The following is a 114,677-nucleotide window of genomic DNA, read 5'->3' on the forward strand; positions in this document are numbered from 1 at the left end:
TCTCCCTCGGCAGTCGCGGCCGGGCTCAGAACGAGAACGGGATGTAGCAGACGGCGGCCAGGACCACGGCGCCCCAGCCCAGCAGCGCCGGACTGCGGTACCAGGCGTCGTCGCCCTTCGCCGGCGGCTCGGACATGCCGGGGGACTTGGTGCCGTAGACCAGGCCCTGGAGCTCCTCCGCCGGCTTCGGGGCGGTGAACAGGGACACCGCGACCATCACCACCGCGCCCGCCACGAACCCGGCGATCGCCGACACGAAGTTGGCGCCCTGGTCGGTGGGGATGCCGATGACGTCCTGCTTGTAGAGGACGAAGTAGTTGACCATCGCGGCGGTGGTGCCGGCCAGCAGGCCCCAGAAGCCCGACTTCTTCGACGCCCGCTTCCAGAACATGCCGACGATGAAGACGACGAACATCGGCACGTTGAAGAAGCTGAACAGCGTCTGCAGGTAGCTCATGATGTTCGAGAACGAGGACGCGAGGAACGCCGTGCCGACCGAGGCCGCCACACCGATCGCCGTGATCAGCCGGCCGAAGCGGACGTAGTAGGCGTCCTCCCGGCCCCGCACCACGTACTTCGCCCAGATGTCGTTGGTGAACACCGTGTTGAACGACGACACGTTGGCCGCCATGCCGGCCATGAACGCCGCCAGCAGGCCCGTCACCGCGATGCCGAGGACACCGTTCGGCAGCAGGTCCTGCATGAGGTACGGGATGGCGTCGTTGTACTGGTAGCCGGACTCGTCGGTGCCGAAGCCGGGGATCAGGGCCGCCGCCACCAGACCCGGGATCATCACCAGGAACACGATGAAGACCTTCGGGTAGGCGGCGATCAGCGGGGTCCGCTGGGCCGCCGACAGGTTTCTCGCGGACAGGGCGCGCTGCACCTCGGCGAAGTTCGTCGTCCAGTAGCCGAAGGACAGCACGAAGCCGAGACCGAGCACGATCGTCAGCCAGTTCGCGCCCAGCGGGTTGTCGCTGCCGATGCCCGTGCCGCCCCAGGCCGTGGTGAAGTTCTCGCCGTGGGTCGCGGTCAGCTTGTCCGTGAGGCCGTCCCAGCCGCCGACCTTCTTCAGGCCGAGGACGGACAGCGGGATCAGGGCCGCCAGGATCACGAAGAACTGCAGCACCTCGTTGTAGATCGCCGAGGAGAGGCCGCCGAGCGTGATGTAGGCGAGGACGAAGAACCCGGCGACCACGATGGCCACCCACTGCGGCCAGCCCAGCAGCGCCTCCACGACGATCGCCAGCGCGTAAAGGTTCACGCCCGCGATCAGGATCGCCGCGAAGGCGAAGAGGGCCGAGCTCAGCAGGTGGGCGCCCTTGTCGAAGCGGAGGAGAAGGAACTCCGGCACGGACCTGACCTTGCTGCCGTAGTAGAACGGCATCATCACCAGACCCAGGAACACCATCGCCGGGATGGCGCCGATCCAGTACCAGTGGACGGTGTACGCGCCGTACTGTGCGCTGTTCGCGGCCATCCCCAGGATCTCGGTGGCGGCCAGGTTGGCCGAGATGAAGGCGAGACCGGTGATCCAGGCGGGCAGGGAGCGCCCGGAGAGGAAGAAGTCGAGACTGGTCTTCACCGATCTGCGGGCGGCGAAGCCGATGCCGAGGACGACGACGAAGTAGATGCCGAGGATCGTGTAGTCGAGCGCGTTCGTGGGGAGCCGCAGTTCGGCCGCCAGGTACAGAGGGTCTGTGGGGGTCTGCATCCGGAGCTCACCTTGTCTGAGAGGCGTGCGGTGGTTTATGTTTCTATGTGTTCGGTTCTGTTTGATGCAGGGTTGATATCGCTCGGTTTAGGGATAGGGACGGAGAGTCGCGGTGAAAAAAACCTCGACCCGGCTGGCCGACGGTCGTGAGCTCATCTACTACGACCTGACGGACGACTCGGTGCGCGACGCGGTGGACCGGCGTCCGCTGGAGCCCACGGTCACCACTTCGGAGGTACGCCGGGACCCGCTGCTCGGCGACTCCGTCGCCATCGCCTCCCACCGGCAGGGGCGCACCTACCACCCGCCGGCCGACGAATGCCCGCTCTGCCCCTCCCAGGGCGAGCGGCTGAGCGAGATCCCGGACTCGTCGTACGACGTCGTCGTCTTCGAGAACCGTTTCCCCTCCCTCGCCGGTGACTCGGGGCGCTGCGAGGTGGTGTGCTTCACCTCCGACCACAACGCGTCCTTCGCCTCCCTCACCGAGGAGCAGGCGCGGCTCGTCCTCGACGCGTGGACGGACCGGACGTCCGAACTGTCGCATCTGCCCTCCGTTGAACAGGTGTTCTGCTTCGAGAACAGGGGTGCCGAGATCGGTGTGACCCTGGGTCACCCGCACGGGCAGATCTACGCCTACCCCTTCACCACCCCGCGCACCGCGCTCATGCTGCGTTCTCTCGCAACTCACAAGGAGGCGACCGGCGGGGAGAACCTCTTCGACGCCGTCCTGGAGCGTGAACTCGCCGACGAGCGGGTCGTCCTGGAGGGTGAACACTGGGTCGCCTTCGTGCCCTACGCGGCGCACTGGCCGTACGAGGTGCACCTGTACCCGAAGCGGCGAGTCCCGGACCTGCTCGGGCTCGACGAGGAGGCGCGCACAGAGTTCCCCAAGGTCTACCTGGAACTCTTGAGGCGCTTCGACCGTATCTTCGGTGAAGGTGAACCGCCCACGCCCTACATCGCCGCCTGGCACCAGGCGCCGTTCGGCATGCTGGAGGAGTTCGACGGCGTCAACCGCGACGACTTCGCACTCCACCTCGAGCTTTTCACCATCCGCCGGACGTCCGGCAAGCTGAAGTTCCTCGCGGGCTCCGAATCCGGCATGAACGTCTTCATCAACGACGTGCCGCCGGAGCGCGCGGCCGAGCGACTGCGAGAGGTAGCGAGTTCATGAGCGGGAAGTACCTGGTCACCGGAGGCGCCGGCTACGTCGGCGGCGTGGTCGCCCAGCACCTGCTGGAGGCGGGCCACGAGGTCGTCGTCCTCGACAACCTGACCACCGGCTTCCGCGAGGGCGTCCCGGCCGGTGCCGCCTTCGTCGAGGGCGACATCCGCGACGCCGCCAAGTGGCTCGACGCGTCGTACGACGGAGTGCTCCACTTCGCCGCCTTCTCCCAGGTCGGCGAATCGGTCGTCAAGCCCGAGAAGTACTGGGACAACAACGTCGGCGGGACGATGGCCCTCCTCGGCGCCATGCGCGAGGCCGGCGTGCGCAAGCTCGTCTTCTCCTCCACCGCCGCCACCTACGGCGAGCCGGAGCAGGTCCCGATCGTCGAGACCGCTCCGACCAGGCCCACCAACCCCTACGGCGCCTCCAAGCTCGCCGTCGACCACATGATCACCGGCGAGGCGGCCGCCCACGGCCTCGGCGCGGTCTCCCTGCGCTACTTCAACGTCGCGGGCGCGTACGGCGCCCAGGGCGAGCGCCACGACCCCGAGTCCCACCTCATCCCGCTCGTCCTCCAGGTCGCCCAGGGCCGCCGCGAGGCCATCTCCGTCTACGGCGACGACTACCCGACACCCGACGGCACCTGCGTCCGCGACTACATCCACGTCGCCGACCTCGCCGAGGCCCACCTCCTCGCCGTCGCCGCCGCCCGGCCCGGCGAACACCTCGTCTGCAACCTCGGCAACGGCAACGGCTTCTCCGTCCGCGAGGTCATCGAGACCGTCCGCGAGGTCACCGGCCACCCCATCCCCGAGGTGGCGGCCCCGCGCCGCGCAGGCGACCCGGCCGTCCTGGTCGCCTCCGCCGAGGCCGCCCGCGAGCGGCTCGGCTGGAACCCGTCCCGCGCGGACCTCGCGGAAATCGTCGCGGACGCCTGGGAGTTCGCGCAGCACATCGCAGGCGGCGCAGCAAAGGAGCAGCGGTAGTGGCGGCACAGCAGCAGGTCCGCGACGCGTTCGTCGCGCTCTACGGGACCCAGCCGGAAGGGGTCTGGGCGGCGCCCGGCCGCGTCAACCTCATCGGTGAGCACACCGACTACAACGACGGCTTCGTGATGCCCTTCGCGCTGCCGCACACCGCGCTCGCCGCGGTCGCCCGCCGCGAGGACGGCCGCCTCAGGCTCCACTCCTCCGACATCGAGGGCGGCGTCGTGGAGCTGGACCTCGACACCCTCACCCCGGAGTCGGACGACAGCTGGACGTCGTACCCCGCCGGCGTCGTCTGGGCGCTGCGCGAGGCCGGCCACGCCGTCACCGGCGCGGACGTCCATCTGTCCTCGACGGTCCCGACCGGCGCGGGCCTGTCCTCGTCGGCGGCGCTGGAGGTCGTGGTCGCGCTCGCTCTCAACGACCTCTTCGGCCTCGGCCTGCAGCGCTGGCAACTGGCCCGTCTGTGCCAGCGCGCGGAGAACGTCTACGTGGGCGCCCCCACCGGCATCATGGACCAGACCGCCTCGGCCTGCTGCGAGGAGGGCCACGCCCTGTTCCTCGACACCCGCGACCTCTCCCAGAAGCAGATCCCCCTCGACCTCGCGGCCGAGGGAATGCGGCTGCTCGTGGTGGACACCCAGGTCAAGCACGCCCACAGCAACGGCGAGTACGGCAAGCGCCGGGCCGGCTGCGAGAAGGGCGCGGCCCTCCTCGGCGTCGACGCCCTGCGCGACATCCCGTACGCCGGGCTGGACGCGGCGCTGGCCCGCCTCGGCGACGAGGAGGAGGTCCGCCGCCTGGTCCGGCACGTGGTGACGGAGGACCAGCGCGTGGAGCGAATGGTGTCGCTCCTCGAATCGGGCGACACGCGGGCCATCGGCCCGGTCCTCACCGAGGGCCACGCCTCCCTCCGCGACGACTTCCGGGTCTCCTGCCCCGAACTGGACCTGGTCGTCGACACCGCCGTCGCCACCGGCGCGCTCGGCGCCCGGATGACCGGCGGAGGCTTCGGCGGCTCGGCGATCGTCCTCGCGAACGCCACCGACGTCGACACCCTCACCAAGGCCGTCGAGGAGGCCTTCGCCGCGGCGGGCCACACGGCTCCCCGGGTGTTCGAGGCGGTGCCTTCGGCGGGGGCCCGGCGGGTGAGCTGAGCGTTCTCCCCAGGGACGCGACGGGGGTGAGGCGGGTCCGCCCTCTCACCCCAGCTCCTTCGTCAGCGTGTACTCCGTGACGCCCGGCGGGTAGTCCTCGATCACGCAGACCACGTCGTATCCCAGCCGCCGGTAGAACCCCGGCGCCTGGAAGTCCCAGGTCTCCACGCGGACCCGGGTGCAGCCGCGGTCCCTCGCGGCGATCCCCTCCGCCTCGGCGAGCAGCCGGGTGCCCAGGCCGACGCCGCGATGGCGTGCGTCGACCCAGAGGTGGGTGACGTGCAGCCAGGTCGTCCAGGTGTGCCCGACCAGGCCGCCGGCCAGCTCGCCCGCCGCGTCCGAGGCCCAGACATGCAGTGGGGTTTCCCGCTCGGCCGGGGTACCGCGCAGCGCACGCAGGACCGGAGAGGCCGCCGTGTCGGCGTCGAGGAGCCGGGAACGGAGAAGATCGCGCCGAGTCCTGTCGACTTCTGTCTCAAGACGAAACATGCGGCACACCATAAACGCGCTGGCCAACCAGTTCTGCGTTTTGGCTTCCGCTGTCCGCCCACAGCCCTACCCTGATGGACAGTACCGGTGGGGGCCGGTGCCGATCAGGGGGCGAGACAGCCGGGTACGACGCCCGCGGTGGGGGTAGCAGTCTCTGCACGGCGGCGGCCGTGCGGCAGTTGGCATCCCCAGGGCGTCGTACCCGCGCCGGCAGCCGTTCTTTTGTCTTCGGACCTTGAGGTATCCCCTGCTCCGGCAAGGAGCTTGGGGAAGGGGGTTTCGTGGTTCGCATCCGAGTCCTGGTCGTCGACGACCACCGCATCTTCGCCGAGTCGCTCGCCGCGGCGCTCGCCGCCGAGCCCGACGTCGACGTCTCCGCGGCCGGCAGTGGCCCGGCCGCGCTGCGCAGCCTGGAGCGCGCGGCCGCCGAGGGGCGCCGCTACGACGTGCTGCTCGTCGACGCCGATCTCGGCGCCGGCCTGGGAGGCGGCCAGGCCGCCGTGCTGCCGGGCATACGGCCCGCCGTGCCCGTGCAGGAAGTGGGGGAGGACGGCCTCGTCGACGGGATCTCCCTGGTCGCCGGGGTGCGCTCCGCACAGCCGCACGTCCGGATCGTCGTCCTCGCCGAGAAGGACGACCCCCGCCGCGCGGCCCTCGCCCTGCAGGCGGGTGCCTCCGGCTGGGTGGCGAAGGACTGCTCGCTGTCCCGGCTGCTGACCGTCATCCGCGGGGTGCTGCGCGAGGAGACCCACCTCCCGCCCGCCCTGCTCACCGGCGTCCTGCGCGAGCTGACGGCCGCCCGCAAGCACCGAACCGAGAGCGAGCGCCTCGTCGAGTCCCTCACCCCGAGGGAGCGGGAAGTCCTGCGGTGCATGGTCGCGGGCCTGGGGCGCAAAGCCGTCGCCGAGCGCCTGTTCCTCTCCCCGCACACCGTCCGCACCCATATGCAGAACGTCCTCGGCAAGCTCGGCGTCCACTCCACCCTCGCCGCGGTCGCCCTCGCCCGCAGGGCGGGCGTGGGGCCGGTCGACCTGGGCCCCGCCGGGCAGATCAGGCCGGAGGAACCCAACAGCGCCTGACCGGCCCGCGCCCGGCAGTCCCCCCGGAGGCCTCTCGGTCAGCCGGGGATGTTGTCGAACGGGGCGGTCAGCTGGCGTAGGAGGGCGGCCAGTTCGTCGCGCTGGGCGTGCGAGAGCTCGGCCAGGATCGCCCGCTCCTGGTCGAGCAGCCCGGCGAGCGCCTGGTCGGCGCGGTCCTTGCCGTCGTCCGTGAGGCGGACCAGCACACCGCGCCGGTCGCTCGGGTCCGGCAGCCGCTCCACCAGGCCCTTCTTCGCGAGCCGGTCGATCCGGTTCGTCATCGTGCCCGACGTGACGAGCGTCTGCGTCAGCAGCTGCCCCGGCGAGAGCTGGTACGGCCCGCCCGCGCGCCTCAGCGCCGTCAGCACGTCGAACTCCCAGGGCTCGAGCTGGTGCTCGGAGAACGCCAGCCGGCGCGCCCGGTCCAGATGCCGGGCCAGCCTGCTCACCCGGCTCAGTACTTCCAACGGCTCCACGTCGAGGTCCGGGCGCTCCCGGCGCCACGCTGCGACCAGCCGATCGACCTCGTCCTCCATGGCGATCAGTGTAGTGGTTGTGTCGACGTGAAGTCTCTTGATGTAGAGCTTCTCTGTGGTGATCTTCTTTCGATCAAGTCTCTTGACGTCAAGATAAATTGTGCGGGAAGGTTGAGGACATGACGACGAACCCCTCCTGGGACCCCGCCCAGTACCTCCGCCACGCCGGCCACCGCGCCCGCCCCTTCGCCGACCTCCTCGCCCGCGTCCCCGGCCTCCCCGGTGACCCGCCCCGCATCGCCGACCTCGGCTGCGGCCCCGGAAACGTCACCACCGTCCTCGCCGACCGCTGGCCCACCGCCCGCATCACCGGCTACGACAACTCACCCCAGATGCTCCAGGACGCCGCGGCGTACGCCGGCCCCCGCCTCGACTTCGCCCACGCCGACCTCACCACCTGGACGCCGGAGGAGACCTTCGACCTGCTCGTGTCGAACGCCGCACTGCAGTGGGTCCCCGGCCACCTCGACGTCCTCCCCGCCTGGCTCGACGGCCTCGCCCCCGGCGGAACCCTCGCCTTCCAGGTCCCGCACAACATCGACGCGCCCCTGCATGCCCTCATGCGCGAACTCGGCAACACCCCCCGCTGGAAGGACCGCCTCGGCCCGGTCCTGCGCCACGAGGACTCCGTCCACGCCCCCGGCGTCTACCTCGACCGCCTCGCCCGCCTCGGCTGCGCCACCGACGTCTGGACGACGACGTACCACCACGTCCTCCAGGGCCCCGACCCCGTCCTCGACTGGGTCAAGGGCACCGGCCTGCGCCCCGCCCTCGACGCCCTCGCCGGCGACCCCGAGGCCCGGGACGCCTTCGTCACCGAGTACCGCGACCTGCTCCGCGAGGCCTACCCGACCCACGGCTACGGCACGGTCCTGCCCTTCCGCAGGCTGTTCGCGGTGGCCACCAAGGCGGCGTGAGATGCTCGCCGCCGTCGACCACGTCCAGCTCGCCGCCCCGCCCGGCTCCGAGGACCGACTCCGCGCGTTCTACGCCGACGCCCTCGGAATGACCGAGATCCCCAAGCCCGCCGCGCTCGCCGGGCGCGGCGGCTGCTGGTTCCGGACCGGAGCCGTACAGCTCCACCTGGGGATCGAGGACGACTTCCGGCCCGCACGCAAAGCCCACCCCGGGCTCCGGGTCACCGGCATCGACGCCTACGCCGCCCGGCTGGAGTCCCACGGGGCGTCCGTCGTCTGGGACCACGACCTGCCGGGCCACCGCCGCTTCTACTCCTACGACCCCGTCGGCAACCGGCTGGAATTCCTCGAGCCCACCGTTTGAACCGCCGGCCCCACGGTCACCCGGAGTCGAAAGGGGCAAGGTTGGGAGTGACCCGCGATGGCGAAGGAACAGAAGTCCAAGGCGAAGAAGGAACAGCTCAAGGGCAAGGCCAAGGAGGCCGCCGGCCGAGTGACGAGGAATGCCCCGCTGGAAGCGGAGGGCCGCGCCGAACAGGCCAAGGGCGACGCCCGCCAGGCCAAGGAGAAGGCGAAGGACACCTTCAAGCACTGACGGACGCTCGGGTCCCTAGGACGTCCTGCCGAGGTGGGTGACCAGGATGTGGATCACCTCGTTGTCGATGACGTATATGACCCGGTAGTCACCGACGCGCAGGCGGCGGATGTCGACGCCGTAGGCGACCGAATTGATGGGGCGCGGGTTGTGCGCCAGCTTGTCGATGTCGTTCAGAACCGCGGCCAGACCCGTGGGGTCCTCCTTCAGGAACCGGGCCGCGGCAATGAGTGCGTGAGGTTCGAAGACGATCTCGTAGGTCACGGGCGTTCGAGCCCCAGTCGCCTGCGCACCTCGGCCATCGGGATGCCCGGCTCCAAAGTTCCCTCCGCCTTGCGCCGCTGATAGTCCGCGACCGCCAGCGCGTCCTCGAGATCCTCTATCACCTGCGGCGACACCAGCAGCGCCGCCACGTGCCCGTGGTCGGTCAGGGCGATGGTCTCGCGGCTGTGGGCCGCCCGGCGCACCAGGTCACCGAGCTGGGCACGGGCTGCGCTGATCGAAATCTCAGTCATACCCGGAACGATGCCACAAGATTAACCTAGAGAAATGTTTCTTCAGCTCTTGCGTCGCCCTATCAGGTGAGGCCTGGCCTCCATCCCGTCCAGGCCGTGCCACGCCAGGTTCACCAGGTGGGCCGCCACCTCCGCCTTCTTCGGGCGGCGCACGTCCAGCCACCACTGGCCGGTCAGGGCGACCATGCCGACCAGCGCCTGCGCGTACAGCGGGGCAAGCTTCGGGTCGAAGCCGCGGCTCTTGAACTCGCGGCCCAGGATGTCCTCCACCTGGGTCGCGATGTCCGAGATGAGAGACGCGAAGGAACCCGTCGACTGCGGGATGGGGGAGTCACGGACCAGGATGCGGAACCCGTCCGTGTACTCCTCGATGTAGTCCAGAAGGGCGAAGGCCGCCTGCTCGCACAGCTCGCGCGGATGGCCGGCCGTGAGGGAACTGGTCACCATGTCCAGCAGCCGCCGCATCTCACGGTCGACGACGACCGCGTACAGGCCCTCCTTGCCACCGAAGTGCTCGTACACCACCGGCTTGGACACCCCGGCCTTCGCCGCGATCTCCTCCACCGACGTGCCCTCGAAACCCTTCGCCGCAAACAGGGTGCGACCGATCTCCAGCAGTTGCTGACGACGCTCCGCCCCCGTCATACGGGTACGCCGCGCACGCCTCGGCTTCGCCTCGCCACTGGAACTCGGGGTACTGCTGGAGTCGGTCGCCACGGCGTCAATCATGCCGCCTCAGCGGCCGCCTTCCGGCGCCGAGAGCCGTCCTCACCCGTGTTGCGACGCGAATCGATACGCGAGCGTGACGGCCAGCGCACGTCGTACGCCCATCCGAACGCCTCGAACAGACGGATGAACCGCGCGGAGGAATCGATCTGACCCCGCTCCACCCCGTGCCGCGCCGACGTCGGGTCCGCGTGATGCAGGTTGTGCCACGACTCCCCGCAGGACAGGACCGCCAGCCACCACACGTTGCCCGACCGGTCCCGAGACTTGAAGGGCCGCTTGCCGACCGCGTGACAGATCGAGTTGATCGACCAGGTGACGTGGTGCAACAGAGCCACCCGAACCAGCGAACCCCAGAAGAACGCCGTGAACGCACCCCACCAGGACATCGTCACCAGCCCGCCCACCAAAGGCGGGATCGCCAGCGACGCCACCGTCCAGAAGACGAACTGGCGCGAGATCGCCCGGATCGCCGGATCCTTGATCAGATCCGGTGCGTACTTGTCCTGCGGAGTCTGCTCCTCATCGAACATCCATCCGATGTGTGCCCACCACAGGCCCTTCATCAGCGCCGGAAGCGTCTCCCCGAACCGCCACGGAGAGTGCGGGTCACCCTCGGCGTCGGAGAACTTGTGATGCTTGCGGTGATCCGCCACCCAGCGCACCAGCGGCCCCTCCACCGCCAGCGACCCCATGACCGCCAACGCGATCCTGAGCGGCCGCTTCGCCTTGAACGAACCGTGCGTGAAATAGCGGTGGAAACCGATCGTGATGCCATGGCACCCGAGGAAGTACATGAAGACCAGCAGACCGAGGTCGAGCCAGCTCACACCCCACCCCCACGCCAGCGGCACCGCCGCGAGAAGCGCCAGGAACGGGACGGTGATGAAGAGGAGCAGCGTGATCTGCTCGATCGAACGCTTCTGCTCGCCACCCAGGGTGGCGGAAGGGATGGGGGAGTCGTCGGGCGCCTTCGAAGGTTCTTCGATCACGTTGGAGCGAGTGGACATGCGCGTCCCCTGTGGGGTCGTGGGTTGAGGCAGGTGCCGTGCAGGAGGGAACCAGACGTGTTCCCTACGGTTCCGTAACCTACGGCATCGTAAGTATGGCAGTGCCCTGCCCGGCGGCAAGAGCCCATCGGTCTGCGCGTCCCACCCGCCACTTATCCTTGGAGACGGTCGGACAGCGCGGTCCGCTCTGTTTTCTTCCCGGATGTCCGGCCCCTAAGCGGCCCCCGCCGCGAGGTCGGACACCCGGGTTCCCTCCCGGACGAGCTTCAACACTGCAAGGAGCCGCACCTGTGAGCAGTGCCGACGACCAGACCGTGTCCACGGCGACCACCAGCACCGAGCTGCGGGCCGACATCCGCCGACTGGGCGACCTCCTCGGAGAGACCCTCGTCCGGCAGGAGGGCCCCGAACTGCTCGACCTGGTCGAAAAGGTCCGCCGCCTCACCCGCGAGGACGGCGAGGCCGCCGCCGAACTGCTGCGCGGCACCGAACTCGAGACCGCGGCCAGGCTGGTCCGCGCCTTCTCCACCTACTTCCACCTCGCCAACGTGACCGAACAGGTCCACCGCGGCCGCGAACTCCGCGCCCGGCGCGCCGCCGAAGGCGGTCTCCTCGCCCGCACCGCCGACCGCCTCAAGGACGCCGACCCCGAACACGTCCGCGAGACCGTCCGCAACCTCAACGTCCGCCCCGTCTTCACAGCACACCCCACCGAAGCCGCACGCCGGTCGGTACTCAACAAGCTCCGGCGCATCGCCGCGCTTCTGGAGACCCCCGTCATCGAATCCGACCGCCGACGCCACGACACCCGCCTCGCCGAGAGCATCGACCTGGTGTGGCAGACCGACGAACTGCGCGTCGTCCGCCCCGAACCCACCGACGAAGCCCGCAACGCCATCTACTACCTCGACGAACTCCACGCGAACGCCGTCGGTGACGTCCTGGAGGACCTCACCGCCGAACTCGAACGAGTCGGTGTCACCCTCCCCGACACCACTCGCCCCCTCACCTTCGGCACCTGGATCGGCGGCGACCGCGACGGCAACCCCAACGTCACCCCCCAGGTCACCTGGGACGTCCTCATCCTCCAGCACGAACACGGCATCAACGACGCCCTCGAGACCGTCGACGAACTCCGCGGCTTCCTCTCCAACTCCATCCGCTACACCGGCGCCACCGACGAACTCCTCGAGTCACTCCAGGGCGACCTCGAACGCCTCCCCGAGATCAGCCCCCGCTACAAGCGCCTCAACGCCGAAGAGCCCTACCGCCTCAAGGCCACCTGCATCCGCCAGAAGCTCGAGAACACCAAGCAGCGCCTCGCCAAGGGCACCCCGCACGAACCGGGCCGCGACTACCTCGGCACCAGGGAACTGCTGACCGACCTCACCCTCATCCAGACCTCCCTGCGCGCACACCGCGGTGCCCTCTTCGCCGATGGCCGCATGAACCGCACCATCCGCACCCTCGCCGCCTTCGGCCTCCAGCTCGCCACCATGGACGTCCGCGAACACGCCGACGCCCACCACCACGCCCTCGGCCAGCTCTTCGACCGCCTCGGCGAGGAATCCTGGCGCTACACCGACATGCCCCGCGACTACCGCACCAAGCTCCTCGCCAAGGAACTGCGCTCCCGCAGGCCCCTCGCCCCCACCCCGGCACCCGTCGACGCCGCCGGCGCGAAGACCCTCGGCGTGTTCGAAACCGTCAAGCGAGCCCTCGCCGTATTTGGACCCGAGGTCATCGAGTCGTACATCATCTCCATGTGCCAGGGCGCCGACGACGTCTTCGCCGCCGCCGTCCTCGCCCGCGAAGCCGGACTCGTCGACCTCCACGCCGGCTGGGCCAAGATCGGCATCGTGCCCCTCCTGGAGACCACCGACGAGCTCAAGGCCGCCGACACCATCCTCGAGGACATGCTCTCCGACCCCTCCTACCGACGCCTCGTCGCCCTCCGCGGAGACGTCCAGGAGGTCATGCTCGGATACTCCGACTCCTCCAAGTTCGGCGGCATCACCACCAGCCAGTGGGAGATCCACCGAGCACAGAGGCGACTGCGCGACGTCGCCCACCGGTACGGCGTCCGCCTGCGCCTCTTCCACGGCCGCGGCGGCACCGTCGGCCGCGGCGGCGGCCCCTCCCACGACGCCATCCTCGCCCAGCCCTGGGGCACCCTCGAAGGCGAGATCAAGGTCACCGAACAGGGCGAGGTCATCTCCGACAAGTACCTCATCCCGTCCCTGGCCAGGGAAAACCTCGAACTCACCGTCGCCGCCACCCTCCAGGCCTCCGCCCTGCACACCGCCCCCCGCCAGTCCGACGAGGCCCTCGCCCGCTGGGACACCGCCATGGACGCCGTCAGCGACGCCGCCCACGCCGCCTACCGCGAACTCGTCGAGGACCCCGACCTCCCCGCCTACTTCTTCGCCGCCACCCCCGTCGACCAGCTCGCCGACCTCCACCTCGGGTCGAGGCCCTCCCGAAGGCCCGACTCCGGCGCCGGCCTCGACGGCCTGCGCGCCATCCCCTGGGTCTTCGGCTGGACCCAGTCCCGCCAGATCGTCCCCGGCTGGTACGGCGTCGGCTCCGGCCTCAAGGCCCTCCGCGAAGCAGACCCGCAGCAGGAAGGAGCCACCGTCCTCGACGAAATGCACGAACAGTGGCACTTCTTCCGCAACTTCGTCTCCAACGTCGAAATGACCCTCGCCAAGACCGACCTGCGGATCGCCCAGCACTACGTCGACACCCTCGTCCCCGACGACCTCAAGCACGTCTTCGACCGCATCAAGGCCGAACACGCCCTCACCGTCACCGAAATCCTCAAGATCACCGGCGAACGCGAACTGCTCGAAGCCAACCCCGTCCTCAAGCAGACCCTCACCATCCGCGACGCCTACCTGGACCCCATCTCCTACCTCCAGGTCACCCTCCTCAAGCGCCAGCGCGACGCGGCCGCCGCCGGCGCCGAACCCGACCCCCTCCTCTCCCGCGCCCTCCTCCTCACCGTCAACGGCGTGGCAGCAGGCCTCCGCAACACCGGCTGATCCCCTACGAAAAAGGGGGGTGCCCCCGGGCTTCGCATCCCTGCGAAACCCGGGGGCACCCCCGCTTCTGCCTGCCCGCGGCCGACCCGCGTGCCCTACGTCAGGATCGGCGCCGCCGGGCCACGAGGAAACCGCCCGCACCCACCAGCACCGCCGCGACGGCCGCGAGGGCGCCGACGGGCGCGCCGTTACCGGTCTCGGCCAGACCGTCGCTGCCGCCCTGCGGGGTGGACGCCGAGGACGGCGTCGAACCCGCCGAGGCCGACGGATCCGCGGACGCCGAGGAACTCGGCGAGGACGACGAGGAGGGGGACGCGGACGACGAGGCCGAGGCGGAGCCCGACGGCGATCCGGACGGTGAGGAACCGCCGCCGCCCTCGTCCTCGCAGTCCACCTTGAACACCTTGTGCTTGGCGGCCCCGTTCTCGCCCTCGAAGTTCCAGAACAGCTTGTACTGGCCGTCCGGCAGCGACAGGTCCTGGGTCCGGCCGTGACCGTTCGAGTCCAGCGTGATGGAGCCCGTCTTGACGGTCTCGCCCTTCTCGGCGTCGTTGTCCGCCCAGGCCTCGATGTGCCAGCCGACCGCCTGCACACCGTCGAAGGCGAACGCGTCGAGATAGAACGAGCAGACCTTCGGCTCGTCGCGCTGGTCGAACTCGTCGGTCGTCGACCTGTGGGTCTTCACATCGCCGTTGTCGCCGCCCGCCGCGTGGGCGGCCGGGGCAAGCAGCAGCGCGGCCGAGGAGGCGAGGGCCACGACACCGGCCCGGGTGAGGGTACGCATGGGGCAGTCCATCTTCGAGTGACGAAAGGGAAGATGTGGAGGGTGAGGCTCAGCTTCCAATCCGCACTGACTCCGGTCAATCACGAACAGGCAACTTATGGCGGGCACATAGAAAAGAAGCATGCCGAACACGATCAGACCGCGACAAAAGCCGCCGTCAGCAACGCCACCCCAGACCCAGCCAACACCCACCCCCACCGAGCACGCCCCAACCCACCCGCCACCACCACCGACGCCAACAACAACGCACCACCCAACGGCACCCACGCGAAAAGAATCCCCGCCGGCCCCGACCGCACCACCTCATCACCGTCCGGCTCCACCACCACCGCGTACGTCTGCCCCTTCTTCACCGCCACCGACTTCTCGATCTCCACCCGCGCACGCGCCGTCGACCCCGCCGACACCGGCGTGTAAGGCCCCCAGCACGTCTCACCCGCGCACTGCGCCACCGCGACCGTGCCCCGCTCCCGCCCCTTCGTCAGCATCACCTGCTGCGCCGTACCCCACGAACCCCACACCCCCGCGAACAGAATCAGCACGGCCACCACCCCCATCGCCGCCAGCCGCCCGAACCGCAACGCGGCAGAAGACGCGGCCCGAGTCCTACGAGACGAGCCGCGACGGCGATGAGAAGGGGACGCTGCGATGGCAGGCATGGCCGGGATCATTGGCCACACCCGCGCGACCCGTCAACCTCGACAGGGGACGAGCGGCGGACAAATCACGAGTTGTACGTACTCTGCGCCCGCTCCAGACCCTCGATCACCAGAGCCTCCACCGCATCCGCCGCCCGATCCACGAAGTAATCCAGCTCCTTGCGCTCCGCGGACACGAAATCCTTCAACACGAAATCCGCCACCTGCATACGCCCCGGCGGACGCCCGATCCCGAACCGCACCCGGTGATAGTCCGCACCCATCGCCTTCGTCATCGACTTCAGACCGTTGTGCCCGTTGTCCCCACCACCCGACTTCAACCGCAACACACCGTAATCGATGTCCAACTCGTCGTGCACAGCCACGACGTTCGCCACCGGCACCTTGTAGAAATCCCGCAGCGCGTTCACCGGACCACCCGACAGGTTCATGAACGACATCGGCTTCGCCAGAACCACCCGACGGTTCCCCGGACCCGGCGGACCGATCCGCCCCTCCACCACCTGAGCCTGCGCCCGGCCCGCCCGCTTGAACCTCCCCCCGATCCGCTCCGCCAGCAGATCGGCCACCATGAACCCCACGTTGTGCCGGTTCATGGCGTACTCAGGCCCGGGATTACCGAGGCCCACGACGAGCCACGGAGCACTCGCATCCGTCGTCACGTGCATGTCTCCTTGATACGCGCCAGCCGCCGCCCCCGACAGGGAGCAGCGGCTGACGAACGATGACAGTGAGGATCAGGCCTCGCCGGCCGCTTCACCCTCGGCGGCCTCACCCTCCGGGGCCTCCTCGGCCTGCGCGGCCAGAACCTGCAGCACGACCGTCTCGCCGTCGACACCCAGCTTGGTGCCCTTCGGGAGCGGGATGTCCTTGGCGAGAACCGAGTCGCCGGCCGCCAGACCCTCGACGGAGACGGTGACCGACTCGGGGATGTGAGTGGCCTCGGCCTCGACCGGCAGCGCGTTCAGCACGTGCTCCAGCAGGTTGCCGCCCGGCGCCAGCTCGCCCTCGGTGTGGACGTAGATCTCGACGTTGACCTTCTCGCCCCGCTTCACCAGCTGCAGGTCAACATGCTCCAGGAAGCCCTTGATCGGGTCCCGCTGCACGGACTTCGGGATCGCCAGCTCGTTCGTCTTGCCGTCGATGTCCAGCGCGATCAGGACGTTCGGCGTACGCAGCGCCAGCAGCAGCTCGTGGCCCGGAAGCGTCAGGTGCAGCGGGTCCGAACCGTGCCCGTACAGCACACCGGGAACCTTGCTGTCACGACGGATACGACGCGCGGCACCCTTGCCGAACTCCGAACGGGTCACAGCGGAAATCTTGACCTCGGACATGGACACTCCTCGTAGAACTGGAAGCGGATGGGGGTCCCCCGCTCGAGCGGAGTCGAGATGGGGGGTCACCCGGCCACGAACGGCCTGCTACGAAGAGCGCGTCGATAACGGACAACCGATTCCACAACGGAAACGGCCTCCCTCGCCGAGCAACCTCAGCAGTCTACTCGGCAAGGAAGGCCACACAAAAATCGATCAAACAGAAGCGACCGGACGACTCACTGCTCGTCGAACAGACTCGTCACCGAACCGTCCTCGAACACCTCACGCACCGCACTCGCGATCGTCGGCGCGATCGACAACACCGTGATCTTGTCCAACTCCAGCTCACCCGGAGTCGGCAGCGTGTTCGTGAACACGAACTCACTGACCTTCGAGTTCTTCAACCGGTCCGCCGCAGGACCCGACAACACACCATGCGTCGCCGTCACGATGACATCCTCCGCACCATGCGCGAACAACGCGTCCGCAGCCGCACAGATCGTCCCACCCGTGTCGATCATGTCGTCCACCAGAACACAGACCCGGCCCTCGACCTCACCCACCACCTCGTGGACCGTCACCTGATTCGCCACGTCCTTGTCACGCCGCTTGTGCACGATCGCCAACGGCGCACCAAGCCGGTCGCACCAACGATCGGCCACCCGCACCCGACCAGCGTCCGGCGACACCACCGTCAGCTTGTTCCGGTCCACCTTCCGGCCCACATAGTCCGCGAGCAGCGGCAGCGCGAACAGATGATCCACCGGACCATCGAAAAACCCCTGAATCTGATCCGTGTGCAGATCCACGGTCAGAAGCCGGTCCGCACCCGCCGTCTTCATCAGATCCGCGATCAACCGAGCCGAGATCGGCTCACGACCACGATGCTTCTTGTCCTGCCGCGCATAGCCGTAGAACGGCACGATCACCGTGATCGACCGCGCCGAAGCCCGCTTCAGCGCATCAATCATGATCAACTGCTCCATGATCCACTGATTGATCGGAGCCGTGTGGCTCTGGATCACAAAACAGTCAGCACCACGAGCCGACTCCTGGTAACGAACATAGATCTCACCATTGGCGAAATCGAAGGCCTTCGTCGGGACGACCCCGACACCCAACTGATGGGCGACCTCCTCGGCAAGCTCGGGGTGGGCGCGGCCGGAGAAGAACATCAACTTCTTCTCGCCGGTCGTCTTGATCCCGGTCACAGCACTGTCTCCTCAGAGGTCTCTCAGGGGTGCGGGTTCGCACTTATCACGGTACGCCGTGTTTGACGCACCCGTTTCAGGTCACTCTTCGCCGTCGCCCCGCCGGGAAGCCGCCTCGGCCGCCTTCGCCGCCGCACTCCCCGGACGCTTCCGAGCCACCCAACCCTCGATATTCCGCTGCTGACCGCGGGCCACGGCCAGCGAACCAGGCGGCACATCCTTCGTGATCACCGACCCGGCGGCGGTGTACGCGCCATCCCCCACCGTGACAGGTGCCACAAACATGTTGTCCGAGCCCGTACGACAGTGCGACCCGACGGTGGTGTGATGCTTGTCCTTTCCGTCGTAGTTCACGAACACACTCGCCGCACCGATGTTGCTGTACTCACCGATCGTCGCATCACCCACATAGGACAGATGAGGCACCTTCGTCCCCTCACCGATCGACGCGTTCTTCGTCTCCACGAACGTCCCGATCTTGCCCTTCACGCCCAGCCGCGTACCAGGACGCAGATACGCGAACGGACCCACAGACGCATTCGCACCGACATGGGCGCTGTAGGACACCGTGTTGTCCACCCGGGCACCCGCATCCACCAGCGTGTCCGTCAGCCGGCTGTTCGGACCCACCTCCGCACCCTCACCCAGGTGAGTGGCGCCATGCAACTGCGTCCCAGGATGGACGACCGCATCCTGCTCGAACGTGACAGTCACATCCACCCACGTCGTCGCCGGATCGACAACAGTCACACCGGCCAGCATCGCCGCCGTCAGAAGACGATCATTGAGAATCCGCCGAGCCTCACTCAACTGCACACGGTTGTTGATCCCGGCGACCTCCCGATGATCCACCGCCACCGACGCCCCCACCCGGTGACCGGCCTCCCTGAGAATCCCGAGAACATCCGTCAGGTACTCCTCACCCTGACTGTTGTCCGTCCGCACCTTCTTCAGGGCATCCGCCAGGAGAGCACCGTCGAACGCGAACACACCGGAATTGATCTCACGGATCGCCCGCTGCACGTCACTCGCATCCTTGTGCTCGACGATCGCCGTGACAGCACCCGAAGCCTCATCGCGGACGATCCGCCCATAACCCGTCGCATCCGGCACCTCGGCGGACAGAACCGTGACCGCATTGCCGTCCGCATGGTGCGTCGCGGCAAGCGCGGACAGCGTGGCACCCGAAAGCAGCGGAGTGTCACCGCAGACGACGATCACGGTCCCGTCCACACCCCCACCGAGCTGCTCCAGCCCCGTCCGGACGGCATGCCCGGTGCCGTTCTGCTCCTCCTGGACGGCGGTGCGCACCTGCGGGTCGATCTCACCCAGGTGCGCGGTGACCTTCTCGCGTGCGTGCCCGACCACCACGACGAGGTTCTCCGGGTCCAACTCCCGGGCCGCGGCCAGCACGTGGCCCAGCAGGGAACGGCCGCAGATCTCGTGGAGAACCTTGGGTGTGGCCGACTTCATACGGGTGCCCTCACCCGCTGCGAGAACGACGACGGCTGCCGGGCGAATGGCGCTCACTGAGTTGCCCTTCGGCTGTGGAGTGGGGTGGGACATCCGAAGGATACCGGGGCGTTTCTTGGCAGACATGAGAGTGGGCCCTGACCCAGCTAGGTCAGGACCCGAACCAAGCTCCCCCGCCAGGACTCGAACCTGAAATACATCATCCAAAGTGACGTGTGTTGCCGATTACACCACGGGGGATTACCAGGGTGCAGCCTACGCGGTTCGCCGCTTGGCCTCCACCACCATGCCAGACCACCAGCCTTCGATGCGACGGTGCAGGTCGGCGCTCTTGAGTACGGCGACCCTGAGGCAACCGTGGTAGTCAGCGCCCGTGTTCGTTCGATTGGTCTTGGGGTTGTGCTTCTTGAGGCTCGTCTTCAGGAGGTCGTCGACGGTGGTGCCGACCTGGTCTGCCCAGTAGGCCTCGGCTGCGGGTACGTCGGCCGATTCGTGGATGTTCACGGAGAAACGTCGGCGCTCGGGCTCCACGCCCAGCAGGATCATGTCGGCGTCGCTGTTCACGAAAATGACGCGTCGGGTCGAGCCCGGCTTGGCCTTTGCTCCCTCAGACCAGTAGAGCCCGATGCCGATCAGGAACAGTTCTCGTTTGCTGATCGCCCTTCTTGGAGCATCCCAGTTCCGCCTGGACCTGGTTGTACGTCCAGCCTTGCTGTCGCAGCTCCCGCGCCCGCTCGCGGAGGTCGTCCTTCGCTCGCGGCCGTTTGGTCCATTCCGGGGGCGGCTCGCCCTCGACCAGGCGCTGCAGTGTCTCCTTGTTGTGGACCTGAAGCTCCTCGCGGATCTGCCGGAGGCTGAGTCCCGCCCGCCGCAGACGCATGCCGTCCAGCCGGAATGGCCGCTTCCGGGGTCGAACGGTCGTGGTTCACCTGTTCGAGGGAAAACGCCGGGATTCGGTCGGTGAAACTCACCGGAAAGGGTGGGGTCCGCGCCCGTAGGCTGGAGGCATGACCACGACGGGGGAAGAGACCGCGACGACCCGGGAAGGGCCGTTGTGGTGGCCCAGATGGCGCAGTGCCGTGTTCGACTGGAGCCTGGCCGGCGTGTCCGCCGTGGAGTGCGGGATCGAGGGCGTCTCCTTCGCGCGGGACGCGGGGATCCCGGCGGCCGTGGGGGTCGTTTTCGGGGTGCTCGCCGGCTCGGTCCTGGTGGTGCGTCGGCAGTGGCCGATCGCGGTCGTGCTGGTGACGATCGCGATCACGCCGGCCCAGATGGGGTTCCTGATGGCGATCGTCGGGCTGTACACGCTCGCCGCCTCGGAGATGCCCCGGCGGATCCTCGTCTCGCTCGCGGGGATGCAGTTGGTGGGGACGTTGATCGTGACGTTCGTACGGGTGCGGCAGAGCATGGATCAGGGGCAGCTGACCGTCGGGGACTGGTTCATACCGTTCGCGGCCATAGCGACTTCCCTGGGGCTGACCGCGCCGCCCGTGCTGCTGGGGTTGTACGTGGGGGCCAGGCGGCGGCTCATGGAGAGTCTGCGGGAGCGGGCCGACAGTCTGGAGCGGGAGTTGCAGTTGCTCGCGGAGCGGGCGGAGGAGCGGGCGGAGTGGGCGCGGGGTGAGGAGCGGACGCGGATCGCGCGGGAGATGCATGACGTGGTGGCGCATCGTGTCAGCCTGATGGTCGTGCATGCTGCCGCGTTGCAGGCTGTGGCGCGGAAGGACCCTGAGAAGGCTGTGCGGAATGCCGCGCTTGTCGGGGACATGGGGCGGCAGGCGTTGACCGAGTTGCGGGAGATGCTCGGGGTGCTGAGGAGTGGTGGGTCCGCGCGGGATGGGGCGGGGGTGCCTGTGCCGTTGGCTGCGGTGGGGAAGGCGGCGGCTGCGGCGGCTTCGCGGGTGGTGGTGGAGGAGCACGGTGAGGGGCCGTGTCTGGGGGATGTGGAGGAGTTGGTGGGGCAGTCGGAGGCGGCGGGGATGGTGGTGGAGTTGTCGGTGGAGGGGAAGGTGCGGGCGTATGCGGCGGAGATCGAGCAGACGGCGTACCGGGTGGTGCAGGAGGCGTTGACGAACGTGCACAAGCATGCGGCGGGGGCGAAGACGCATGTGCGGTTGGCGCATCGGGTGGCGGAGATCGCGATGCAGGTGGAGAACGAGCCGCCGTCGGAGGTGGGGGCGTCGGCGGGGTTGCCGTCGGGGGGGAATGGGCTGGTGGGGATGAGGGAGCGGGTGGTGGCGTTGGGTGGGGTGTTTGTGTCGGGACCGACGGATGCGGGGGGTTTTCGGGTGTCGGCGGTGATTCCGGCGTCGTAGTGCCGAGGGTCAGCCTGCGGTGAGGCGTGCGGGTTCGATGCCGGAGATCAGGGCGCTGAGGGCTTGGTCGATGTCGGGGCCGAGGTACCAGTCGCCGGTGTGGTCGAGGGCGTAGACGCGGCCTTCGGCGTCTATGGCGAGGAGGGAGTGGGTGTCGCTCTCGGTGCCGAGGGGGCTGACGTCGGTGTCGAGGGCGCGGCCGAGGTCGGCGAGGGTGCGGGCCATGTGGAGGCCGTGGAGGGGGTCGAGGTGGAGGGTGGTGGGGGCGACTTGGCGGCCGGTGCCGGTGGGGGTGATGGTGAGGCCGCCGAATTCGGCCCAGGCTTCGACGGCGGCGGGGAAGACGGCGTGGCGGTGGCCGGCGGGTGAGGTGTGGTCGCGGAGGGCGTCGGCCCAGATTTCGGCTTGTCGGATGTCCCAGCGTCCGGGTTGCCAGCCGGCGGTGCGCAGGGCTTTGTCGACGGGTGTGGGGAAGCGGGTGGTGGAGGTGTGCGGGTCGGGGTGCATCTGCCTTCGTTCGTCGACGGTGCGGGGGTGCTGGTGGAGCGGCCGTGGGGGGTCAGTCGGTCGCTTCCGGGTCGACGATGCGGACGCCGAAGTGGGCGCTGAGGGCGGTGCAGGCGCGGCAGGGGGTGGCGAAGTTGCCGTGGAGGGGGTCGCCGTCCTCGCGGATGTGGCGGGTGGTGAGTTTGGCTTGTCTGAGTGCTTTGCGGGCTTCGCTGTTGGTCATGGGTTTTCGGGCTGCGCGTCTGCTGCGGGCGGTGTCGGCGGTGGTGATGAGGCGGGAGATGAGGAGTGCTTCGGCGCAGCGGCCGGTGAAGCGGTCGCGTTGGGTGCTGGTGAGGGTGTCGAGGAAGTCTTTGACGAGGTGGTGCAGGGGTGGGGGTTGGTCGCCGCGGGCGGCGGTGCCGGTGAGGGTGGCGCCGCGGACGGAGAGGGCGGCGGCGACGGTGGGGAGTATGCCGTCGCGGCGGTGGCGGAGGGTGGGGGCGTGGGGGGTTTCGGTGCTGGACCAGCCGATGCGGGGGTCGCCGGACGTGGCCGTTTGCGGCGTGTCGTGTGGTCCCGTTTGCGTTGTGTTCATGATCGTCATCCCCTCCCGAGCATGCCCTCGGACGTCACAGGGTGCCAAATGGTGTTGCGGGTGTGGAAGCTGGGGCGGTGCGACACGCCCGGGTTGGGGCGGTGCGTGAGTGCGGGGTGACGGCTGGTCACGGAAGTGGGGGGCCGGATTCGGTCGGCCGGTGACCGGTGTCGTCGTACCGCATAGGCTGTCGGCACCGTGATGCGCGCGGTGGGCGCGTGTTGGAACCGTTGGAGACAGTCGATACGGGGCGTGGTGGGTCGGGTCCGGAAGCGGAACCGGCTGCTGCGGGCCGTACCAGAGTGCCGCAGGGGGCAACCGCCATGACGACGAGTCGGCTCGGGCAGCAGGCCGCGCCGCCGAACGCGGCCTACGCCGGGCAGAACGTTCACTTTCCGGATCCGGTGCGGGCTGCGCGGCATCCGAGGGGGGTGCGGGTGGACGAGCGTGGCTACCCGGATTTCTCGCCGTATGCGCGGGCGGCGGCGGAGATCGCCGATCCGCCGGAGGGTTTCGGGGTCGACGAGTTGCGGTTGACGGACTACGTGTCGGCGAACGCCGCGCTGGCGGCTTCGGGGCACGAGTTGTGGGACACGGTTGCGAATGTGGCTACTCCGCATGGCTGGACGTGGCATCACGTGGTGGGTTCGCGGCGGCTGGAGCTTGTTCCGGTCGAGGTGAAGGCGTTGTTGCGTCATCACGGTGGGTTGGCTACGGCGGTGGTGGATCAGTCGAAGCGGGGGACACGGCCGTTGCAGGAGACGCGTCCTGCGCACTTCGGGTTGCCGAAGTCCGGTGTTGCTGTGTCGGAGGGGCAGGTGCAGGGGGTCGAGGAGGACCTGGGGTACCGGCTGCCGGGTGCGTACCGTTCGTTCCTGAAGGCGGCTGGTGGGTGTGCGCCGGTGGGTGCCGCGCTGGATGCGGAGCTGGGGTTGCTGGTGGACCAGCCGTTCTTCACGGTGCGCGATGAGGCGGCGGTCAATGATCTGGTGTACGTCAACAAGTGTCTGCGGGATCATCTGACGAAGGACTATCTGGGCGTCGGGTTCGTGCAGGGTGGGCTGCTGGCGGTGAAGGTGCGGGGCGCGCGGGCGGGTTCGGTGTGGTTCTGTGCGTACGACGATGTGCGGGACGTGGATCCTTCGTGGTCGCCGGCGGAGCGTACGGAGCGGTTGTTGTTGTCGTGCGGTGAGGATTTCGACGTGTTCCTGTCGCGTCTGGCGGGTGATCCGCCGGAGTTGGAGACGGTGGCGAATCTGATGGTGGACGGCGGGTTCGCGCGTGCGGTGCCTGTGGCGTCCGTGGGCGCGGGGGAGTGAGCTGAGCGATGGTGACGTTCGCGCAGGCGCAGGAGCGTGCGGAAGAGTGGATCAACGGGGATGTTCCGGCGTACCAGCATCGTGAGGTGCGGGTGCGGGAGTTCGAGTTGGGGTTCGTGGTGTGGGCGGAGGACCGTGCGGAGGGTCCTCGGTCGGACGGGGGTGCGCAGCGGCTGGTGATCGCGCGGGACAGTGGTGAGGCCACGTTGTGGCCCGCGTTGGCGGTGGGTGAGGTGATCCGCCGGTATGAGGAGGAGTACGGCCGTCCGGATGAGCCGCAGGATGCGGTGCCGGCGCCGGCGGCTCGGGTGGATCTGAATCAGACGTCGTTCTTGTTGTCGCCGCCGGAGTGGTTGCAGGAGGCGGCGGACAAGTTGGGGATGGCGGAGCGGAAGGGTGCTGCTGCTTCCGGTGCGGGTGTGTCGGGTGCGGCTGGGTCGGCGGGTGTGACTCCTGATCCGTCGCTTCCGCGGACGCAGGCCGGGGTGCCGGGGGGTGGGCCGGCGGAGACGCAGCCTGGGGTGCCTTCGGGGCCGGTGGCCGGTGCGCCGCCCGCGGGGGCCACTCCGTGGGCTGGGACGGACACCAATGGGGACGGGGGTGACGACCGTTCCGTGCCGCTGCCCGCGACGGTGTTCGCGCCGCCGCTGAGCGGTTCCGACGCGGTGCCGCCGCCCGCGGGTCTGCCGGACGCCGAGACGGCGCTGATCGCGGGCGGCAGTCAGTTGCCGCCGACGGCGGTGGCGCCGACGCTGGGCGAGCAGGGGGCCCAGGGCGCGGGTGGTGCGCGGGCGGGCGGGCCGGTTCCGCCGCCGGGCGGACCGGGCGGTTCGGGCGGTTCGGGGGTGCCGGGTGGGGCTCGGTACGGGTACCCGCAAGGTGGCGGTGTGCCGGCTGGTTCCGGTGTGCCTGCCGGTCCCGCCGGCGGGCAGGGTGCTCCGCCTCCGCCTCCTCCTCCGCCTGCTGTTGCTGCGCCTGCTCCGAGTGGGCCGCCTGCGGCCTCGTACGGGTATCCGCAGGGCGGGGGTGCGCCGGGGCGGCCGCTCGCGCCGAACGCCGGGGAGATCGCCGACGCCGCGACCAGCAAGGCCGCGCCGCCTCCGCGTCGGGGCCGGGGTGGGGCGATGCCACCGCCTCCGCCGAGTGCGCCGGGTGCGCCGGGTGCGCGGTCCGGTGACGCGCCTCCGCCGCCGCCCGGGGTTCCGGGTGCGCCCGGTGGTGCGGCGGGTGGATATGTGCCTACGCAGATGGTGTCCTCCCTGGGGCCAGAGGGACCTGCGGGCGGGCCTGGCGGCTCCGGTGCGCCGGGAGCCCCAGGTGCCCCCTTCGCCCCTGGCGGTCCTGGTGCCCCTGGTGCGCCGAACCCGCCCGGCGGCAATCCTCCCGGTGGGGTTCACCACGCCGCCACGATGCTCGCCGACCAGGGCCGGGTCGGACCTGGTGGGGCGGGTGGTGTGCCACGGCCTCCGGGCGCCCCTGGCGCTCCGATCGGCTCTGGTGCTCCGGGCGGGCCTGGTGTGCCCCATGCGCAGACCGTGCTGGCCGGGCCGCCGGTGGGTGGCCCCGGAGTGCCTCCGGGCGCTCCCGGGGCTCCGGGTGTGCCTCCGGGCGGCCCTCAGCCGCTGGCGCCGGGTCAGCCGATGCCGCCGGGGCAGCCGCAGGGGTACGGGTATCCCCAGCCGCCGGGGCTGCCGACGGTCGGTCCGGGCTATCAGGCCGTGTTGCGCTACCGCGCGCAGGACGGGTCGGAGCAGCAGGTGATCCGGCGTTCGGCGCCGGGTACGCCGCACCCGGAGTGGCAGATCTTCCATGAGCTGCGGGCGATGAACGTGCCCCCGGACCAGGTGCTGGAGCTGCACACCGAGCTGGAGTCGTGTGAGCTGCCGGGTGCGTACTGCGCGCGGATGATCCGGGAGCAGTGGCCGCAGGCGCGGATCGCGAGCATCGCGCCGTACGGCACGGATCATGCGAGCCGGCAGCAGGGCATGCAGCAGTTGTTGGCGCATCAGGGCGAGTTGCACCAGGTGGCGGACGGTCCTGCGCGGCCCGCGCCGGTGCGGGCGCCGTTGCCGCCGGTGCAGCCGGCGCCGCCGATCCCGCCGGAGGGGATCGCGCAGGAGCTGGGTGCGGCGTTCGGGCCGGGGATCTTCCGGTTCGAGCAGGGGGCGGTGTCGCGGCAGGGTGTGCCGCCGGTGGTGGCGCACACCCTGGTGGTGGCGGGTCTGCCGATGGACATGGGTCCGTTCTTCTGGGCGCAGGCTCAGCCGGGGCGGCCGGTGCCGACGCTGGCTGAGCTGGCGGCGGAGCGTGGGGTGCAGTCGGCGCCGGACGCGGGGTCGTACCTCGTGATGGGCAGTGACTTCGGCAAGGCGATCTGTGTGCAGTACGGGACGGCGAACATCGTCGCGGTTCCGGTGGAGGCGGGGCCGGGGGGTGGGTCGGTGCCGCCGCAGTTCGTGAACACGGGTCTGCCGGAGTTCGCGCGCTGCCTGGCGTTGCTGGGGCGGATGTGGCGGCTGCGGTACGGCCTGAACCAGGAGCAGGCGGGTCGTTGGACCGTCGACTTCCAGGCGCAGTTGGCCTCGTTGGACCCGGCGGCGCTGGGGTCGCCGGAGAGCTGGTGGTCGGTGCTGCTGGAGGAGATGTGGGACGGGTTGCTGTGACGCGTACGTTCCGCTGACGCGCGTACCGCGTGTGTCGAGGGCCGGGCCTGGTCGTGTGACCGGGCCCGGCCCTTTCGTGTGCGGAGATTGCCCGTATCTGTATGCGGAGTGTCGCGTTATGAACACTTAAGCCCGATACATCAAGATATGCGCGTAATCATTATTTCGCGTTTGTCTGGTGGAGAGGGGCTAAAGGATGAGCAGCGCACGAGTGTCATCGCGGCAGTTCGTGACCGTTCGCGGACGCGGTTACCGGCCCAAGGAGGTCGATGTGTTCGTCGCAGCGCTCTCCGCCGAACGCGACGCCGCGTGGGAGCGCGTCGCCCGGCTCGCGGTGCTCGCCAAGGAGATGGCGGTGGAGGCCAAGGAGTTGGGCGAGGCCGTGACGGTCATCGAGCCGCAGACGTACGACTCCCTCGGGGAGCGTGCCCGGGGCGTCTTCCAGCTGGTGCAGCAGGAGGCGGCCGACCTGGTCGACCGGGCCAGGCGGGAGGCGCAGGAGCAGGTCGAGCAGGCCGAGGAGCACGCCGCCGCCCTGCGCAGGGGGGCGGAGGAGCAGGCGGAGGAGATCCGCACACAGGCCAAGGAGCACACCCGTCGGCATCTGCTCGCCGCGCGCTCCGAGGCGCACGGGATCCGGGTGGGTGCCCGGCGCAAGGTGAAGGAGTTCCGCGGCGAGCACCTCGCGGAGCTGCGTGAGGTGCGGCAGCGTACCGCCGGCCTGCTGGTGGAGCCGAAGAGGGAGCACGCCGAGCAGTGGGCCGCCGTGGAGCGCGAGGCTGCCGAGCGGGCCGCCGCCCTGGACGTGCAGAACGAGCGGGCGGTGGCCCGTGCCGAGGAGGCGCTCGCGGAGGCGCAGCGGGAGGTCGCCGCGGCCGAGGAGATGTCCCGGCGGCGTCAGGAGGAGGCGGCCGTGCTCGCCACCCAGATCGTCGCCGAGGCGCGGCTGAAGGAGGAGCGCATCGCCCGGGAGACGGAGCGGGTGCTGCGGGAGCACGGCGAGCGCTGGGACGAGGTGCAGGCGCACATGGACCAGGTGCAGGAGAGCCTGAGAGCGCTCACGGGCGGCCCGACGGAGGACCCGGCGGAGTGACCGCCGGTTTCCTGCGCGTCGTCCGGATTCGTGCCGTGCGGCTGACGGCGGTGGTCTTCATGCCGCCGGTCGCCGCGCACCTGATCGTCAGTGCGGCCGTCACCACGACACAGCCGGTCTTCACGGCGTAGCCGGAGGGGCCCAGGATGAACGGATGAGCCGGCCGGTGCCCGTGGGCCGCACCAGCACCGTCCGCTCCTTCGGCGGCCGTCAGTCGCCCTGCTCGCCCAGCACCGGGAACCTGCGCGGCGCGACGCACAGCAGCACCAGGAAGGCGAGCGCGGCCGCGCACGCGGCGCCCAGATAGACGGCGTGCACGGCGCTCGCCACGGCATGCCGGACGCTCTCGGGCGCCGTACCGGCGTCCAACGCGCGCGTGACGGAGTCCAGGTCGCCCGCGCCGCCCAGGCGCGCGGCCAGCACCCCGTTGGCGACCGCGCCGAACACCGACGCGCCGATCGTCTGCCCGGTCTGCCGGCAGAACAGCACCGACGCGGTCGTCGTGCCGCGCTCCGACCAGCCCACCGTCGACTGCACTCCGACGAGCAGCGGCAGCTGGAACAGGCCCAGCGCGGCACCGAGCAGCAGCATCAGCAGCGTCGGCTGCCAAGCCGCGCCGGGATACGGCAGGAAGGGGAACGCCAGCAGGATCAGTGCCGCGGTGCCGATGCCGAGCAGCGCGGTGTCCCGGAAGCCGATGCGCCGGTAGACGTGCTGGCTGAGCGCGGCGGACAGCGGCCAGCTCAGCGTCCAGACGGAGAGGACGAAACCGGCGGCCACCGGTCCGAGGCCCAGCACCGACTGGGCGTACGTCGGCAGGAACACCGTCGGCGCCACCATCAGCAGGCCCAGCGCGCCCAGAGCCAGGTTGACCGCCGCGATCGTACGGCGCCGCCACACCCAGCCCGGGATGATCGGCTCCGCGGCCCGGTGCTCGATGACGACGACGGCGGCGGCCAGCGCGAGACCCGTGCCGAACAGGGCGAGCGAGGGGCCCGACAGCCAGGGCCAGGCCACCCCGCCCTGCACCAGCGCGGTCAGCAGGACCCCGCCGCACGCGAACACGGCCAGCGCACCCGCCCAGTCGACACGCGCGCGTGCGGCCGTCGTCGTCCCGGACTCCCGTTGCGGCTCGTGCAGATGACGGACGATCAGCCACAACGCCACCGCCCCGATGGGCAGGTTGACCAGGAAGATCCAGCGCCAGTCCGCGTACGCCGCGAGCAGGCCGCCGAGTCCCGGGCCCGCGACCGCTGACACCGCCCACACCGTGGACAGCTTCGACTGGATCTTCGGCCGTTCCTCGAGCGGATACAGGTCGGCGGCGAGCGTCTGCACGGTGCCCTGCAACGCCCCGCCGCCCAGGCCCTGCACGACACGGAACGCGATCAGCGCCCCCATGTTCCAGGCGAGCCCGCACAGCAGCGAGCCGAGCAGGAAGAGCGCGGCGCCGGCCACGAGGACCGGCTTGCGGCCGAAGGTGTCGGAGAGCTTGCCGTACACGGGCAGCGTGACCGTCACGGCGAGCAGATAGCCGGAGAACAGCCAGGAGAAGACGGAGAACCCGCCGAGGTCGCCGACGATCTGCGGTACGGCCGTGGAGACGACGGTGGAGTCGAGGGCGGGCAGCGCCATGGAGAGCATGAGCGCGGCGACGACGGCGCCCCGCCGGTGCGGTGCGGTGCGCTCGGGGGCTTGCGGTATCGCCGGTCTCGTCTCGCCCACGCGGATTCCTTCCCCTTGCATCTATCTGCCGTACGACAGCTTCCCATCAGCCCGCGCGCGGCGGGAGCCTTGACCTTCACGCGACGGGAGGGTGGAGCCTGGCTGGGCCGGAGGGTTGAGGCAACCCCGAGATCCTCTCCACCCGGCGGTGGAGAGCCCCTAGGGGTACCTCCGTACTACGGCTCGGGGAGGGGTCGTACCGGCGGAGGACGAGAAGGGGAGGGGACCGTCCTTAACCTGGCTTTACGCCGCTGGGGGCGGTCGACGACCGGTCGGCGGGCGGCGAACCCCACCGGGGGAGGGTGGGGTTAACCCCCCGGCAAGACGGGCCCGGGCACCAGCGCGCCGGACCCCCTCCCGCCGACAGACTCTTCGACGTGGCACTCCTCGCCACTCGGCACCACTCATCACCACGGTGGAGCACTGTCCACCTACTTCCGACATAGGAGACATACCGTGACTTCGGCTGTGACCATTCCCAGGCACGGGGGTACTGGAGGGCGTACGGCCGTCGCCGCGCGGGCGCGGCAGGTCGTCAAGGCGTACGGGTCCGGGGAGACCCGCGTCGTCGCCCTCGACCACGTCGACGTGGACATCGCCCGCGGCCAGTTCACCGCGATCATGGGCCCCTCGGGGTCCGGCAAGTCCACGCTGATGCACTGCCTCGCCGGTCTCGACACCGTGACCAGCGGTCAGATCTACCTGGACGAGACCGAGATCACCGGCCTGAAGGACAAGAAGCTCACCAAGCTGCGCCGGGACCGGATCGGGTTCATCTTCCAGGCGTTCAACCTGCTGCCGACGCTGAACGCGCTGGAGAACATCACGCTGCCCATGGACATCGCCGGCCGCAAGCCGGACAAGGCGTGGCTGAACCAGGTCGTGGAGACCGTCGGTCTCGCGGACCGGCTCAAGCACCGTCCCACGCAGCTCTCCGGTGGCCAGCAGCAGCGCGTCGCCGTGGCCCGCGCCCTCGCCGCCCGCCCCGAGATCATCTTCGGTGACGAGCCGACCGGAAACCTCGACTCGCGCGCGGGAGCCGAGGTACTGGGCTTCCTGCGCCGCTCCGTCGACGAGCTGGGCCAGACCATCGTGATGGTCACCCACGACCCGGTGGCCGCCTCGTATGCGGACCGCGTGCTGTACCTCGCCGACGGCCGGATCGTCGACGAGATGTTCAAGCCGACCGCCGAGACGGTCCTGGACCGCATGAAGGACTTCGACGCGCGGGGGCGTACGTCATGACCGTCATGAAGACCTCGATGCGCAACTTCTTCGCGCACAAGGGACGCATGGCCCTGTCGGCCGTGGCGGTCCTGCTCTCGGTGGGGTTCGTGTGCGGCACCCTGGTGTTCACCGACACCATGAACACCACGTTCGACAAGCTGTTCGCGGCCACCTCCTCCGATGTGACCGTGAGCGCGAAGGGCGCCTCGGACACCGGTGAGACGACCTCCGACAACGGCAGGCCGCCGGTCATGCCGGCCTCCGTGCTGGACAAGGTGCGCGAGGCGCGGGGCGTGAAGTCGGCGGAGGGGACCGTCTTCTCGACGTCGGTGACCGTCGTGGACGCCGACAAGGACAACCTCTCCCCGTCCAGCGGCGCGCCCACCATCGTCGGCAGCTGGAACGGCAACGACGCCCGCACCATGAAGATCACCTCCGGCGCGGCGCCGAAGGGCCCCGACCAGGTCATGATCGACGCGGACACCGCCGACAAGCACCATCTGAAGCTCGGCGACGAGCTCGGTGTGATCACCGCGGTGGGCACGCACAGCGCGCGGATCTCCGGCATCGCCACCTTCACCGTCACCAACCCCGGTGCCGCGATCTTCTACCTGGACACGAAGACCGCCCAGCAGGCCCTGGTCGGCGAGACGGGCGTGTACACGAACGTCAACGTCACGGCCGCGGCCGGGGTGAGCGACGCCCGGCTGAAGAAGGACGTCGCCGCCGAGATCGGCGGCGGATACAAGGTGCAGACCGCCAAGGAGACCGCCGACGCCAACCGCGCGGACGTGGGCGACTTCCTGAACGTGATGAAGTACGCGATGCTCGGCTTCGCCGGGATCGCCTTCCTCGTCGGCATCTTCCTGATCATCAACACCTTCTCGATGCTGGTCGCGCAGCGCACCCGCGAGATCGGTCTGATGCGGGCCATCGGCTCCAGCCGCAATCAGGTCAACCGCTCGGTCCTGGCCGAGGCGCTGCTCCTGGGCGTGACCGGCTCGGTCCTCGGCGTCGGCGCGGGCGTCGGCCTCGCGGTCGGCCTGATGAAGCTCATGGGCATGACCGGCATGAACCTGTCCACCGACGACCTGACCGTCGCCTGGACGACCCCGGTGATCGGCATGATCCTGGGCGTCGTCGTCACGGTCCTGGCCGCCTACCTGCCCGCCCGCCGCGCCGGCAAGGTCTCCCCGATGGCCGCCCTGCGCGACGCCGGGGCCCCGGCCGACGCCAGGGCCGGTGTCATCCGGGGCGTGATCGGCCTGCTCCTCACCGGCGCGGGCGGCTACTGCCTGTACCTCACCTCCGCCGCCGACAAGGCGAGCGAGGGATCGCTGTGGCTGGGCCTGGGCGTCGTACTGAGCCTGATCGGCTTCGTGGTGATCGGTCCGCTGCTGGCGGGCGGCGTGGTCCGTGTCCTGGGCGCGGTCCTGCTGCGGGCCTTCGGCCCCGTCGGCCGTATGGCGGAACGCAACGCGCTGCGCAACCCGCGCCGCACCGGCGCCACCGGCGCCGCCCTGATGATCGGCCTCGCGCTGGTCGCCTGCCTGTCGGTGGTCGGCTCGTCCATGGTCGCCTCCGCCACCGACCAGCTCGACAAGACCGTCGGCACCGACTTCATCATCCAGAGCGACAACGGCGCCCTGGTCACCCCGCAGGCCGTCAAGGCGGTGAAGTCCACACCGGGCCTGGAGCGGGTCACCGAGTACAAGTCGACCAAGGCCGACTTCACCACCCCCGACGGCAGGACGCTCGACGGTACGGCGATCACCGCGGCCGACCCGAGCTACGCGACGGACCTGCGCACCGAGACGGTCGCCGGCAAGCTCGCCGACGCCTACAAGCCGGGCTCGATGTCCGTCCACGAGACGTTCGCCAAGGACCACAGGATCCACCTGGGCTCCAAGATCACCGTGGCCTTCGACAACGGCTCCACGGCCCGCCTCACGGTCCGCGCGATCACCAGCAGCGACGTCGTCATCGACCAGGGCGCGATGTACACCTCCATCGACACGCTGAAGAAGTACGTCCCCGCCGACAAGCTGCCGCTCGACGAGCTGGTCTTCGCGTCGGCCAAGGACGGTCGGCAGGACGCCGCCTACAAGTCCCTCAAGTCGGCCCTGCACGACTATCCGCAGTACACCGTCCGCGACCAGACCGACTACAAGCAGGCCCTGAAGGACCAGATCGGCCAGCTCCTGAACCTGATCTACGGCCTGCTGGCGCTGGCGATCGTCGTCGCGGTCCTGGGCGTGGTCAACACCCTGGCCCTGTCGGTCGTCGAGCGCACCAGGGAGATCGGCCTCATGCGGGCCATCGGGCTCTCCCGCCGCCAGCTGCGCCGCATGATCCGCATGGAGTCGGTCGTCATCGCCCTCTTCGGCGCGCTGCTCGGCCTGGGCCTGGGCATGGGCTGGGGCGCGACCGCCCAGCAGCTCCTCGCCCTGCAGGGCCTGAACATCCTCGACATCCCCTGGCCGACGATCATCGGAGTCTTCGTCGGCTCGGCCTTCGTGGGCCTGTTCGCGGCCCTGGTACCGGCGTTCCGCGCGGGCCGCATGAACGTCCTGAACGCGATCGCGACGGACTAGCCGACGGGGGAACGGGGGGGGCACGGGGGAACAGGAAAACGGGGAACGGGGGCACGGGGGACGGACCCGGCGCCGAGGAGCCACGGGGGGCTTCTCGGCGCCGGGTCCGGGCGTTTCAGTCCCCACCGGCCCCCGGGTTGTCCACAGCCTCCGCCGAACCCCACCGCCCCGTCGTACCCTGGACACCCCCGGCCCGTGACACGCGTCGGGCCCTTCGCGTTGCCCACCCCGGCCCCGATACGCCGCCCCGCCCGGACGGACGTAGCCCGGGCCCTCGGACGGAAAGCCCTCCATGAGCCTGCACGGTCTGCTCGACGCCGTCGTCAAGGACACCGCCCTCGCGGAAGCCATCCCCGCGGCCGCGGACGGCAACCGCATGCACATCGACCTGGTCGGCCCCCCGGCGGCCCGCCCCTTCACGATCGCCGCCCTCGCCCGCGAGACCGGCCGTCCGGTGCTCGCGGTGACGGCGACCGGCCGCGAGGCCGAGGACCTGGCGGCCGCCCTGCGCTCCCTCCTCCCGCCGGACGGCGTCGTCGAGTACCCCTCCTGGGAGACCCTCCCGCACGAGCGCCTCAGCCCCCGCAGCGACACCGTCGGCCGCCGCCTCGCCGTCCTGCGCCGTCTGGCCCACCCCCGCCCCGACGACCCCGAGACGGGCCCGGTCTCGGTCGTCGTGGCACCCGTACGTTCCGTGCTCCAGCCGCAGGTCAAGGGCCTGGGCGAGCTGGAACCGGTGGCCCTGCGCACGGGCGAGCAGGCCGACCTGAACGAGATCGTCGAAGCCCTCGCCGCGGCGGCGTACGCGCGCGTGGAGCTCGTCGAGAAACGCGGCGAGTTCGCCGTACGGGGCGGCATCCTGGACGTGTTCCCGCCCACCGAGGAACACCCCCTGCGCGTCGAGTTCTGGGGCGACGATGTCGAGGAGATCCGCTACTTCAAGGTCGCCGACCAGCGCTCCCTGGAGGTCGCCGAACACGGCCTGTGGGCCCCGCCCTGCCGCGAACTCCTCCTCACGGACGACGTACGCGCACGCGCGCGTGCCCTCGCCGAACAGCACCCGGAACTCGGCGAACTCCTGAACAAGATCGCCGAGGGGATCGCGGTCGAGGGCATGGAGTCCCTCGCCCCCGTCCTGGTCGACGACATGGAGCTGCTGCTCGACGTCCTGCCGAAGGGCGCGATGGCCGTCGTCTGCGACCCGGAGCGGGTACGCACGCGTGCCGCGGACCTCGTCGCGACCTCGCAGGAGTTCCTCCAGGCGTCCTGGGCGGCCACGGCCGGCGGCGGCGAGGCGCCCATCGACGTCGACGCCGCCTCCCTGTGGTCGATCGCGGACGTCCGAGACCGCGCGCGCGAACTCGACATGATGTGGTGGTCGGTGTCGCCGTTCGCCGCGGACCTCGAACTGGAGGCGGACACCCTCCAGCTCGGCATGCACGCCCCGGAGACCTACCGCGGCGACACCGCGAAGGCCCTCGCCGACACCAAGGGCTGGCTCGCCGACGGCTGGCGCGTCGTCTTCGTCACCGAGGCGCACGGCCCGGCCGCCCGCACGGTCGAGGTGCTCGGCGGCGAGGGCGTCGCCGCCCGACTGGACGCCGACCTCACCGACCTGAGCCCCTCCGTCGTGCACGTCTCCTGCGGCTCGATCGACTACGGCTTCGTCGACCCGGCGCTCCGCCTCGCCGTCCTCACCGAGACCGACCTGTCCGGCCAGAAAGCGGCCGGCAAGGACGGCGCGCGCATGCCCGCCCGCCGCAGGAAGACGATCGACCCGCTCACCCTGGAGACGGGCGACTACATCGTCCACGAACAGCACGGCGTCGGCCGCTACATCGAGATGGTGCAGCGCACCGTGCAGGGCGCCACCCGCGAGTACCTGGTCGTCGAGTACGCCCCCGCCAAGCGCGGCCAGCCCGGCGACCGCCTCTACATCCCCACCGACCAGCTGGAGCAGATCACCAAGTACGTCGGCGGCGAGGCACCCACCCTGCACCGGCTGGGCGGCGCGGACTGGACGAAGACGAAGGCACGCGCGAAGAAGGCCGTCAAGGAGATCGCCGCCGACCTGATCAAGCTGTACAGCGCGCGCATGGCGGCCCCGGGCCACGCCTTCGGCACCGACACCCCCTGGCAGCGCGAGCTGGAGGACGCCTTCCCCTACGCGGAGACCCCGGACCAGCTCACCACCATCGCCGAAGTCAAGGACGACATGGAGAAGACGGTCCCGATGGACCGTCTGATCTGCGGCGACGTCGGCTACGGCAAGACGGAGATCGCGGTGCGCGCCGCCTTCAAGGCCGTCCAGGACGGCAAGCAGGTCGCCGTGCTCGTCCCCACCACCCTGCTCGTCCAGCAGCACTTCGGGACCTTCGGCGAGCGGTACGCGCAGTTCCCGGTGAACGTACGGGCCCTGTCCCGCTTCCAGACGGACACCGAGGCGAAAGCCGTCCTGGAGGGCCTGCGCGAGGGCTCGGTCGACGTCGTCATCGGAACCCACCGCCTGTTCTCGTCGGAGACGAAGTTCAAGGACCTCGGCCTGGTCATCGTCGACGAGGAACAGCGCTTCGGCGTCGAGCACAAGGAGCAGCTGAAGAAGCTCCGAGCGAACGTCGACGTCCTGACGATGTCCGCGACGCCCATCCCCCGCACCCTGGAGATGGCGGTGACCGGCATCCGCGAGATGTCGACGATCACCACCCCGCCGGAGGAGCGCCATCCGGTGCTGACCTTCGTCGGCCCGTACGAGGTGAAGCAGATCGGTGCCGCCATCCGCCGCGAACTGCTGCGCGAGGGCCAGGTCTTCTACATCCACAACCGGGTGGAGTCCATCGACCGCGCGGCCGCCCGCCTGCGCGAGATCGTCCCCGAGGCGCGGATCGCCACCGCCCACGGCCAGATGTCGGAGTCGGCCCTGGAGCAGGTCGTCGTCGACTTCTGGGAGAAGAGGTTCGACGTCCTCGTCTCCACGACGATCGTCGAGTCCGGCATCGACATCTCCAACGCCAACACCCTGATCGTGGAGCGCGGCGACACCTTCGGTCTGTCCCAGCTGCACCAGCTGCGCGGCCGGGTGGGACGAGGGCGGGAACGCGGATACGCGTACTTCCTCTACCCCCCGGAGAAGCCCCTGACCGAAACCGCCCACGAGCGCCTCGCGACCATCGCCCAGCACACGGAGATGGGCGCCGGCATGTACGTGGCGATGAAGGACCTGGAGATCCGGGGAGCCGGAAACCTCCTCGGCGGCGAACAGTCCGGCCACATCGCGGGCGTCGGCTTCGACCTGTACGTCCGTATGGTCGGCGAGGCGGTCGCGGACTACCGGCGTCAGCTGGAGACCGGCGCGATCGAGGAGGAGCCGCCGCTCGAGGTCAAGATCGAACTGCCGGTGGACGCGCATGTTCCGCACGACTACGCGCCCGGCGAGCGGCTCCGGCTCCAGGCGTACCGCTCCATCGCCTCCGCCAACTCGGAGGAGGACATCAAGGCCGTCCGCGAGGAACTCGTCGACCGCTACGGCAAGCTGCCCGAGCCGGTGGAGAACCTGCTGCTGGTGGCGGGGCTGCGGATGCTGGCGCGCGCGTGCGGTGTCGGCGAGATCGTCCTGCAGGGCACCAACATCCGTTTCGCACCGGTGGAGTTGCGTGAGTCGCAGGAACTCCGCCTCAAGCGTCTCTACCCCGGCACCGTCATCAAACCGGCGGCCCACCAGGTCCTGGTCCCCCGTCCGAAGACCGCGAAGGTCGGCGGAAAGCCCCTCGTCGGCCGCGAACTGCTGGGCTGGGTGGGAGAGTTCCTGGCATCGATCCTGGGGTCGTAGCCCCCGGGACGGGGATCCGTCAGGAGGTCACGGGAACCGGGACAGCATGCTCGCCAGCGTGCGGAACACGTCCTCGGGATCCCGCTCGCCCACCGCGTCGTCGAGGTTGCGGCTGAGGAGCAGCGTGGCGAAGCCGTGGGCCATGGACCAGGCGGCGATACCGGCGAGGCGGGCGTCGGTGTCGCCGGCGTCGCCGCTGTCGGAGCGGGACTGCGTGACGGCGCTGCGCAGGGCGTCGGTGGCCAGGGTGCGGGCCACGGTCAGTTCGAGGTCGTCCGTGCGCAGGAGGTCCGGGGTGAACATCACCTGGAAGTGGGCGGGGTGTTCGCGGGCGAAGCGGACGTAGCGCACCCCCGCGTCCTTCAGGTCGGCCGCCTCGGCGGTGGCCGCCGCGAGCAGCCCGAAGCCCTCCGCCGCGATCGCCGTGAGCAGGCCGGTGCGGTCGCGGAAATGGTGGGCGGGCGCGGCGTGCGAGACGCCTGCGCGACGGGCGAGGTCGCGCAGGCTCAGCGCGGCGGGGCCGTCGGCGGCGATGACGTCGAGCGCGGCGGTGAGGATGGCGCGGCGCAGATCGCCGTGGTGGTACGGGCTCATGAAGAGCAGACTACGTCGAATCTAGGCATTGACAAGTTGAGTCGGCCCGGGCAATCTTGTCAGTGTCAAGTTGAGGCGGAGGCCGGACGCGACGAGGGGGAGAGTCATGTCGGAGAACACGACGGAAGAACGGGTGGAACCGGCCCAGGCGCGCAGGCTCTGGCACCTGCTGGAACCGCTGCACGCGGTGCTGTACTACGCGCCCGAGGTCTTCGAGGAGGCCGGCGCGCTCGGCCTCTCCACCGAGGGCCGCTGGCCGAGCTACTTCCCGTTCCGCGCCGCGCCGCTGGGCCCGGTCGGCAGCAAGGCGGTGACCTCCGCCTTCTACAGTTTCGCGCCCGGCATGGTCACCCGGTATGTCGGCGAGGCCCGCCGGACCACCACCCCCGAGGCCGCGCTTGCGGCGAGACTGCGGGGCGTCGACCGGGCCTACCGCAAGCTGTTCGGCGACCGTGTCGACAGCCCCGAGCTGGCCGAGGCCGCCGCCCTCGCCCGCCGCGCGGCCGAAGCGGCCGACACCGCGGGCCGCCCGCTCGCCGCGGCCAACGCCGCGCTGGAGTGGCCGGCCGAGCCCCACCTCCAGCTCTGGCAGGCGGCGACGGTCCTGCGCGAGCACCGCGGCGACGGCCATCTCGCCGCCCTGCTGATCGCCGGCCTGGATCCGGCCGAGGCGCTGGTGTCCTTCGCCGCGACAGGCGCCGCGTCCGTCGAGCGCTTCGAAAGCCGCGGCTGGCCTGCCGAGGAGTGGGCGGCGGCCCGCGAGCGCCTGGTCTCCAGAGGCCTGGTCGAGCCGGACGGTGTGGCGACGGAGGCGGGCCGCGGCCTGCGCCGCCGCGTCGAGCAGGACACCGACCGCCTCGCCCTCGGCCCGTGGCAGACCCTGGGCCCGGCGGCCACGGAGCGACTCGCCGCCCTCCTGGGCGACTACTGGGTCGCGGTGATCGGTTCCGGCCTGCTGCCCTCCGAATCCACGCTGGGCATCGGGAAAGTCTGAGTGCGCGGCCCTACCGGGCGACCGGGACGGCACTGGCCGGACACGGCGAAGCCGCCCGCGGGGTTCGCTCTCCGCGGGCGGCAGGAGCCTGGTGGCTCGCCTCCGTCAGTCCGCGAATGGAGAGACTGCGAGTCCCGAGTCCATGAGTCGCCGTGTCCGCGATTCGCCGAGCCTCCGGGCTACGGCTTGTCGGGCCGGTCGTCGTCCATACCGAGCCGCTGGTGCATCTGCTGCTGCCCGGAGTCGACCTGGGACTCGTACTTGTCGCCCGTCTTCTCGTTGGTCTTCCGCTCCGCGGCGTCGGACATGTCCCTGGCCTTGTGCCGTGCCGCCTTGTTGCTCTTGAACCTGTCGAAGATGCCCATCCAGAGCTCCTTCCGGAGGTGACTCACCCTCGACGATATTCCCGAGTTGCACTGAATGCCCACTTGGGTCGCTTCTGGTCTGGACCTCCCGACTGACCCCGCACGCCCCCTCACCGCGGTGTGTGCGAGTCTCCGTCCGGGGCATCCGCCCTGTGCGGGGTGGCGACGGGCAGGCAAGGGGAGGGCGCGTGAGGCGTCTGAGGGGCGGGGCGGCGGTCGCCGTCGCGCTGATGTGCGCCGTGACGGCGACGGGCTGCAAGGAACAGACCACCGGTTCCGGTGCCGCCGGCACGGAGCCGACGACGGGTGGTGCGGCGAGCGGCGGTGCGGCTCTCACGGCCGCCGAGTCGCTCACGGTGAAGGGGCGTGCCCCCAAGAAGGGCTACGAGCGGGACAAGTTCGGCACCGCGTGGGCGGACACGGACTCCAACAACTGCGACACACGCGTTATCTCTATGCTTCGCCGGGTGATTGAGGTGTTTGCGCAGTTCACGCAGGGAGTGGTGGGCTGTGCTTGCTGAGAGGGGCGTGGGGCACAGCGGTGTTGGACACATGCGCTTCTGCGGTGCGGTGACAGCCGTGGCAGCTGCCGTGCTTCTCGTCTCGGGATGCAAGGGCCTCGGCGAGGACAACTCCTCGACGGGGTCAGGGCCAACTGCGTCGGACGGACGGGCGGTCAGTCCGCTCAAGAACCCGGACGGCACGAAACCAGGGCTCGCGCCCCTGACGGCGGACGCGGACAAGGCCGCGGCCCGCAAGCTCATCGAGGAGCTGACCACGAAGGGACGCGGGCCGAAGACGGGCTACGACCGCGACAAGTTCGGCTACGCATGGATGGACACGGCCGACGGGGTCCCGCTCGCAAGGAACGGGTGCGACACCCGAAATGATCTCATTCGGCGTGATGGTCAGAATCTTCGGTTCCGAGCTGGTTCCGACTGCGTGGTCATCGCCATGACACTGCACGATCCGTACACCGGAACGACCATCGAGTGGCGCAAACAGAGGGCTGCCGAGGTTCAGATAGATCACGTGGTGCCGTTGTCCTACAGCTGGCAGATGGGTTCCTCGCGCTGGCCCGAGACCAAGCGGAAACGGCTCGCGAACGACGTGCTCAATTTGATCCCGGTCCAGGGGCGAGCCAACTCGGCCAAGGGCGACTCCGGCCCGGCCTCCTGGCTCCCGCCGAACAAGCCGATCCGCTGCGCGTACGCAGTCCGCTTCGCCCAGGTCGCCATCAAGTACAAGATGCCGGTGACGGCCGCGGACAAACAGATGATGCTGAGACAGTGCGGCGGCTGAGAGGCTCGCCCCGGCGTCGATGACGGTGGCCGGCTCGCTGGCGGAGTGGCGCCGCTGGACCGGGCTGCCCTTCGACACCCGCGGCGACATCGAGGTGCCCGGGGCGCCGGTGCCGGTGCGGTGTGAGCCGGAGCGGGACTTCGCCGTGTACGGCGAGCCCAATGTGTGGATGAGGCATCCGCTGTGATCCCGTGACGCCACGGTGAACACCTGGTCTGGCTTGATCTATGCGCTCGTAAAGGAGTTCAGGGGAGGCAAAAGGGCAGGGGAGGGCAGACCGGTCAGGTTGAGCAAGAGCCGGTCAAGGAAGGTACAAGATCACGCCCCGAACCTGTCCATTGCATGTGCACAACAGGCACGATCGGCGAGCTTCTGTGTCTCTTTCTGATCGTCGTTGACGGGGGTCCACGTCGTGCTGCGGTTCCGGCTGCCTGGCTGCTCGAGAATGTCCCATCGCTCGCACCGTTCCGGACGGACGACCGGCGTGTTCCGCTCCCGCCGCGTTCTCAGATTCCTGGCCGGGCTCCTGCTCACCTCCCTCGCCCTGATGCTGACCACGGACCAGGCGGTGGCGGAGGGACTCGAACTCGGCGGCATCGAACTGCCGAGCATGAGCCTGGCCTCCTTCGCGCACTGGTTCACCGACCCGCACTGGGGCAAGCTGCCGCGGCAGCAGTCCGGTACCGCGGCCGGCCACCGTCACCAGGTGTCCGCCGCCGCGACCGCCGCCCACCGCGGCGCCGGCCACGCCCCCGGCAGGGCGAAGGGCGAACTCCCCGCCTACCAGGCGCACAAGCCGGCCACCCCGAAGGGCCGCAGCGCCGGCGCCGCCGGGTTCAACGCCAAGACCAGCAAGCGCAGCGCCACCAAGTCCACGCGCACGGAGACCGTCTACGACAACGCCGACGGCTCCGTCACCCGCCGTATCTCCCAGAATCCCGTGAACTACCAGGTCGGCAAGGGCAGATGGGCGCCCATCGACGTGGACGTTCGAGCCGGGCCGGACGGTCGCTGGTACGAGAAGGCCAACTCCCTCGACGTCGACTTCGCGCCGAAGGCCACCGACCCCGCGCTCGCCTCCCTCACGACCGACGCGTCGCACGGCGTCGCCTACGCCCTGCAGGGCGCCGCCCCCGTCAAGGGCAGCGCCGACGGCTCGACCGTCACCTACGACCGGGTACTCCCCGGCACCGACCTGAAGCTCCGGCCCACCGCCACCGGTATGAAGGAGTCCGTCGTCCTCGACGACGCGGACGCGGGCAACACCTGGACCTTCCCCCTCACCCTCAAGGGCCTCACGCCCCGCCAGGACGGCGGCGGCTGGATCGACCTCCGCGACTCCTCCGGCAGGACCGTCGAGCGCATCCCCCCGGCGTACGCCTACGACTCCAAGGTGAACCCGCGCTCCGGTGACCCGGCCACCACCCACGCCGTCACCACCCGCCTCGTCGAGAACGGCGACGGCTACGCGCTCGAGATCACCCTCGACGCCGGCTGGCTGCACGACAGCCACCGCGTCTTCCCCGTCACCGTCGACCCCACCGTCGACGACGGCTGGACCACCACCTACGCCGAGTCCGGCTCCGGCAACAGCATCGACCACTCCTACGAGCAGACCATCAAGGTCGGCTCCTACGACTCCGGCACCCACTCCGCGAACAGCTTCGTCAACCACTGGGACACCGCCTGGGACGGCAGCAACGCCACCGTCACCGCCGCGACCCTGCACCTGTTCGACACCTGGGCCTCCACCTGCACGGCACCGGAACGTTTCGACGTCGCGCTCGTGACCAGCGCCTGGACCCCCGAGGGCGTCACCAGCTACCCCGGTCCCTCCAAGGGGGCGTCGATCGGCAGCGCGACCCCCACCGTCCCGAACGCCTGCGCGAACACCGGCGGCGACCGCAGCGTCGGCGACTGGGTGAGCGTCTCCCTCTCCACCTCCGCGATCCAGGGCTGGTTCAGCGGTTCCACCGCCGACCACGGCCTCGCCGTCTACGCGTCCACCTCCGACGCCCTGCACTGGAAGCAGTTCGGCTCCTTCAACGACCCGGGCAAGGGCCCCTGGATCGAGGTCACCTACACCGGCAACACCGCCCCGCAGCTGTACGAGCAGTTCCCGGCGGACAACGCGGTCGTCGGCACCACCACCCCCGAGTTCACGGCCTGGGCCGGTGGCGCCAACTCCACCTCCGGCAGCAGCAACCAGTACCTCTTCCGCGTCTACGACGCCTCCGGCACCAAAGTCGCCGACTCGGGGCTCGTCTCCACCGGCGACTGGACCGTCCCCTCCGGCAAGCTCGCCTGGGGCAAGAACTACAGCTGGACCGTGCAGGCGTACGACTCGGCCACCAGCCTGTATTCACCGGCCGACCCCTACGAGATATCGGTCCAGGTCCCGCAGACCGTCATCACCTCCGGCCTGTCCCAGAACAGCAGCGACCACGGCTTCGACGCGTCCATCGGCAACTACACCACCTCCGACACCGACGCCTCGGTCTCCGTCGTCGGCCCCTCCCTGGACGTCGACCGCGACTACAACTCCCGCGACCCGCGCTGGACGGGCGCCTTCGGAGCCGGCTGGTCCAGCCTCTTCGACGCGCGCGCCACCGAGCAGTACACGGCGTCCGGCGCGGTCGCCAGCGTGCAGGTCACCTACCCCGACGGCTCCCAGGCGGGCTACGGCAAGAACGGCGACGGCACCTTCACCCCGGGCAACGGACGGTTCGCCACCTTCAAGTCGGTCACCGGCGGCTACACGCTCACCGACAAGGACGACACCCTCTACACCTTCACCCAGTCCCTGGGTTCCGGCGCCTACGGCCTGACCTCGGTGACGGACGCCAACGGCCGGGCGCTGAACCTCACCTGGACCAGCGGCCACATCACCAAGATGACCTCGGCGGTCTCCGGCCGCACGCTGAGCCTCACCTGGTCCACCCCGTCCGGCGCGCTCGCCGCGCACGTGGCGACCGTCGTCACCGACCCGGTCACGGCCGGCGACGCGACCACCGTGCAGACCTGGACCTACGGCTACACCGGTGACCAGCTCACCAAGGTGTGCTCGCCGCTGTCGACGACGAAGTGCACGACCTACGGCTACACCACCGGCTCCGGCTACCAGAACGCGGCGCTCGACCTCGACCCGCACGCCTTCTGGCCGCTGTCGGAGACCTCCGGCACCACCGCCAAGGACGCGGTCATCGCCAACGAGGGCACGACGAACGCGACGTACGAGAACGTCACCGTCGGCCAGAGCGGCGGCCCGCTGACCGGTTCCTCCGCGAAGGTGGCCACCTTCAACGGGACGACCTCCGACGTCTCCCTCCCGAAGAACCTCGGCAACGACACCGACTCCGGCGCGATCTCGCTGTGGTTCAAGACGTCCGCCGGACCGGGTGTCCTCTACTCCTACGCCTCCCAGCCCATCGGCTCGGGCCAGGCGGCCGGCTTCTACACGCCGTCCATCTACGTCGGCAGCGACGGCAAGCTGAACGCCGAGTTCTGGTACAGCGGCGGCATCAACCCGATCGTGTCGTCCGCCTCCGTCGCCGACGGCAAGTGGCACCACGTCGTACTGTCCGCGGCCGGCAACTCCCAGTCCCTCTACCTGGACAACGCCAAGGTCGGCTCCCGCACGGGCACCATCTCCATCAAGAGCGCGACCGCCTTCGGCAAGAACCAGTCCTTCAACTACCTCGGCACCGGCTTCCTCGGCGGCAGCTGGCCCGACCACCCGTCGTACTCCGACGACGACGGCCACGCCACGTACTTCAACGGTTCCATCGCCGACGTGGGCTGGTACACCCGGCCCCTCGTCGCCGCCGACGTGAGCGCCCTCTACACGTACGGCACCCACAGCGAGAGCCTGATGACCTCCGTCAAGCGGCCGTCCGGCAAGACGTACGCGGCTATGACGTACGACACCAACTCCACGGTGCTCACACAGATGACCGACGAGAACGGCGGTACCTGGGTGCTGGGCGCCCCGACCGTCGCCGGGTCCAGCGACACCTACCGGGGCGCGGTTCTCGGCGGGGCGCCCACCCAGTACTTCCGGCTCGGTGAGGCGGCGGGCGCGACCACGGCCGTGGACCAGGTGCGCGGCGGCAACGGCACGTACACCGCCGTCACCCTCGGCGCCGCCGGTCCGTTCAGCGACCAGAAGGCCGCCACCTTCGACGGCAGCACGTCGTACGTCGAGGTCCCGGCCACCGGGCTGCACTCCGGCAACGACCGCAGTGTCGAATTGTGGTTCAAGACCGCCAACCAGGGTGTCCTGATCGGCGACCAGTCGGTGGCCCTCGCCGGGGCGAGCACCCCCTCCGGCAGCTGGACGCCGGTGCTGTACGTCGGCAGCGACAACAAACTGCACGGCCACTTCTGGTCCGGCAGCGGCTCGGGCTCCACGGCGTTCGGCTCCACCGGGACCGTCACCGACAACGCCTGGCACCAGGCCGTGCTCAGCGTGACCGGCTCCAGCCAGACCCTCTACCTGGACGGCGTCAAGCAGGCCACCTACAGCGGCGCGCCGGGCGACCAGTCCAACAGCCACCTCTACATCGGCGCCGGCTTCGCCAAGTCCTGGGTGAACTCGCCCGCCGACATCAGCTACTTCAAGGGCTCCATCGCCGAGGCCGCCTTCTACAAGACGGGTCTGACGGCGTCGGACGTCGAGCAGCACATGGAGGCCGCCAAGAACTCCACCGGCCTCCTCCCGGTCGAGACGGTCAAGGTCACCTCCCCGACCGCCTCCACCCTCACGTACACGTACGACGTCACCAACGGCAACCGCGCCCTCACCGAGATCGACGGCCTCGGCAACAAGACCAGCTTCGGCTACGACTCGGCCGGTTTCGAGCACACCGTGACCGATCCGAACGGCGCGGTGACCATCACCGGTCACGATGTGCGCGGCAACGTGGTCTCCTCCACGTCCTGCCAGGACCAGGCCGCCAACAAGTGCAACACCGAGTACTACACGTACTACCCCGACGACACCACGGCCCAGCTGACCACCGCCGACCCGCGCAACGACCAGCTGCTGACGGAGCGGGACGGCAGGTCGTCGTCGGCGACCGACACCACCTACCTGACCTCGTACACGTACGACTCGGCGGGCAACCAGACGGCCATCACCGGCCCGGCGGTCCCCGGCTCCCCGAACGGCCGCAGCACCACGACCGTCTTCAGCGACGGGACCGGCACCTACCCCTCCGCGGACGGCGGGGTGGTGCCCAAGGGCCTGCCGGTGAAGACCGTCTCGCCGGGCGGGGCCGTCAACCAGGTGTCGTACTTCAAGAACGGTGACGTGGCGTCCACCACCGACGCCGTCGGACTGGTCACCTCGTACACCTACGACGGTCTGGGCCAGGTCCTGGCCGAGAAGGTCGTCTCCGACACCTACCCCGACGGGCTGACCACCACCTACAAGTACGACACCGCGGGCCAGGTCCTCGAGGAGCACGACCCGCAGCTCACCGACCGCGTCACCGGCGCCACCCACGCCGCCGTCACCACGTCGGTCTACGACGACGACGGCGACGTCACCTCGCAGACGGTGGCCGACGCGAGCGGCGGCGACCATGCGCGCACCCAGAACTGGACCTACGACGCCTACGACCGCGTCCTGACCGAGGCCGACGCCAACGCGGCCGAGGGCGCCGGCAACGGCAACACGACGACGTACACGTACGACACCTCCGGCAACAAGACCAAGGAGGTGACGAGCGCCGGCACCGAGACCCGGTACACCTACGACGACAACGGCGACCTGCTCACCCAGGGCCTGATGTACACGGGTGACCCGGTCAACCCGCAGACCGCCGCCCTCCTCACCGAGTCCTCCCGGGCCTACGACCCGGCCGGGCGGCTCGCGTCCGTCACCGACGCGATGGGCGACACGACGGCGTACACGTACACCGACGACGGTCTGACCGCGACGGTGAAGCGCACCAGCGCCGACGGCACCAGCACGTACACGCTGGAGTCGGACGTCTACGACGCGGCCGGCAACCTCACCCAGTCGACCACCGACAACGGCGAGACGGTCACCAAGTACACCGTCGACGCGGCCTCCCGCACCACCTCCACCGAGCTGGACCCGACCGGCGTGGACCGCGTGACCACGGTGTCGTACACCCCGGACGACCAGGTCGCCTCCGAGAACGACCACGACTCCTCCGGCTACGACCGCACCACCACCAACACCTACGACGACATGGGCAACCTGCTCAGCGAGACGCTGTACGGGGACGCCTCGGGTCACCCGGCGGGCTGGTGGAAGCTGAACCAGACGTCCGGGAAGTCCGTCACCGACTCCTCCGGCACCGGCAACACGGCGACGGCGGGCCCGGGGGTCACCTGGGCGGACGACGCGGCCGAGTTCGCGGGCACCGGCACCGGCACCGGTGACGTCATCGCCGCCAACAGCCCGGTCCTGGACACCACCGCCTCCTACACGGTCTCCGCGTGGGTGAACCTCGCCGACACCTCCGCCTTCCGCACCTTCGTCGCGCAGGGCGGCACCAACCGGGCCTCCTTCTACCTGCAGTACAACAAGACCGCCAACGCCTTCCGCTTCCACGCGGCGAACGCGGACGTGGCCTCCCCGTCCGCGTACTACGACGCCCAGGCGTCGACGGCCGCCCCGCTCAACACGTGGACCCACCTGGTCGGCGTGTTCGACGCGAGCAACGGCTCGATGAAGCTGTACGTCAACGGCGCCCAGGACGGCTCCGCCACCAACACCTCGCCGTGGACCGGCACCGGGCCGCTGTCCATCGGCGGCACGAAGACGGCCGACGGGACCACCTCCGACGTCGTCAACGGCGAGGTCGGGGACGTACAGGTCTACCAGCGCGCCCTGTCCGCCACCGAGGTCACCTCCCTCTACGGCAAGGGCCGCAGCGGCGGCACGGTCGGCTCCTCCGACGCCCAGACCACCAAGTACAGCTACGACAAGCGCGGTCTGCCGACGTCCATGACGGACGCCGAGCAGCACACCACGAACTACGCCTACGACGAGGCCGGCAACCTCGCGGTCACCACCGCGCCCGCCGTCCAGGCCGAACCCGACGGCACCACCGCCTCCACCGTCCGCCCGGTCACCACCAGCGGCTTCAACACCTTCGGCGAGGCGGTCGAGGAACAGGACCCGAACGGCCTGGTCACGACGACCGTCTACGACGCCGAAGGCAACAAGGTCTCCGAGACGCTCCCCTCGTACACCCCGGCGGGCGCGTCCAGCCCGAATCCGGGCACCACTGTCTGGACGTACGACAGCGAGGGCAACCAGACCTCGGTCACCACGCCCGGCGGGAAGACGACCTCCTACCTGTACGACCAGATCGGCGACCTCGCCCAGATCACCCACCCCGACAGCACCAAGACGCACGCCCTCTACGACAAGAACGGCGAAGAGCTCTCCGCGACGGACGGCACGGGCGCGCAGACGCAGGCGACGTACGACTTCCTCGGCCGCCAGGTCACCTCCACCACCCTGGAGCGCTACCCGTCGACGAAGACCCTGACGACCACCACCTCCTACACGGCGACCACCGGCAACCCCTACGGGGCGCACGCCTCCTCGGTCACCACGCCGGGCGGGGTGAAGACGTCGTACGGCTACAACCGGGCCGGTGACGTCACCTCGGTCACCGACGGCGCGGGCAACACCACCCACTACACCTACGACTTCCAGGGCAACCCGCAGAAGACGATCCTCGCCGACGGCACCTGGACCGAGATCGACTACAACGCCGACGGCGACCCCGTCAGCACCCGCGCGTACGACGCGAACAACAGCCAGCTGTGGTCGATCTCGCAGCAGTACGACGGCGTCGGCAACCTGATCGCCGCCACGGACGCACGCCAGCACACCAGCCACTTCACCTACGACGCGGCCGGGACGATCACCCAGGAGATCCAGCCGGTCGACGCCTCGACGTCGATCACCACGACCTTCGGCTACGACGCGGCAGGCAACCGCACCCGCTTCACCGACGGCCGCGGCAACTCCTGGCGCTACAGCTACACGCCGTGGGGCCAGCAGCAGACGATCGTCGAGCCGACCACGGCCCAGTACAGCTCCGCCGCCGACTCGACGACGACCTTCGCGTACGACGCGGACGGGCAGCTCACGAAGGCCACCCTCCCGGGCGGCACGACGACGTCGATGACGTACGACACCATCGGCCAGCTGAAGTCCATGTCCGGCGCGGGCGCCGACGCGGCGACGGCGAAGCGCAGCTTCACCTACGACGCCGACGGCCGGGTGCTGTCGGCGGACACGGACGAGGCGGGCATCGCGGGCGCGGCCGACCACCAGGACGCCACGCACGACGCGTTCACCTACGACGACCGCGGCGACCTGCTGACGACGTCGGGTTCGGCGGGCACGTCGAGCTTCGCCTACAACGACGACTCCTCGGTGACCTCCCGCGCCGACGCCGCCGGTACGACGACGTACGGCTACGACACGGCCGGCCGCCTCTCCTCCCTGAACGACCCGGCGACCGGCAACCAGCTGACGTACACCTACGACCAGTTGAACGACCTGAAGACGGTCAAGTACGGCTCGACGGGCCAGACCCGCACCTTCACCTACAACACCCAGCACGAGCTGACGAACGACGTCCTCGTCCAGGGCGCCTCCACGGTCGCGAGCTTCGCCTACGGCTACGACGAGAACGGCAACCTGACGTCCAAGACGACGACGGGTGTGTCCGGCGCCTCGGCGAACACGTACGGCTACGACTGGGCCAACCGCCTGACGTCCTGGAACAACGGCAGCACGACGACGTCGTACGCCTACGACGCCTCGGGCAACCGGATCCGCAACGGCGCGGACGTCTACACCTACGACGAGCGCGACGAGCTGACCTCGGACGGCACGCACAGCTACCTCTACTCGGCGCGCGGCACGATGACCCAGGAGTCGTCGACCGCCGGCGGCACGGTCGCGTACAGGACGGACGCGTTCGGCGGGCAGATCGTCGCGGGCGAGCAGTCGTACACGCTGGACGCCACCGGCCGGAACATCACCGACCGGGACACGACGACAGGCGCCACGCGCAGCTTCGCCTACTCCGGCGCGGACAACACCATCGCCTCCGACGGCGACGACACGTACACCTACGACGCGGGCGGCGGCCTGGTAGGCGTCAAGAACAGCAGTGGATCAGGGGTGTCGGCCCTCACCGACCAGCACAACGACGTGGTGGGCTCCTTCACCTCGGGTGCGACCACGCTGACGGGCTCGGCGTCCTACGACCCGCTCGGCAAGGTGGTCTCCCCGACGAACACCGTGGTCGGCCACCTCGGCTTCCAGTCCGGCTGGACCGAACCCGGCACCGGAGACGTGGGCACGGCGTCCCGCTGGTACGACCCGGACACGGGCGTGTTCCTCAACAAGGACAGCCTGTCGCTGAACCCGGTCCCGAACTCGGTGTCCGCGAACCCGTTCGCCTACGTCGACGACAACCCGATGGCGGGCACGGACGAGTCGGGCAACTGCTCCTGGTACGACGTGGTGTGCGGCGCGAAGAAGGCGGCTCATCACGTGTCCCACGCGGTGAAGCACGCGGCGCACCGGGTGTACCACGCGGTCAAGCACGCGGCCCGCAAGGTCGTCCACGCCGTGAAGCACGCGGCGCACAAGGTGGTCCACCACGTGCGGGACGTGTACCGCGCGACCGTGCGGGTGGTGCGCCGCGTCTACCACTACACGGCACGCAAGGTCAGACGCGCGTATCACCGGGTGGTCCACGCGGTGCACTCCGCCTACCACAAGGTGTCGCACGCGGTGCACCGCGTGGTGCACGCCGTGAAGAAGGCGGCGAAGAAGGTCGTCCACGCCGTGAAGAAGGCGGCGCACGCGGTCGCACACGCGGCGAGGACCGCCTACCACGCCACCGTGAAGGCGGCGAAGGCCACCGCGACCTTCGTGAAGCACCACGCGGCGGCGATCACCTCCTTCGTGGTCTCCACGGCGGTCTTCGCGGGCTGCGAGGCGCTGACCGCGGGCGTCGGCTCCATCGGCTGCGCGGCGGCCGCGGGCGCGGTCGGCTCGCTGGTCGAGCAGGGCTTCGCCTGCGCCGAGAACGGCGGCGACGACTGCAGCGCCGGCGCCTTCGCGGGCGCCGCCGTGACCGGCGCGGTCGCCGGTGCGCTCGGCGGCGCTCTGGGCAAGATCGGCGGCAAGCTGCTGGCGAAGGCGGCTCCGAAGGCGATGAAGGTCGTCGGCGGCCTCTTCGGCAAGGGCGCGACGGAGGCCGAGGAGACTGCGGCGACGGACGCGACGGAGGCTGCGGCTTCCCGGGCGGACTCGGAGGGGGCGGGGTCTCGGGCCCAGTCGCACTCCGACGAGGCGGGGCCGGGCTGCCGGAGCGGCATTCCGCACAGCTTCACGGGCTCCACCCGGGTCCTGATGGCCGACGGTACGGCCAAGGCGATCGACCAGGTCCGGGTGGGCGACAAGATCGCCAATTCGGTACCGGGCGCCACGGGCACGCAGGCGCACGCGGTCACCGATGTGATCGTGACGCACACGGACCACGACTTCGTGGACGTGACCGTGAAGGGGGCGACGGGGAAGGCCGGGGCGGAGAAGTCCGCGGTGAGGTCTGTCGCCAAGAGGGCGGTGCGCAAGGCGGCGTTCGGCCTCGCGGCGTCGGCGGCGCTGCTGGGCGCGCTGTCCGCCGGCCACGGTCACGGCGACGGCCGGGCGCCGGCGACCCAGCCGGTGGCGGCGGTCAGCACGGCGGCCGGAGCGGCCGCGCAGGACGCACACCTGCAGACGACCTTCCATCACCCCTTCTACGACGAGACCCGGTCGGCCTTCGTCGAGGCCGAAGACCTGACGCCCGGCGACGTCCTCCAGACGCCGACCGGCACGGTGGCGGTCGGGAACGTCCGGCTGTATCACGCGGACACCACCACGTACGACCTGACGATCGGCGCGCTTCACACGTACTACGTGCAGGCGGGGAGCACGCCGGTCCTGGTCCACAACTGCGACGAGGAGGAGATCGCAGCAGGGGCCAAACAGCTGGCCGACGACATCCACAGCAAGATCAAGAACGGGCTCGCCCGTGACGTCTTCAGGACGACGGCGGTGACCGCCGCGCGCAGAGCCGATGGGTCGCTGGTGCATGTGGTCTCGGCCGCGGGCGCCGGGCTCGAGAAGGCGCAGCTCGACTACATCAGCACGCTGGGCCGTGAGGACATCGAGGTCGCGACCAATGTCGCCGGGGCCCACGCCGAGGAGACAGCTGTCAACCACATGGCGACGAACAACCTGACCCCGGTGGCCGGCGGAGTGTCCCGCAATGCCTGCGCACCTGACGGCTGCGAGGACTTCCTGGGCGACGTGGGTGCCGAGATGCTGGGACCCGTTACCCTCGGCACGAAGGCGAAAATACCTGGACAGTCCATGTATGTGTGGAGAGACCACGAGGCGTGGTCGAACTTCCTGGCTGCCATGGGATACCGGTGAGCATGATGGAGAGCCCAGTGGACTGGCGTTTCGACGACGCATTGACAGCGCAGATCCAGCGGATGGACCGGGCCCGGCGTCACCAGGCCATGTTCTTCGCACTGCGTCGACTGCAGGCCCCTCTGTCGGACATCGCGATGCCGGAGGAGTGGGGTGTCGACCCGGCGGCGGTCGAGGATCTCCTCCGGCAAGGCGCGGCCCAGTTGGACGGTGAGCCCGACCAAGCCTTCCAGGAGGCCTTCGACCGGCTGAGCCGGGCGCCGCTGTTCGAGTCCCAGGTCGAGCCGGAAATCGCCGAGACCTTCCAACTGGAGGCCATCAGCGGGTGGATGCTGGTGAGCGAGGCCCTCGGCGAGATGAGCGAGGAGCAGACGGACACCATCGTCGTCCGCGCTCGGGAACTGGCCCACTATCTCGACGAATACATGGACAACACGCTGACGGTGGTGGCGGGGGAGGAAGAGCGCGAGCGCTACCTCGTGAACGTCGCCGATCCCCTTCGCGCCTATGACCTGGGCTATTTCGCCACCAGGAACCTCGAAGTCGAGGGCAGGTGCCATGAGGCGATCCTGGCCGCCGACGGCGCCGACCTGCCGGCCTCCGAGACGGGACGCGAGCTACTGGCCCTCTGCGACGACTACAGCCGTGAGCTGGCGGCCGTGCTCAGAGCGATCCCCCGCGACTGAGGCGCGGGGGACGGCCGATGACAGCCGGATTCGACGTGGCCGGGGCCCTGGCGGGCGGCGTCCCCGACCGGTGTGAGGACGGCCGTGCCCTGGTCGTCCGTGCGGAGAAGCAGCCGGGCGCCTTCTGGGGCGTGCGCCTTCGCGACCGGTTGTGGAAGGAGGAACGGCCGTCGTCCGGCGCCGGCGAGTTTCTACCGCCCGTACGGATACCCCTGCTGATACGGCGCCGGCCCGGGCTGCCCGTACACCATCGCCGCCGGGGCCTGCGGGGTCTTCTTGTCGAACAGCGCGGACAGCAGCAGCACCGTCGCCACCACCAGCGTCACGCACGCCGCGATTCCCAGGAAGGGGTCTCCGTCGCCGTCGTTGGTGTTCACCGCCCACGGCACGGTCACGCACTCGTACAGCGCGAACGACGCGAAGGCGCCCCAGTCCGAGGGGCGGCCGCGGCGCAGCGCCACGTAGAGGAAGGGAAGCCACACCAGGAAGCCGCACGAGCACCATGTCAGGGCCGTCCAGCCGAACCGCTGGCCCCAGCCGGCCTCGAGCCGCTTCTGCGCGCCCGTCGTTGTCGTCGTAGCCATTGTCCTCACGCCCCCCAGGTCACCAGGGGGCAAGGGTAGGGCACTCGCGCCCGGCAGCAGCATTTCGGATCTCTCTTTCTTTGCTGTGACATGAGGGAATCTTGTGTTCAGGGGGAACCTCTGTTTCCCGATCACAGGGGCGTCGCACGTTAGGGTGCGATCCGCTTCGTACGTACATACGCATACTTGATCAACCGAACGGTGGGGTGGGGATGGCCGAGCACCGGCAGTCCAGGAAGCGCAGATACATCACGTGGGGTGTGGCCGGTGCCGCTGTCCTCGCCGGAGCCGGGATAGCCGCCCAGACCTCGATGGCGGCCACCACCTGGCCGGCGCAGAAGACCTTCACGGGCCGCGCCTTCGACACCTGCGCCGCCCCGTCCCTCTCCGCGATGAAGGCCTGGAAGACCGACGGCTTCTACGGCGGAGCGGCCGTCTACGTCGGCGGCAAGAATCGCGGCTGCAGCCAGCCCAACCTCACCGCGTCCTGGGTGAAGTCGGTGAACTCGCTCGGCTGGAAACTCGTCCCGCTCTACGTCGGCGCCCAGCCGCCCTGCCAGACCGGCTCCAGCCCCGAGAAGATCACCGCCTCCACGGCCACCTCCCTCGGCGCCACGGACGCGGCGGACGCCGTCGCCAAGGCCTCCGCCCTCGGCATGAAGGCCGGCAGCCCGATCTACCTGGACATGGAGGCGTACGACATCACGAACAAGTCGTGCAACGACTCCGTGCTGGCGTACGTCCGGTCCTTCACCAAGACCCTGCGCGCCAAGACCTACCGCGGCGGCTACTACGGCTTCAGCAGTTCCAGCGCCAAGGCGATCGCCACCGCCACCGACAAGACGGACCTGCCGGGCAACCTCTGGTACGCGCTGTGGGACAAGAAGAACACCACGACCACCGACTGGCCGTGGGGCTCCACGCAGTACACCAACCACAGCCGTGGCCACCAGTACATCGTCAACAGCAAGGAGACGCACGGCGGTTACACCATCACGGTGGACCGCGACGCGTGGGACGCCCCGGTCGCCCTCGTCGGCTGACCGGAATACGGAAATCCGGAATACGGAAGTGAGGGGCGGGAGATGAAGACCGTAGTCGCGCACGCGATGCTGCGTACACCCGCGGCCCGTATCGGGTTCGCGGCGCTGCCCGTGGTCAGTCTGGGGCTGCTGTGCCCCGTCCCGTCCCTCGTGCTCGCCCTGCGCCGCCGGACCCGCGCCGACTGGTGGGCCTTCGCCGCCTTCAGCGCGGTGCTGACCGCCTGGGGGACCGAACTCGCCCTCACCCCCGTCGACACGCACGGCCCGCTGTTCGCCCTCGACCTGCTGCTGATCGCCCTGTCGATGGCGGGAGCCGCCGCGCACGCGTGGCGGGCCTGGCCGCGTCCGGCGGCAGGGGAGTAGGGGGTAGTACGCCATGGCCAAGCAGGTGAGACAGGTGTCCCAAGCGCGCCCGGCGCAGACGGGGCGTGAGGGGCGCGACGCGACCATGCTCGGGCGCGCGGCGGTCGCCTGGCTTCGCGCCCTGCGCGGGCGCACGATCGCCTGGACGGCGGGCGGGCTCGCCGTGACGGCGGCCCTGCTGGTGACGGCCGTGCTCCTCTTCTCCCACGACGACCGTCCCCCCATCCCCGCCACCCGCGCCCGCGCCTACACCGACGTCGACGCCTGCCTGCTCACCGGCGAGCGGGGCATCACCACCGGCAGCACCGCGGCCGCCGTCTGGCAGGGCATGCAGGACGCGTCCCTGAAGACGCACGCGCGCGTGAGCTACGAGCCGGTGACCGGCGAGCAGAGCACCGGCAACGCCCGCCCCTTCCTGGGCGGCCTTCTCCAGCGCTCCTGCGACGTCGTCCTGGCGGTGGGCGGGCCCGAGGTGGCGGCGGCGGAGGAGACGGCCGGGCAGTACAAGAAGGTGGACTTCGTCCTCGTGGGCGGCACGCGCGCGGGAGCGAATGTGAGCCGGGTGGCGACGGGCGACGGCCTGCGCGCGGGCGTCGCACACGCGGTCGAGGACGCGGTGGCCGCGAGGCACTGAATACCGCGGGCGCGGCGGGCGGTGCCCGAAATCCTGGTGAATCGTTGGTCGAATGGGTTGGCCACAGGCGCCCCACTGCCTACCATCGATCACCGCAAGACTTTGTGCACCGCCGCACAATCTCCTCAGGAGGTTCCCTTGCACCGCCGTCGTCGCACCGCGCTCCTGCTGTCCGCCGCGATCGCGGCGGCCCCCCTCCTCACCGCCTGCGGGAGCGACGCGCATCCCGGCGCGGCGGCCGTGGTCGGCGGCCGGCGGATCACCGTGTCGCAGTTGGAGGACCGGGTGGACGAAATCCGCACGGCCCAGCGCGCGGCGGTCCCGGACGACGCCCAGTACGCCCAGGTCGTCGCCCAGACCGGCACCCTGGCCCGGGACACCCTGCACGGCATGGTCCTGGACCGGGTGCTGGACGGCGCCGCCGAGGACGCGGGCGTCACCGTCAGCCGTAAAGAGGTCCTGCAACTGCGGGCCCAGCTCGAGCAGCAGGCGGGCAGCGCGAAGGGCCTGGAGTTGGCCTGGCTCCAGCAGTACGGCGTTCCGGCGCAGCGCCTCGACGACAACCTCCGCGTCCGGGTGGAGGCCTCGAAACTCGCCACCGTGCTCGGCACGGACACCAGCCAGCAGGCCTTCTGGGACAACCTGTCCCAGGCGTCGAAGAAACTCGGCGTCGACCTCAACCCGCGCTACGGCAGCTGGGACGTCAAGACGGTCCAGCGCGTCGACGCGAAGACGCCGTGGGTGCGGGAGGTCACGGCGACGGAGACCCAACAGACGACCTGACCGTTGTGACAGTAGGACCAACGGCCCCGCCTGTGGACAACCGGGCGGGCCGGCCGGCGGGCGTGGGTTACGTTCGAGGTGTGAACGATGTGACCGAGACCGCACCCGCCGGCTCCACCACAGGCCGAGTCGTCCTGCTCACCACCAGCCACCGTGTCGCCCCAGGCCTGCTCTCCTGGCCGGCCTGGCAGGCCCTGCGCACGGCGGACCGCGTCCTGTGCGCGGACGGCGCGCATCCCCAGCTGCCGTACCTGCGGGAGGCGGGCATACCGGTCGAGGAGACGTCACCGACCGCCGAGGACCTGGTCACCGCCTGCGCCGACGGCCGCACCGTGGTGATCGTCGCGACCGGTGAGGGCGAGCCCGCCCTCACCGACGGCCTGGCCCGCCTGGCCGGCTCGGGCCGGGTCGCCATGCCGGAACTGGAACTGCTCCCCGCCTCCTACGACCTCCCCGGCGCCCGCCTCCTCGACCTGATCCAGGTCATGGACCGCATCCGCGCCGAATGCCCCTGGTCGTCCCAGCAGACCCACAAGGGCCTCGCCAAGTACGGCATCGAGGAGTCGTACGAACTCGTCGAGGCGATCGAGGACGGCGACCGCGACGAACTCCGCGAGGAACTGGGCGACGTCCTCCTCCAGGTCGTCTTCCACGCCCGTATCGCCGAGGAGGACCCGGACGCCCCCTTCTCCATAGACGACGTGGCGGCCACCATCGTCACCAAGCTCGTCCACCGCCACCCCCACGTCTTCGGCGACGCCACCGCGACGACCCCGGAGGAGGTCAAGGCCCACTGGCTGCGCACCAAGGCGGTGGAGAAGCGCCGCGAGTCGGTCACGGACGGCGTCCCCCTCCACCAGCCGGGCCTGGCCCTGGCCGCGAAACTCGCGTCGCGGGTGAGATCGGCGGGCCTCGAGGTACCGCTCCCCGCGGCGGAGGGCATCGGCTACGAACTGCTGGCACTGGCGGCCCGCGCGGAGACGGAGGGAGTCGACCCGGAGGCATCCCTGCGGGCGGCGGCCCGCGCCTACCGGGACGCGATCCGGGCTGCCGAGGGGGTTGCCGGTTGACCCCGTCGCCCCTGGGGCGTGGTGAGGGCACGGGGGCCTGTGGGGGAGCGCCGGCCGGCCAAGCCCGCCGTGGGGCGTGCGCCGAAAAGCCGGATACCGTCGAGGAGTGACCAGCAAGCCCCCTCCAGCCGCGCCCGCCCCGGACCTCTTCACCTGGGAGTTCGCCACCGACCCCTACCCCGCCTACGCCTGGCTCCGCGAGCACGCCCCCGTGCGCAGGACGCGGCTGCCCAGCGGAGTGGAGGCCTGGCTGGTCACCCGTTACGCCGACGCGAAACAGGCCCTCGCCGACCAGCGGCTCTCCAAGAATCCCGCGCACCACGACGAGCCCGCGCACGCCAGGGGCAAGACCGGTATCCCCGGTGAGCGCAAGGCCGAGTTGATGACGCATCTGCTGAACATCGACCCGCCGGACCACACCCGGCTGCGGCGGCTGGTCAGCAAGGCGTTCACGCCCCGCCGGGTCGCCGAGTTCGCGCCCCGCGTACAGGAGTTGACGGATCGTCTCATCGACGGGTTCGCGGCCAAGGGCGAGGCCGACCTCATCCATGACTTCGCCTTCCCCCTCCCCATCCACGCCATCTGCGACCTCCTCGGCGTCCCCCGGGAGGACCAGGACGACTTCCGGGACTGGGCGGGCATGATGATCCGTCACGGGGGAGGGCCCCGGGGCGGGGTCGCCCGGTCCGTGAAGAAGATGCGCGGCTATCTGCTGGAGCTCATCCACCGCAAGCGTGCGGAACTCCCCGCCGACCCCGTCCCCGGCGAGGACCTCATCTCCGGTCTCATCCGGGCCTCCGACCACGGCGAGCACCTCACCGAGAACGAGGCGGCCGCCATGGCGTTCATCCTGCTGTTCGCCGGGTTCGAGACGACCGTGAACCTGATCGGCAACGGTACCTACGCCCTTCTCACCCACCCCGGGCAGCGCCGGCGCCTCCAGGACTCGCTGGCCACGACCGACCGCACCCTCCTCGAGACCGGCGTCGAGGAACTCCTCCGCTATGACGGCCCTGTGGAACTGGCCACCTGGCGGTTCGCCACGGAGGCCCTCACGCTCGGCGGCGAGGACATCGCGCCCGGCGACCCCGTCCTCGTCGTCCTCGCCGCCGCCGACCGTGACCCCGCCCGTTTCGCCGACCCCGACGCCCTCGACCTCTCCCGCCGCGACAACCAGCACCTCGGCTACGGACACGGCATCCACTACTGCCTCGGCGCCCCCCTCGCCCGCCTGGAGGGCCAGACCGCGCTCGCCACCCTCCTCACCCGCCTCCCGGACCTCGAACTCGCCGTGGACCCGGCTGAGTTGAGGTGGCGCGGCGGGCTCATCATGCGCGGACTGCGCACGCTCCCGGTCGAGTTCACTCCGGTCCGTGACCGACCACAGGTCAGCGGGAGTGTGACCGTCCGGCGGAGCAAAGGTGACCGGTCCTCAACTCTGTGATCTTCACGTGATCTGCGCGGCATTAACTTGTGACAAGTGATCGTCTGCCGATACGTTCACTCGTCAGCGCGGCAACCCGGATGCTCCCGCACCGCCCGCCGTGCCGGTTACAGATGTCCAGAGAAAGGCCCTCGCATGCTCTCCGGGAACGGTCGTCACCGTCGCCCCCGTCAGGCTCCGGCCCTCCTCGTCGCGGCGGGAGTGACCGGCTCCGCCATCGCCATCCCGCTGTTCGCGGCCGGTGGGGCGAGCGCCGCCGACGGCACGGTGTGGGACAAGGTGGCGCAGTGCGAGAGCGGCGGCTCCTGGAGCGCCGACGACGGCAACGGCGAGTACGGCGGCCTGAGCCTCACCCAGGACGACTGGGAGACGTACGGCGGACTCGACTACGCCAAGAGCCCCGATCTGGCCAGCCGCAACCAGCAGATAGCCGTGGCGCAGAAGCTCCTCGCGGCAGAAGACGTCGGCGTGTGGGGTACCTGTGCGCTGACCTCCGGGCTCACCAAGGAGTCCGGCGCGACGGACGTGGACACCGGCGTGGCCGACGACTCGTCCGACTCATCTGCTTCATCCGGTTTGTCCGACCTGACCAAGGGATTGTCGTCCGGCTCCTCGGACTCCGGCGACTCCGGTGCGAGCTCCTCCGACTCGTCCGGCGATACGTCCTCTTCGTCCCCCGAGTCCGGTCAGTCCTCTTCGTCCCCGTCCTCCGCCGCGAAGGATGAATCCGACAAGTCGGACGCGTCCGGCGACGGTCGGGGCGATTCGCAGCCGACCGGCGGTTCGCCCACGGCCACCCCGGAAACGGACGACTCGGACAATGCGGCCCAGGAGGCGGGTTCTTGGAGCCTCGTCGACACCGGCTCGCTCACTTCGGGCCGCCACCGTGGTTCCACCGCCGACGAGACCCTGTCGGCCGGTACCACCGCCACCTCCTCCGGCCGGCACGCGGCGAGTACGTACACGGTGCGGGAGGGCGACTCCCTCATCACCATCGCCGACTCCCTTGGTGTCGACGGAGGGTGGGAGGCGCTCTACGCCGAGAACAAGGACCTCATCGGTGCCGACCCGAGCGACATCGTCGCCGGTCAGACCCTCGACGTAAGCGTCCAATAGGGCGGCAACGGCACCAAAAGCGACGGGAGTTCACTCATACTTCGCGCCGAATGTCCGTTTTGGCGAAAGTGTGGGATGAGTCTCAGAAGCCCTGATCGTCTTTGAAATTCAGCGGATCGCGTGACTACGGTCGAGGCCGCTCGGCAACCCGAGCCCCGGCCACCGCAACGCCGAATCCTGCCAGCGGCGGCCCGGGAACAGTCGTCGCGTCAAGCGCCGTAGGCAGGAGCGGGGGACCCAAGGTAAGTGCCGGGCCCAGCGGTTGACGCTGGACCGGCTCGGGGTGAAGCCGCGCACCGCGAGGTGTGCGGCCGGGCAACTCAACCGGCCCGAACCCGACAGCTCACCTCGCAGGCGTCGGTGAGGGGATCCACCATGCTGTTTTCCAGCAAGGGCAAGCACCGTCGTCCGTCCAAGGCCACCCGCGTCGCCGCGCTCGCCGGCGTCACCGGTGTCGCCATCGCCGCCCCGCTGATGGCGGCCGGCAGCGCCTCCGCCGCCACCGCCTCCGAGTGGGACGCGGTCGCCCAGTGCGAGTCCGGCGGCAACTGGTCCATCAACACCGGCAACGGCTACTACGGCGGCCTGCAGTTCTCCGCCTCCACCTGGGCCGCGTACGGCGGCACGGCGTACGCCTCCACGGCCGACAAGGCCAGCAAGTCCCAGCAGATCGAGATCGCCGAGAAGGTCCTCGCCTCGCAGGGCAAGGGTGCCTGGCCGGTCTGCGGCACGGGCCTGTCCGGCGCCTCGTACAACGGCAGCAGCTCGTCGAGCTCCGGCAGCAGCTCCTCCGGCTCGTCCAGCTCCTCCACGCAGTCCCGCTCCGCCGACGAGCAGGCCGCCTCCCGCTCCACCGACCGCCCGGCCGCCACCAAGAGCGAGCAGGGCAAGAAGACCGTCACCACCCCGACCGGCAAGAAGGTCAAGAAGGGCGACGGCGAGTACAAGGTCGTCAAGGGCGACACCCTGAGCTCCATCGCCGCGAAGCACAAGGTCAAGGGCGGCTGGGAGAAGCTGTTCCAGCTGAACAAGGACATCATCGACGACGCCGACCTCATCTACCCGGGCCAGCAGCTGCACCTGAAGTGACATCCGGCTGCCGGTAGGTTCACAGCGCCCTCACAAGTGATCCCCCCAGACTGAAGACCTCGCGAGGGTTCCCCCGTCCCCACGGGCTCCCCGCTCCGGTGTGTGTTCCCCCGTACGCACCGGAGCGGGGTTTTCTCTGCCCCCATTTTTCGTCCGGACGTCACCCACCCTTTGTTCCGTGGGGGAACAATGTGTACGGTCAGTTTGTCCACGGGACGGTCGGTCGGCTGCCGACGCCCCGAAGGCGGTTAGGCTCTAGTCGCAAGGCCCACGCGGCCCCGCACTACCAGCGTCACATCCCAAGAAGGAGATGCTCGTGCCGTCCATCGACGTCGTCGTAGCCCGGGAAATCCTGGACTCCCGAGGCAACCCCACGGTCGAGGTCGAGGTCGGCCTCGACGACGGCAGCACGGGTCGTGCCGCCGTCCCGTCCGGCGCCTCCACCGGTGCCTTCGAGGCCATCGAACTGCGCGACGGTGACCCGAACCGCTACCACGGCAAGGGTGTCGAGAAGGCCGTCCTCGCCGTCATCGAGCAGATCGGCCCGGAGCTCGTCGGCTACGACGCCACCGAGCAGCGGCTGATCGACCAGGCCATGTTCGACCTGGACGCCACCGACAACAAGGGCTCCCTCGGCGCCAACGCCATCCTCGGTGTCTCCCTCGCCGTCGCCCACGCCGCCTCCGAGGCCAGCGACCTCCCCCTCTTCCGCTACCTGGGCGGCCCGAACGCGCACCTGCTGCCGGTGCCGATGATGAACATCCTGAACGGCGGCTCGCACGCCGACTCCAACGTGGACATCCAGGAGTTCATGATCGCCCCGATCGGCGCGGAGTCCTTCTCCGAGGCACTGCGCTGGGGCGCCGAGGTCTACCACACCCTCAAGAAGGTGCTGAAGACCAAGGGCCTGTCCACCGGCCTCGGCGACGAGGGCGGCTTCGCCCCGAACCTGGAGTCCAACCGCGCCGCGCTCGACCTCATCATCGAGGCCGTCAAGCAGGCCGGTTACGTGCCCGGCGAGCAGATCGCGCTCGCGCTCGACGTCGCCGCGTCCGAGTTCTACAAGGACGGCATGTACGAGTTCGAGGGCAAGTCCCGCTCGGCCGCCGAGATGACCGAGTACTACGAGGAGCTCGTGGCGGCCTACCCGCTCGTCTCCATCGAGGACCCGCTGTTCGAGGACGACTGGGCCGGCTGGAAGGTCATCACCGACAAGCTGGGCGACAAGGTCCAGATCGTCGGCGACGACCTGTTCGTCACCAACCCGGAGCGCCTGGCCCGCGGCATCGAGGAGGGCTCCGCCAACGCCCTGCTCGTGAAGGTGAACCAGATCGGCTCGCTGACCGAGACCCTGGACGCCGTCGAGATGGCCCAGCGCAACGGCTTCAAGTGCATGATGTCCCACCGCTCGGGCGAGACCGAGGACGTCACCATCGCCGACCTCGCCGTCGCGGTGAACTGCGGTCAGATCAAGACCGGCGCCCCGGCCCGCTCGGACCGTGTCGCCAAGTACAACCAGCTGCTGCGCATCGAGGAGATCCTCGACGACGCCGCGGTGTACGCCGGCCGCAGCGCGTTCCCGCGCTTCAAGGGCTGACCCCACCGGGGTCAAGGCTCAGCCAGTCGCACGTACGTCCCCGTACCCGGTCCCGTACCGTGTGCGGGGACGTACGCGTGTGCACCAGGGGAGGCGGAGGGCCGATGGCGGTGAAGGACCGGGACCGTTTCTCCACGGCGACCAGGCTGCGGCTGCTCGGCGAGCAGACGGCGGCCCGTGTCTACCGCTCCCAGACCAAGCGCCAGGCCCGCCGCTCCCGCCTCACCGGCCGCGCGGCGCTCCTGGCGCTCGTCGTGTGCACGCTGATCGTGGCGCTGGCCTACCCGATGCGGCAGTACGTCTCCCAGCGCGCCGAGATCGCCGACCTGGAGCGGGAGAAGCAGCAGGCGAGCGAGCGGGTCGAGCAGCTGCGCGACCTCAAGGCACGCTGGCAGGACGACGCGTACGCCGAGCAGCAGATCCGGCAGCGGCTGCACTATGTGATGCCGGGGGAGACCGGTTACGTCGTGATCGACCCGGACGCGGCCAAGCAGTCCCGCGCCGACCTCGGGGCGGCCGACCGCCCCTGGTACGCCAACGTCTGGGACGGGGTCGACAAGGCCGACGCCTCCGACCAGTGAACTGACAGAGAGATTTTCGTACAGGCATGGAAACAGTCCCGCCGACCACCCCGCGCACCGAGCCCACCGACGCGGACGTCGAGGCCTTCAAGCAGCAGCTCGGACGCCCGCCGCGCGGGCTGCGCGCGATCGCGCACCGGTGCCCGTGCGGCCAGCCGGACGTGGTCGAGACGGCCCCCCGGCTGCCCGACGGCACGCCCTTCCCGACGCTCTACTACCTGACGTGCCCGAAGGCCAACTCGGCGATCGGCACGCTCGAGGCGAACGGCGTGATGAAGGAGATGACCGAGCGACTGGGGACCGACCCGGAGCTCGCCGCGGCCTACCGTGCCGCGCACGAGGACTACATCCGGCGCCGGGACGAGATCGAGGAGCTGAAGGGCTTCCCCAGCGCGGGCGGCATGCCGGACCGTGTGAAGTGCCTGCACGTGCTCGTGGCGCACTCCCTGGCCGCGGGCCCCGGGGTGAATCCGCTGGGCGACGAGGCGTTGGCGATGCTGCCGGAGTGGTGGGCCAAGGGGACGTGTGTCACCGGCGGGTGACCGCACCCTGGGGGCTGCCGCCCCCAGACCCCGGCTTCGGCCCTGAAGGGGCCGCGTCCTCAATCGCCGGACGGGCTGGATGATGCCGCCCGGCGCCGAAAAGCTCCCCAGAGAAAGGGCCCACCATGACCCGCGTCGCCGCCGTGGACTGCGGTACGAACTCCATCCGCCTCCTCGTCGCCGACTGCGACCCGGCCACCGGCGAGCTGGTCGAACTGGAGCGCCGTATGACGATCGTCCGGCTCGGCCAGGGTGTCGACCGGACCGGCCGGCTGGCGCCCGAGGCACTGGAGCGGACCTTCGCCGCGTGCCGCGAGTACGCGGCGGTCATCAAGGAGCACGGCGCGGAGCGGCTGCGTTTCGTCGCCACCTCGGCGTCCCGGGACGCCGAGAACCGCGACGAGTTCGTCCGCGGCGTGCTGGACATCCTGGGCGTCGAGCCCGAGGTGATCACGGGCGGGCAGGAGGCCGAGTTCTCCTTCACGGGCGCCACGAAGGAGCTCGGGGGCCGCGCGGACCTGACGAAGCCCTACCTGGTCGTGGACATCGGCGGTGGTTCGACCGAGTTCGTGGTCGGCGACGAGCGGGTGCGGGCGGCCCGTTCGGTGGACGTCGGCTGTGTCCGGATGACCGAGCGTCACCTCGTGCACGAGGGCGTGGTGAGCGACCCGCCGACCGCGGCGCAGATCGCGGCGATACGCGCCGACATCGAGGCCGCCCTCGACCTCGCCGAGGAGACGGTCCCGCTGCGCGAGGCGCACACACTGGTCGGTCTCGCGGGCTCGGTGACGACGGTCTCCGCGATCGCCCAGAACCTTCCCGAGTACGACTCGGCGGCCATCCACCACTCCCGGGTCTCCCGCGACCGGGTCCGGGAGATCACCGAGTGGCTGCTGCGCTCCACGCACGCCGAGCGCGCGGCCGTCCCGTCGATGCATCCGGGCCGGGTGGACGTGATCGCGGCGGGCGCCCTCGTGCTGCTGTCGATCATGGAGCGGACCGGCGCGGAGGACGTCGTCGTGAGCGAGCACGACATCCTCGACGGCATCGGATGGTCTTTGGTCTGACCGCCTACAGGTTGCGGTGCACGTCCCGCCGGTCGCCCACCTTGACGACGAGGATGACGAGTTCGCCATCGTTGATCTGGTGGGCGACCCGGTAGCTTCCGACCCGCAGCCGGTAGAGCCCCGACGGGCCGGTGAGTTTCTTGACGTCGGCGTCCTCGCGATACGGGTCGTCACCGAGTGCGGTCAACGCGGTCAGGATGCGCATGGCGTCAAGCCGACCGATGGCCCGGAGCTGCCGCTGCGCCGCCGTGGTGAACCGGAACGCGTACTTCACGCGGTGCCTTCACCGCGCTCGGTGAACAGATCTGCCAGCAGCTCGGCCATGGTCACGGTGGGGCCGTTCTCGGCCAGGACCGCTTCGGCCTCTCGGGCCAACATGACGTCGGCCGCTTCTTCCAGGGCTTCGAAATCCGCGATCGGGACCACGGCCGCCACCGGAGTGCCGTTGCGAGTGATTACCGTCGGGGTGCCTTCCTCGGCCAGGTTGATGCGTTCCGCGAGATGGGCGCGGGCCTCCCGTATGGTCACGGTGTCCTCGGTCATCACGCCAGTGTACGCACATGTGTGTACACGCGGTCGGTTCTTGTCTCGGCCCTTGTCTCGTCCTCGGCTGCACTCTGCTGAGCAGGCGAGATGCGCGTTTGAGCGGGCTGGAGGGGCCCTCGCGGGCCCCTCCGTGACGCCCCGCCGGAAAAGTTCGTGAAGTTCTTCACAAGGAATTCGGCCCTGCCGGAGGACGAACGTGTCGCCGTTGACCCTTCCGGGGGGTCAGGACCTGTGTGAACATGTTCAAAAGAGGCGCGCGCGGACGTATCGCGAGGACCTGGCAGAGGTGTGCCGGAGGACCCTCACGAGAGTCCTCCGGGCCCGGAGAGGCAGCTCACGCGGCATTGACAACGCCCCGCCCTACACGCTGGTTCCCCTTCCGCGCCATGACGTGGATCACGCGGGTCGCGGAGGATAACACACACCCTCTGCAAGCTTGTGAAGGGGCGCACGAGCGACCCCCTAGGGGCGGGTGGATACTCGATGGCATGAGCACCACGGAGCGTCCCAGGATCCTCGTAGTAGGCGGTGGGTACGTAGGCCTGTACGCAGCTCGGCGCATTCTCAAGAAGATGCGCTACGGCGAGGCGACCGTCACGGTCGTCGACCCCCGGTCGTACATGACCTACCAGCCCTTCCTCCCCGAAACCGCCGCCGGCAACATCTCCCCGCGCCACGTCGTCGTCCCGCTGCGACGCGTGCTGCCCAAGGCGGAGGTCCTCACCGGCCGGGTCACCACCATCGACCAGGACCGCAAGGTCGCCACGATCGCCCCCCTGGTGGGCGAGGCGTACGAGCTGCCTTTCGACTACCTGGTGATCGCACTCGGAGCGGTCTCCCGCACCTTCCCGATCCCCGGCCTCGCCGAGCAGGGCATCGGTATGAAGGGTGTCGAGGAGGCCATCGGCCTGCGCAACCACGTCCTCGAGCAGCTCGACAAGGCCGACTCCACCACCGACGAGGAGATCCGCCGCAAGGCGCTCACCTTCGTCTTCATCGGCGGCGGCTTCGCCGGCGCCGAGACCATCGGTGAGGTGGAGGACCTGGCCCGCGACGCGGCCAAGTACTACAAGACCGTGTCCCGCGAGGACATGCGCTTCATCCTCGTCGACGCCGCGGACAAGATCCTGCCCGAGGTCGGCCCGAAGCTCGGCCAGTACGGCAAGGAGCACCTGGAGAGCCGCGGCGTGGAGATCTACCTCTCCACCTCCATGGACTCCTGCGTCGACGGCCACGTCGTCCTGAAGAACGGCCTCGAGGTCGACTCCAACACGATCGTGTGGACCGCCGGCGTCAAGCCGAACCCGGTCCTCGCCCGCTACGGTCTCCCGCTCGGCCCCCGCGGCCACGTGGACGCCCAGCCGACCCTCCAGGTCACCGGCACCGACTACATCTGGGCCGCCGGCGACAACGCCCAGGTCCCGGACGTCGCCGCCCGCAAGGCCGGCGTCGAGAACGCCTGGTGCCCGCCGAACGCCCAGCACGCGCTGCGCCAGGCGAGGGTCCTCGGCGACAACGTGGTCTCCGGCATGCGGGGCTTCCCGCAGAAGGAGTACGCGCACTCCAACAAGGGTGCGGTGGCGGGCCTCGGCCTGCACAAGGGCGTCGCGATGATCGTCATGGGCAAGATGAAGATCAAGCTCAAGGGCCGTCTCGCCTGGTACATGCACCGTGGCTACCACGGTCTGGCGATGCCGACCTGGAACCGCAAGATCCGCGTCTTCGCCGACTGGACCCTCGGCATGTTCCTCAAGCGCGAGGTCGTCGCCCTCGGCGCGCTGGAGTCGCCGCGCGAGGAGTTCTACGAGGCCGCCAAGCCCGCCCCGGCCCCGGTCGCCGCCAAGCCGGAGAACGAGAAGGCCAAGGCCTCCTGATCTCCGTCTGCTGAAACACCCCGTAGGGGCCGTCCGCCATCCGTGGTGCGGACGGCCCCTACGGCGTTTCCGCGGCCGCACGGGGACGCGCGGAGGGTTTGCACAGCCGTAACGCGCGTGGGGGACTGCATAAGGGCTCGTCAGGTGTTTACGTGGAGTCAAGCCAGTCCGGATCATCGTCACGGAGGTGTGCTCCATGACCGACGCCGCGCCGCGGCTCCACGCCCTCGTCGAACAGTTGCTGGGAGCCCCGCTCCCGGTGCGCGTCCGCGCCTGGGACGGTTCGCAGGCCGGTCCGCCCGACGCGCCCACCCTCGTCGTCCGCAACCGCAGAGCCCTGCGCCGTCTGCTGTTCAAACCGGGCGAACTGGGACTCGCGCGAGCCTGGGTCGCCGGAGATCTGGAGATCGAGGGCGATCTGTATCTAGCCCTCGATCTGCTCTCCGGGCTCATCTGGGAGCGCGGCGACGACGCCCGCACCCTCGTCCAGGCCGTACGCGACCCCGGGTTCCGCGCGGCCGTCGGCGGGCTCGTCAGACTCGCCGGCCCCCCGCTGCCACCCGCCCCGCCCCGCGAGGAGGTCCGCCGCGCCAGACACCTTCACACCCGGCGCACCGACCGCCGCGCCATCAGCCACCACTACGACGTCGGCAACGACTTCTACGAGATCGTCCTCGGGCGGTCCATGGTGTACTCCTGCGCCTACTGGCCCGACCCCGAGAGCAGCCTCGAGGACGCCCAGCGCGACAAGCTCGAACTCGTCTGCCGCAAGCTCGCCCTGACGGAAGGCGGCCGGCTGCTCGACGTCGGCTGCGGCTGGGGCTCCATGGCCGTGCACGCGGCCCGGGAGCACGGGGTGAGTGTCGTCGGGATCACCCTCTCCCATGAACAGGCCGCCTACGCCCGCAAGCGCGTCGCCGACGCCGGCCTCACCGACCGCGTCGAGATCCGCGTACAGGACTACCGGGACGTCACCGACGAGCCGTACGACGCGATCTCCTCCATCGGCATGGCCGAGCACGTCGGGGCCGACAGGTACCTGGAGTACGCCGGCGCCCTGTACGCGCTGCTCAGGCCCGGCGGGCGGCTGCTCAACCACCAGATCGCCCGCCGCCCCCAGCGCGACGAGGACCACTACCACGTCGACGAGTTCATCGACGCCTACGTCTTCCCCGACGGCGAGCTGGCACCCGTCGGCACCACCGTCACCCAGCTCGAACGCGCCGGCTTCGAGGTCCGTGACGTCGAGTCGATCCGCGAGCACTACGCCCTCACCCTGCGCCGCTGGGTCACCCGCCTCGAGGACGACTGGAGGCGGGCCGTGAGCCTCACCTCGCCGGGTCGCGCCCGCGTCTGGCGGCTCTACATGGCCGCCTCCGCCGTCGCCTTCGAACGCAACCGCATCGGCGTCAACCAGGTCCTGGCCGTCAGGAGCCCGGAGTCCGGGGACTCCGGGATGCCGTTGCGCGCCCGCACCTGGAACTGAGCCGGGACGGGAGAGGACCCCGTGCGACCTGGGGCCCTCTCCCGCACGGTCACTCCGCCTTGATCGCCGTCAGCATGTTCAGCCGGGACGCCCGGCGGGCCGGCCACAGGGCCGCGAGGACGCCCACCGCGGAGGCCAGCAGCAGGAACACGGCCATCCGGCCCCACGGCAGGACGAGTTCGTACGTCGCCATCTTCGCGCCGATCAGCTCACCGGCCGCCCAGCCGAAGAACACCCCGAGACCGATGCCGAGCACCCCGCCGAACAGCGAGATGAGGAGGGACTCCAGACGGACCATCCGCTTGACGGAGCGGCGGTCCAGGCCGATCGCCCGCAGCATGCCGATCTCCGGCGAACGCTCGAAGACCGACATCGCCAGGGTGTTGATGACCCCGAGCACGGCGACGATCACCGCCATCGCCAGCAGGCCGTACAGCATGTTCAGCATCAGGGTGAACATCTTCGCGATCTCGTTGGAGAGGTCCTTCTTGCTCTGCACCTTGATGGCCGGGTTGGAGCCCAGGGCCTTCTCCAGCCGGTCCTTGGCCGTGTCCGAGGCGCCACCGGAGGTCTTCACCATCACCTGCATGTCGCCCGGGTCGTCCAGGTGCGGGGTGAGGACGGAGCTGTCCAGCAGGATGCCGGTGATCAGGTCGTTGCCCTCGTAGACGCCGGCGACCGTGAAGCGCTCCTTCCCGCCGTCCTCGAAGGACGCGGTGAAACCGGAACCCGCCTTCCAGCCGTGCGACTCGGCCGTCGTCTCGTCCACGACGGCCTGCCTGCCGCCGACCCTGAAGGTGCCGTCGTCCACCTTGAGGTCGGTCATGCCGCCGATCGCGGAGGTGACACCGGTCAGGTACTCGCCGGTGTCGTCGATGAGGGCGGGCCCGTTGCGCAGCGGGCTGACCGCGGTCACGCCGTCCACGGAGGCGAGCTTCTTCTCGACGTCCGGGGAGAGATCGTGGCCGTTGGCCATCGACACCACGTAGTCGGCCCTGATCGCCGAGGCGGCCATCTTGTCGATGGACTTCTGGAGACTGCCCGCCATGACCGTCATCCCGGTGATCAGGGTGAGGCCGATCATCAGAGCGGACGCCGTGGCCGCCGTACGGCGCGGATTGCGCACCGAGTTCTGCCGGGCCAGCTTGCCCGAGACCCCGAAGATCCGCAGGACGGGCGAGGCCGCCGCGATCAGCGGCCGGGACAGCAGCGGGGTCAGGATGAACACACCGAGGACGAGGAGCGCCGCGCCGAGGCCCATGGGGGCCTGGCCGTCCGAGCCGCCCAGCGTCGTCGCGTACAGGACCAGCGCGATGCCCACGCCCGAGAACAGCGCGCCCAGCGTGTTGCGCAGCACCAGCGACTTGGTGGTCGCCTTGGCGTGCACGTTGCTCATCGCGGCCACCGGCGGGATCTTCGCGGCCCGGCGGCCGGGCAGCCACGCGGCCAGCATGGTGATGACCACACCGACGACGAGGGAGGTGGCGACCGTACCGGGGGAGACGACCAGGGGGCCGTCGGGGACGGTCGCGCCGAGCGTGTTCATCAGCGAGCGCAGTGCCGCGCCGATGCCGATGCCGGCCACCAGCCCGGTCGCGCCGGCCACCAGGCCCACCGCGAACGCCTCGATCAGCACCGACCGTGTCACCTGCCGGCGCGAGGCGCCCACGGCCCGCAGCAGCGCCAGTTCCCGGGTGCGCTGGGCGACCAGCATGGTGAAGGTGTTGGCGATGATGAAGGTGCCGACGAACAGGGCGATCCCGGCGAACACCAGGAGGCCCTGCTTCAGCCCGCTCATCGAGGAGGAGATCGCCTTGGCCTGGTCGTCGGCGAGCTCCTGGCCGGTGACGGTGTACACCTTCCCCTTGGGCAGTGCCGCCTTCAGCGCTGTCTCCAGAGCGGTCTGCGAGGTCCCGGCGGCGGCCTTGACGTCGATCTCGTCGTACGTCCCCGTCTTGCCGAACAGCTTCTGTGCGGTCGCCGTGTCGAACAGGGCGAGGCTGCCGCCGGCCGCGACATTGCCGTCGTCGGTGGTGAAGATCCCGGAGATCCGGGGGGTGAGGACGGGGCCGTCGACCGAGAGGCGCACGGTGTCGCCGACCTTGTAGCCGGTGCGCTCGGCGGTCCTGGCGTCGATGGCGACCTGGTTCGCGCCGTGCGGGGCGCTGCCCTCCGCGATCGGGTAACGGGGGTCCTTGTCGCCCCAGTAGTTGCCGCCCTGCGACTCGAAGCCGCCGCCGACGAGCTTGCCGTTCTTGTCGGCGAGGGCGGTGAAGCCGGTGACGACCCCGACGGCCGACTCGGCGCCGGGCACCTCGGCGCTCTTCTCGCGCAGGGCCTCGGTCAGCTCGGGCGTCCTGCCCATCTTGTCGCCGACGTCGTCCTGGGGCTGGGCGGCGACGGCGACGTCGACCTGGTCGAAGCCCTTCGCGGAGCTGTTCTGGAGGGCGTCGGAGAGGGTGTTGGTGAAGACGAGGGTCCCGGACACGAAGGCCACGCCGAGCATCACGGCGAGGACGGTCATCAGGAGCCGGGCCTTGTGCGCGAAGACGTTGCGCAGGGCGGTGCGGAACATGGGGTGTCTACTCCGATGGTGGTGGACCGGGTGTCAGCTGGTGCGGCCCTTGGCGTCGAACTGCTTCATCCGGTCGAGGACGGAGTCGGCCGTCGGCCCGTACACCTCGTCGACGATCCGGCCGTCCGCGAGGAACACCACCCGGTCCGCGTACGCCGCCGCGACCGGGTCGTGGGTGACCATCACCACCGTCTGGCCCAGCTCCCGCACCGAGTTGCGCAGGAAGCCCAGCACCTCGGCGCCGGAGCGCGAGTCGAGGTTTCCGGTGGGCTCGTCGCCGAAGATGATGTCGGGCCGGGAGGCCAGGGCGCGGGCGACCGCGACGCGCTGCTGCTGACCGCCGGAGAGCTGGGCGGGCCGGTGGCTCAGCCGGTCCTTGAGGCCGATCATCCGGATCACGTTCTCCAGCCACTCCTTGTCCGGCTTACGGCCCGCGATGTCCATCGGAAGGGTGATGTTCTCCAGCGCGGTCAGCGTCGGCAGCAGGTTGAACGCCTGGAAGATGAACCCGATCTTGTCCCGGCGGAGCTTGGTGAGCTGCTTGTCCTTGAGCGAGCCGAGCTCGGTCTCGCCGATGCGCACGGATCCGGAGGAGAAGGAGTCGAGTCCCGCCACGCAGTGCATCAGCGTGGACTTGCCGGACCCGGAGGGGCCCATGATCGCGGTGAACTCGGCCTGCCGGAAGTCGACGGAGACCCGGTCCAGGGCGACCACCTGGGTCTCGCCCTGCCCGTAGATCTTCGACAGGTCCGTGGCGCATGCGGCCACGGTGGTGGTCCGTTCGGCGAGGGGGCTGGTGGTCACGGAAACGCGCTCCTGTCGGGACGGGGATGTTCCTTGGGGACATGAACCATCGTCACGGCCGGGGCGTGCCCTGTAGTCAGTCGCTGTTCCGGTTCTGAAGACAGACTCGGGAGGGACCAGGGGCCGCCGTGTCATACCTGGGGATGACCTCGGCTGGGAGACGGTTCGTCAAGAACCGGTGGAGCACCCTCGTTCGGGCGGTGAAATTCCGTCATTCCGCATCCGCAAGCGGTTGCCTCGCGCGAGGCTACTGGCAAGTGCGGATGGCGAGTTCCAGGTGCTGATGCACCCTCAGACCTCAATAAAATAAGACAACATCGGTCCGCTCTTCGGCTGTTGGAGGAGCGGATCCCGATAGGGTCAGAAGCTCAAACGGAGCCTTAGGCCTGCCCAGATGGTGGAATGCAGACACGGCGAGCTTAAACCTCGCTGCCCCTTCGCGGGCGTGCCGGTTCAAGTCCGGCTCTGGGCACTTCCGACGTCTCGGCGATCGCTGCATCCTCCCGTCAAGCGTTGACACCGGCTGAACACGGGCGCAGACTCATGCCGCACTAGTGAAGAAAACTTCACTGTGCGAACAAGTGGACAGCCTGCTCGAACGACCGTCTGAAGGGAAGCCCGATGCGCACCACCGTCGGCATCATCGGCGCCGGCCCCGCCGGCCTCCTCCTCGCCCGTCTGCTGCACAACGCCGGCATCGACTCCGTCGTCCTGGAGAGCCGCGACCGGGCCTATGTGGAGCACCGCCAGCGCGCCGGGATCCTGGAGCAGGGCACGGTGGACGTACTGCGCGCGGCCGGCGCCGGGGAGCGCATGGACCGGGAGGGGCTGCGTCACGACGGCATCGAACTGCGCTACGACAGGAAGCGCCACCGCGTCGACTTCCCCGCCCTCACCGGCGGCCGCTCGGTGATGGTCTACGCGCAGACAGAGGTGTGCAAGGACCTCATCGCCCTCCAGCTGAAGGAGGGCGGCCCGCTGCTGTTCGAGGCGGAGGCGCTCGCCGTGGAGGGGGCGGACACGGACGCTCCGCTCGTCCGCTTCCGGCACGAGGGCGTCGAGGACGTCCTGGAGTGCGAGTACGTCGTCGGCTGCGACGGCTTCTGGGGGGTCGCCCGGAAGGCGGTCCCGGCCGAACTGACCCGGGTGTTCGAGCGGACTTACCCCTTCGGGTGGCTCGGCATCCTCGCCGACGTGCCGCCCTCGCACGACGAACTGGTCTACGCCCGCCACGACCGCGGTTTCGCGCTGCTCTCCATGCGCTCGCCGTCCGTCTCCCGGCTCTACCTCCAGGTGCCCGAGGGCACCGACGCCGAGACCTGGGCCGACGCCGAGATCTGGGACGAGCTGGAGCGCCGCTTCGAGACCGACGACGACTGGCGGCTGGAGCGCGGACCCATCACCCAGAAGTCGGTCACCCCCATGCGCTCCCACGTCCACGAGCCCATGCGGCACGGCCGGCTCTTCCTCGCCGGGGACGCCGCCCACATCGTGCCGCCGACCGGCGCCAAGGGGCTGAACCTGGCCGTCGGGGACGTCGTCACCTTCGCGAGGGCGCTGACGCACGAGAGGGAGACCGGGTCGGCCGGGCTGCTCGACGCCTACTCGGCGACCTGTCTGTCGCGCGTCTGGCAGGCCGAGCGGTTCTCGTACGACATGACGACCCTGCTGCACCGCGCGCCCGACGCCACGCCCTTCGAGGACCGGCTGCAGCTCGCCCGGCTCGAGCGGATCGCCTCCTCGCGCGCCGCCGAGACCGATCTCGCCGAGGCGTACACCGGGTTCCCGTTCGGGTGAGCGATCGGATGATCTCCGGCTGGTTCCGGCCATGTCGCAGCTTGGTCATGAATGGGACCCTCCGGTGCCGGGAATCACGCCTCCGCGTAGCGTGTTGCGCAGCACAAGAGGGAAAGATCCTCCTCAAGCACTAGGGTCAATCCTTTGCCTACCCATTACCCTTGAGCCCAAGGCCGCGCAGTGCGGCCATGGAGGAGTGAAATGAGGAGCAGAAACCCGGTCTTCTCGCGACGGGGGTTCAGCCGCGACAACGGCTACGCGGGCTTCAACGCGACGCCGCAGGCCGGGGGACCCGCTGTCGGCACGCAGGCCAACCCGTATGCCCAGCAGGCGGGTAACCCCTACGCGCAGAACCCTTACGCCCAGCAGGGCCTCCAGCAGGGCGCACCGCCCCAGGCCCCGGCCACCACCGGCGCCATGACCATGGACGACGTCGTCGCGCGCACCGCGACCACGCTCGGCACCGTGATCGTCACGGCGGTCCTGGCCTGGCTGCTGCTGCCCGTGGACGAGGCCAACCTCAACAAGTCCTACGGCATCGCCGTCGGCGCCGGCCTGGTCGCGATGGTGCTGGCCCTGGTCCAGTCCTTCAAGCGCAAGCCCGTCCCGGCGCTGATCCTGTCGTACGCCGCCCTCGAGGGCGTCTTCCTCGGCGTGATCTCGGCCACGGTGTCCACGTACATCGCGGACGGCGTGGTCGCCCAGGCGGTCATGGGCACCATGGCGGTCTTCGTCGGCGTGCTGGTGGCGTACAAGGCGGGCTGGATCCGCGTCAACCGCCGCTTCTACGGCTTCGTGATGGCCGCCGCGCTCGGCTTCGTGCTGCTGATGGCAGTGAACCTGCTGTTCGCCGTCTTCGGCGGCGGAGACGGCCTCGGCTTCCGCAGCGGTGGCCTCGGCATCGTGTTCGGCATCATCGGGATCATTCTCGGTGCCTGCTTCCTCGCCCTGGACTTCAAGCAGGTCGAGGACGGCATCGCCTACGGTGCCCCGCGCGAGGAGGCCTGGCTCGCCGCCTTCGGCCTCACGCTGACGCTGGTCTGGATCTACATGGAGTTCCTGCGACTCCTGGCGATCCTCAACAGCAACGACTAGCGGCCGCGCAGGCAAGCGAACACGGAAGGGCCCCGGTCTCCCCGGGGCCCTTCGGCGTGTGTGCGCGCTACAGGAATTTGCGCGCGGCCCTCCTCAGTTCGTACTCGTGGATGATCGCTTTGGCGTGGCCGTACGCGAGGTTGTGTTCGTGGCGCAGCCAGCTGACCTTCTCCTCGAAGCGGAGACAGGGCCCTTCGTCGACGGTACGCAGCCAGTCGGAGACTGCACGACCGGTGCAGTGGGGGATGCGGGCGAGCATGTTGCGGTGGGTCTCCTCGGAGAGGACATGGGACATCGGCGCCTCCGGTTGCAAAGGGGATGTAAGCCGGTCCTTCAGGTCACGGTGCCTGAGCGTTCGCCCGTTGGCAACAGTCCCGGTACGACGCGTACGCTCACGGCGTGGTGGATACGACGTCTCTGAGCCGTGCGGTGGATCACTTCGCCGATCGTCTGCGGGCCGCTCCGCAGAGCCGTTTGCAGAGAGGCGCCGCCGCGGAGGCGCTGGCGCTGGCCCGGGAGTTGGCCCGGTGGACGCAGCGGATCGAGGAGCCAGGTGCCGAACTCCGGGAGATGCCGGATGCCGGGATGTTCGCGGCGGCCGACCAGATCACGGTGGCGGCGCACGACCTGGCCGTCGTACTCACGGACGAGGGCCAGGTCCGCGAAGCCGTGGAACTGGTGGCGCAGGCGCAGAAGCGCGCGGGTGTGTGACCGTACCGGTCGCTACAGGCTCGCTATGACCCGGTCGGCCAGGATGTACACGTTCTCCGTGCCGCAGGCGAAGGTCAGGGTGTAGGCGCCCGAGATGCCCGAGCCGCCCAGCAGGAACGGGGTCTCGCCGGCGGTCAGGGCCGAGGCGAGGCGTTCCGCGGTCTCGCGGTGGCCCGGGGTCATGCACAGGGTGGTGCCGTCGGCGAAGACGTAGACGTCGAGGGTGCCGAGCGGGCCCGGGCGCACGTCGGTCAGCTCGACCTGGGCCGAGGCGAGTTCCTCGAGTGCGGCGACGGTGCGCTCGTGGTCGTTCGCGACCGGTGACTGCACCGGCACGAAGTCCGGGTGGGAGGGGTGGCGGCGGCGGGCCGCGGCCAGCTCCGGCGACTCCCCGGCGAACTCGTCGGCCTCCGCGGTCGGCTCGCACGCCGGCTCCAGCGGCTCCAGGCCCGCGAAGTCGGCCTGGCGGGGCAGGAACAGCTCACTGTCCGGCAGGCCCAGCAGGGAGGGGGAGTCGGAGGCGTCCCGGGCCTCCTGGGCGGCCCAGAAGGCCCGTGCCTCGGCGAGCTCCCGCTCCCGCTCCTCCGCGAGCGCCTCGGCGACCGCGGCACGTATCTCGGCGGTGTCGGCGGCGGAGCGGGCGGCCGGCACCCGGCCCCGCAGCTCGGCCGCGGCGTTCTCGGCGAGCTGGGTGTGCAGGGCGGCGACCTGTCGGCGCAGCTGCAAGAGGGTGCGCAGGACGGCGACTCCCACGGCGCCTGTGGCGGCCGTGGTGACCAGCAACGCGATCGGCATGGCGCTCACTGACGTACTCCCGGTTCAAAGTCGACCCCCGACTTCCTACATCAGCTTGAAGGGCGGACTATCCAGCTGTCAGTGCGTAACGTCACGAAACGGACAGGAATTGTGCCTGAGGTTTGGTGGTGAAAGGCGCTGAGCTGCGTAAATCCCTGATGAAGGGAGATAGGTCACATCCTGGGGGAGATTGGATCACAAAACCGCCCGGAGTTCGGGTGTCTTCCGGACTCCGGGCCGACGTGTGACGACAGGTGCCCAAGCGGTTACTCAGAGGCGGGAGTTCAGCTGAGGCGCTCGATGACCATCGCCATGCCCTGGCCGCCGCCGACGCACATGGTCTCCAGGCCGAACTGCTTGTCGTGGAACTGCAGGGAATTGATGAGTGTGCCGGTGATGCGGGCGCCGGTCATGCCGAAGGGGTGGCCGACGGCGATGGCGCCGCCGTTGACGTTCAGCTTCTCCAGCGGGATGCCCAGGTCGCGGTAGGAGGGGATCACCTGCGCGGCGAACGCCTCGTTGATCTCGACCAGGTCGATGTCGTCGATGGTGAGACCGGCGCGGTGCAGGGCCTGCTTGCTCGCCTCGACCGGGCCGAGGCCCATGATCTCGGGGGAGAGGCCGGAGACGCCGGTGGAGACGATGCGGGCGAGCGGGGTGAGGCCGAGCTCGCGGGCCTTGGTGTCGGACATGATCACGACAGCGGCGGCACCGTCGTTGAGCGGGCAGCAGTTGCCGGCCGTCACGAGGCCGTCCGGGCGGAAGACCGGCTTCAGGCCCTGGACGGCCTCCAGGGTGACGCCGGCGCGCGGGCCGTCGTCCTTGGACACGACGGTGCCGTCCGGCAGGGTCACCGGGGTGATCTCGCGCTCCCAGAAGCCGTTCTTGAGGGCCTCCTCGGCGAGGTTCTGGGAGCGGACGCCGAACTCGTCCATGTCCTGGCGGGTGACGCCCTTGGTGCGGGCGAGGTTCTCGGCGGTCTGGCCCATCGCGATGTAGGGGTCGGGGAGCAGGCCGTCCTCGCGCGGGTCGTGCCAGGTGGAGCCCTCCTGGGAGGCGGTGGCGACGGTGCGGGCCTCCGCCTCGGCGAAGAGCGGGTTCTTGGTGTCGGGGAGGCCGTCGGAGCTGCCCTTGGCGTACCGGGAGACCATCTCGACACCGGCCGAGATGAAGACGTCGCCCTCGCCGGCCTTGATGGCGTGCAGGGCCATGCGGCTGGTCTGGAGGGAGGAGGAGCAGTAGCGGGTGATCGTGCAGCCCGGCAGGTGGTCCATGCCCATCTGCACGGCGACGATCCGGCCCAGGTTGTAACCCTGTTCGCCGCCGGGGAGGCCGCAGCCGAGCATCAGGTCGTCGATGTCCCTCGGGTCCAGCTCGGGGACCTTCGCCAGGGCGGCCTGGATGATCGTGGCGGTGAGGTCGTCAGGGCGCAGGTCCTTGAGGGAGCCCTTGACGGCGCGGCCGATCGGGGAACGGGCGGTCGAGACGATGACGGCTTCGGGCATCACGGCTCCATTGGCATGCGGGGTGTTCGGGGCAGGGCTCCTTGGGAAGTTACCCGTACGTATGGCCAGGGTCACTGATGTCGCGGTGTGACCCTGGCCGCACTTTCTAAGCGCTTGCTTTTGCCTCCGGCGGTTGGGCCGGAGATGCGCGGGCGGGGAAGCGCGCCGTACCCGTGGGCTGCGCCTCCAGACCCCCCTTCGGCCTGAACGGCCTCGTCCTCAAACTCCCCCAGAGGGGGCACCCCCAGACAGGCTGGATGGTGTGGACGTCGGCTCGGTCGGTTCGGATTCCGGCACCCTCCGCCTCCGCCGCCGCTTCAGCAACGCCCACGGTCCCCGCGGCCCCGTCGGCATCGCCGCCGTGACCTCCGTGCCGGCCTCCGAGGCCGCTTCCGCCGCCGCCCGGGCCACCGGCAGGAAGCCCTCGCGGCGGGAGACGTCCGGGCGCTCCTCGTCCGCGGGCCAGAGGCCGAGGGCCGCGCAGAGGGTGGGCAGGACCGCCATGGCGGCGGTGGCGTAACCCTCCGCGGAGGGGTGGTAGTGGTCGGGGCCGAACAGCTCACGGGGGTTCGCCTCGAACTCCGGGCCGAGGAGGTCGCCTAGCGACACCGTGCGGCCGCCCTGTTCGACGACACCGATCGTCTGGGCCGCCGCGAGCTGCCGCGACGCCCTGCGGGCCAGCCAGCGCAGGGGCTGCGGGACCGGTTCGATCGTGCCGAGGTCGGGGCACGTGCCGACCACCACCTCCGCGCCGGCCGTCCGCAGCCGCCGGACGGCCGCCGACAGATGGCGTACCGACCGCGTGGGCGGCATCCGGTGCGTCACGTCGTTCGCGCCGACGATGATCACGCAGATGTCGGGCATCCGGTCGGAGGCGCCGAGCACCAGCGCCACCTGACGCTCCAGGTCGTCGGACTGGGCGCCGGGCAGGGCGACGTTGCGCAGCTCCACCGGGCGTTCCGCGACCGCCGCGAGCCCCGACGCCAGCAACGCGCCAGGGGTCTGGCCGGAGCGGTGGACTCCCTGGCCCGCCGCCGTGGAGTCGCCCAGCAGGACCAGGCGCAGGGGTTCCGCCGCCGGTGTGCCGGGAGCGTGGTAGGTGCGGCCGTAGCGGCCGTCCGCGCGGGGGACCCGGGGATGTTCGCCGCCGATCCCGTTCACGTGGCGCCGGGCCAGCCGTGCCTCCGCCAGCAGCAGTCCCACGGCCGCCGCCCCGGCCAGGCCGATACCGCCGCCGCCGTAGGCCGCACCGGCCGCGATGCGCCGGGCCACTCGCGCCCTCGACATGCTCGTCATGCCTCGCCGCCACCTCCTCGTGTCCGTACATCCACTCCTTGCCCCGTACGGACGGTCGCCCAATCTCGACGGGGAGTGAACATGCGGCCCTCGAAACCAGTAAGGCCCTACGCTGGCGGAACCACTACGACCACTGTTTTTGCAAGCAACCGGAGACAACGGTGCGATTCCACGACTCGATGATCAGCCTCGTCGGCGACACCCCGCTGGTGCGGCTCAACAGTGTGACCAAGGGCATCCGGGCCACCGTTCTGGCCAAGGTGGAGTACTTCAACCCGGGCGGTTCCGTGAAGGACCGCATCGCCCTGCGCATGATCGAGGCCGCCGAGCAGAGCGGGGAACTGAAGCCGGGCGGCACCATCGTCGAGCCGACCAGCGGGAACACCGGCGTGGGGCTCGCGATCGTGGCGCAGCAGAAGGGGTACAAGTGCATCTTCGTGTGCCCCGACAAGGTGAGCACCGACAAGATCAACGTGCTGCGGGCCTACGGGGCCGAGGTCGTCGTCTGCCCGACGGCCGTCGACCCGGAGCACCCGGACTCGTACTACAACGTCTCCGACCGGCTGGTCCGTGAGACGCCGGGCGCGTGGAAGCCCGACCAGTACTCCAACCCCAACAACCCGCTCTCCCACTACCACTCCACCGGCCCCGAGCTGTGGGAGCAGACGGAGGGGCGGATCACCCACTTCGTGGCGGGTGTGGGCACCGGCGGCACCATCTCCGGCACCGGGCGGTATCTGAAGGACGTCAGCGAGGGCCGGGTCCAGGTCGTCGGCGCCGACCCCGAGGGGTCGGTGTACTCCGGTGGCTCCGGGCGGCCGTACCTGGTGGAGGGCGTCGGCGAGGACTTCTGGCCGACCGCCTACGACCGGACCGTCGCGGACGAGATCGTCGCGGTCTCCGACAAGGACTCCTTCCAGATGACCCGGCGGCTGGCCAAGGAGGAGGGGCTGCTGGTGGGCGGCTCCTGCGGGATGGCCGTGGTGGCCGCGCTGCGGGTCGCCGAGCGGCTCGGGGAGGACGACGTCGTGGTCGTCCTGCTGCCGGACAGCGGCCGCGGATATCTCAGTAAAATCTTCAACGACGAATGGATGGCGGACTACGGCTTCCTCGAGGACGAGGGCCCGTCCGCGCGGGTCGCCGACGTCCTCAACGACAAGGAGCACGGCGCCATCCCCTCCCTCGTCCACATGCACCCGGACGAAACCGTCGGCCAGGCCATCGAGGTGCTGCGCGAGTACGGCGTCTCGCAGATGCCGATCGTGAAGCCGGGCGCCGGGCACCCGGACGTCATGGCGGCGGAGGTCGTCGGCTCGGTCGTCGAGCGGGAGCTCCTGGACGCCCTGTTCACCCAGCGCGCCTCGCTCTCCGACCCGTTGGAGAAGCACATGTCGGCCCCGCTGCCGCAGGTCGGTTCCGGTGAGCCGGTCGGTGACCTGATGTCGGTGCTCGGCGGCGCGGACGCGGCGATCGTCCTGGTCGAGGGCAAGCCCACCGGTGTCGTCAGCCGTCAGGACCTGCTGGCCTTCCTGGCCAAGGGCGGGAAGTAGCGGCGAACGTCCGGTGAACGGCCGGTGCCGACGCCGAAATTCCGTCTGCCCGCCCCGGCGACGGACTTCGCGGAAGTGGTACGAGGGCGTCACGTCCGCGCAGCACACGCTTAACACGCGTCCGGCAGATTGGTGGGTGTCGGCAGGGCGGGAGCGGCTCCCCGCCCGGGCCGGCAACCCAAACGGCGTCACGGACCTCCGGAGCGGCTCCCGGACCTCCACAGACGCCATGGACGCGAGCCCGGCCTGACCCGGCCCGCGTCCCTCGCGGGGACCGCCGTCGTCCCGCCCCCCGGTAACGGGGGTGCGGCGGTCCCCGCGCACAACACTTTCCGGACTCTGCCGGCCTTCCGGGGTCACTTCTCCCAGTCGCCGTCCTTCGACGAGCGGTGCCGGCCGCCGAACAGGCCGGGGTAGCTGCGGGCGGCCTGGACGACGTTGACGCCGACGATGCCGAACCACGAGACGATCAGACCGGGCAGGTGCGCGGTGCCCGCGCCGATCGCGGACAACGGGACCGCCAGCACCAGCGAGACGATGCCGAAGCCGAAGCGCTCGCCCCATGTGTCGGTGGCCCTCGGTGAGCGCCGGTCGCGGGCCGACGCCATCTGCGTCTCCGCGAACCCCCGGCGCACCCGCCGTTCCACCGCCGTGTCGATGCGCTGGTCGACCTTCTCCAGGAAGGAGTCGACCAGCGCGGACTCGTACTCCTCGCCCAGCTCCCTGCGCGCGTGCAGGGTGGCGTCGAGTTCCTTCTTCAGGTCGCTGTCCCGCGCGTCCATGGCCGTCTCCCATCCCGTCATGGACTCAACGGTAGGGAGCGGGGGCGCGCCGCGCACTGGGGACAGCCCCCCTGTCCGGGTCGGGGTCACAGGAGGGGCGAGGAGTCACGGGAGCACCGCTTCTACTTGGCCAGCCCGTGCTGCTTCGCGTACGCGTTCGCCACGTCCTCGGGGTCCTTCTTGTCGGTGTCCACCTGCCGGTTGAGGTCGGTGAGATGGGCGGTGGTGAGGACGTTGCCGAGCCGGGCGAGGGCCTTTCGGACCGTGGAGTCGGCCTTGCGGTCGGCGATGAGGGGCACGATGTGCTGGCCCGGGATGAGGTTCTCCGGGTCGCTGAGCACCACCCAGTCGTTGTCCTCGATGTCGGTGTCGGTGGTGAAGAGGTTCGCCACGTCGATGTTCCCCTTCTTCAGGGCACCCTTGACCAGCGGGCCGGAGGAGTCGAGGGACTTGAACTCCTTGAACTCGACCCCGTACACCTCCTTGAGGCCGACCACGCCCACCTGGCGCTTCTTCACCTCGGGCGCGGCGCCGATGATCAGCTTGCCGTTCTGCTTCTTCAGGTCGGCCAGCGAGGCCAGCCCGTACTTCTCGGCCGTCCCACGGGTGACGACGAACGCGTCGGCGTCCTCGGCGAGGCCGTACGGCAGGACCTGGAGGCCGGACGGCAGCGCGATGGTGAGGGCGTTCTGCATCTCGCCCTCCTCGGTCGCCGTGGCCTTCGGGTCGAGGTAGTCCAGCAGGGCGCCCTGGTACTCGGGCAGCAGGTCGATGTCGCCGCCCCTGAGCGCGGGGATCACGATCTCGCGGGTGCCGAGGTTGGGGCGGACCTTCACCTTCACGCCGGCCTGGGTGAGGACGGCGGCGTAGAGGTAGCCCAGCACCTGGTTCTCGGTGAAGTTGGCGGTGCCGATGGTGACGCCGCCCGTGCTGGAGCCGCCGCCACCGGACGTGTCGCCGCCTCCGTCGAGGGAGGTGATGCCGCTCGCGCAGGCGGAGAGGGCGGGGACGGAGGCCGCTGCGAAGAGGCCGCCGAGGAGAGTGCGTCGGTTCATGTCGCTGATATCCCTGTTGTCCCTAGGCGGTGGGTCAGGCGGTGCGGTGGCGGAAGAGGAAGCGCTGGAGGGCGGCGAGCAGCAGGTCGAGGGCGACGGCGATCCCGGCGACCAGCACCGCGCCGCCGAGGACCTGCACGAGGTCGCGCTGGGCCAGGCCGTCGAAGACGTAGCGGCCGAGGCCGCCGAAGGAGACGTAGGCGGCGATGGTCGCCGTCGCGACGACCTGGATGAGCGCGAGCCGCAGCCCGGTCATGATCAGGGGGAGGGCCAGCGGCAGTTCCACCTGGAGGAGGACCTGATGGCCGCGCATGCCCTGGCCGCGTGCCGCGTCCTTCACGTCCGGGTCGACGGCCGTCATGCCGGCGTAGGTGTTGGTGACGATCGCCGGGACCGCGAGGGCGACCAGCGCGATGTACACCGGCCACATGGACAGGCCGCTGGCGAGGAAGACCAGTACGACCAGGCCGACGGTCGGCAGGGCCCGCCCGAAGGACGACAGGTTGATCGCGAGGAACGCGCCCCTGCCCGTGTGGCCGATCAGCAGGCCGAGCGGAAGACCGATCACGGCGGCGATGAGGGTGGCGAGCAGCGAGTACTGGAGGTGTTCGGCCAGGCGGTGCGCGATGCCGTCGGAGCCGGACCACTGGGAGCCGCTGGTCAGCCAGGAGCCGAGGTTCTTGAGGAGTTCGTACATGTCAGGCTCGCCGCCTCCGCCAGGGGGTCAGGACGTACTGGAGGGCCACCAGCGCCGCGTCCGCGACGACCGCGAGAAGGAGCGTGAGGACCACGCCCGCGATCACCGGGGTCGGGAAGTCGCGCTGGAAGCCGTCGGTGAAGAGCTGGCCGAGACCGCCGTCGCCGATGTAGGTGGCGACCGAGACCAGGGAGATCGACATGACGGTCGCGATCCGGACGCCCGCCATGATCACGGGGAGCGCGAGCGGGAACTCGACGGTCAGCAGCGTGCGCAGGGGGCGCGTGCCCATCGCCTTGGCCGCCTCCTTGGTCTTCGCGGGCACGGAGTCCAGGCCCTCGACCGTGTTCCGCAGCAGCACGACCAGGGTGTAGACGGTCAGACCGATCACGGTCGTGGTGCGGGTGAGGCCACTGACCGGCAGCAGCAGTACGAAGATCGCGATCGACGGGATCGTGAACAGGATGTTCGAGAGCCCGAGCAGGAAACCGCGCAGGGGGCGGACGCGGTGGGCGAGCACCGCGAGGGGGAGGGAGATCAGCAGACCGAGGGCGACCGCGGTCAGGGCGGCCTGGAGATGGGAGAGCGTGAGGGTGGTCAGGTCGTCGGTGTGGCCCGATATCCAGGACCAGTCGATGGTCATGCGGTCACCCGCGCTTCCGCGTGCGCCTGCCCGGCGTGGGCGTGGATGTCGTCGCGGGAGGTGACGCCGGTGAGGACGCCGTCCGCGTCCACGCGGGCCACCAGGCCGGTGGGGGAGGCGACGGACTCGTCGAGCGCGGCGAGGAGCGAGTCGGTGTCCTTCAGGGACCGGACCGGCAGTTCGGCGTCCTTCGAGGCCCAGTGGAGCGGCTTGCGCTGCGCGTCGAGGACGAGACTCCAGGCGCCGCCCTCGGGGGCCGGGCCCTGCGGCACGTCGGCGAGGGTCTTCAGCGAGAGCAGCTTGAGGCCGCGCTCGGCGCCGAGGAAGTCGGCGACGAAGTCGTCGGCGGGGCGGGCGAGCAGTTCGGCGGGCGGGGCGCACTGGACGAGGTGGCCGCCGGTGCGGAAGACGGCGATGCGGTCGCCGAGCCGGACGGCCTCGTCGATGTCATGGGTGACGAAGACGATGGTCTTGTTCAACTCCTTCTGGAGCCGGAGCAGTTCGTCCTGGAGCTGGGTGCGCACGACCGGGTCGACGGCACCGAAGGGCTCGTCCATGAGGAGCACCGGCGGGTCGGCGGCGAGCGCGCGGGCCACACCGACACGCTGCTGCTGGCCGCCGGAGAGCTGGTGCGGGTAACGCTTGCCGGCGTCGGCGGACAGGCCGACGGTCTCCAGCAGCTCGGCGGCGCGGGCCCGTGCCCTGCGGCGGCCGTGGCCGAGCAGCAGCGGCACGGTGGCGATGTTGTCGAGCACCGTGCGGTGCGGGAAGAGGCCGGACTGCTGGATGACGTAGCCGATGGAGCGGCGCAGTTCGGCCGCGTCCTGCCGGGTGACGTCCTTGCCGCCGACCTCGATGGTGCCGGAGGTCGGGTCGACCATCCGGTTGATCATCCGCAGGGTGGTGGTCTTGCCGCAACCGGAGGATCCGACCAGGACGGTCACGCCGCCTTCCGGCATTTCCAGGGTGAGGTCGTGGACTGCTGTCGTGCCGTTGGGGAAGCGCTTGTGCACCGCGTCGAACTGGATCATGAGTTGTCCCTTGCCCGGCTGTATAACGTCATGCAGAGTTCTTGGTAGATGAATAGCTTGTCAACGGTTCGGTGTTAATCCGACGTAACTGATGACCGGTGGGCAAGATCGAGTGTCCGGATTGAGGGGAGTACGAGGTCATATGTCGTCTCGGATCGCGGACGAACCGAAGGACGTGGGGATCGTGCACAGTGGCCTCGTCGTCCTTGACGGAGTCGCCCTCGGGGTCCCGGACGTCGTGCGCCTCGCCGACGGCACCGCACGACCGGTGCCCGGCACCGACGCGACGCGCCGGATGACCGAGGTCTGGGACGCCGCCCGGCAGATCGCCGCGACCGGACGCGTCTACGGCCGCTCCACCGGCGTCGGCGCCAACCGGAACGAGGACGTGCCCACCGAGGCGGCCGCCGAACACGGACTGCGGCTGCTGCGCAGCCACGCCGGCGCGATCGGGGAGGAACTGCCCGCCCGGGAGGTCCGCGCGATGCTCGCAGTCCGCGCGAACCAGCTCCTCGCCGGCGGCGCCGGCCTGCGCCCCACCGTCGTCACCGCGCTCTGCGAGGCCCTGGAGAGCGGGGCCCACCCGGTCGTCAACGAATTCGGCTCGGTGGGCACGGGCGACCTGGCGGCACTCGCCCAGGTGGGGCTGGCGCTGGTGGGGGAGCATCCCTGGCGCGGCGACGGCGCTCCCGAGCCGCAGCCCCTCGACAACAACGACGCCCTCGCCCTGATCAGCAGCAACGCCCTCACCCTCGGTCAGTCCGCGCTCGCCCTGCACGAACTGCGCGGCCTGATCGAGGCGACCCAGGTCGTCGCCGCCCTGTCCCTGCTGGCCGTGGACGGCTCGCACGAGGCGTACGCCGCCCCCGTGCACGCCGCCCGCCCCCACCGCGGCTCCACCGAGGTCGCCCGCCGGATGCGGGAGCTGATCGGTGCCGAGGACCGGCCCACCCCTCCCCTCGGCCGGATCCAGGACCCGTACGGCTTCCGCTGCCTGCCCCAGATCCACGGCCCCGCGCACGACGCCGCCGACGCCCTCGAGGCGGTGCTCGACGTCGAGATCAACGCGGCCGCCGAGAACCCCCTCATCTCCCCCGACGACTTCGCGGCCTACCACCACGGCGGCTTCTACCAGGCCCAGCTCGCCCTCGCCCTGGACCACTTCCGGCTGGCCCTCACCCAGGTGGCCCGCCTGTCCACCTCCCGCCTGTCCACCCTCAACGAACCCGCCTACACCCGGCTGCGCCCCTTCCTCGCCGACGACCAGCCCGCCTCCTCCGGGGTGATGATCCTGGAGTACGCCGCCGCGGCCGCGCTCGGTGACCTGCGCGCCTTCTCCGCTCCCGCGTCGCTCGGCCACGCTGTACTCTCCCGGGGCGTCGAGGAACAGGCCAGTTTCGCCTCTCTCGCCGCCCGGCAGACACTGCGCGCGTGCGCCGCGTACCGTCTCGTCGTCGGCTGCGAACTCGTCGCCGCCGTACGGGCGCTGCGCCAGCGCGAGCTGCGGCCCGAGCCGGGGCTTCCGGCCGGGCGGGCGCTGGAACTCGCCGAGGCGGTGCTCGGCGCGGAACAGGCCGACCGGCCGCTCACGGACGACGTGCGCGCGGCGGCCCGGCTGCTGGACCGGTTCACGGACATCTGGAGGGGGAGCGGGGCATGAGCGCGGAGACCGACATGGGCGGCACGGGTGTGGGCGAGGCGGGTGTGGCGGACACGCCCGCGGGGCGGTTGCAGGCGCTCTTCGAGGGACACCGGCTGACGCCGACCCAGCGGCGCATCGCCCACAGCATGGTGCGGCGCGCCGCCGACGTGCCCTTCCTCTCCAGCGTGGAACTCGCCGAACTCGCCGGGGTCAGCCAGCCGTCCGTGACCCGCTTCGCCGTCGCCCTCGGCTTCGACGGCTACCCCGCCCTGCGCAAGCACCTGCGCGAGGTCACCCCCGGCGATCAGCCGGCGGGCTCGCTGTCGTACAACGAGTACCAGCAGGCAGTCGAGGCCGAGATCGAGAACCTCAGGCACCTCGCCGAACTGCTCGCCGACCCGCGCCCGGTGCAGCGGGCCGGCCGGCTGCTGGCCGCGTCCCGCCCGCTGCCCGTGCTCGGACTGCGCGCCGCCGCCTCCCAGGCGTACGGCTTCGCGTACTTCGCCGCCAAGGTCCACCCGGACGTACGGCTGCTCAACGAGGGCGGCACGATGATCCACGACCGCATCGACGCCGCGGTACGCGCCGGTGCCTCCGCCCTGCTGTGCTTCGCGCTGCCCCGGCATCCGCGCGAGGTCCTGGACACCCTCGCCTACGCGAAGGGGGCCGGGCTGACCGTCGTCACCGTCGCCGACTCCGCGTTCGCGCCGGTCGCCAAGGGCTCCGACCTGCTGCTGCCGGCCGCCGTCGGCACCGGGCTCGCCTTCGACACGGCGTGCGCGCCCATGCTGCTGGGCCGCGTCCTGCTGGAGGCGATGTGCGACGACCTGCCCGACGCGCAGGCCCGCCTGGAGGAGTTCGACGCCCGCGCGGCCGCCCGGGGGCTGTTCGTCGAGTAGCGCCGTCACCGGTCCGGGCCGCTCTCAGACTCGTCTCACGTTCGCTCGCTAGCGTGCCTGGCCGGACGGGACCTGTCGGTGAGGAGGCGGAACAGTGTCGCGTGGAGGTCAGGGGCTGGCTCGGGTGGCCGTCGTGGTACGGGCCGGAGCCGCCCCGTTGTGGTGGGCCGGGGTGTTCGCGGCCGGGGTCGGCGTGCTGCCGCCCGGGTTCACGGGCCGCCGGATCGGGGTCATGGCCGGAGCCGCGCTGTTCATCGTGGCCATGGCCGTGGTGGCGCTGCGCGGGCGCCGGCGCTACACCGAACTCGCCCGGGGCGCCGCCCGGGCCGGCAGACACGATGTGCTCCAGGACCGGGCCGTCACGGTCCGCGCCTGGCGGCGGGGCCACCGCTGGTGGCTGCTCCTCGCCTTCGCGGCCGCGCTGGGCAGCTCGTTCGCGCTGCCCGCCGCCGGCGGCATGCTGCTCGCCGGCATCGGCACCGGCCTGCGGCTGAAGGCCGGCTGGCTCGGCCGGCGCGAACGGGACGGGGACGCACTGCTCTGGGTGCGCGTCGACTGGCTCGGCCGGTACGGCGGCCGCCCGGCCGGCAAGACCGTCAAGGCGTATCGCGGCACCGGCATCGCGGCGGGCGACGCGGCCCCCGGAGGGGCCCGCCGCCGCGCCGAGACCTACGTCTAGTCAGACCTCCAGGTCCTCCTCGATCTTCCGCAACTGGTGGCGGGCCATCGCCAGGTTGGCGCGCTTGGCGTCGAGCACCAGGTAGAGGAAGAGGCCGTTGCCGCCGCGGCCGCTGATCAGGCGGATCAGGTGGTACTGGTCGGACAGCGTGATCAGGATGTCCTCGATCTGCGCCTTCAGCCCGAGGTGCTCCATGGTGCGCATCTTGGAGCGCACCACGTCGGTGTTCCCTGCGGCGGCGACGTTCAGGTCGAAGCCCTTGCTGCCGCCCAGGGTGCCCAGCGCCATCCCGCTGGTGTAGTCGACGAGCGCGGCGGCTGTCGCGCCCTCGATGGAGGCGAGCGCCTCTTTCAGTGCGGTTTCGGTATTGGCCATGACTGTGCTCCTCGGTTCCTTCTCAACTTTCCGTGGTGGTGCGCGCGTTGGCGGTTGCACCGCCGCGCGCCGATCTGGTCCGTGGGGGTGGCGCCGGCGCGGGGTCCGGCTCCGTCCCCGGTGGGGGGAGGGCGGGCCGCAGGGGCGTCCGCACGGGAGGCTTCGGCGCGGGCCTCGCGGGCAGCGCCCTCGGTTCCCGCGCCCTGGCCGCCCGCGCCTTCGCCTCGTACGCGTCGACGACGTCCCCGATCCGGGCACCGGCCCGGCGGCCCTCCAGATGCAGCCGCCCGACGTTGACCCGGTCCTGCGCGAGCACCGTCAGTACGGCGCTGTCGCCCGCCGCGTACGTGGCGACGTACCCGTACATCCCGCGCACGAGCAGTTCGCGGAAGTCGCCCTGCCCGGTCGCGTCCGCCATCCGCACCGCGACACCGAGGGCGGCGGCGGTGAGCGCGGCCACCCCCTCGGGCTCCACGCCGGGCGTGTCATGGGCGAGGACGAGCCCGTCCACGCCGGCCGCGAGCGCCCCCGTCAGGTGGGGCACCCGGGCCCGCAGCCGGCGGAGCTCGGCGGTTATCTCGGGGCCGGCGGCCATCAACTCGCTCCTCCCGTCGCGCGGTCGCTGCCGCTCAAAGGGCCTCCAGCGCATCCCTGAGCCTCTTCAGCAAGGTGATGTCGGGGTCGTTGACTCGGGGCAGGGAGATGCCCGGTGGGGGGTGGTCGGTGGGCGGGACGGGCGGGGCCGCGCCCGGCGCCGCCGCGGTGGCGGGGTACGGCGAGGACGCCGGGGCCGGTGGCGGGGGAGGGGGGAAGAGCGCCGTCAGCAGTCCGGCGGCGGCCAGCCTGCGGACGTCCACCAGGGTGTGGAACGCCTGCCGGCCCAGCTCCCGCGCGATGTCCGCGGCCGTGCGCACCCCGTCCACGAGAGCCAGTACGGCGCTCTGCCGCGCGGTAGGCGCGGGCGCGGCGACCGCTTCGGCCCGCAGCAGCGGCGCCCCGTCCGCCAGCGGGTCCGGCCAGAGCCGGTCCAGCATCTCGCGGCGGCGCAGCGTCTCCTTCTCCAGCGCGCCCACCGGAACCGCCCGCGGCCCGGCGAGCGGGGACCCCGCGCCGTACAGGAAACGGCCCGGTGTGCTGCTGGGGGCGAGCGCGAAGTACGCCGCGTCGTACAACGCCCCCAGGTGGCACAGCTCCAGCGCGCCGCGCGGGATGCGGTCGGCGTCGAGCAGCAGCCGCAGCGCACTGTGCTTCGCGTCGGCCCGCTCCAGCGCCGCCCGCCAGGAACCGGCGTCGAGTGTGCCGTGGGTCAGGAGGAGCACGTCGAGCCCCGGGGCGAACGGGCTCTCGGCGTGCACCACACGGCCCTCGGCGAGGTACAGCGAGCCGCGCTCGCGCTCCAGGACCCCGGTGGCCCGCTCGGCCGCCAGCCGGTTCAGCATCGGCGACAGCAGGTGGCTCGAGCGGTCCCTCGCCGTCGATCTCTCCCGCACCGGCAGCCGGGGCGGCGGGGTCGTGCCCTGCGGTGGCGTCCCCACGAGCGTCATCCCAGCACCAGCCGTCCGGCCATCTCGCCCAGCCGGATCCTGGCCAGCGCGAGATTGCCGTCCGACCGGCCCAGCCACACATGCAGGAACACACTGCTGTCGAAGGACGTCGGCACGAACCGCAGCAGGTGGTAACTGTCCCGGTTGCTGATGATCAGATCCTCCACGGGAGGGTCGGCCGCCCCCGCTCCGTCGCTCTCGTGACCGGCACCCGCGCCGTCGGGCGTGAACGCGCGCTGCTCCGCCGTCAGCCGCGCGACCTCCGCGGCCTCGGCCGCCGCCGCCTCGTGGTCGCCGCCCGGGAACTCGCCGACCGAGCCCAGCGCCAGTCCGCTGGTCCAGTCGACCAGCGCGGCTCCCCGGGCCCCGGGCAGCCGCATGGCCTCCAGTAGGCACTCGTCGATTCCGGGCACCGTTCGGCTCCCCTCCCGCCTGCGGTTCGGATGAGTTCGGATGAGTGATGAAGAAGCTACGCAACGTCAGTGCCGCGGGTGAGGGATCTGGCATTTTCCAGCGGAACATGCGGCGGGGTGACTAGGGTGGGTCGGCTGGCCCCGTTTAAAGCCGCCACGCCCCATGCGTCCCTTCAACACCGCGCCCACCGCATACGTCAACGGCGCGACCGCCCGCGAGGGGTGGTGAAGCCGGTCGCGCGCGCCCCGCTCCCCACTCCCTCGGGCCCTTTCCCGCCCCCTCCCCGTCCCCGTTCTCGCCTCTTCCGCGCCCTCCCGCCGCCTTCCTCGGTGGACCTTCTCCACCCGCCCGGTCGCCGCGATGTATTGACTAGTTCTATTCAGCGGGTCAGGATGTGAATAGCGACAGCAACAGTACGCCGGGATGAACCATCCGCAAGGAGGCAGACCATGTCAGGACCCCGCCCCGTACGAGCGCCCCGCGGTACGGAACTGAGCGCCCTGGGATGGCAGCAGGAGGCCGCGCTGCGGATGCTGCAGAACAACCTCGACCCCGAGGTCGCCGAACACCCCGACAAGCTCGTCGTCTACGGCGGCACCGGCAAGGCGGCCCGCGACTGGCGCTCCTTCGACGCGATGGTCCGCACGCTCAGGACCCTGAAGCAGGACGAGACGATGCTTGTCCAGTCCGGCCGGCCGGTCGGCGTCATGCAGACCCACGAGTGGGCCCCGCGCGTCCTCATCGCCAACTCCAACCTCGTCGGCGACTGGGCCAACTGGGAGGAGTTCCGCCGGCTGGAACAGCTCGGGCTGACCATGTACGGCCAGATGACCGCCGGCTCCTGGATCTACATCGGCACCCAGGGCATCCTGCAGGGCACCTACGAGACCTTCGCCGCCGTCGCCGCGAAGAAGTTCGGCGGCACCCTCGCCGGGACCATCACCCTCACGGCCGGCCTCGGCGGCATGGGCGGCGCCCAGCCGCTCGCCGTCACCATGAACGACGGCGTCGCGATCTGCGTCGACTGCGACCCCCGCGCGATCGAGCGCCGCATCGAGCACCGCTACCTCGACGTGAAGGCCGACTCGCTGGAGCACGCCCTCCAACTGGCCGTCGAGGCCCGCGACCAGCGCAGGCCGCTGTCCATCGGCGTCCTCGGCAACGCGGCCGAACTGGTTCCGCAGCTCCTCGCCATGAGCGCCCCCATCGACATCGTCACCGACCAGACCTCCGCCCACGACCCGCTGTCCTACCTGCCGACCGGCATCGCCTTCGAGGACATGGCCGACGCCGCCGCGAAGGACCCGGCCGGCTTCACCACCCGCGCCCGCGAGTCCATGGCCCGGCACGTCGAGGCGATGGTCGGCTTCCTGGACGCCGGCGCCGAGGTCTTCGACTACGGCAACTCCATCCGCGGCGAGGCCCGACTCGCCGGATACGAGCGGGCGTTCGCCTTCCCCGGGTTCGTGCCCGCGTACATCCGGCCGTTGTTCTGCGAGGGCAAGGGCCCCTTCCGCTGGGCCGCCCTGTCCGGAGACCCGGCCGACATCGCCAAGACCGACAAGGCGATCCTCGACCTCTTCCCGGAGAACGAGTCCCTGGCCCGCTGGATCAAGCTGGCGGGGGAGCGGGTCCACTTCCAGGGCCTCCCGGCCCGCATCTGCTGGCTCGGCTACGGCGAGCGCGACAAGGCCGGCGAGCGCTTCAACGACATGGTGGCCTCCGGTGAGCTGGCGGCACCGCTGGCCATCGGCCGCGACCACCTCGACTGCGGCTCCGTCGCCTCGCCCTACCGCGAGACCGAGGCCATGCTCGACGGCTCCGACGCGATCGCCGACTGGCCGCTGCTGAACGCGATGGTGAACGTGGCCTCGGGCGCGTCCTGGGTCTCCCTCCACCACGGCGGCGGTGTGGGCATGGGACGGTCGATCCACGCGGGCCAGGTCTCCGTGGCCGACGGAACGAAGCTCGCTGGCGAGAAGATCCGGCGCGTGCTGACCAACGACCCCGGGATGGGCGTCATCCGGCACGTGGACGCGGGGTACGACATCGCGGAGTCGGTCGCCGACGAGCGCGGTGTGCGGGTGCCCATGCGGGAGGGTGATCCGGCGTGACGGAGAACGGCGACTCCTCGGTGGGGGCCGGGCTCCCGTCGCCGGGTGCCGGTCCGGCTGTGCCCATCCGTTCCGCCCCGCGGAACGACTGCGCACAGCCTGTGCGGGCCGGCTCACGGGACGTGCCCTCCTTCCAGGAGATGTGGCGCGAGCTGGCGCCCATCGGCCGGCACCCCGACTCCCATGGCTACCGGCGGTACGCCTGGACGGCCGCCGACGCCGAGTGCCGGGCCTGGTTCAAGGAGCGGGCCGAGGCGCGCGGGCTGGCCTACGAGGTCGACCGGAACGGGAACCAGTGGGCCTGGCTCGGGGACCCCGCCGCCGGGGACGCCGTCGTCACCGGGTCGCATCTCGACTCCGTGCCGGACGGCGGCGCCTTCGACGGGCCCCTCGGCGTCGTGTCGTCCTTCGCCGCGCTCGACGAACTCCGCGCGCGCGGAGCCACGCTCACCAAACCGCTCGCCGTCGTGAACTTCGGTGACGAGGAGGGGGCCCGGTTCGGGCTGGCCTGTGTCGGCTCGCGCCTCACCAGCGGGCAGCTCACCGTCGAGCAGGCGCACAGGCTGACCGACGGCGACGGAGTCACACTGCCGCGCGCCATGGAGGCCGCAGGCCACGACCCCGACGCCATCGGGGCGGATCCCGAACGACTGGCCCGCATCGGCGCCTTCGTCGAACTGCATGTCGAACAGGGACGGGCGCTGGATCTCTCCGGCGATCCGGTCGGTGTCGCCAGCGCCATCTGGCCGCACGGCCGCTGGCGGTTCGACTTCCGGGGCGAGGCCAACCACGCGGGCACGACCAGGCTCGTCGACCGCCGCGACCCGATGCTGTCGTACGCCGAGACGGTCCTCGCCGCCCGCCGCGAGGCCGAACTCGCCGGTGCCGTCGCCACCTTCGGCAAGATCTCCGTCGAGCCGAACGGCGTCAACGCCATCCCCTCCCTGGTGCGGGGCTGGCTCGACTCCCGCGCCGAGGACCAGGCCACCCTCGACACGGTGGTCGGCGGCATCGAGCGGGCCGCCCGCGCGTACGCCGAGGCACACGGTGTGAACCTGGACGTCGTCCGCGAGTCCTTCACCCCGGTCGTCGAGTTCGACCACGCCCTGCGCGACGAACTCGCCCGCATTCTCGGCAAGGACACCGGCCTCAGGGTCCCCGTCCTGGGCACCGGTGCCGGACACGACGCCGGGATCCTCTCCGGGCGGGTCCCGACCGCCATGCTGTTCGTGCGCAACCCCACGGGCGTCTCGCACTCCCCGGCGGAATCAGCGGCCGAGGACGACTGCGTGGCCGGCGTGCACGCCCTCGCCGACGTACTGGAAGGACTGGCCTGCTCGTGACCTCCCCGCAGCGGACACGGACCTACTGGCTGGAGCACGCCTGGCTCGACCCCCTCGTCGAGCCGGGCGTCGCCCTCGAGGTGACGGACGGCCGCATCACCGCCGTCCGGACCGGCACCGAAACCCCGCCGGCCGGCGCCGAGATCCTGCGCGGCCTCACCCTCCCGGGCCTGGCCAACGCCCACTCCCACGCCTTCCACCGCGCCCTGCGCGGCACCGTCCAGGTCGGCTCAGGCACCTTCTGGACCTGGCGCGAGACCATGTACTCCTTCGCGGACCGGCTGACCCCCGAGACGTACCATGCGCTCGCCCGCGCGGTGTACGCCGAGATGGCGCTCGCCGGCATCACGGCGGTGGGCGAGTTCCACTATGTGCACCACGCCCCCGACGGCACCCCCTACGCCGACCCCAACGCGATGGGCGAGGCCCTGATCGAGGCCGCCGCCGAAGCCGGCATCCGCATCACCCTCCTCGACACCGCCTATCTCTCCTCCGGCTTCGGCCAGCCCCCCAACGCCCACCAGCTCCGCTTCTCCGACGGCAGCGCGGACGCCTGGGCCGAACGCTGTTCACTTCTCAAGGAACGGGATCACGCGCGGATCGGGGCCGCCGTCCACTCGGTGCGGGCCGTGCCCGCCGACCAGCTGGCGACCGTGGCGCGGTGGGCCGAGGAGCGCGGGGCGCCGCTACACGTCCACCTCTCCGAGCAGACCGCCGAGAACGAGGCGTGCCTCGAGGTCCACGGCTGCACCCCGACGCAGCTCCTCGCCCTGCACGGCGTCCTCGGACCGCGCACCACCGGCGTCCACAACACCCACCTCACCGCCGAGGACATCTCCCTCATCGGCGGCAGCGGCACCGGCACCTGCATGTGCCCGACGACGGAGCGGGACCTCGCGGACGGTGTCGGGCCGGCCGTCGCCCTCCAGAACGAGGGCTCCCCGCTCTCCCTCGGCTCCGACAGCCACGCCGTCATCGACCTGCTCGAAGAGGCCCGCGCGATGGAGCTCGACGAGCGCCTGCGCTCCCGCACCCGCGGTCACTGGACGGCGGCCGCCCTGCTGCGCGCCGCCTCCGCCGACGGTCACGCGGCCCTCGGCCGCCCGGACGCGGGCATCCTGGAGACCGGCGCCGCCGCCGACTTCACGACCATCGCCCTCGACACCGTCAGGACAGCGGGCCCGCTGCCCCGGCTCGGCGCCGAGACCGCCGTATTCGCGGCGACCGCGGCGGACGTCCGGCACACGGTCGTCGCGGGACGGCACGTCGTACGCGACGGCGTCCACACGCTCGTACCCGATGTGCCACGGGCCCTCGCGCGGGCCGTCGAAGCCCTGCGCGGCTGACCAACGCCCCCCGCACCGCCACCCACGAGGACACGATGAGCAGCAGCACCGTCATCACCGGCATCGCCACACTGGTAACCAACGACCCCTCCCTCGGTGACCGCTCCCCTCTCGGTCTCATCCCGGACGCGGCCGTCGTCATCGAAGGCGACCGCGTCGTGTGGACCGGTGACTCAAGCAAAGCACCCGCCACTGACAATCGGGTCGACGCGGGCGGCCGCGCGGTCCTCCCCGGCTTCGTCGACTCCCACTCCCACCTGGTCTTCGCGGGCGACCGGACGCAGGAGTTCAACGCCCGCATGTCGGGCCGCTCCTACACCGCCGGCGGCATCCGCACGACGGTCGCGGCGACCCGCGCGGCCACGGACGCCGAACTGGAGGCCAACCTCACCCGCTACCTCTCCGAGGCCCTCCTCCAGGGCACGACCACCTTCGAGACGAAGTCGGGCTACGGCCTGACGGTCGCCGACGAGGCCCGCGCCCTGCGCCTCGCCGCGGCCCACACCGACGAGGTCACCTACCTCGGCGCCCACATCGTCTCCCCCGACTACGCCGACGACCCGGCCGCGTACGTGGCCCTGGTCACCGGCGAGATGCTCGACGCCTGCGCCCCGCACGCCCGCTGGATCGACGTGTTCTGCGAGAAGGGCGCCTTCGACGGCGACCAGGCCCGGGCGATCCTGACGGCGGGAAAGGCGAAGGGCCTGCACCCGCGCATCCACGCCAACCAGCTCTCCCACGGCCCCGGCGTCCAGCTGGCCGTCGAACTCGACGCGGCGAGCGCCGACCACTGCACCCACCTCACGGACGCGGACGTGGACGCCCTCGCCAACGGCGCCACGGTCGCCACGCTCCTGCCCGGCGCCGAGTTCTCCACCCGTGCCCAGTGGCCGGACGCCCGCCGGCTGCTCGACGCGGGCGTCACGGTCGCCCTCTCCACCGACTGCAACCCGGGCTCGTCGTTCACCTCCTCCGTCCCCTTCTGCGTCGCCCTCGCCGTACGGGACATGGGCATGACCCCGGACGAGGCGGTCTGGTCGGCGACGGCGGGCGGAGCGGCGGCCCTGCGCCGCACGGACATCGGCCGCCTCACCCCCGGCGCCTACGCCGACCTGACCCTCCTGGACGCCCCCAGCCACGTCCACCTCGCCTACCGCCCCGGCGTACCGCTCGTGTCGGGTGTGTGGCGACGGGGCGTACGGGTGGTCTGAGGACCGGGGCCGGAACGGGCGGGCGTGCGGCGAGAAGGCCGATCAGCCTCCTCCACCCGTTCACGGACCCGCGGTTTCTCAGGCCGTCCCCGCCCGCCAACGCTGGTCCCCGGCCTCGTCCAGTGGCTCCAGTGACACGCCGCCGCCCGCGTCCGCCGTCATCGCCGTCTCGATCGCGATCGCCGGGCGGACCGTCCCGTCGGCGTCCACCGTGAACGTGAGGTTGTCGCCGTGGTCGCCCTCCGCCGAATCGCAGTTCCACACCCCCACGCCCTTGTCCACGGACCCCCGGCTGTCCAGGCAGAAGTCGGGGTCGGCCTGCGACTGCACCACGCCGCGCCCGGCGTCCACCCGCCACCGCTGGCTCGGCGAGGACGAGCACGGCACCGTCACCACGTCCGTGCCGTTGTCGAAGTCGCCCGCCACCTCCAGACAGCGGCCCGTGGCGACGTTCACGACCTGCGCGTACGTCCCGCCGGGCGGGCGCGTGGGGGAGGGGGCCGGGGCGGGGGTGCGCGGGGGTGCGCTCGTGCGGGGCGGGGAGGAACTCCGCGAGGAAGAAGGGGAGGCGGAGGGGGACGTACCGGTCGGTGAGGGGACGGGCGCCGACACCGTTGCCGTGACCGTGACCTGCGGCACGCTCGACGGACCCGCCGCCGCTCCCGTCGGGTCTCCGGGGCCGTCCGACGGCAGCAGCACCAGCAGCAGCGGCACGAGCGCCACCCCCGCCACCGCCGACGCCAGGACGAAACGGCGCCGCGACGGCCTGCGGACGGGGCTCGGCACGTTCCTGGACGGCTCGCGCTCGTCCAGGACGTACGCCGTTCCGCCCCACGGCAGCAGGCCGTCCGCCAGGGCCGTACGGGGCGTGTCCCGCAGCGCGCACTGTTCCTCGTACGCCGTCGCGCAGTGCGGGCAGTGCGCCCGGTGGGCCTCCAGGTCGGGGCTGCGCCGCGCGCCCTGGGGCCGCACCGACTCCTCGATCAGCCGCCGGAAGTCCCCGCAGCGGGGGTCGTCGGAGGCGGCCAGGCGCAGCCGCAGACAGGTCTGGGCGAGGGCGTGCAGGGCGGGGGCGGTGCCGTATGCGACGTCCTCGGGGGTGAGGCCGAGCAGGACGGCCGTCCGCGCGGCGTCCTCCCGCTCCACGACGCCGTACCAGATCAGGCCCTGCGATCTCGAGGGCAGGGTGCGGAAGGCGGCGAGGAGGGGCGGCGCCGGGGTGGTGCCCGGTGCCGTCGTGCCCAGGACGAGGAGCAGGTTCGCGTCCAGTCCGCCGGCCCGGCCGTCCGCGGCCCAGTCCGCCGCGACCCGCCCCGCCAGCAGCAGGAGCTGGTGCCGCCAGGGGCCGCTCGGGCCGCCGGGGTCGGTGCCGCGGGCCGTTTCCCGGGCCGCCAGGGTGAACGCCTCCGCGGCGAGCCGGCGCGCGGCCGGTTCGCCCGTGGTGCACAGGCGCGCGTACGCCAGGACGGCTGCCTGGTGCCGGGCGCGCAGTGTGCGCAGCGCCGGGTAGGCGGTGGCGGGCGCGCCCCGCAGCAGGCCCGTCAGCCGCGCGTCGGAATCACCGGTGTCGTCGACCTCTCCGAGGTCACCGACGCCGTCAGGACCACCGGGATCACCGGGGTACGCGCCCTCTCTGTCGGCACGGGACACGGTCCGCCTCCTCGCCGTCACTGACGTACTGGTCAGTCTGGGGTGGACGTGACCCTAGTGGCGTCAGAGGCTCCGTGGGGAGGTTTCCGGGGGTAAGGCAACGCTCCCCGGGGGCTCGACAGCCACCGGGGAGCGGGAGAAGCGGTGTCTTACGACGTCGGCGTCCCGCACCTCTGCCTACTCCTCCAGCGTCAGTCCCTTGCGCAGCCGCACCAGCGTCCGCGACAGCAGCCGGGACACGTGCATCTGGGAGATGCCCAGCTCCTCGCCGATCTCCGACTGGGTCAGGCCGGCGACGAAGCGGAGGGAGAGGATCCGGCGGTCGCGGGAGGACAGTTCCGCGATGAGGGGCTTGAGCGACTCGACGTACTCGATGCCTTCGATCCCGTGGTCCTCGTAGCCGATGCGGTCGGCGAGGGCGCCCTCCGCGTCGTCGTCCTCGGGCTGGGCGTCCAGGGAGGACGCCGTGTAGGCGTTGGAGGCCGCCATGCCCTCCACGACCTCCTCGTTGGTGAGGCCGAGGCGCTCCGCCAGCTCCGGGACGGTGGGGGAGCGGTCCAGCTTCTGGGCGAGTTCGTCGCCCGCCTTGGCCAGGTCGAGGCGCAGCTCCTGGAGCCGGCGCGGGACCCGGACGGACCACGAGGTGTCACGGAAGAACCGCTTGATCTCGCCGACGATGGTAGGCATCGCGAAGGTGGGGAACTCGACGCCCCGGGACAGCTCGAAGCGGTCGATCGCCTTGATCAGACCGATCGTGCCGACCTGGATGATGTCCTCCATCGGCTCGCTGCGCGAGCGGAAGCGGGAAGCGGCGAACTTGACCAGGGCGAGGTTCAGCTCGACGAGGGTGTTGCGGACGTACGAGTACTCGTGGGTGCCTTCCTCCAGCGACTCCAGCCGCTCGAAGAGGGTCTTGGACAGTGCTCGTGCGTCGACCGCGCCGATCGTCGCGATGTCCTCGTAGGAGAGGTTCGAGAGTTCCGGGAGCTCGGCGAGCTCCGGGGTCTCCGCGATGGGATTCAGCTGTTCCTGCTCCGGTGGGGGTGTCGACGTCGCTGTGTGGGTATGCGATGCGTCGAGCCGGGGTGACATGATGTCCTCCATCGTTCTCGGCATATGGCTGCCGAAGCCAGTGAGCGCACTACGGTGTGCGGCGCCTCCAAAGCCGGCCGTGTCGGTTGCGTGTTCCTACTAGCCCTACCCGCTTTACCGAGCCCCTCGCAAGTGCGTTCTGTTCGGTTATGTCCGTTTGCGTGGGATTGTTCGGGTGTTGGAGTACGTGACGAAGGCGTAGTGTTCGAGGGCGTCAGCCAGCCGTTCGGCGGGCTGTCGGTAAGCAGTGAGCGACCCCGGGAGTAGAGACGCATGGACCGCGGGACGGTCGGCAGCGCACAGTCGGGCCGGCTTCTGGTCGAGGTGCGGGAAGAAGGCTCCAGTGCCGTCGTGACGCCGGCGGGTGAGTTGGATCACCACACCGCCGATCTGTTGCGTGAACCACTCGAAGAGTGTCTCTCCAGGGGGCTCAGCCGGCTCGTCGTGGACTGCTCGCGGCTGGAGTTCTGCGACTCGACGGGGCTCAACGTCCTCCTGGGCGCCCGCCTGAAGGCGGAGGCGGCCGGGGGCGGGGTGCATCTGGCGGGGATGCTGCCCGTGGTGGCGCGGGTCTTCGAGATCACCGGCGCCGAGGCGGTCTTCACCGTGCACGACTCCTTGGACGCGGCACTCGCCGACGAGGGCGGCCACGCGGCCGAGGGCGGTTGACGATCTCCTTCTCCGTTCACCTTCCCCGTTCCTTCGTGAACGGGGGTGTTCCGCCGGTTCCGTCGGGCAGGAGACATCCTGAACCCGAACATGTCGGCGGCAATGTCGACGGAAACGCCGTCCGGCCACGTAATGGATCGTGTACGGAGCTCGGTACCGCACTCTGTGCTGAAGCAGCTGTGCTGAATGACGCAGGAACTGTGAACTTGAATTGTGAACCGGTGAATCGGTGAGGTGAAGCGCTGATGAGCACCACCCGGCCCTATTCGCCGGGCGACCGCGGTCCGGAGCAGGAGCCGGAGGCGGAGGCCGGCGGCGCTTCCGGGGTGTCGGCGGGTCGCCAGGTCCGCAGACTGAGCTTCGACGGCGCGAGCGGGGTCGTACCGCTCGCCCGCGACTTCGCCCGTCAGGCGCTGTACGCGTGGGGCTGGCTGCCGGCGGCCACGGCCGACCGGCGGGCGGCCGCCGAGGACGTGCTGCTCGTCGTGTCCGAGCTGGTCACCAACGCCTGTCTGCATGCCGAGGGCCCCGAGGCGATGGTGCTGGGCTGCGACAACAAGGTCATCCGCGTCGAGGTCTCCGACCGCGGCACCGGCCAGCCGGCCCCCCGTACGCCCCACCGCGCGGGCCGTCCCGGCGGTCACGGCATGTTCATCGTCCAACGCCTCTGCCTGGACTGGGGAGTCGTCCGCACCCCCGGTCTGGCCGGAAAGACGGTCTGGGCCGAACTGGGCGCCCCCGCCTGACACCTGTCCGAGTCCGGCCTCTGCCCGGGCCGGACTCCGGCCCGGAGCCGAACCCTGCCCTGACCCCCACCCGCACCGGAGCCCCGCCCGCGTCGCGGGCCACCGGACGGGGCCCGGGGTGACCGTGTGGTGTCCGTACGTCCTTCCGGGCCTCCCCGAAACCCCCCGGAGCCGTGCGCCGGATCGCCACAACTCCGGCGTGCCTCTTGTCTTCCCTCCTCAACTCCCCGGGCGTACCTTGACGGCTCGATCTGATGCCTCGTCAGGAACTGTCGAGGTCTGGCAGGAACCGTCGGGAATGAGGGGACCGTGTCGAACCGGAAGCGAACCGCCGCGCTCGCGACTGCCGCGGCCCTGGCCGGCGCGGCGGTCTGGACGGCCGCCCCCACGGCCATGGCCGAAGTCGTCGACGTCAACTACTCGTGCAAGACGCCCATCGGCAAAAAGAGCGCCATTTCGCCGATCGACATCAAGGGCGTCAAGAGCGGCAGCGGCTACAAGATCACCATGTCCTGGCAGAAGGGCGTCTCCTCCAGCCCCGTCGAACTCGGCGCGGGCAGCGTGGAACCGTCCGCCGTCATCAAGCTGGGCGGTGCCGACAGCGGCACGCTGAACGTGACCGGCCCCTCCAACCAGGCCGCGATCCCCGAGAAGACCCCCATCAAGATCAACGACCTGAGCGGCACCTACACCCCGAAGCAGAGCGGCAAGGTCACCTTCACGGCGGGCACGCTCACCATCAAGGCGCTCGGTACGACCACCACCTGTACCCCCACCAACAGCCCCGGCCCCTCGCTCACCCTCGACGTGACCGCGTCGGGCGGCGGCAGCACCGGGGGCTCCGCCACCAGCGGTTCCACCAACGGCGGCGACCTCCCGCAGACCGGCCCCGAGGACTCCGCGATCGCCCTCGGCACCCTCGGCGGCACCGTGCTCCTCGCGGGCGCGGCAGGCGCGCTGTGGCTGACCCGTCGCAACCAGCCCCGCTGACCGCAACCCCGGCCGAATCCCCGTACGCGTGACGCGTAGAAGAGTGCTGGAGCCGCCGATGCCGTACGCCCGCGCCGCCCGTGCCCTGCTGCTGAGCCTGCCGCTGCTCGTGGCCGCCGCTCCCGCCGCCACCGCCGGCGGCTGGTCGGCCGCGCCCTCCGGCGGCGGCCGGCCGTCCTTCTACGCGGAAGGCGCGCCCGGGTCGGTGCTCCAGGACACGGTCGCGGTGACCAACCGGGGCCCGCGGCCGCTCACCGTACGCCTGAGCGGCACCGGGCCCGCCGGGTTCGCGGTCGCCTTCGCGGAAGGGGCCGTCCGGGTCCCCGCCCGCACCCGTGCCGAGGTGCCCTTCACGGTGACGGTCCCGGCGGACGCGTCCCCCGGAGACCGCACCGCGACCCTCGTCGTACGGGACGCCACGGGCCGCCGGACCGGCGTGCCGCTGCTGGTGCGGGTGAGCGGGCCCAGGCTGTCCGCGCTGACCGTGGAGCATGTGGCCGTGCACGGCGACCGGATCACGTACGAGCTGGTCAACCGCGGTTCCACGGATCTGGTTCCGCGGCTCGCGGTGCGCGCGGAGGGGGTGCTCGGCACCGTGCTGGACCGCGCCCCGCGCACCCTGCCCGTCCGGCTGCCGCCCGGCCGCCGGCTGAGGCTGGACGAGCCGTGGCACGGCCGTCCGGCCCTGGACGCCGTGACCGTACGCCTGACGGTCACCGCGCCCGGCGCCGCGCGGGCCACGGGCCGGGCGTCCGCCCGGTTCGTGCCGTGGGGCGCGACGGCGGGAGCGGCGGGCGGCGCGCTGTCGGCCGCGGCGGCCGTCATGGTCGTACGGCGTCGCGGGCGCGAGGCCGAGTCGAGGGGAGCGGCCACGTGAACGGCAGACTGCGGACCACGGCGCTGGTGCTCGCCCTGCTCCTGCTGCCCTGGGCGGCCACGGCGCCCGTGTCCGCCGCGAGCGGACCGGTCGTCACCCTGTCCAAGTCCCAGGCGGGGACCGGTGACACGATCACCGTCAGCGGCAGCGGCTGGCCGTCGCGCACCCTGCTGATGGTGCTGATCTGCGGTCGGGCCACCCCCGCGAGGGGGGTCGTCGGCGGCACCAACTCCTGTGCCAACGCCGACGGCAGGGCGGTGACCACGGGCGCCGACGGCCGGTTCAGCCGTACGCTCCCCGTGTCCGAGCCGCCGGTGCCCTGCCCCTGCGTGGTGCACGTGGCGACCGCGACCGGCGCGAAGTCCGCGGCCGACACGGTGTTCACGGTCGCCGGGCACGCGGTCGAACCGCTGCCCGCCGAGTCGGGCAGCGGACGCCTGGCCGTCCTGACCGACACCCGGCTGGAGGGCTCGAGCGGGCTGCTCACCTGGTTCGGGGCGCCGCCCACCCGCTCGCTCGTCTTCACCGTCGGCAACCTCGGCACTTCGACCGTGAAGGACCCGGTCTTCCAGGTCGGCTCCGCCCACGGGGTGTTCTCCCCGCAGTGGGACGAGCGGCAGTGGCGCGGCAGCATCGCCCCCGGCGGGAAGGCACGCGTGAAACTGCCCGTCGAACTCTCCGCCGGCGCGCACGGCGACTACACCGTCTCCCTGAAGTACGGCGGCAAGGTCCTCGCGGAGCAGCCGTGGGGGGTGGGCCGCCCCTGGGGGGTGACCCTGTTCTGGATCCTGCTCTGCCTGGTGGTGCCGGCGGCCGTGTTCCGCATCGGGATGGCCGTGGTGGACCGGATCCGGCCGCGGACGGCCCAGGGACGCCGGGCCCCTCGCGGGCATCGGACCCCCGGGCGCCGTCGAACCCCTCGCAGGCGCCGGGAAGAGACCCCCCTCGCCACCTCCACGACCCTGCCGTGGTTCACCCCGGACACCGGTCCGGGCACGGCGGGCCGGCTCTCCGCACCGCACGACGACCATCCGACGAGTCCCACGACTCCCGGCAGGAAAGGAACTTGAGTGAGTGAGAGAGCCGTACCACCACCGGGCCGCGGGTCCACCCGCAGGAGAGCGGTCGCGGCGGGCTCCGCCGTCCTGGTCGCCGGGGCCGCAGCCCTGCTCGGCGTGACCGCCGGTCCGGCCCAGGCCGCCGAGGTGTCCTACGCCACGCACTGCGTCCCGCCCGCGGGCATCGGACTGCCCGAGATCGACGGCACCACCAAGGTCGACATCAGCGCGCCGGCCACGGCGAAGGTCGGCGACACCGTCGACGTCGTCTGGAAGTTCACCCAGGCCGCGTCGAAGAACCCCGACATCATCGACCTGCCCGCCGACACGGTCCAGCCGTCCGGCACCCTCAAGGCGGCCGGTGCGCAGACGGCGGACATCGCGATGACCGGCCCGCGCGAGAACCCGGAGATCCCCAAGGGCGGCGACATGGTGCTGTCCGCCATGACGGGCACGCTGAAGCTGACCACGGCCGGGCAGGTGACGCTGACACCGGACGCCTACGTCGTCAACGCGCTGATGACGGACACCAAGTGCACGCCGACGGAGACCGTCCAGCCGGCGGCGACGATCACCGTCACCCCGGCGGACGGGGGCAGTTCGAGCACGTCGCCCGACCCGACGGGGAGCGCGAGCGAGTCGGCGTCGCCGTCCACGAGTCCCTCGCAGAGCGCGTCGCCCAGCACGTCGCCCAGCACCTCGCTCAGCCCGTCGGCGAGCGAGTCCGGCGACGACGGGCAGACCGATTTCACCGGCAAGGTCGTCGACATCCCCTACACCTGCGCCTCGCCCATCGGGGAGAAGAAGGCGACCTCGCCGATCCAGATCAACGCCAGGAAGAACGGCGGGAGCTACGACCTGACCGTGCAGTTCAAGAAGTCGGTGATGGACAGCCCGATCGACATCCCGGCGGGCAAGGTGAAACCGACCATGCAGGTCGTGCTCGGCGGCGCGGACAAGGGCTCGGTCACCGTGGAGGGACCGCTGAACTCCGCGACGATCCCGCAGGGCGACCCGATCGAGATACCTGACCTCAAGGGCACCTACAAGCCCGGCGCGTCCGGTGAGTCCACGCTGTCCCCCGGCGTCCTCACCATCGAGGCCATGGGCACGACCACCACCTGCACCCCGGACAGCACGGCCGTCTCCCTCACCCTGAACACCGAGGAGCAGGCGAGCGGGGCCTCCGGAGGCAGCGGCTCGTCGTCGGGGGGCGGCAGCACGACGACCAGCGGCGGCCTCGCCGAGACCGGCACGAGCGACCACGGATCCCTGAAGGCCCTGGGCCTGGTGGCCGGCACGGCGGTGCTGCTGGGCGCGGCGGTGTTCACGTTCATGCCCGGACGGAGGACGAGCTAGGAACGTACGCCGGGAGGGCCGCCGCACCCGGCCGGGTGCGGCGGCCCTCCCGGCCGCGGACGGACGTCAGTGGACGTCGCCCATGAGTTCCCTGACCTTCTTGCGGTACATCCACACCGCCCCGCCGGCCAGCACGGCCAGCAGCGCCTGGAAGGCCACGATTCCCGTCTTGTTGAGGTCGACCCCGGCGATGGACAGCAGACCGGTGGTCGCGTCACCGGCGGTGACCGCCAGGAACCAGACGCCCATCATCTGCGAGGCGTACTTCGCGGGCGCCATCTTGGTGGTCACGGACAGACCCACCGGCGACAGCGTCAGCTCACCGACGGTCTGCACGAAGTAGATGCCCACCAGCCACATCGCGGCCGCCTTGTGACCGCCGTCGGCGATCGCCAGCGGGGCGAGGAAGAGGAAGAAGGACGCGCCGATCATGACCAGGCCCATCGCGAACTTCACCGCGGTGCTCGGCTCCTTGCCGCGCCGGGCCAGCGCCAGCCAGGCCCAGGCGAAGACCGGCGCCAGCGCCATGATCATGACCGGGTTGACCGACTGGTACCAGGAGACGGGGAACTCCCAGCCGAAGATCGTGTTGTCGGCGGAGGAGTCGGCGAACAGGGACACGGTCGAGCCGCCCTGGTCGTAGATCATCCAGAATACGGCCGCGGCCACGAAGAACCAGATGTACGCGGACATCTTCGACTGCTCGGCGCGGTCCAGGTCCCTGTCCCGCTTGATGCGGGCGATGACCATGACCGGGATGAGCAGGCCCGCGACGGTGATCGGGACCAGCAGCCAGTTCAGGGTGTAGTGACCGGAGAAGCCGACGACCGCGTAGAAGACGGCGGCGACCGCGGCCCACAGACCCGCCTTGCGCAGCGTGGCGGTCTTCTCGGCGTCCGTCATCGGGGTCGGTACGACGTTCGACCGGGCGTCGAGGTGGCGGCTGCCGAGCAGGAACTGGGCGAGGCCCAGCGCCATGCCGAGCGCGGCGAGCGCGAAGCCGAGATGCCAGTCGACGTTCTCGCCGACGGTGCCGATGACCAGCGGCGCGGCGAACGCGCCGAGGTTGATGCCGATGTAGAAGACGGTGAAGCCGCCGTCGCGGCGCGGGTCGTCCGGGCCCTCGTAGAGGTGGCCGACCATCGTGGAGATGTTGGCCTTCAGCAGACCCGAGCCGATCGCCACCAGGCCGAGGCCCGCGAAGAAGGTGCCGGAGCTGGGCAGGGCCAGGGTGAGGTGGCCGAGCATGATGACCGCGCCGGCCACGGCGACCGTCCTGCGGGGGCCGAGGACACGGTCCGCGAACCAGCCGCCCGGCAGGGCGAGCAGGTACACGAGGGACAGGTACACCGAGTAGATCGCGGTGGCGGTGGCCGCGTTCATGTGCAGGCCGCCCGGTGCCACCAGATACAGCGGGAGCAGGGCCTTCATGCCGTAGTAGGAGAAACGCTCCCACATCTCCGTCATGAAGAGGGTGGCCAGTCCGCGGGGGTGGCCGAAGAAGGTCTTGCCGGAACCGGAGCCGGGGGTGCCCGGACGGGCCGAATCCTTCGTCAGGCTGGACGCCATGGTCGTTCCTTGCTGGTCGGGACGCGCGCGGGGGATGAGGGCGCGCCCGGGTGGGGGGCGGCCGGCACCGGCGCGTCTACGCGCGTCGCGTGAGCAGGGGTCCGGCCGTGGGTCATTCCTCTCGGCACACAAAAGAAGACCCTCGGCGGCAAGCCGTCGCCGAAGGTCCCCGCGGTGCTACAGGCGTTGTTTCACCATACGTCAGGAGAGTGCCGGATATGGAAGGACTTGAGGCACGGATCACAGGTGATCAAGGAAGCCTGTCGGGCATTCGAAGGTCCGTACCATCCTGCCATCACTCGACCGCAGGTTCGCCCCGCGTCTGCCCCGGCGGCGTGTCCGTCATGTCCCTGAGTAAGAAAGAGCGGTGGCGATCACACTTCGGACGCCGCCCGGCGCGGACTACCATCAGCTCATGACCCGTGTACTGCTCGCCGAGGACGACGCGTCCATCTCGGAGCCGCTGGCCCGCGCCCTGCGCCGGGAGGGCTACGAGGTCGAGGTGCGCGAGGACGGACCGACCGCGCTCGACGCCGGCATGCAGGGCGGCGTCGACCTGGTCGTGCTGGACCTCGGGCTGCCCGGCATGGACGGTCTGGAGGTGGCCCGCCGGCTGCGCTCCGAGGGCCACGCCGTGCCCATCCTCATCCTGACCGCGCGCGCCGACGAGGTGGACACCGTCGTCGGACTCGACGCGGGCGCCGACGACTACGTCACCAAGCCCTTCCGGCTCGCCGAACTGCTCGCCCGCGTCCGGGCCCTGCTGCGGCGCGGCGCCGCGGAGCCGGCCCAGCCGCCCGCCACCCACGGCGTGCGCATCGACGTCGAGTCGCACCGCGCCTGGATGGGCGACGAGGAGCTCCAGCTGACGGCTAAGGAGTTCGACCTGCTGCGGGTCCTCGTCCGCGACGCGGGCCGGGTCGTCACCCGCGACCAGCTGATGCGCGAGGTCTGGGACACGACGTGGTGGTCGTCCACCAAGACCCTCGACATGCACATCTCCTGGCTGCGCAAGAAGCTGGGCGACGACGCGGCGAACCCCCGCTACATCGCGACGGTGCGCGGAGTCGGCTTCCGCTTCGAGAAGAGCTGAGCGGTCGCAGAAGTCGCGGAAGCAACCGCCCGGAGGGCTCCCTTGCGTCGCCGTCTGATCCAGTCCACCCTGGCCGTCGTGCTCGTGGTGATCGCCGTCTTCGGCGTCTCCCTCGTCATCGTCGAGAGCCGCACCATCAGCAACAGCGCCCAGGAGCGGGTGGACTCCGAGGCGGTGCGGCTGGTCGGCATCGTGGACACCAGGCTGCTCGGCGCCGAGGACGTCAACGCGGAGATCCTGCGCGACCAGGTCACCCAGGACCGCTACGCCGTGATCAGCATTCCGGGCCGGCCGCCGATCGAGGTCGGCGCCAAACCCGAGGGCGACGTCATCCACGCCGAGGAGAAAGGGGAGAGCGGCGAGACGGTCCGGGTCGAGGAGCCGCACTCCACCATCACCCGCGAGGTCGGCCGCACCCTCCTGATCATCGCTCTGGTGGCCCTGCTCGCGGTCGTGGCGGCCGTCCTCCTCGCCATCCGGCAGGCGAACAAGCTGGCCTCCCCCCTCACCGACCTCGCGGAGACCGCCGAACGCCTCGGCTCGGGCGACCCCCGCCCCCGCCACAAGCGCTACGGCGTCCCCGAACTGGACCGCGTCGCCGACGTCCTGGACTCCTCCGCCGAACGCATCGCCCGCATGCTCACCGCCGAACGCAGGCTGGCCGCCGACGCCTCCCACCAGCTGCGCACCCCCCTCACCGCGCTCTCCATGCGGCTGGAGGAGATCACCCTCACCGACGACCCGGACACGGTGAAGGAGGAGGCGACGATCGCGCTCACCCAGGTCGAGCGCCTCACGGACGTCGTCGAACGCCTGCTGACCAACGCGCGCGACCCGCGGACCGGCTCGGCCGTCTCCTTCGACCTCGACGAGGTCATCCAGCAGCAGCTGGCCGAATGGCGCCCCGCCTACCGCAGCGTGGGCCGCGCCATCGTCAGCTCCGGCAAACGCCATCTGCGCGCGGTGGGCACCCCGGGCGCGGTCGCGCAGGTGCTGGCCGCCCTGATCGAGAACTCGCTGATGCACGGCGGCGGCACGGTCGCGCTGCGTACCCGCGTCACCGGCAACCAGGCGGTGATCGAGGTCACCGACGAGGGCCCCGGCGTCCCCGCCGACCTCGGCGCCCGCATCTTCGAGCGCACGATCAGCGGCCGCAACTCCACCGGCATCGGCCTGGCCGTCGCCCGCGACCTCGCGGAGGCCGACGGCGGCCGGCTGGAAATGCTCCAGGCCCAGCCCGCGGTCTTCGGCCTGTTCCTGTCCCGCACCGCACCCCAGAAGCGGGCGCCGGTGCAGGACGACGAGCCGACGGTCAGATGACGGACGGAGCCTCGCCGGCCGGGCTCAGCCGACCTGCTGGCGTGCTTTCGCCTTGCGGGACTGCTCCCCGATCAGCGAGTCCTCCACCAGGAAGGACTCGGCGCTGGCGACGGCCTCTTTCGCGGGCAGCGCCCGGAACACCCACGACCGGTACGACCAGAACCGGAACAGGGTCGCCACCCCGATGCCGAGGAACTTGAACACGTTGCTCTGCAGCGGGCTGTCCCACCCGAAGCCGTACGTCGCCGCGAACAGCAGTCCGTTCTCGATCACCAGGCCGACCGCGCTGAACAGCAGGAACAGCGTCAGTTCCTTCGTACGGCCGCTCTTGTCGCGGTCACGGTAGGTGAAGTACCGGAACCCGACGTAGTTGAAGACGATCGACACGACGGTCGCGATGACACTCGCCCGCACCACCTGCAGATCGGTGAGGTGCCGGACGAGGTTGAACACACCGAGGTTGACCAGCAGTCCTGCGCCACCGACGGCACCGAACTTGGCCAGCTCACGGGCCACTCTTCGTAGCCGCCCCTGCCCCGAGGAACCATGCGCCATGGTCGTACAGGCCCCCGTTCGGGTCTCGATTGCGTCAACCCAGCCATGCTAACCACCACTCTTGTCGGTTTCCTGTGGTCGGGCCCATGGGTCGGAAACAGGACGGAAAGAAGGCGGCAAACGGCGGGTATGAGCCGTTCGTGAGGCCGGTAAGAGCGCCCGCCCCGGCCCGAGGGAGGGACGGGATCCGGCCCCGGTGGCGCGGCCGATACCCTGGGAAGGTGACGTTCCCGGTAGTCGGCATGGTCGGCGGGGGCCAGCTCGCTCGTATGACACACGAGGCGGGCATCCCGCTCGGCATCAGGTTCAAGCTCCTCAGTGACACCCCTCAGGATTCCGCGGCGCAGGTCGTCAGCGATGTCGTCATAGGCGACTACCGCGACCTCGACACGCTGCGTGAGTTCGCGCGGGGGTGCGATGTGATCACCTTCGATCACGAACACGTACCCACCGAGCACCTCAGGGCGCTGGAGGCGGACGGCATCCCCGTCCGTCCCGGCCCCCACGCGCTGGTGCACGCCCAGGACAAGGGCGTGATGCGCGCGAAGCTCGACGCGATCGGCGTCCCGTGCCCACGGCACCGGATCGTGACCGACCCCGAGGACGTCGTCCGCTTCGCGGGCGAGGGCCAGGGCGCGGGCGAGGGCTTCCCGGTCGTCCTCAAGACCGTCCGCGGCGGCTACGACGGCAAGGGCGTGTGGGTCGTGGAGACCGCCGAGGAGGCGTCCGACCCGTTCCGCGCGGGCGTCCCCGTCCTCGCCGAGGAGAAGGTCGACTACGTCCGCGAGCTCGCCGCGAACGTCGTCCGCTCCCCGCACGGCCAGGCGGTCGCCTATCCGGTCGTCGAGTCGCAGCAGGTCGGCGGCGTCTGCGACACGGTGATCGCGCCCGCCCCCGGCCTGGACCCGAACCTCGCCCTCCAGGCCGAACAGCTGGCCCTGAGGATCGCCAAGGAACTGGACGTCGTGGGTCACCTGGCCGTCGAGCTGTTCCAGACCCGCGACGGCCGCATCCTCGTCAACGAACTGGCGATGCGCCCCCACAACTCGGGCCACTGGACCCAGGACGGCGCGATCACCTCCCAGTTCGCCAACCACGTCCGCGCCGTCCTCGACCTTCCCCTCGGCGACCCGCGCCCGCGCGCCCCCTGGACGGTCATGGTCAACGTCCTCGGCGGCGACTTCCCCGACATGTACTCCGCGTACCTGCACTGCATGGCCCGCGACCCCCAGCTGAAGATCCACATGTACGGCAAGGACGTGAAGGCCGGCCGCAAGGTCGGCCACGTCAACACCTACGGCGACGACCTCGACGACGTGCTGGAGCGCGCCCGTCACGCAGCCGGCTACCTGAGAGGCACGATCACCGAATGAGCCCAGTAGTAGGCATCGTCATGGGTTCGGACAGCGACTGGCCCGTCATGGAGGCCGCCGCCCAGGCCCTCGACGAGTTCGAGATCGACTACGAGGTCGACGTCGTCTCCGCGCACCGCATGCCCCGCGAGATGATCGCGTACGGCGAGCAGGCGGCCGAGCGCGGCCTGAAGGCGATCATCGCGGGCGCCGGCGGCGCGGCCCACCTGCCCGGCATGCTCGCGTCCGTGACCCCCCTCCCGGTGATCGGCGTCCCCGTGCCGCTGAAGTACCTCGACGGCATGGACAGCCTCCTGTCGATCGTGCAGATGCCGGCCGGTGTGCCCGTCGCCACGGTCTCCGTCGGCGGCGCCCGCAACGCCGGACTCCTCGCCGCCCGCATCCTCGCCGCCCACGACGAGGACCTCCTCGCCCGGATGCGCGAGTTCCAGCAGGAGCTGAACGACCAGGCCACCGAGAAGGGCAAGCGGCTGCGCGCCAAGGTCGAGGGTTCGAACGGCTTCGGCTTCGGAAAGTGACGGAGATGACCTCACTGGACGACGCCCGAGACCTCCTGCGTGACTTTCCCGTGGCCGACGGCCACAACGACCTGCCCTGGGCGCTGCGCGAGCAGGTCCGCTACGACCTCGACGCCCGCGACATCGCCACCTCTCAGGCCGCCCATCTGCACACCGACATCCCACGGCTGCGCGAGGGCGGCGTCGGGGCGCAGTTCTGGTCGGTGTTCGTCCGCGCGGACCTGCCGGACGCGGTTCCCGCGACGCTGGAGCAGATCGACTGCGTGCGGCAGCTCATCGACCGCCACCCCGCCGACCTGCGCGCCGCGTTCACCGCCGCCGACATGGAGGCCGCACGCGCGGAGGGCCGTATCGCCTCCCTGATGGGCGCGGAGGGCGGCCACTCCATCGCCAACTCCCTCGGCACCCTGCGCGGCCTCTACGCGCTCGGCGTCCGGTACCTCACCCTCACCCACAACGACAACGTGGACTGGGCGGACTCGGCGACCGACGAGCCGAAGGCCGGCGGCCTGACCGCCTTCGGCCGTGAGGTCGTACGGGAGATGAACCGCCTCGGCATGCTCGTCGACCTCTCGCACGTCGCGGCGACGACGATGCGCGACGCACTGGACGCCACCTCGGCGCCGGTGATCTTCTCGCACTCCTCCGCCCGCGCGGTCTGCGACCACCCCCGCAACATCCCGGACGACGTCCTCGAACGCCTGCCCGGCAACGGCGGCGTCGCGATGGTGACGTTCGTACCGAAGTTCGTGCTCCAGGCGGCGGTCGACTGGACCGCGAGGGCGGGCGCCAACCTGCGCGACCACGGTTTCTTCGACCTGGACACGACCCCCGAGGCGATGAAGGTCCACCGCGCCTTCGAGGAGGCGAACCCCCGCCCGGTCCCGACGGCCGCGACCGTCGCCGACCACCTCGACCACATGCGCGAGGTCGCGGGCGTCGACCACCTCGGCATCGGCGGCGACTACGACGGCACGGCCTTCACCCCCGACGGTCTGAACGACGTCTCCGGCTACCCCAACCTGATCGCGGAACTCCTCGACCGGGGCTGGTCGAAGACCGACCTCGCCAAGCTCACCTGGCAGAACGCGGTCCGGGTGCTGGGCGCCGCGGAGGACGTCTCCCGCGACCTCCGGGCCACCCGGGGGCCGTCCAACGCGACGATCGGGTCGCTGGACGGCTGACCGGCCTCCCCGCCGGCGGTGGGGCGTACGCCCGAACGCCCCACCCACCAGGAAGCCTCCCCGCGCGCGTGCGACGGTGGCCGTACTGCTGACCGCACGTACGGAGCTCTCCCATGGCCGACCTCCAGGACGAACTGCACGACCACCCCGAGGTCGGTGAACTGCCCGAAGCCTTCGACGCCCCCCGCATCCCGGAGACCGGGACCGAGCCGGCCGGCGGTGCGGAGGGGGAACTGCTCGACCGGGCGCACGCCCTCCTCGCCGGACACCCCGTCGCCGACGGCTACAGCGGACTGCCCTGGGCGCTGCGGCACCTGCCCTGGTACGACCTCCAGCTCGGCGAGAGCGGAGTCGACACGGACGTCCCCCGGCTGCGCCAGGGCCAGGTCGGCGCGCTGCTGTGCTCCCTGCACCTGCCCGAGGGCCTGGCCGCCGGCCGGGCCGTGGGCGCCACCCTGGAGCAGCTGGACCTCGCCCGATCGGTGATCGACACGCACCCCGAGGGGCTGCGGCTCGCCCGCACCGCCGGGCAGGTCCTCGACGCCCGCAACTGCGGCCGCGTCGCCGTCGTCCTCGGCCCCGCCACCGCCGCCGCCCTCGACGACTCGCTCTCCATCCTGCGCGTCCTGCACTCCCTCGGCCTGCGCGTTCTCACCCTCGCCGGCACCTCCTGGGCGAGCGAGGCGGGGCTGACCCGGTTCGGGGAGGAGGTGGTGCGCGAGATGAACCGGCTCGGTGTGCTCGCCGACCTCTCCGGCGCCTCCGACGCCACCGTCGGCCGCACGCTCACGCTCTCCAGGACCCCCGTGCTGTGCACCCGCTCCGCCGCCCGCGCCCTGCGCCCCCACCCCGACAACCTGACCGACGAACTCCTCGCCCGGCTGGGCGCCGCCAAGGGCCTGTGCCTGGTGCCGCTGACCGCCGAGCAGACCGGCCCGAGCATCCGGGACGTCGCCGACCACCTCGACCACGTCCGAGCCGTCGCGGGCCCCGAGTGCGTCGGCCTGTCCGGCACCTACGACTCCGGCAACGCCCACCCCCAGGGTCTCGCCGACGCCTCCGGCTACCCCCGGCTCATCGCCGAACTGCTGTGCCGCGGCTGGCCGGACACCGACCTGGCCCTGCTGACCTGGGGCAACATGCAGCGCGTCCTGCGCACTGCGGACTTCAACGCCCGCGCGGCGCAGGAGCGCAGGGAGCCGTCGACGGCGAAGATCGCCGAGCTGGACGGCTGACCGTCGGCCGCTGCCGATCCGGCGCCAGGCGGAACGGACGCGCCCGGACGGCGAGTCCGAGTCAGCAGGCGCAGAGACAGAACGGGTGCCCCGCAGGGTCCGTGTACACACGCCAGCCGCGCGAGCGGTCCTCCGCGTCCAGCGGCTTCGCGCCGAGTGCCAGGACGCCCGCCTCGGCCGCGTCCAGGTCCTCGACGGTCAGGTCCAGGTGGAACTGCTGCGAGCGGTCGGCCGCCGGCCACTCGGGGGCCACGAAGCCGGGGGAGGCCTGGAAGGCCAGTGCCCGGCCGTCGGGGGTCGTGAGGTCCACCCACTCGCCGTCTCCGTCCGACTCGACGGTCCCGCCCAGCACCTCGGCGTAGAACCCGGCCAGCGTGCGGGGGTCGGGACAGTCCAGGACGACGACGCCCAGCTTGGCGAGAGCCATGACTTCCTCCTCGGAATCGGCGTTACCCATGGATGCGGGCAACCGGTAACTGTTACCTCATGCTCTCGCAGTGGAGGTAACCTCGCAAGGGAATTGCCGACACGGGGAGGTAGCGTGCGGCCATGAGTGAGAGATCGCCCGCGCCGGGCGGCCTGGCCCTGGTGGAGTCCCTGGTCAACACGCTGGACATCGAGTCGGGTGCCGACGCGCTCGACACTGCGGACGGCCGGACGGCCCTCGCGCTCACCCCCGAAGAGGTACCGGCCGCCCGCGAACTGCGCGAGGCCCTGCGCGCGGCCCTGCTGGCCCACGCCGGCCACCCCCCGCACCGCACGGTGACCCCGCTCGGCGACCTGCTCGCGGCGGCGCCCCTGCTGGTGGCCGTCGACGCCCGGGACGGCTCCGCCCGCCTCGCCGCCGCCGACACCGGCCCCCTGCTCTCGCGCGTGGCCGCCGCCGTCGCCGAGGCACTGGTCGCCGGCACCTGGCAGCGGCTCAAGGCCTGCGAGGCCACCACCTGCCACTGGGCGTACTACGACCGCAGCCCGGCGGGACGCGGCCGCTGGTGCTCGATGCA

100 protein-coding genes, 2 tRNA genes, 2 pseudogenes and 1 riboswitch (1 of these 105 only partly in view) are annotated in these 114,677 nt (G+C 70.7%); of the genes and pseudogenes, 61 read left to right on the plus strand and 43 right to left on the minus strand.

The annotated features are described in order from the left end of the window. Positions 1–25 precede the first annotated feature (25 nt). Entirely contained in the window at positions 26–1,714 is a 1,689-nt protein-coding gene (locus ABT057_RS08835) for a sodium:solute symporter family protein (protein ID WP_352341764.1), read from the minus strand. 112 nt (positions 1,715–1,826) lie between these two features. On the opposite strand from ABT057_RS08835, the gene galT reads away from it, so the two are divergent. From galT to galK, 3 genes are read left to right on the plus strand one after another with little or no spacing between them, the layout of a single operon-like run. Continuing rightward, complete coding sequence (gene galT / locus ABT057_RS08840) at positions 1,827–2,888, plus strand: galactose-1-phosphate uridylyltransferase (RefSeq protein WP_352341765.1); 1,062 nt, start codon at positions 1,827–1,829, stop codon at positions 2,886–2,888. After that, positions 2,885–3,868, plus strand: a complete 984-nt coding sequence (gene galE, locus ABT057_RS08845; RefSeq protein WP_352341766.1) for a UDP-glucose 4-epimerase GalE — start codon at positions 2,885–2,887, stop codon at positions 3,866–3,868. Before galT ends, galE begins: the two co-directional genes overlap by 4 nt. Beyond that, on the plus strand, positions 3,868–5,025 hold the full coding sequence (galK, locus tag ABT057_RS08850; RefSeq protein ID WP_352341767.1) for a galactokinase: 1,158 nt from the start codon (positions 3,868–3,870) through the stop codon (positions 5,023–5,025). The genes galE and galK overlap by 1 nt, the downstream gene beginning before the upstream one ends. Before the next feature lie 45 nt (positions 5,026–5,070). Here galK and ABT057_RS08855 read toward each other — a convergent pair whose 3' ends face one another. Next, a complete protein-coding gene (locus ABT057_RS08855) occupies positions 5,071–5,514 on the minus strand; it encodes a GNAT family N-acetyltransferase (RefSeq protein ID WP_352341768.1) in 444 nt (147 codons plus the stop codon). A gap of 281 nt (positions 5,515–5,795) precedes the next feature. Here ABT057_RS08855 and ABT057_RS08860 point away from each other — a divergent pair, with 281 nt between their 5' ends. Beyond that, positions 5,796–6,593 (plus strand): LuxR C-terminal-related transcriptional regulator, encoded by a 798-nt coding sequence (locus tag ABT057_RS08860; protein WP_352341769.1) that lies wholly within the window; start codon positions 5,796–5,798, stop codon positions 6,591–6,593. A 38-nt stretch (positions 6,594–6,631) separates the two neighbouring features. Here the strand turns inward: ABT057_RS08860 and tamR are convergent, their stop codons facing one another. Further along, positions 6,632–7,129 (minus strand): MarR family transcriptional regulator TamR, encoded by a 498-nt coding sequence (gene tamR, locus ABT057_RS08865; RefSeq protein WP_352341770.1) that lies wholly within the window; start codon positions 7,127–7,129, stop codon positions 6,632–6,634. A gap of 119 nt (positions 7,130–7,248) precedes the next feature. Here tamR and ABT057_RS08870 point away from each other — a divergent pair, with 119 nt between their 5' ends. Genes ABT057_RS08870 through ABT057_RS08880 form a run of 3 tightly spaced genes read left to right on the plus strand, consistent with a single transcriptional unit; the run spans position 7,249 to position 8,641 of the window. Continuing rightward, complete coding sequence (locus tag ABT057_RS08870) at positions 7,249–8,046, plus strand: trans-aconitate 2-methyltransferase (protein WP_352341771.1); 798 nt, start codon at positions 7,249–7,251, stop codon at positions 8,044–8,046. A gap of 1 nt (position 8,047) precedes the next feature. Continuing rightward, on the plus strand, positions 8,048–8,410 hold the full coding sequence (locus ABT057_RS08875) for a VOC family protein (RefSeq protein WP_352341772.1): 363 nt from the start codon (positions 8,048–8,050) through the stop codon (positions 8,408–8,410). 57 nt (positions 8,411–8,467) lie between these two features. Then, the gene (locus ABT057_RS08880; protein WP_352341773.1) at positions 8,468–8,641 is read left to right on the plus strand and encodes a CsbD family protein; all 174 of its coding nucleotides are present in this window, start codon (positions 8,468–8,470) and stop codon (positions 8,639–8,641) included. A gap of 15 nt (positions 8,642–8,656) precedes the next feature. Here the strand turns inward: ABT057_RS08880 and ABT057_RS08885 are convergent, their stop codons facing one another. From ABT057_RS08885 to ABT057_RS08900, 4 genes are read right to left on the minus strand one after another with little or no spacing between them, the layout of a single operon-like run. Then, a complete protein-coding gene (locus tag ABT057_RS08885) occupies positions 8,657–8,905 on the minus strand; it encodes a type II toxin-antitoxin system RelE family toxin (RefSeq protein ID WP_352341774.1) in 249 nt (82 codons plus the stop codon). Continuing rightward, positions 8,902–9,156, minus strand: a complete 255-nt coding sequence (locus tag ABT057_RS08890) for a type II toxin-antitoxin system Phd/YefM family antitoxin (RefSeq protein ID WP_352341775.1) — start codon at positions 9,154–9,156, stop codon at positions 8,902–8,904. The genes ABT057_RS08885 and ABT057_RS08890 overlap by 4 nt, the downstream gene beginning before the upstream one ends. A 42-nt stretch (positions 9,157–9,198) precedes the next feature. Beyond that, the gene (locus ABT057_RS08895; RefSeq protein ID WP_352341776.1) at positions 9,199–9,885 is read right to left on the minus strand and encodes a TetR family transcriptional regulator; all 687 of its coding nucleotides are present in this window, start codon (positions 9,883–9,885) and stop codon (positions 9,199–9,201) included. Then, the gene (locus ABT057_RS08900) at positions 9,882–10,892 is read right to left on the minus strand and encodes an acyl-CoA desaturase (RefSeq protein ID WP_352341777.1); all 1,011 of its coding nucleotides are present in this window, start codon (positions 10,890–10,892) and stop codon (positions 9,882–9,884) included. The genes ABT057_RS08895 and ABT057_RS08900 overlap by 4 nt, the downstream gene beginning before the upstream one ends. Before the next feature lie 290 nt (positions 10,893–11,182). Here ABT057_RS08900 and ppc point away from each other — a divergent pair, with 290 nt between their 5' ends. Then, a complete protein-coding gene (gene ppc, locus ABT057_RS08905; RefSeq protein ID WP_352341778.1) occupies positions 11,183–13,936 on the plus strand; it encodes a phosphoenolpyruvate carboxylase in 2,754 nt (917 codons plus the stop codon). Positions 13,937–14,036: 100 nt separating this feature from the next. Here the strand turns inward: ppc and ABT057_RS08910 are convergent, their stop codons facing one another. From ABT057_RS08910 to ABT057_RS08945, 8 genes and pseudogenes are all read right to left on the minus strand, one after another. After that, complete coding sequence (locus ABT057_RS08910; protein WP_352341779.1) at positions 14,037–14,720, minus strand: LPXTG cell wall anchor domain-containing protein; 684 nt, start codon at positions 14,718–14,720, stop codon at positions 14,037–14,039. Positions 14,721–14,854: 134 nt separating this feature from the next. After that, positions 14,855–15,391 (minus strand): hypothetical protein, encoded by a 537-nt coding sequence (locus ABT057_RS08915; RefSeq protein ID WP_352341780.1) that lies wholly within the window; start codon positions 15,389–15,391, stop codon positions 14,855–14,857. A 53-nt stretch (positions 15,392–15,444) separates the two neighbouring features. Then, positions 15,445–16,047 carry an aminoacyl-tRNA hydrolase gene (gene pth / locus ABT057_RS08920; RefSeq protein WP_352341781.1) on the minus strand — a complete coding sequence of 201 codons (603 nt, stop codon included), beginning with the start codon at positions 16,045–16,047 and terminating at the stop codon, positions 15,445–15,447. A gap of 69 nt (positions 16,048–16,116) precedes the next feature. Continuing rightward, positions 16,117–16,713 (minus strand): 50S ribosomal protein L25/general stress protein Ctc, encoded by a 597-nt coding sequence (locus tag ABT057_RS08925; RefSeq protein WP_352341782.1) that lies wholly within the window; start codon positions 16,711–16,713, stop codon positions 16,117–16,119. Between the two features lie 218 nt (positions 16,714–16,931). Next, the gene (locus ABT057_RS08930; protein ID WP_352341783.1) at positions 16,932–17,906 is read right to left on the minus strand and encodes a ribose-phosphate diphosphokinase; all 975 of its coding nucleotides are present in this window, start codon (positions 17,904–17,906) and stop codon (positions 16,932–16,934) included. Between the two features lie 81 nt (positions 17,907–17,987). Continuing rightward, positions 17,988–19,436, minus strand: a complete 1,449-nt coding sequence (gene glmU / locus ABT057_RS08935; RefSeq protein WP_352341784.1) for a bifunctional UDP-N-acetylglucosamine diphosphorylase/glucosamine-1-phosphate N-acetyltransferase GlmU — start codon at positions 19,434–19,436, stop codon at positions 17,988–17,990. Positions 19,437–19,547: 111 nt separating this feature from the next. Then, positions 19,548–19,619 (minus strand) — tRNA-Gln (locus tag ABT057_RS08940). A gap of 15 nt (positions 19,620–19,634) precedes the next feature. Further along, positions 19,635–20,259, minus strand: a pseudogene (locus ABT057_RS08945) (hypothetical protein). 127 nt (positions 20,260–20,386) lie between these two features. Between ABT057_RS08945 and ABT057_RS08950 the strand changes: the two are divergent. Continuing rightward, the gene (locus ABT057_RS08950; RefSeq protein WP_352341785.1) at positions 20,387–21,694 is read left to right on the plus strand and encodes a sensor histidine kinase; all 1,308 of its coding nucleotides are present in this window, start codon (positions 20,387–20,389) and stop codon (positions 21,692–21,694) included. A 9-nt stretch (positions 21,695–21,703) separates the two neighbouring features. Here ABT057_RS08950 and ABT057_RS08955 read toward each other — a convergent pair whose 3' ends face one another. Next, entirely contained in the window at positions 21,704–22,201 is a 498-nt protein-coding gene (locus tag ABT057_RS08955; protein ID WP_352341786.1) for an SUKH-3 domain-containing protein, read from the minus strand. A gap of 52 nt (positions 22,202–22,253) precedes the next feature. Then, a complete protein-coding gene (locus tag ABT057_RS08960) occupies positions 22,254–22,787 on the minus strand; it encodes a YwqJ-related putative deaminase (protein ID WP_352341787.1) in 534 nt (177 codons plus the stop codon). A gap of 314 nt (positions 22,788–23,101) precedes the next feature. Between ABT057_RS08960 and ABT057_RS08965 the strand changes: the two genes are divergently transcribed. The 4 genes from ABT057_RS08965 (at position 23,102) to ABT057_RS08980 (ending at position 27,984) form a co-directional block, all read left to right on the plus strand. Continuing rightward, on the plus strand, positions 23,102–24,097 hold the full coding sequence (locus tag ABT057_RS08965) for an SMI1/KNR4 family protein (protein ID WP_352341788.1): 996 nt from the start codon (positions 23,102–23,104) through the stop codon (positions 24,095–24,097). An 8-nt stretch (positions 24,098–24,105) separates the two neighbouring features. Further along, on the plus strand, positions 24,106–26,760 hold the full coding sequence (locus tag ABT057_RS08970; protein ID WP_352341789.1) for an SUKH-4 family immunity protein: 2,655 nt from the start codon (positions 24,106–24,108) through the stop codon (positions 26,758–26,760). 271 nt (positions 26,761–27,031) lie between these two features. Continuing rightward, positions 27,032–27,853, plus strand: a complete 822-nt coding sequence (locus ABT057_RS08975; protein WP_352341790.1) for a cellulose-binding protein — start codon at positions 27,032–27,034, stop codon at positions 27,851–27,853. Further along, entirely contained in the window at positions 27,850–27,984 is a 135-nt protein-coding gene (locus ABT057_RS08980) for a hypothetical protein (RefSeq protein WP_352341791.1), read from the plus strand. The genes ABT057_RS08975 and ABT057_RS08980 overlap by 4 nt, the downstream gene beginning before the upstream one ends. Positions 27,985–28,063: 79 nt before the next feature. Here the strand turns inward: ABT057_RS08980 and ABT057_RS08985 are convergent, their stop codons facing one another. Continuing rightward, the gene (locus ABT057_RS08985; protein ID WP_352341792.1) at positions 28,064–29,578 is read right to left on the minus strand and encodes an MFS transporter; all 1,515 of its coding nucleotides are present in this window, start codon (positions 29,576–29,578) and stop codon (positions 28,064–28,066) included. Between the two features lie 456 nt (positions 29,579–30,034). On the opposite strand from ABT057_RS08985, the gene ABT057_RS08990 reads away from it, so the two are divergent. From ABT057_RS08990 to mfd, 3 genes are all read left to right on the plus strand, one after another. Continuing rightward, on the plus strand, positions 30,035–30,823 hold the full coding sequence (locus ABT057_RS08990; RefSeq protein WP_352341793.1) for an ABC transporter ATP-binding protein: 789 nt from the start codon (positions 30,035–30,037) through the stop codon (positions 30,821–30,823). Next, on the plus strand, positions 30,820–33,399 hold the full coding sequence (locus ABT057_RS08995) for an ABC transporter permease (RefSeq protein WP_352341794.1): 2,580 nt from the start codon (positions 30,820–30,822) through the stop codon (positions 33,397–33,399). Before ABT057_RS08990 ends, ABT057_RS08995 begins: the two co-directional genes overlap by 4 nt. 292 nt (positions 33,400–33,691) lie before the next feature. Beyond that, positions 33,692–37,225 (plus strand): transcription-repair coupling factor, encoded by a 3,534-nt coding sequence (mfd, locus tag ABT057_RS09000; protein ID WP_352341795.1) that lies wholly within the window; start codon positions 33,692–33,694, stop codon positions 37,223–37,225. A 27-nt stretch (positions 37,226–37,252) separates the two neighbouring features. Here mfd and ABT057_RS09005 read toward each other — a convergent pair whose 3' ends face one another. Further along, a complete protein-coding gene (locus tag ABT057_RS09005; protein ID WP_352341796.1) occupies positions 37,253–37,819 on the minus strand; it encodes a TetR/AcrR family transcriptional regulator in 567 nt (188 codons plus the stop codon). A gap of 106 nt (positions 37,820–37,925) precedes the next feature. Here ABT057_RS09005 and ABT057_RS09010 point away from each other — a divergent pair, with 106 nt between their 5' ends. Further along, the gene (locus ABT057_RS09010) at positions 37,926–38,813 is read left to right on the plus strand and encodes an SCO6745 family protein (protein WP_352341797.1); all 888 of its coding nucleotides are present in this window, start codon (positions 37,926–37,928) and stop codon (positions 38,811–38,813) included. Between the two features lie 179 nt (positions 38,814–38,992). Here ABT057_RS09010 and ABT057_RS09015 read toward each other — a convergent pair whose 3' ends face one another. Beyond that, positions 38,993–39,178 (minus strand): Rv0909 family putative TA system antitoxin, encoded by a 186-nt coding sequence (locus ABT057_RS09015; protein ID WP_352341798.1) that lies wholly within the window; start codon positions 39,176–39,178, stop codon positions 38,993–38,995. Positions 39,179–39,366: 188 nt separating this feature from the next. On the opposite strand from ABT057_RS09015, the gene ABT057_RS09020 reads away from it, so the two are divergent. From ABT057_RS09020 to ABT057_RS09040, 5 genes and pseudogenes are all read left to right on the plus strand, one after another. Further along, positions 39,367–39,699 (plus strand): hypothetical protein, encoded by a 333-nt coding sequence (locus tag ABT057_RS09020; protein ID WP_352341799.1) that lies wholly within the window; start codon positions 39,367–39,369, stop codon positions 39,697–39,699. A 31-nt stretch (positions 39,700–39,730) separates the two neighbouring features. Beyond that, a complete protein-coding gene (locus ABT057_RS09025) occupies positions 39,731–40,480 on the plus strand; it encodes an HNH endonuclease family protein (protein ID WP_352341800.1) in 750 nt (249 codons plus the stop codon). After that, positions 40,479–40,667, plus strand: a pseudogene (locus ABT057_RS09030) (N-acetyltransferase); the annotation flags it as partial. The gene ABT057_RS09025 and the pseudogene ABT057_RS09030, both read left to right, overlap by 2 nt. Before the next feature lie 297 nt (positions 40,668–40,964). Beyond that, the gene (locus ABT057_RS09035; RefSeq protein WP_352341801.1) at positions 40,965–51,977 is read left to right on the plus strand and encodes a LamG-like jellyroll fold domain-containing protein; all 11,013 of its coding nucleotides are present in this window, start codon (positions 40,965–40,967) and stop codon (positions 51,975–51,977) included. Between the two features lie 17 nt (positions 51,978–51,994). Then, positions 51,995–52,663 carry a hypothetical protein gene (locus tag ABT057_RS09040; protein ID WP_352341802.1) on the plus strand — a complete coding sequence of 223 codons (669 nt, stop codon included), beginning with the start codon at positions 51,995–51,997 and terminating at the stop codon, positions 52,661–52,663. 191 nt (positions 52,664–52,854) lie between these two features. Here ABT057_RS09040 and ABT057_RS09045 read toward each other — a convergent pair whose 3' ends face one another. Next, positions 52,855–53,247 carry a hypothetical protein gene (locus tag ABT057_RS09045; protein WP_352341803.1) on the minus strand — a complete coding sequence of 131 codons (393 nt, stop codon included), beginning with the start codon at positions 53,245–53,247 and terminating at the stop codon, positions 52,855–52,857. 212 nt (positions 53,248–53,459) lie between these two features. Between ABT057_RS09045 and ABT057_RS09050 the strand changes: the two genes are divergently transcribed. From ABT057_RS09050 to ABT057_RS09105, 12 genes are all read left to right on the plus strand, one after another. Further along, positions 53,460–54,290 (plus strand): glycoside hydrolase domain-containing protein, encoded by an 831-nt coding sequence (locus ABT057_RS09050; protein WP_352341804.1) that lies wholly within the window; start codon positions 53,460–53,462, stop codon positions 54,288–54,290. Between the two features lie 42 nt (positions 54,291–54,332). After that, on the plus strand, positions 54,333–54,653 hold the full coding sequence (locus ABT057_RS09055) for a hypothetical protein (RefSeq protein WP_352341805.1): 321 nt from the start codon (positions 54,333–54,335) through the stop codon (positions 54,651–54,653). A gap of 34 nt (positions 54,654–54,687) precedes the next feature. Beyond that, positions 54,688–55,287: a type 1 periplasmic-binding domain-containing protein gene (locus ABT057_RS09060; protein ID WP_352341806.1), complete on the plus strand. Its 600-nt coding sequence runs from the start codon at positions 54,688–54,690 to the stop codon at positions 55,285–55,287. A gap of 138 nt (positions 55,288–55,425) precedes the next feature. Next, complete coding sequence (locus tag ABT057_RS09065) at positions 55,426–56,070, plus strand: SurA N-terminal domain-containing protein (RefSeq protein WP_352341807.1); 645 nt, start codon at positions 55,426–55,428, stop codon at positions 56,068–56,070. A 62-nt stretch (positions 56,071–56,132) separates the two neighbouring features. Further along, on the plus strand, positions 56,133–57,140 hold the full coding sequence (locus ABT057_RS09070) for a nucleoside triphosphate pyrophosphohydrolase (RefSeq protein WP_502973831.1): 1,008 nt from the start codon (positions 56,133–56,135) through the stop codon (positions 57,138–57,140). A gap of 106 nt (positions 57,141–57,246) precedes the next feature. Further along, positions 57,247–58,584: a cytochrome P450 family protein gene (locus ABT057_RS09075; RefSeq protein WP_352341809.1), complete on the plus strand. Its 1,338-nt coding sequence runs from the start codon at positions 57,247–57,249 to the stop codon at positions 58,582–58,584. Positions 58,585–58,719: 135 nt separating this feature from the next. Then, complete coding sequence (locus ABT057_RS09080; protein WP_352341810.1) at positions 58,720–59,700, plus strand: transglycosylase family protein; 981 nt, start codon at positions 58,720–58,722, stop codon at positions 59,698–59,700. Between the two features lie 204 nt (positions 59,701–59,904). After that, positions 59,905–60,072, plus strand: a riboswitch (cyclic di-AMP (ydaO/yuaA leader). 3 nt (positions 60,073–60,075) lie between these two features. Further along, positions 60,076–60,789 (plus strand): transglycosylase family protein, encoded by a 714-nt coding sequence (locus tag ABT057_RS09085; protein ID WP_352341811.1) that lies wholly within the window; start codon positions 60,076–60,078, stop codon positions 60,787–60,789. A gap of 310 nt (positions 60,790–61,099) precedes the next feature. Beyond that, entirely contained in the window at positions 61,100–62,386 is a 1,287-nt protein-coding gene (gene eno / locus ABT057_RS09090; RefSeq protein ID WP_352341812.1) for a phosphopyruvate hydratase, read from the plus strand. Between the two features lie 104 nt (positions 62,387–62,490). After that, positions 62,491–62,967 carry an FtsB family cell division protein gene (locus ABT057_RS09095; protein ID WP_352341813.1) on the plus strand — a complete coding sequence of 159 codons (477 nt, stop codon included), beginning with the start codon at positions 62,491–62,493 and terminating at the stop codon, positions 62,965–62,967. A 26-nt stretch (positions 62,968–62,993) separates the two neighbouring features. Next, on the plus strand, positions 62,994–63,509 hold the full coding sequence (locus tag ABT057_RS09100; protein ID WP_352341814.1) for a DUF501 domain-containing protein: 516 nt from the start codon (positions 62,994–62,996) through the stop codon (positions 63,507–63,509). Positions 63,510–63,634: 125 nt separating this feature from the next. After that, a complete protein-coding gene (locus ABT057_RS09105) occupies positions 63,635–64,576 on the plus strand; it encodes a Ppx/GppA phosphatase family protein (protein ID WP_352341815.1) in 942 nt (313 codons plus the stop codon). A 4-nt stretch (positions 64,577–64,580) separates the two neighbouring features. On the opposite strand, the gene ABT057_RS09110 is transcribed toward ABT057_RS09105, so the two are convergent. Both ABT057_RS09110 and ABT057_RS09115 read right to left on the minus strand, forming a co-directional pair. Beyond that, complete coding sequence (locus tag ABT057_RS09110) at positions 64,581–64,850, minus strand: type II toxin-antitoxin system RelE family toxin (RefSeq protein WP_352341816.1); 270 nt, start codon at positions 64,848–64,850, stop codon at positions 64,581–64,583. Next, positions 64,847–65,119, minus strand: a complete 273-nt coding sequence (locus tag ABT057_RS09115; protein WP_352341817.1) for a type II toxin-antitoxin system Phd/YefM family antitoxin — start codon at positions 65,117–65,119, stop codon at positions 64,847–64,849. Before ABT057_RS09115 ends, ABT057_RS09110 begins: the two co-directional genes overlap by 4 nt. A gap of 491 nt (positions 65,120–65,610) precedes the next feature. On the opposite strand from ABT057_RS09115, the gene ABT057_RS09120 reads away from it, so the two are divergent. Together ABT057_RS09120 and ABT057_RS09125 are read left to right on the plus strand one after the other, a co-directional pair. Next, positions 65,611–66,996, plus strand: coding sequence for an NAD(P)/FAD-dependent oxidoreductase (locus ABT057_RS09120; RefSeq protein WP_352341818.1), 1,386 nt, complete (start codon positions 65,611–65,613; stop codon positions 66,994–66,996). Positions 66,997–67,192: 196 nt separating this feature from the next. Continuing rightward, positions 67,193–68,482, plus strand: a complete 1,290-nt coding sequence (locus tag ABT057_RS09125) for a class I SAM-dependent methyltransferase (RefSeq protein WP_352341819.1) — start codon at positions 67,193–67,195, stop codon at positions 68,480–68,482. 49 nt (positions 68,483–68,531) lie between these two features. Here ABT057_RS09125 and ABT057_RS09130 read toward each other — a convergent pair whose 3' ends face one another. Both ABT057_RS09130 and ABT057_RS09135 read right to left on the minus strand, forming a co-directional pair. Beyond that, positions 68,532–71,057 carry an ABC transporter permease gene (locus tag ABT057_RS09130; RefSeq protein WP_352341820.1) on the minus strand — a complete coding sequence of 842 codons (2,526 nt, stop codon included), beginning with the start codon at positions 71,055–71,057 and terminating at the stop codon, positions 68,532–68,534. Between the two features lie 33 nt (positions 71,058–71,090). Next, on the minus strand, positions 71,091–71,861 hold the full coding sequence (locus ABT057_RS09135) for an ABC transporter ATP-binding protein (RefSeq protein ID WP_352341821.1): 771 nt from the start codon (positions 71,859–71,861) through the stop codon (positions 71,091–71,093). A 388-nt stretch (positions 71,862–72,249) separates the two neighbouring features. Between ABT057_RS09135 and ABT057_RS09140 the strand changes: the two genes are divergently transcribed. The 3 genes from ABT057_RS09140 to ABT057_RS09150 all read left to right on the plus strand — a co-directional run bounded on the left by ABT057_RS09140 (position 72,250) and on the right by ABT057_RS09150 (position 74,753). Then, positions 72,250–72,333: transfer RNA gene (locus tag ABT057_RS09140), tRNA-Leu, on the plus strand. A gap of 149 nt (positions 72,334–72,482) precedes the next feature. Then, on the plus strand, positions 72,483–73,658 hold the full coding sequence (locus tag ABT057_RS09145) for a 4-hydroxybenzoate 3-monooxygenase (protein WP_352341822.1): 1,176 nt from the start codon (positions 72,483–72,485) through the stop codon (positions 73,656–73,658). Between the two features lie 201 nt (positions 73,659–73,859). Then, positions 73,860–74,753, plus strand: a complete 894-nt coding sequence (locus ABT057_RS09150) for a Bax inhibitor-1/YccA family protein (RefSeq protein ID WP_352341823.1) — start codon at positions 73,860–73,862, stop codon at positions 74,751–74,753. A 67-nt stretch (positions 74,754–74,820) separates the two neighbouring features. Here the strand turns inward: ABT057_RS09150 and ABT057_RS09155 are convergent, their stop codons facing one another. Beyond that, positions 74,821–75,048 carry a DUF4287 domain-containing protein gene (locus ABT057_RS09155; RefSeq protein WP_352341824.1) on the minus strand — a complete coding sequence of 76 codons (228 nt, stop codon included), beginning with the start codon at positions 75,046–75,048 and terminating at the stop codon, positions 74,821–74,823. 104 nt (positions 75,049–75,152) lie between these two features. Between ABT057_RS09155 and ABT057_RS09160 the strand changes: the two genes are divergently transcribed. Continuing rightward, positions 75,153–75,464 (plus strand): hypothetical protein, encoded by a 312-nt coding sequence (locus ABT057_RS09160; protein ID WP_352341825.1) that lies wholly within the window; start codon positions 75,153–75,155, stop codon positions 75,462–75,464. 12 nt (positions 75,465–75,476) lie between these two features. On the opposite strand, the gene ABT057_RS09165 is transcribed toward ABT057_RS09160, so the two are convergent. The 3 genes from ABT057_RS09165 to ABT057_RS09175 form a co-directional block, all read right to left on the minus strand. Next, positions 75,477–76,259, minus strand: coding sequence for a hypothetical protein (locus ABT057_RS09165; RefSeq protein WP_352341895.1), 783 nt, complete (start codon positions 76,257–76,259; stop codon positions 75,477–75,479). A gap of 284 nt (positions 76,260–76,543) precedes the next feature. Next, positions 76,544–77,764 carry an acetyl-CoA C-acetyltransferase gene (locus tag ABT057_RS09170; RefSeq protein ID WP_352341826.1) on the minus strand — a complete coding sequence of 407 codons (1,221 nt, stop codon included), beginning with the start codon at positions 77,762–77,764 and terminating at the stop codon, positions 76,544–76,546. A 219-nt stretch (positions 77,765–77,983) separates the two neighbouring features. Then, positions 77,984–79,060: an SGNH/GDSL hydrolase family protein gene (locus ABT057_RS09175; RefSeq protein ID WP_352341827.1), complete on the minus strand. Its 1,077-nt coding sequence runs from the start codon at positions 79,058–79,060 to the stop codon at positions 77,984–77,986. Between the two features lie 161 nt (positions 79,061–79,221). Between ABT057_RS09175 and ABT057_RS09180 the strand changes: the two genes are divergently transcribed. Beyond that, positions 79,222–80,610 (plus strand): cystathionine beta-synthase, encoded by a 1,389-nt coding sequence (locus tag ABT057_RS09180; RefSeq protein ID WP_352341828.1) that lies wholly within the window; start codon positions 79,222–79,224, stop codon positions 80,608–80,610. A 356-nt stretch (positions 80,611–80,966) separates the two neighbouring features. Here the strand turns inward: ABT057_RS09180 and ABT057_RS09185 are convergent, their stop codons facing one another. The 5 genes from ABT057_RS09185 to ABT057_RS09205 all read right to left on the minus strand — a co-directional run bounded on the left by ABT057_RS09185 (position 80,967) and on the right by ABT057_RS09205 (position 84,818). Then, positions 80,967–81,392: a hypothetical protein gene (locus ABT057_RS09185; protein WP_352341896.1), complete on the minus strand. Its 426-nt coding sequence runs from the start codon at positions 81,390–81,392 to the stop codon at positions 80,967–80,969. 122 nt (positions 81,393–81,514) lie between these two features. Next, the gene (locus tag ABT057_RS09190; RefSeq protein WP_352341829.1) at positions 81,515–82,447 is read right to left on the minus strand and encodes an ABC transporter substrate-binding protein; all 933 of its coding nucleotides are present in this window, start codon (positions 82,445–82,447) and stop codon (positions 81,515–81,517) included. Between the two features lie 34 nt (positions 82,448–82,481). Further along, a complete protein-coding gene (locus ABT057_RS09195) occupies positions 82,482–83,144 on the minus strand; it encodes an ABC transporter permease (protein WP_352341830.1) in 663 nt (220 codons plus the stop codon). Between the two features lies 1 nt (position 83,145). Further along, a complete protein-coding gene (locus tag ABT057_RS09200; RefSeq protein ID WP_352341831.1) occupies positions 83,146–83,787 on the minus strand; it encodes an ABC transporter permease in 642 nt (213 codons plus the stop codon). Further along, entirely contained in the window at positions 83,784–84,818 is a 1,035-nt protein-coding gene (locus tag ABT057_RS09205; protein WP_352341832.1) for an ABC transporter ATP-binding protein, read from the minus strand. The genes ABT057_RS09200 and ABT057_RS09205 overlap by 4 nt, the downstream gene beginning before the upstream one ends. Before the next feature lie 142 nt (positions 84,819–84,960). Between ABT057_RS09205 and ABT057_RS09210 the strand changes: the two genes are divergently transcribed. The 3 genes from ABT057_RS09210 to ABT057_RS09220 all read left to right on the plus strand — a co-directional run bounded on the left by ABT057_RS09210 (position 84,961) and on the right by ABT057_RS09220 (position 88,038). Continuing rightward, positions 84,961–86,478, plus strand: a complete 1,518-nt coding sequence (locus ABT057_RS09210; RefSeq protein ID WP_352341833.1) for an aromatic amino acid ammonia-lyase — start codon at positions 84,961–84,963, stop codon at positions 86,476–86,478. Beyond that, the gene (locus tag ABT057_RS09215) at positions 86,475–87,359 is read left to right on the plus strand and encodes a MurR/RpiR family transcriptional regulator (RefSeq protein WP_502973833.1); all 885 of its coding nucleotides are present in this window, start codon (positions 86,475–86,477) and stop codon (positions 87,357–87,359) included. The genes ABT057_RS09210 and ABT057_RS09215 overlap by 4 nt, the downstream gene beginning before the upstream one ends. Before the next feature lie 94 nt (positions 87,360–87,453). Then, a complete protein-coding gene (locus tag ABT057_RS09220; protein ID WP_352341834.1) occupies positions 87,454–88,038 on the plus strand; it encodes a hypothetical protein in 585 nt (194 codons plus the stop codon). Here ABT057_RS09220 and ABT057_RS09225 read toward each other — a convergent pair whose 3' ends face one another. From ABT057_RS09225 to ABT057_RS09240, 4 genes are read right to left on the minus strand one after another with little or no spacing between them, the layout of a single operon-like run. Beyond that, positions 88,039–88,413: a roadblock/LC7 domain-containing protein gene (locus tag ABT057_RS09225; protein ID WP_352341835.1), complete on the minus strand. Its 375-nt coding sequence runs from the start codon at positions 88,411–88,413 to the stop codon at positions 88,039–88,041. It abuts the gene before it with no gap. Between the two features lie 22 nt (positions 88,414–88,435). After that, positions 88,436–89,008, minus strand: a complete 573-nt coding sequence (locus ABT057_RS09230) for a roadblock/LC7 domain-containing protein (RefSeq protein ID WP_352341836.1) — start codon at positions 89,006–89,008, stop codon at positions 88,436–88,438. A gap of 34 nt (positions 89,009–89,042) precedes the next feature. Beyond that, positions 89,043–89,957, minus strand: a complete 915-nt coding sequence (locus ABT057_RS09235) for a transcriptional regulator (protein ID WP_352341837.1) — start codon at positions 89,955–89,957, stop codon at positions 89,043–89,045. Next, on the minus strand, positions 89,954–90,370 hold the full coding sequence (locus ABT057_RS09240) for a hypothetical protein (RefSeq protein WP_352341838.1): 417 nt from the start codon (positions 90,368–90,370) through the stop codon (positions 89,954–89,956). The genes ABT057_RS09235 and ABT057_RS09240 overlap by 4 nt, the downstream gene beginning before the upstream one ends. A 450-nt stretch (positions 90,371–90,820) precedes the next feature. On the opposite strand from ABT057_RS09240, the gene hutU reads away from it, so the two are divergent. From hutU to hutI, 4 genes are all read left to right on the plus strand, one after another. After that, a complete protein-coding gene (hutU, locus tag ABT057_RS09245; RefSeq protein ID WP_352341839.1) occupies positions 90,821–92,485 on the plus strand; it encodes a urocanate hydratase in 1,665 nt (554 codons plus the stop codon). 140 nt (positions 92,486–92,625) lie between these two features. Beyond that, the gene (locus tag ABT057_RS09250; RefSeq protein ID WP_352341898.1) at positions 92,626–93,828 is read left to right on the plus strand and encodes an allantoate amidohydrolase; all 1,203 of its coding nucleotides are present in this window, start codon (positions 92,626–92,628) and stop codon (positions 93,826–93,828) included. Continuing rightward, positions 93,825–95,174, plus strand: coding sequence for a formimidoylglutamate deiminase (locus tag ABT057_RS09255; RefSeq protein ID WP_352341840.1), 1,350 nt, complete (start codon positions 93,825–93,827; stop codon positions 95,172–95,174). The genes ABT057_RS09250 and ABT057_RS09255 overlap by 4 nt, the downstream gene beginning before the upstream one ends. Positions 95,175–95,209: 35 nt before the next feature. Continuing rightward, the gene (gene hutI, locus ABT057_RS09260) at positions 95,210–96,385 is read left to right on the plus strand and encodes an imidazolonepropionase (protein WP_352341841.1); all 1,176 of its coding nucleotides are present in this window, start codon (positions 95,210–95,212) and stop codon (positions 96,383–96,385) included. A gap of 78 nt (positions 96,386–96,463) precedes the next feature. On the opposite strand, the gene ABT057_RS09265 is transcribed toward hutI, so the two are convergent. Further along, complete coding sequence (locus ABT057_RS09265) at positions 96,464–98,035, minus strand: ricin-type beta-trefoil lectin domain protein (protein WP_502973835.1); 1,572 nt, start codon at positions 98,033–98,035, stop codon at positions 96,464–96,466. A gap of 177 nt (positions 98,036–98,212) precedes the next feature. Then, positions 98,213–99,139 carry an RNA polymerase sigma factor SigF gene (locus tag ABT057_RS09270; protein WP_352341842.1) on the minus strand — a complete coding sequence of 309 codons (927 nt, stop codon included), beginning with the start codon at positions 99,137–99,139 and terminating at the stop codon, positions 98,213–98,215. Between the two features lie 261 nt (positions 99,140–99,400). Between ABT057_RS09270 and ABT057_RS09275 the strand changes: the two genes are divergently transcribed. The 6 genes from ABT057_RS09275 to ABT057_RS09300 all read left to right on the plus strand — a co-directional run bounded on the left by ABT057_RS09275 (position 99,401) and on the right by ABT057_RS09300 (position 104,826). Beyond that, positions 99,401–99,796 carry an STAS domain-containing protein gene (locus ABT057_RS09275; protein WP_352341843.1) on the plus strand — a complete coding sequence of 132 codons (396 nt, stop codon included), beginning with the start codon at positions 99,401–99,403 and terminating at the stop codon, positions 99,794–99,796. A gap of 245 nt (positions 99,797–100,041) precedes the next feature. After that, the gene (locus ABT057_RS09280) at positions 100,042–100,542 is read left to right on the plus strand and encodes an ATP-binding protein (RefSeq protein WP_352341844.1); all 501 of its coding nucleotides are present in this window, start codon (positions 100,042–100,044) and stop codon (positions 100,540–100,542) included. 309 nt (positions 100,543–100,851) lie between these two features. Continuing rightward, positions 100,852–101,532: an LPXTG cell wall anchor domain-containing protein gene (locus ABT057_RS09285; RefSeq protein WP_352341845.1), complete on the plus strand. Its 681-nt coding sequence runs from the start codon at positions 100,852–100,854 to the stop codon at positions 101,530–101,532. A 58-nt stretch (positions 101,533–101,590) separates the two neighbouring features. Further along, entirely contained in the window at positions 101,591–102,409 is an 819-nt protein-coding gene (locus ABT057_RS09290; RefSeq protein WP_352341900.1) for an NEW3 domain-containing protein, read from the plus strand. Further along, positions 102,406–103,479: a hypothetical protein gene (locus ABT057_RS09295; protein WP_352341846.1), complete on the plus strand. Its 1,074-nt coding sequence runs from the start codon at positions 102,406–102,408 to the stop codon at positions 103,477–103,479. Before ABT057_RS09290 ends, ABT057_RS09295 begins: the two co-directional genes overlap by 4 nt. Positions 103,480–103,554: 75 nt before the next feature. Beyond that, entirely contained in the window at positions 103,555–104,826 is a 1,272-nt protein-coding gene (locus tag ABT057_RS09300; protein WP_352341901.1) for a hypothetical protein, read from the plus strand. Between the two features lie 66 nt (positions 104,827–104,892). On the opposite strand, the gene ABT057_RS09305 is transcribed toward ABT057_RS09300, so the two are convergent. Beyond that, positions 104,893–106,395: an oligopeptide:H+ symporter gene (locus ABT057_RS09305; RefSeq protein ID WP_352341847.1), complete on the minus strand. Its 1,503-nt coding sequence runs from the start codon at positions 106,393–106,395 to the stop codon at positions 104,893–104,895. 415 nt (positions 106,396–106,810) lie between these two features. Between ABT057_RS09305 and ABT057_RS09310 the strand changes: the two genes are divergently transcribed. Together ABT057_RS09310 and ABT057_RS09315 are read left to right on the plus strand one after the other, a co-directional pair. Next, on the plus strand, positions 106,811–107,488 hold the full coding sequence (locus tag ABT057_RS09310; protein ID WP_067251025.1) for a response regulator transcription factor: 678 nt from the start codon (positions 106,811–106,813) through the stop codon (positions 107,486–107,488). Between the two features lie 42 nt (positions 107,489–107,530). Next, positions 107,531–108,808 (plus strand): sensor histidine kinase, encoded by a 1,278-nt coding sequence (locus ABT057_RS09315; RefSeq protein WP_352341848.1) that lies wholly within the window; start codon positions 107,531–107,533, stop codon positions 108,806–108,808. A 24-nt stretch (positions 108,809–108,832) separates the two neighbouring features. Here ABT057_RS09315 and ABT057_RS09320 read toward each other — a convergent pair whose 3' ends face one another. Continuing rightward, on the minus strand, positions 108,833–109,363 hold the full coding sequence (locus ABT057_RS09320) for a GtrA family protein (RefSeq protein WP_352341849.1): 531 nt from the start codon (positions 109,361–109,363) through the stop codon (positions 108,833–108,835). Positions 109,364–109,584: 221 nt separating this feature from the next. On the opposite strand from ABT057_RS09320, the gene ABT057_RS09325 reads away from it, so the two are divergent. The 4 genes from ABT057_RS09325 to ABT057_RS09340 all read left to right on the plus strand — a co-directional run bounded on the left by ABT057_RS09325 (position 109,585) and on the right by ABT057_RS09340 (position 113,673). Next, a complete protein-coding gene (locus ABT057_RS09325; RefSeq protein ID WP_352341850.1) occupies positions 109,585–110,736 on the plus strand; it encodes a 5-(carboxyamino)imidazole ribonucleotide synthase in 1,152 nt (383 codons plus the stop codon). Positions 110,737–110,756: 20 nt separating this feature from the next. Next, a complete protein-coding gene (purE, locus tag ABT057_RS09330) occupies positions 110,757–111,254 on the plus strand; it encodes a 5-(carboxyamino)imidazole ribonucleotide mutase (protein WP_352341902.1) in 498 nt (165 codons plus the stop codon). Between the two features lie 5 nt (positions 111,255–111,259). Then, complete coding sequence (locus ABT057_RS09335; protein ID WP_352341851.1) at positions 111,260–112,438, plus strand: dipeptidase; 1,179 nt, start codon at positions 111,260–111,262, stop codon at positions 112,436–112,438. A 113-nt stretch (positions 112,439–112,551) separates the two neighbouring features. Further along, entirely contained in the window at positions 112,552–113,673 is a 1,122-nt protein-coding gene (locus tag ABT057_RS09340; RefSeq protein WP_352341852.1) for a dipeptidase, read from the plus strand. Between the two features lie 61 nt (positions 113,674–113,734). On the opposite strand, the gene ABT057_RS09345 is transcribed toward ABT057_RS09340, so the two are convergent. Then, positions 113,735–114,100 (minus strand): VOC family protein, encoded by a 366-nt coding sequence (locus ABT057_RS09345; protein ID WP_352341853.1) that lies wholly within the window; start codon positions 114,098–114,100, stop codon positions 113,735–113,737. Positions 114,101–114,222: 122 nt separating this feature from the next. On the opposite strand from ABT057_RS09345, the gene ABT057_RS09350 reads away from it, so the two are divergent. Further along, on the plus strand, positions 114,223–114,677 hold the 5' portion of the coding sequence (locus ABT057_RS09350; RefSeq protein ID WP_352341854.1) for a CGNR zinc finger domain-containing protein. It continues 61 nt past the right edge of the window; 455 of the gene's 516 nt are visible here — the first part of the coding sequence; it begins with the start codon at positions 114,223–114,225; its stop codon lies beyond the right edge, outside the window.

It is taken from the genome of Streptomyces sp. NPDC002588 (genome assembly GCF_040295925.1).
GTDB lineage: Bacteria > Actinomycetota > Actinomycetes > Streptomycetales > Streptomycetaceae > Streptomyces.

Excerpts from the sequence above, each read along its gene's own strand:
- ABT057_RS08835 (WP_352341764.1), bottom strand. The coding sequence starts at position 1,714 with ATGCAGACCCCCACAGACCCTCTGTACCTGGCGGCCGAACTGCGGCTC.
- galE (WP_352341766.1), top strand. The coding sequence starts at position 2,885 with ATGAGCGGGAAGTACCTGGTCACCGGAGGCGCCGGCTACGTCGGCGGC.
- ABT057_RS08855 (WP_352341768.1), bottom strand. The coding sequence starts at position 5,514 with ATGTTTCGTCTTGAGACAGAAGTCGACAGGACTCGGCGCGATCTTCTC.
- tamR (WP_352341770.1), bottom strand. The coding sequence starts at position 7,129 with ATGGAGGACGAGGTCGATCGGCTGGTCGCAGCGTGGCGCCGGGAGCGC.
- ABT057_RS08870 (WP_352341771.1), top strand. The coding sequence starts at position 7,249 with ATGACGACGAACCCCTCCTGGGACCCCGCCCAGTACCTCCGCCACGCC.
- ABT057_RS08875 (WP_352341772.1), top strand. The coding sequence starts at position 8,048 with ATGCTCGCCGCCGTCGACCACGTCCAGCTCGCCGCCCCGCCCGGCTCC.
- ABT057_RS08880 (WP_352341773.1), top strand. The coding sequence starts at position 8,468 with ATGGCGAAGGAACAGAAGTCCAAGGCGAAGAAGGAACAGCTCAAGGGC.
- ABT057_RS08890 (WP_352341775.1), bottom strand. The coding sequence starts at position 9,156 with ATGACTGAGATTTCGATCAGCGCAGCCCGTGCCCAGCTCGGTGACCTG.
- ABT057_RS08895 (WP_352341776.1), bottom strand. The coding sequence starts at position 9,885 with ATGATTGACGCCGTGGCGACCGACTCCAGCAGTACCCCGAGTTCCAGT.
- ABT057_RS08900 (WP_352341777.1), bottom strand. The coding sequence starts at position 10,892 with ATGTCCACTCGCTCCAACGTGATCGAAGAACCTTCGAAGGCGCCCGAC.
- ABT057_RS08910 (WP_352341779.1), bottom strand. The coding sequence starts at position 14,720 with ATGCGTACCCTCACCCGGGCCGGTGTCGTGGCCCTCGCCTCCTCGGCC.
- ABT057_RS08915 (WP_352341780.1), bottom strand. The coding sequence starts at position 15,391 with ATGATCCCGGCCATGCCTGCCATCGCAGCGTCCCCTTCTCATCGCCGT.
- pth (WP_352341781.1), bottom strand. The coding sequence starts at position 16,047 with ATGCACGTGACGACGGATGCGAGTGCTCCGTGGCTCGTCGTGGGCCTC.
- ABT057_RS08925 (WP_352341782.1), bottom strand. The coding sequence starts at position 16,713 with ATGTCCGAGGTCAAGATTTCCGCTGTGACCCGTTCGGAGTTCGGCAAG.
- ABT057_RS08950 (WP_352341785.1), top strand. The coding sequence starts at position 20,387 with ATGACCACGACGGGGGAAGAGACCGCGACGACCCGGGAAGGGCCGTTG.
- ABT057_RS08955 (WP_352341786.1), bottom strand. The coding sequence starts at position 22,201 with ATGCACCCCGACCCGCACACCTCCACCACCCGCTTCCCCACACCCGTC.
- ABT057_RS08960 (WP_352341787.1), bottom strand. The coding sequence starts at position 22,787 with ATGACGATCATGAACACAACGCAAACGGGACCACACGACACGCCGCAA.
- ABT057_RS08965 (WP_352341788.1), top strand. The coding sequence starts at position 23,102 with ATGACGACGAGTCGGCTCGGGCAGCAGGCCGCGCCGCCGAACGCGGCC.
- ABT057_RS08970 (WP_352341789.1), top strand. The coding sequence starts at position 24,106 with ATGGTGACGTTCGCGCAGGCGCAGGAGCGTGCGGAAGAGTGGATCAAC.
- ABT057_RS08995 (WP_352341794.1), top strand. The coding sequence starts at position 30,820 with ATGACCGTCATGAAGACCTCGATGCGCAACTTCTTCGCGCACAAGGGA.
- mfd (WP_352341795.1), top strand. The coding sequence starts at position 33,692 with ATGAGCCTGCACGGTCTGCTCGACGCCGTCGTCAAGGACACCGCCCTC.
- ABT057_RS09005 (WP_352341796.1), bottom strand. The coding sequence starts at position 37,819 with ATGAGCCCGTACCACCACGGCGATCTGCGCCGCGCCATCCTCACCGCC.
- ABT057_RS09010 (WP_352341797.1), top strand. The coding sequence starts at position 37,926 with ATGTCGGAGAACACGACGGAAGAACGGGTGGAACCGGCCCAGGCGCGC.
- ABT057_RS09015 (WP_352341798.1), bottom strand. The coding sequence starts at position 39,178 with ATGGGCATCTTCGACAGGTTCAAGAGCAACAAGGCGGCACGGCACAAG.
- ABT057_RS09025 (WP_352341800.1), top strand. The coding sequence starts at position 39,731 with ATGCGCTTCTGCGGTGCGGTGACAGCCGTGGCAGCTGCCGTGCTTCTC.
- ABT057_RS09045 (WP_352341803.1), bottom strand. The coding sequence starts at position 53,247 with ATGGCTACGACGACAACGACGGGCGCGCAGAAGCGGCTCGAGGCCGGC.
- ABT057_RS09050 (WP_352341804.1), top strand. The coding sequence starts at position 53,460 with ATGGCCGAGCACCGGCAGTCCAGGAAGCGCAGATACATCACGTGGGGT.
- ABT057_RS09055 (WP_352341805.1), top strand. The coding sequence starts at position 54,333 with ATGAAGACCGTAGTCGCGCACGCGATGCTGCGTACACCCGCGGCCCGT.
- ABT057_RS09080 (WP_352341810.1), top strand. The coding sequence starts at position 58,720 with ATGCTCTCCGGGAACGGTCGTCACCGTCGCCCCCGTCAGGCTCCGGCC.
- ABT057_RS09085 (WP_352341811.1), top strand. The coding sequence starts at position 60,076 with ATGCTGTTTTCCAGCAAGGGCAAGCACCGTCGTCCGTCCAAGGCCACC.
- eno (WP_352341812.1), top strand. The coding sequence starts at position 61,100 with ATGCTCGTGCCGTCCATCGACGTCGTCGTAGCCCGGGAAATCCTGGAC.
- ABT057_RS09095 (WP_352341813.1), top strand. The coding sequence starts at position 62,491 with ATGGCGGTGAAGGACCGGGACCGTTTCTCCACGGCGACCAGGCTGCGG.
- ABT057_RS09100 (WP_352341814.1), top strand. The coding sequence starts at position 62,994 with ATGGAAACAGTCCCGCCGACCACCCCGCGCACCGAGCCCACCGACGCG.
- ABT057_RS09105 (WP_352341815.1), top strand. The coding sequence starts at position 63,635 with ATGACCCGCGTCGCCGCCGTGGACTGCGGTACGAACTCCATCCGCCTC.
- ABT057_RS09115 (WP_352341817.1), bottom strand. The coding sequence starts at position 65,119 with ATGACCGAGGACACCGTGACCATACGGGAGGCCCGCGCCCATCTCGCG.
- ABT057_RS09120 (WP_352341818.1), top strand. The coding sequence starts at position 65,611 with ATGAGCACCACGGAGCGTCCCAGGATCCTCGTAGTAGGCGGTGGGTAC.
- ABT057_RS09125 (WP_352341819.1), top strand. The coding sequence starts at position 67,193 with ATGACCGACGCCGCGCCGCGGCTCCACGCCCTCGTCGAACAGTTGCTG.
- ABT057_RS09130 (WP_352341820.1), bottom strand. The coding sequence starts at position 71,057 with ATGTTCCGCACCGCCCTGCGCAACGTCTTCGCGCACAAGGCCCGGCTC.
- ABT057_RS09145 (WP_352341822.1), top strand. The coding sequence starts at position 72,483 with ATGCGCACCACCGTCGGCATCATCGGCGCCGGCCCCGCCGGCCTCCTC.
- ABT057_RS09150 (WP_352341823.1), top strand. The coding sequence starts at position 73,860 with ATGAGGAGCAGAAACCCGGTCTTCTCGCGACGGGGGTTCAGCCGCGAC.
- ABT057_RS09155 (WP_352341824.1), bottom strand. The coding sequence starts at position 75,048 with ATGTCCCATGTCCTCTCCGAGGAGACCCACCGCAACATGCTCGCCCGC.
- ABT057_RS09165 (WP_352341895.1), bottom strand. The coding sequence starts at position 76,259 with ATGCCGATCGCGTTGCTGGTCACCACGGCCGCCACAGGCGCCGTGGGA.
- ABT057_RS09170 (WP_352341826.1), bottom strand. The coding sequence starts at position 77,764 with ATGCCCGAAGCCGTCATCGTCTCGACCGCCCGTTCCCCGATCGGCCGC.
- ABT057_RS09175 (WP_352341827.1), bottom strand. The coding sequence starts at position 79,060 with ATGACGAGCATGTCGAGGGCGCGAGTGGCCCGGCGCATCGCGGCCGGT.
- ABT057_RS09185 (WP_352341896.1), bottom strand. The coding sequence starts at position 81,392 with ATGGACGCGCGGGACAGCGACCTGAAGAAGGAACTCGACGCCACCCTG.
- ABT057_RS09190 (WP_352341829.1), bottom strand. The coding sequence starts at position 82,447 with ATGAACCGACGCACTCTCCTCGGCGGCCTCTTCGCAGCGGCCTCCGTC.
- ABT057_RS09195 (WP_352341830.1), bottom strand. The coding sequence starts at position 83,144 with ATGTACGAACTCCTCAAGAACCTCGGCTCCTGGCTGACCAGCGGCTCC.
- ABT057_RS09200 (WP_352341831.1), bottom strand. The coding sequence starts at position 83,787 with ATGACCATCGACTGGTCCTGGATATCGGGCCACACCGACGACCTGACC.
- ABT057_RS09205 (WP_352341832.1), bottom strand. The coding sequence starts at position 84,818 with ATGATCCAGTTCGACGCGGTGCACAAGCGCTTCCCCAACGGCACGACA.
- ABT057_RS09210 (WP_352341833.1), top strand. The coding sequence starts at position 84,961 with ATGTCGTCTCGGATCGCGGACGAACCGAAGGACGTGGGGATCGTGCAC.
- ABT057_RS09215 (WP_502973833.1), top strand. The coding sequence starts at position 86,475 with ATGAGCGCGGAGACCGACATGGGCGGCACGGGTGTGGGCGAGGCGGGT.
- ABT057_RS09225 (WP_352341835.1), bottom strand. The coding sequence starts at position 88,413 with ATGGCCAATACCGAAACCGCACTGAAAGAGGCGCTCGCCTCCATCGAG.
- ABT057_RS09230 (WP_352341836.1), bottom strand. The coding sequence starts at position 89,008 with ATGGCCGCCGGCCCCGAGATAACCGCCGAGCTCCGCCGGCTGCGGGCC.
- ABT057_RS09235 (WP_352341837.1), bottom strand. The coding sequence starts at position 89,957 with ATGACGCTCGTGGGGACGCCACCGCAGGGCACGACCCCGCCGCCCCGG.
- hutU (WP_352341839.1), top strand. The coding sequence starts at position 90,821 with ATGTCAGGACCCCGCCCCGTACGAGCGCCCCGCGGTACGGAACTGAGC.
- ABT057_RS09250 (WP_352341898.1), top strand. The coding sequence starts at position 92,626 with ATGTGGCGCGAGCTGGCGCCCATCGGCCGGCACCCCGACTCCCATGGC.
- hutI (WP_352341841.1), top strand. The coding sequence starts at position 95,210 with ATGAGCAGCAGCACCGTCATCACCGGCATCGCCACACTGGTAACCAAC.
- ABT057_RS09270 (WP_352341842.1), bottom strand. The coding sequence starts at position 99,139 with ATGGAGGACATCATGTCACCCCGGCTCGACGCATCGCATACCCACACA.
- ABT057_RS09275 (WP_352341843.1), top strand. The coding sequence starts at position 99,401 with ATGGACCGCGGGACGGTCGGCAGCGCACAGTCGGGCCGGCTTCTGGTC.
- ABT057_RS09280 (WP_352341844.1), top strand. The coding sequence starts at position 100,042 with ATGAGCACCACCCGGCCCTATTCGCCGGGCGACCGCGGTCCGGAGCAG.
- ABT057_RS09290 (WP_352341900.1), top strand. The coding sequence starts at position 101,591 with ATGCCGTACGCCCGCGCCGCCCGTGCCCTGCTGCTGAGCCTGCCGCTG.
- ABT057_RS09305 (WP_352341847.1), bottom strand. The coding sequence starts at position 106,395 with ATGGCGTCCAGCCTGACGAAGGATTCGGCCCGTCCGGGCACCCCCGGC.
- ABT057_RS09310 (WP_067251025.1), top strand. The coding sequence starts at position 106,811 with ATGACCCGTGTACTGCTCGCCGAGGACGACGCGTCCATCTCGGAGCCG.
- ABT057_RS09320 (WP_352341849.1), bottom strand. The coding sequence starts at position 109,363 with ATGGCGCATGGTTCCTCGGGGCAGGGGCGGCTACGAAGAGTGGCCCGT.
- purE (WP_352341902.1), top strand. The coding sequence starts at position 110,757 with ATGGGTTCGGACAGCGACTGGCCCGTCATGGAGGCCGCCGCCCAGGCC.
- ABT057_RS09335 (WP_352341851.1), top strand. The coding sequence starts at position 111,260 with ATGACCTCACTGGACGACGCCCGAGACCTCCTGCGTGACTTTCCCGTG.
- ABT057_RS09340 (WP_352341852.1), top strand. The coding sequence starts at position 112,552 with ATGGCCGACCTCCAGGACGAACTGCACGACCACCCCGAGGTCGGTGAA.
- ABT057_RS09345 (WP_352341853.1), bottom strand. The coding sequence starts at position 114,100 with ATGGCTCTCGCCAAGCTGGGCGTCGTCGTCCTGGACTGTCCCGACCCC.